Here is a 115,343-nt window from a genome sequence, read left to right on the forward strand (position 1 = left end):
AAATAAACCACAAATTACCAATAGCCGTCTTGAGAATGGCTTATTTGTTATGCGCATTTCCGTTACTACGTGCGTTGGCTAAGGATTTCAGACTTTTCTCTCCCTAGTTGAAAATAAAATCAAGCGGATTTCCACTTTAGCACGACTCTCTTCTCCAGAAGGTCGATGACAGCGATGATTAGGACGGACACGACTGTCACGACGGTAATGATGGCAAAGGCTTTGGCAGTATCATACAGAGAGGTGGCTTGAATCAGCAGATTGCCCAGCCCGTCTTTGGAAGCGACCATTTCCCCGAACAGCGCTCCGACAAGCCCGGTTGCCGCCGACACTCGCAAGGCTACGAAAATCGTAGGCGCCGCGGAAGGGAGAATCACCTTCACGATCGTCTGGAGCTTGGATGCCTCGAACACTCTCGCGACCTTCAGGTGATTGTCCGCCGTCTGTTTGATCCCCGTAATCGTATTAAAGGCGATCGTAAAGAAACAGAACAGGAATACGATAGCGACCTTGTGCGACAAGCCGATGCCCAGCCAGAGCATCAGCAGCGGAATGATCGTCACCTTGGGTACGGCGAGCAGTGCCGACAGAAACGGGCGGAAGAACGTCTCGGCCTTCGGGATAAGCACAAGAAGCATGCCCGTGCCGATGCCCGCCACTGCCGAGAGCACGTAGCCTGCGGCAAATTCCTTAAGCGTAACGAACAGATGATGAAAGATTTCCCCTTGCGTGAACAGCTTTACGATCTCTTCGACGACCAGCGTCGGCTTGGACAGGTATAAGCTTCCGACGATCTCCGCCCGGACGATATATTCGATTAAGCCGAGTACGATCAGGAGCAGCGCAATCTGTCCGGCAACAATGCGCCAACTGCTCTTGGCCGGTTTTCCGATTCCCATTGAATTCCCTCATTTCTCGTCTTGCGGCGCTCCCGGCCAATAGTTACGTTACTCGGCAGCCGTCTGCAGGACGGCCCGCTTCGCGAACCGATTGTCCGGACGGGACAAGCCGAAATGCTCGCGGAACGTACTGCCTTCATACTCGGTGCGGAACAAGCCGCGCCGCTGCAGCTCCGGAACGACCAGATCGATGAACAGATCCAAGCCTCCCGGCATATAAGGCGGGCAAATATTGAACCCGTCCGCTGCCTCCTGAACGAACCATTCCTCGATCTGGTCGGCTATCTGCTCCGGGTTGCCGACGATGAGTAAATGCCCGCGGCAGGTGGCCGAGAAGTAGTGGAACAGCTCGCGCACCGTAATATCCTCGCGGCCGGACGCCCGTTGGGCCAGCGTCACCAAGTCCTTGGCCGCGCCTCCCGGCAGAGTGGACAACTCGAGGTCCGGCAGAGGTCCGTCAAGCGAGTAACCCGACAGATCGATGCCAATGCGTGCTGATAATGGAGCCAGATTAAAGTCCGTCACGAGCAGTTCGTTCAGCTCGCGGTACTTCGCTCTGGCTTCCTCCTCCGTTCTGCCGACTAAAGGCACGAGCCCCGGCAGAATGGACAGCTCGCCCGGGTCGCGCCCGTACTTGGCCATTTTGCTCTTGATGCCGGAATAGAACTGCTTCGCTCCGGCGATATGAATCTGCCCGGTGAAGATGGCGTTGGAGAATTGCGCCCCCAGCTCCTGACTGCGCTCGGAAGTGCCTGCCGAGAGCAACGGGATCTGTCCTTGCGGAGGCCTGGCAACGTTCAACGGACCGGCGACAGAGAAGTGCTCTCCCGCATGGTTGATCTTGTGCACCTTGCTCTCGTCGACGAACACGCCCCCAGCCTTGTCGCGGACAAAGGCGTCATCCTCCCAGGAGTCCCACAGATCCTTGACGACCTGTACAAATTCGTCGGCGTAATCGTAGCGCTTGGCGTTATCCCAGTGCTTCTCGCGGCTGAAATTCAGCGCGGCCCTCGTATCGGCTCCCGTAACGACGTTCCAGGCGACGCGTCCGCTGCTCAAATAGTCCAGCGACGCCGTCAATCGGGCGATATGATAGGGCTCGGCATACGTCGTGTTCGCAGTCACGATCAAGCCGATCTTCTCCGTAACGGCGGCAATATTGGCGATCATTGTGAACGGCTCCAGCCGCACCATTTGCGATGGAAATTGATACTGCATGTCCGCGCTGGATGCCAAGGCATCTCCGAGGAAGAAGAAATCGAATTTGGCTTCCTCCAGTCTGCGCGCGACCCTGTGAAGAAATTTCGGATCGAACGCGCCGTCCGTTACGGCCTCCGGGAGTCTCCATCCCGCGGGATGATAGCCGGTCGAAAATAAAAACAAACCTAGGTGAAGCTGACGTTTCTGTGCGCTCATCTGTACGCCTCCCAAATTTTATATATTCAATCGGTTAACTAGGAATTAGCTTATAAAAAAAGACCGAGCTTCTTGGAAATCTCATCGATCTCTGTCAGCTCCTCCGGAGTAAGACGCTCATCCGCATAGCGCAGCGAGTCGCGAACGTGCTCCGGCTTGGACGCTCCGAGAATGGCCGAGGACACATAGGAATGACTGAGCACCCACGTGAACGCGAATTGCGCCAGCGTCCATCCTCTCGCTTCCGCCAACGGCTTAATCGCATCGACCAAGGCGTACGCCGGGTTTCCTTGCAGCAGCAGCTCCAGACGCTTCTCACCGGCGGCCAGTCGAGATTCGGCCGGCGGCGCTTCGCCTTGGCGGTATTTGCCGGTCAGAATGCCCCGGCCAAGCGGGCTGTAGACAAGAATGCCGACCTGCTCGGATTCGGCGAACGGAACCAGCTCCCTCTCCATATCTCGCGCTATCAAGCTGTATTCCGGCTGAACGCTTTCGAAGCGGTGCAAGCCGTTCAGAGCGCTCACCCCATGGGCCTTCGCGAGCTGCCATGCTGCATAATTCGAACAGCCGATATAGCGGATTTTCCCCTGCCGGATCAGATCGTCCAGCGTGCGAAGCGTCTCCTCGATCGGCGTCTCCGCGTCGAAGCTGTGCACCTGATACAGATCGACGTAATCCGTCTTCAGTCTTTTCAGACTGTTTTCCAACGCACGATAAATGTGATAGCGGCTCTGCCCGGCATCGTTAACGCCCGTCCCTACTCGGGCATGAAACTTCGTAGCCAGAATCACCTCGCTCCGGCGGCCCCGCAGCGTATTCCCTATAATCTCCTCCGACTCCCCAATGAGGGTCGGATCGCCCAGATCCATTCCCCGACCGTAAATATCCGCCGTATCCACCACATTAATGCCAGCCTCCAGCGCTGCGTTCAGCACCGCTTCCGAAGCTTGCTCGTCAATCCATCGTCCGAACGCCATCGTGCCCAAGCCGACTTCGGATACCTTTAGGCCAGTGCGGCCCAATCTACGATATTTCATCTCTTAATCCCCTCTAAATCCAACAAAATAAACAGCCGGAAGACGCCCACTTATCGTGAATAGCGTCTCTCCGGCTGTCCGGTCGAGCTTAATTATTAGTTTTCCAACCTGTTAACTAGTACATTAACATAGACCAATCGCATTTTCAATCGAAATTTGTTCCGCCAAACGCAGCTCTCGGCGAATGATCGTTCGACCGCGCACCGTCTCAGGCTTTGCTTTTGATCGGGATATAAATATCCATCTCCAACTGTTCGTTGCGGTCCTGCCAGCATCGCTCGTCGTAATGCTCGAACTCTGCGCCGCCGGAGTGCTCGTAGCCCGAGTTGGGGAACCATTCGCTGAAGATGGCTAACCACGTATTCTGGATGGAGTCCGTAAACTGATCGGGAGCAACCTTAGGCGTCGTGAATACGGCGTAGGTCTCCTCCGGATAGCTGCGCTTGATCGTCCCTTCGGGGGCTTGGGCGCCTTCTCTAGCCTCGACGCCGATGATATAGCTGAATTCGCCGGATTCCATGTCGAAGTCGCCGCAGATACCGTACTCCACATTCGATGCGGCCACCCCGTACAAGCTTTCTCCTTTTTTCTCCGCCATATATTGCCCCCAGAAAGCCGGTATGTCCCGATTGTTCTGCCCGTCTTCGTTTCTCGTACGAATCGAGTAGCCGATCACCTCGAAGGCCGGCTTGGTCTCAATACGATACTTCATGCGAATTCCTCCTAAGTACGGATTAATCCTTCGTTCCAGCACATTGACCTTAGCGTACTCCGGAGGACGAAGGCCCTTCTTCCGGTAGTCGCCAGGCGTCATGCCGTACAGCTTGCGGAAGGCTCGACTGAACGTCTCCGGCGTCCCGAAGCCGCAATCGAGCGCGATGTCCAGAAGTCGATCCTGCGAATAGGCGATGCGGCATGCTGCGCGCGCCAGCCTGCGGACGCGAACGTACTCCATGACAGGCAGCCCCACAAAAGTATGAAAAACCCTGTGGAAATGAAACTCCGAAAAGTTCGACAGCCGCGCCAAGCCGGAAAACCTCAATTCCTCTCCCAGTCTTTCCTCGATCTCATCTACGACACGCTGAATCTCTTCCTCATACGACGACACCTTGCGACCTCCCTTCACTCCTTATTGTAGCCGTACAAGAACTGATGTTCTTGATGTTTTTTGCTCTTTTTGCGCCACGCCCGTTAGCCTCGGATCATCGTGTACAGCTTGTTCTTAGAATCATAATTCAGCTTGTATTTATATTCAGGACTGACTACGGTCAGAAACTTGACGTCCGTATCCACTTTGGCGCCAGCTACCTTAAAAGTAATCTTCTTCGGCGGCTCTGTACGGCTCTCCGCCATTTTCCTCAGCAAATACACGCGCAGCTCCTCGGTCGTTTTCAGGTTCATGCCGTCCACTTCCGGATAAATGTTGATGTCCGGGTAGCCGTAGCCTATCCACGTCCGCGTCTTCATCATGAACATGGCGTCTTTCAGGTAATAGGTGTAATCGATGGTTTTTTTGCCGTCCGCCAGCGTTGTGTCGACATAGACCCATTTGCCGTTCAAATACACCATATTCCAGGCATGCTCCCCGACAAAAGAGGGTCCGGAAAGCGGGATCGTCGGAATGCCCGCCCTCGTAGCCAAATAGTGAAACAGCGACGTATAGTGGGCGCACACGCCCCTGCCTTCCTCGATCGCTTTCAGCGCGTTGGCCGCCGAGATATAGTCCGCTCCGCTGGAGTATTTGATTTGAGTCACAACGTAATCGAAAATAGCTTTAACCTTCTGCTCTTCCGTCATGTTCGGCTTAAGAATTTTCTTCAAAATCTGATCCGTACGGGCATACAGCTTGCGGTGAACGGAGTCCGGCTGCAGCTCCAGATTGGCCTTCTCTGCCGCCTTTAGCTCTCGCGGCTCGGCCAGATAGCCTTCTCCATGCCAGTTCGTATAGACGAAAGTGCCGTACAGAACGGAGTTTCCGCGAAAACGAAGACGCTCCAGGCCGTTCTTGAACGTGAACTTGACCTCGTGCGTCGGAGTCCATAGCTCCAAAATAGCGAAGCCGACGTCGATCCTCTGCTGCTTACCCGTCAGCTTCACGCCCTTGGTCATATTCTTGACCTGATATCCGATGTATTCTTTGGCGTCCTCGGCCGACTCGAAGCTCAGATAGGCGTAATTGGAGCCCACCGTTATGCTCTCTTGGCCGTTCAAGCCGCTAAAAGGCAAAATTCCGCGGATATTGCCCGACGAGTGCGCATCCATTCCAATGACGGCTTGTTCGCGGGTAAAGGGCTTGTTCGGTTGAAAATTGCCCTGAATAGCCGGGATGACGCTGGCAGACAGAACATTCCCGACAGCATGGAAATCGCTTGGCTTAACGGAAGCGAAATCCCGCGTAAAAACGTCGGTCCCCACCGTGTAGGTCAGACTCTTCGAAATCCGTTTGGCCGCCTCTGCGCGAGTCATCGTCAGCTTCAGATCGTTCAGATCGTCGATCATTCCGTACAAGAAGGCCGCTTTGATGTAATCGGGCGTATTTTCGTCGAAGCCCGGATGGTCGATCTCGATTTGATCCAGTCCCCGCTCCTCTCGGTAATACAGCCGCGCCAGCTCGTCCACCGTAATCGCCTGACGCAAATTGCGCTGAAAAGAATCCGGAAGGATGTTTTGAGCAACCAGCTCCTCCAGCCTTTCCCGCGCCTCCTCCGAAAGAGCTTCAGCGGCAGCAGCCGAAGAACGCTCGACGCCGGTCGAGTAGGCAATCGTAAACATCTGTATCGCAATCATGAAAACAAGAATGGCAGAAGTGCTCTTCTTCAACGCCCAATCTCTCCTTCAACTGGTTTCTCCCCTACCGGACGCGACAAACCGCGAAACTCGGCGTTAGATCAAGGTTACCATACGCCGTATGGTACATAAAGGAAAGTTGGGGACTTGAGGGGTATTTGGAGATCAAAATGAAATTGTGCGGTTTATCGTACAAATCCATTAATCCGACCTTTCTATCGCCGTATTTTGTACGAAAAATCACATGGAATGTACGCATCGACCAACAAAATCGCGGTGTTTGTACGATTTATCATACAGATAAATTCGAGTTCTTTTCAGAAAAAACAGCGCCCCTGCCCCCTCTACAGGAAGCCCGAAGGCGCTGCCTTTTTCAACAAATCATGATTCGAACCGAACCTCCGCCGCTTCTCCATCCCGTAAGGAATGCGTTTTTTCGCGGCCGTCCGCCGTCACGGTCAGGAGAACGGTCCCCTCGCCGGAACGACTCGCCTTCAGATCAAAGCTCCGTCCAAACGCCTGAATTTCCGACAGCGTCATGGAAGGCCAGCCTTCCGGCAAGCGCGGAGCGCAAGAGAAGGAAGCGAGCCCTGTCGGAGAAATGCCGAACAGGCCTTCCGTCACGATCCGGCCGTACAGCGCGCTTTCGGCGGACAGATGACGCTGGTTTCCTTCCGGGTACGCTTCAACCGCGTAGGGCACATGGTCTCCAAGTAAGCGCCGCTTCGAATACGCGGACAGCTTATCCAACGCCTTCTCGGTCTCGCCTGCTACGAACAGCGCGCGCAGTCCATATAGCGTAGAACGATCCCAGAACACGGTGTCTCCGGCCTCCGTCGCCAGCCCGTCCTCCGTCCATAGACGGGGGGACAGCATTGCCGCGATCGTACCGTCTTTTCGTTCCGTAATGCCGAGGGACAGCGGAAGACCGATCCAAGACCGCAAAACCTCGTTGCCTGCATAATAGCGGTACGTTCGGAAGCCTTCCACCTCGGCGCCGAAATAGGCTTCGATCGCCTCGCGCAGATCGTCCGCCGACTTCGCCGCCGCATCGGCTTCCTCCCGCATGCCCAGCTCCCGGGCGAGCGCCGAAGCGTAATGGAATCCGCCGTAAGCCAGCGCCGAAGTAGACAAGTTGGCCCCGCCGGTCGGGAATCTCCCTTCCAGTTCGTCGGAATCGGAAGCGACGACCCCCTCTGTAGTCAAACGGCTTCTGCAATAGTTCAAGCACCACGCAATTGCGGGCCACAGCTCCTCGGCAATCTCTCGGCTGCCCGTCGCGAGCGCGAACTTCGACGCTCCGTAGGCGTACATGGCCGCATCGCCCCTGTCACCCGCCCCTTCCCAAATATCGATGCCCTCGGAGATGACGGAGCTTGGGACCGGCACATTGTCCGGTCCCATGAAGGGCATGTAGAGCCGGAAGGCGTTTAAGCTGGCCTCAATCGCGGGTCGGTCCCCCAGGTAAGCGAAAAAAGGCGCCGCGTATTCGATCTGGTCGTTCGTCCAAACTGCGGCATAGTAATGCCCTCCGCCAGGGCTGTGCAGCAGTCCGTATTTCGTGCGGAACAGACTCTCCGAAGCGCGAAGCTTGGCGAATTCGAACATGCGGCCGAGAACCGGGTCGGGCGATTCGAAACGGAGCTTGCCCCGCAGCGCTTCGACCTGCTCCCTCCTTTTGTGCTCTTCCTGCTGATGATCTGGAGCTTCAAGACGCTCGCTCCATTTGCGCCCGACGTACGACACGTGAAATTCGACGCTCTCGCCTGGCTTCAGCTCGACCGGTCCGGTTGCATCCACGCAGACTTCCATCGCGTAAATTCCGCCGGTGCCTCTGCCACGGCTGGAGTATTCCGACGGCTCCGCTTCCAGGATAACAGGGGTGTCCGTCGCGTTCGTAATCGTCACCGTCTCTAGCAGCGCGGGACTCTCGGAAGCCGGAAACAGACGACGGCGCACCGTCAATCCTTCCCCTGTCTCGCTTTCGATTTCCAGCAGCCCGTCGAAAATGACTTGTTGCGGCCGCTCCGCGGACAGAAACCGACCGTTCGCTTTTACACGGGGAATCGCCTCTTCGGGATACTCATGCGTCAAGCTTGCATGCGTATTGTTCGGTATCGTGCGAAGCATCGGCCATACAACCTGTCTAACGAGCAGAAGTTCTCCCGCTTCATTGACGCCGTACCGGACGATCGCGGAGACGCTGCGGCCGCTCATCTCAAGCTGATCGTTGTGAGGCAGTCTGGCGTCCGATCCGATCTCCCACAGGATGCCGTTCTCGTTTAATTGCCACCGGGCATTTTCTAATCTAGCGCTCATCGTAATGCCGCTCCTTATCGATTGAAATATAAAGAAGTGCTTCCATTGTAGCGGAAGCCAGCGGCGGCAGGGAGCTTAGTCCTGTGTGATAGATCGGTAATTTTGTGTGTTTATTTTCGTAGAAGTCCTTAATATGATAGAGATATGGTGAGAAAAATGTGTCTCTCCGATGATTCGACGGGGAGCTGTAAAGGGGCGAAAAGATGGAGCGCGAATTCGGAGAACATTTTATTACTACCAGTTTACCGGGGCGGCCGATTCAATTGTACTACTGCGGATACCATCGCTGTTCCTCCGGCCATGGCTACGGTCCGGCAATGCGCGATCACGTGCTGCTCCACTATATCCGTTCAGGCAAAGGAAAGTTTCAAGTGAACAATACGTCGTACGAGCTGAAAAATGGGGATTGCTTCGTATTGTTTCCCAACGTGCCGGGAGCTTACCGCGCGGATGAGGACGAGCCGTGGCAGTATGTATGGGTCGGATTCGACCCGGAAGCTTTCGGCGCGTATTTGACCGCAGCAGGGCTGACGGAGGAGCATCCTACGTATTCTTTTCGCGAGCCGGGACGGATTTCCGATCTGTTCGAGCGGATGTTCGAAGGCACTTCGGACGAATCCTTCATCGGAGAGGCCGACGGTATCGGCCATTTATTTCGTTTCTTTGCCTGTCTAATGGAAGGGACAAGTCAGTCCTCCGTCGCGCTCGGCTCCTTGTCCAAACGCGACGCAGACGAGTCCGTGCAGCAAGCGATTCGCTTCATCCGGTCCAACTACTCTCGCCCGCTGACCGTAGCCGACCTGGCGAGCCATGTAGGACTGGAACGCTCCTATTTCTCCAAGCGGTTCCGCGCACGAATCGGCAAGTCGCCTCACGACTTCCTGACCCGCTACCGAATGGAACAAGCCGCTCGCATGCTGATCCACACCCGGGTCCCGGTCGGCACGATCGCGGCTTCCGTAGGGTTCGGGGATCTCTCGTACTTCTCGAAGGCGTTTCGCAAGCATCACGGCGCTAGCCCGGGAGCATTCCGCGAGCAGCATCGGGAGCGGCACTGATCCCGATGTCATGTCTCGGCGATTCCAATCGTAAACATAGATTAAGAAGCCTGTACGCGGCTTAATCGCTCGGGCCTCGGGGAGGGAATCGCGATGAAAATTACGTCCGGAGGATTCGAAGCCGTCTACCATGGCAGAGTGTTCGCCTACGACATGAACCCGATCGAGATCGTTCTTTCGGAAGAGCACGATCCGCTGAAATTCGTATTCTGCGCGGAGTATGAGCCGGAGAGGAACGACTTCACGACCGACATCAGCCTTGTTCGCTACAATGAAGTGCGAATCGCCTGCATCAACTTCCCCAGAGGCAAGCCGACAGGCAACCGCGACATGATCCGCCTCGGCGTCCTGAACAATCGGCCCCTTTCTCTTCGTTACGAGGTTACGATCAACTACGAAGCGACGAATTGGTCGCTTACGTTCACCTTTTTCGCGGGAGAGGGGGGGCCCGGGGCATGAATAAACTCGAAATTCAAGATCCGAAGGTCGCCAGCAAAATTATCGCCGCCAACTCGGAAAGCGAGAAGCGCAAAGCCGAGCTTGGCTTCCTGGGCCGATTTTTCGGCTCGGGGGACAACGTCCGCCTGTACATCGTGGGCACAATCGCGCTTGTCGTCCTGCTCATCGCGCTGGTGTACACTTTGACCCCCGACAAATACCGTTCTCCCGACTTCGGCCTTAAGGAACTGTGGACGCTTGTCGTTCTGCCCGTCGAATCGACGATTATCGGCTATTTAATCGGATCGCGCTCGAAGGAAGGCGGTGGATAGGATAGGGGAGTCGGAACATTGGGATAAGCAGCGGTGGAATTTAGCGCGAAGGCCGGGACGGAGAGGCCAAGAATGTGCCTTGGCGGAGCCGGGGTTGCGGCGCGGAGGCCAAGAATGTGCCTTGGCGGAGCCGGGGTTGCGGCGCGGAGGCCAAGAATGTGCCTTAGCGGAGCCGGGGTCGGGACGCGAAGGCCAAGAATGTGCCTTGGCGGGGCCGGGGTCGGGATGCGAAGGCCAAGAATGTGCCTTGGCGGGGCCGCAGCCGGGATGCGAAGGCCAAGAATGTGCCTTGGCGGAGCCGCAGCCGGGACGTGGAGGCCAAGAATGTGCCTTGGCGGGGCCGGGGTCGGGATGCGAAGGCCAATTCTAAACTGTGAACATAAGAAAAGGGAGCTGTCCCATAAGTAGGAACGTACAAGATTACCGATAAAAGAGAAGGGCATCTATCTCCTGAGATTGCCTCATACGGTCCTGAAATGACCCTGTCACAAGTCTAGCTATTCAAAACTTCAGGATCGTTATAGCATCGGAAGGAGATGGATGCCCATTCCCCTGCATCCATCAATAATCTTTCGGTACGGCTCCGTTAACTTATGAGACAGCCCTCTCCGATCGCGGGAACGTCCCGCAACTAGATTAAATCGGATTCTTTCAGCAGGCGTTGCACGAGCACGGCGACTTCGGCTCTGGAAATAAAGCTTTTCGGTGCCAGTCGGTTATCCTTCCGGCCATTTACGAGCCCCGCCTGCAAGCTTTCGGACACGCTTGCTTTCGCCCAAGCGGAAATTTGGTCCGCGTCGGCGAAGCCATCAATGGACGGTTGCGCGGACGATTGTAGCTTGTCCTTCAAACCGGTCAGTTTCATCGCCTGAGCAAGAATGACGAGCGCTTGCTCTCTGGTGATTCGCTCCGCTGGGCGGAAGGCGCCGTCGGAATAACCGTTGACGAGGCCATAGGCTTTCGCCGCCTCTACCTCTCCTTGATACCAAGCCTTCGAATCAACATCCGGGTAAGAGCTTATCCCCTGCACGGGCTTAAGTCCAAGCGCCCGGACGACGATCGCCGCGAACTCAGCGCGGGTAATGTCCAGATCTGGACTAAACCGTTCCTCGCCTACGCCTCCGATAACGAGACGCGAGCCCATGTCGTTGACCGCGTCCTTCGCCCAATGATCTGCCACGTCCTTGAATTCGATTGGATTCCAGATAACGGCGTAAGAGCTGTTCGTCAAGCTATGAATGCGGGCCGTTTGTCGGCCGTTCTCTTGCACGATCTTCGTCGGAACATGCCGTGCCGTGCCGTCCGGATCGACCGCTACTCCCGTCGTTACCCGATCGGCCGACGCGCCGTCGGGAAGAGCGATCTCTCGTTCCACGAAGGTACTGAAAACCGAAATCTCCGCCGATCGGCTTCCGTTAACCGCAGTTACGTGGAACTCCAGAGGCCGGGCAACAATCGTAAAACCGCCTTTGGAAGCCGCCCCGTTAAACGCGTTCGCGATCGCCTCGGAAGAATCCGCCATCTCGATCCGAAGCTTAATCTGCTGCAAGTCGGCCGACGCGCCCAGTTGGCGGGCAATCTCTTGAATGCCCAACTGGGATACGGGCAGAACGTACGACCCTTTGTCCGTCTTGAATTCGAGTATCGCCTGTTTGCTTTCCAGTGTCCTAACAGATTCGCCATTCAACTCCACGGTTACACTGGCTGCAGCGCCGGCGATCGGAATCGCAAGCTTGAATCCCTCGTCTCCGGACTCCAACAGGGCGGCCAGCTTCGTCCGGTCCAGCGAGACGAGCGAAACCGTACGCCCCTTATCCACCGCTGTTGTCAGCGTGCCCACGATTCCTTCTTTGCCGTTGATCTTAACTTTAAAAGAGTCTCCTTCTTGTGCAGCCGGAACCGTCGGCCCCCCTCCGCCGCCGGAGCTTTCGGAGTTCCGCGACCATTTGGCGTACAAATCTGTGTCGCCGGCGATCTTATCGGAATCGAAGCTCCAGGCCTCGGTCAACTGCTCGTCTTTATACCAGCCCACAAAGGAATATCCCGACCGGCTCGGGCGCGTCGGAGCCGCAAACGCCGTATCGTAGTCGATCTGTACGCTCTCTATCGCGCTGCCGCCGTTCGAATGAAACGAAACCGTATACCTATTAACGACCCATTTAGCATATAAAGTAATTGGTTCCGTCCCGATCGTCAGAGTATCCCCCGGCAAATAAACCGATCCTGAGTTCAAGGAATCAAGCGTCCAACCGGCGAAGCTATGGTGAGGGTTCTCAAGACTGCCCACGTTCCCAAGCACTGCGACGACGTCGCCTTCCTCATAGCCTTGCGGGGTCGTCGGCAGACTGCCGAAAGTCGCGCCATTGCCGTCGTAAGCGACCGGATAGGTCGGTGCTGCAATTTGTCCTGTAAATCCGCTTTTTACGGGAACACCGGGAGATGTGCCGGCGCTTGCCGCAGGCGTCACCTCGAAGCGGATATATTTCCCCTTATCTGCCGGCTGCAGCGTATAATCGCCTTCGCTCTCCCCGGAAATAAGCTGTTCGTTAGCCCCTCCAGCAGTATCTGCGCGATACCATTTGAACATGGATGCGTCTTCGGCGTCTTCTTCGTGATCCGAATACGAATACGTTCCCGTCATTGTCTGGCCAACGACTTCTGTTCCCGTTACGCTAACATTCTCTGCAACCGGAGCGAGATTGGATGTCACCTTGGCCGAACCTGGACGCGTATAGAATGGGGTCATAACGCTGCCTGTTGTATTTTTAAACACGGCTCCCGAAGCAATAGCCAACGCCTTGTCTCCAAGCGGCGAATCCGTTTTGATCTTGAACGCGACGTTGAACAGTTGTCCGTTCACGATTGAAGTGTTATCGGCTTGGCCGTCCCACGTCACTCTTAACGTCCCCGATTCGTCCTGATAGTCGAGATTTCCTCCGTACGTCGCCGTTACGACGCTTACCTCCAACGCATTCGGATCGTACGGAATCGTCAGATCGTAATAGCCGATCGGTTCCGTGGAATTGGTTGTCACGGGGACGTTCACCAGGCTGCCCGCTGTCCCGCTGACGGTGCCGACCGTCGCTTGCTTATGAACGGTGACCGTTCCGGCTACGTCCACGTAATCGTTAACCGGCTGGTTGACCGTATTGGATGTAGGGCCTTTATTTACTTCTGTGTTCTCACGATCCATGAACACGGAATAGCTGCCCGAAGGAGCATTCTCGTCGATGGTTAGAAAAATCGTGATCGAAGTGCCGTTTACCCAGCTTCCGAACCGATAGCCCGACGTCGGAAGCTCCCAATCTACAAAAGGGAGGTAGGTGTAATAAAACCCATCACCCGGAATATCGACCGTCAGATTCACGGCAACCTCCTCTCCCGGCTCTCCCGCCGTATTGGAGAGATTAAACGTAATTTTCGCCGGTGCGGCAGCCGCGACCGAGCATAACGAAAGAAATAGGCAAAACGTTAGAACCGCAATCAAGCTAGTCTTCATTCGATTGTTCATCTGAGATTCCCCCGGTAGATGTCAGTTATTCGGCTCATTATAGCGAAGCGCCTCTCAACCTTTTCTAAACATTTGCCAAGGTTCCGAAAAAAAGATGACAGCAACTGCAAAAATCCATTTAAGTTTCATTTAAGACTGTCCAGTTACAGTAGGGACATATCATAGTGAAGGGAAGTGCCCGATACACATGCTGAAAAGAACTTCATTCCTGCTTCTCGCCTTGGTGCTCGCGCTGTCCTGCGCCACGGTGTCCGCATCGGCCGCAAGCGCGGAGGGGGAGATCGCCATCCGGCTGTCCAACGATGGAGTAACGGTAGACGGTAAAGCGGCGTCGACCGACTTCGGATCCGCCGTATATGTGGGAGCGGATATCATCTTTTACGAGGCCGGACACGGCAGTGCATACGGAGAAGGAAAGACTGCCGACGAACACTCTTCCGAAGAGGCGGCCAGACACACTGTCGTAACGATTACTAAACCCGGAACTTATCGCGTCTCCGGTACTTTATCGGCCGGCCAGCTTGCCGTCGACCTGGGAGACAAAGCTTCCAGCGATCCGACGGCGGTCGTGGTCCTGATTCTGGACGGAGCGGACATTACCTGCACGGTTGCGCCTGCCGTCATTTTCTACAATGTGTACGAGCCTTACGACTCCACGGTAGATACGAAAGGCGCTACCGATCTGTCCAAGGCAGGGGCGCAAGTTATTCTGGCGGACGGTTCAGTCAACAAGGCGAACGGCTCCCACGTAGCCCGCATCTACAAGGAAGGAACGACCAAGAAGCTTCATAAGTACGACGGAGCGTTCTATTCCAAAATGTCGATGAACATTTCCGGCGAATCCGCCGGGACAGGCAAGCTGTATATCGAAGGAGACAACGAAGGGCTCAATTCAGAGCTGCACCTGACAATCAATGGCGGCCACATCGAGATCAAAGCGCAGGATGACGGCATCAATACCAACGAGGACCGCATCTCCGTGACGACGATCAACGGCGGCTACTTGAAAGTGAACGCCGGGCTCGGGGCGGAAGGAGACGGCATCGACTCCAACGGCTATCTGACGATCAACGGCGGGACGGTCGTGACCCAGTCCAACGAAAGAAGCCCGGACGGCGGAATAGACGCGGACATGGATATTTCCCTTAACGGCGGAACGGTCGTCGCGCTCGGCACTCGCAACGATGCAACGAGCTCCGGCTCCAAACAGACATTCATCGAGCTGGCTTTCGCGTCGACGCAAGCGGCTGGCAGCGTTATTAAGCTGACGGATGCGAATGGTAAAGCTTTGCTGACGCACACGGCGGATAAAGCTTTTCAGAGCGTAACCTTCAGCTCTGCGGAGCTAGCCCCGAATACCGAATACCATGTCTATATCAACGAGATCCAGCAGCAGTATACAGGTAATTCCTTCGGCATGATGGGTGGGATGGGCGGCCCCGGCGGAGTTCGTCCCGGCAACGGCCAAGCCCCCGGAGAAGCTCCTCCGACCGACGGCAGCGGCCCGGCGCCCGGGCAAATGCCTCCGGAAGGAAACGGATTCCCGGGAACGAGACCGGAAGGAATGCCCGATTTTCCGGAAGGATTTAATGCGTGGCAGAATGAGCAAACTTCCGATCCTAACGCCGTCGGTTCCGTAGCATTCGTCATTACCAACACAGTTCACAGCTTCTCCGGCATATCGGATTCCACCGACGCTTCGGGCAAGAAGCGCGTGACCTTCAGCGTCAATAACGGGGCCGGCCTGACCGGATTGGCATCCGGCAGCAAACCGCAGCTGACGTCCATTAAGGCTAGCGCGGACGTGCCCGCTCAAGACATCCAGGTTACTGTGACGGACGTGCCTTCGGAGAACTATTCCGAGACCCGCTTGCTGTCCGAGCTCCAAAGCTCCCTCTCGGACATTATGCCGAAAGCGGACGGAACTTATCGCCTCACCGTCGCCGTCGTGTCCGGCAACGCGGAATATGCCGGCGTATCGCAATGGCAATTCACGATCGGCGGCCTGCCCTTCACGGACGTTAACCCGGCGGACAGCGCTTATAGCGCGATCAAGGCGCTGTATGACAAAGGCGTCATGAACGGAACCGGATCGGCCAGCTTCTCCCCGAACGCTCCGGTAAGCCGCGCCGCCGCCATTACGGTACTCGGCAGGCTACTGGGCGCGGAGACGACCGAGAGCAATCGGTTCCCCGACATCAAGCCGGGAACATGGTACAGCGGCTACGTCGGCTGGGCGGTCGACAACGGGATCGTGCAAGGCGACAATACCGGCAAGTTCCGCCCCGACGAAAACCTCACCGCCGCGCATATGCAGCTGATTTTGGATCGTTACGCCGCTCTGAGTGGCAAGGAGCCGGCGACACTGAACAGCGCAGGCAACCAGCTCACCCGCGCTGAACTGGCTGTCGCCCTAGCCTCTTTGCTGTAGCCCGCGCGAATAGGATAAGGCAGCGTCTTCATTCCCCTTTATGGGGCAGAGAACGCTGCCTTTATAATTGAACCAGACCTTTCCGCTGCTCAGCTAACGATTCTAAACAACTCGCCTTGTCCCGGAGCTAGCCAGAATTTGCATTCGAACGTATCCTCACGGTCGGACTTTACGTGGCACTCCTCGCCCAACGCGGAATATCGGCCAAGCTCCGAAAGGCTTCCGAACCCTGCGGTCAATTGGACGGAATCCCTCGGGTTGGCATTCACGATGAAAATATACGATTCCGCCGTAGTCCGATGAACGAATTCGGATATCACAAGATGAGGGTCCAGGCCAAGGCCTAACCGAATGTCTTTGACCGCCCCATCCCCCAAGAAGCGCTCTACCCGATCAATAGGAGCTTCGGGATAATGACCTACCCGTGTCAGATCCAGATCGAGGAACAAGCCCCGCCAGCGATCGTGCACCTCCCGGTTCACATCCCGAATCGCTTGAAAGGTATCCGTCCTCTCTCCCCACCAATTAATGGGCCCTTGGCGATAATTGGTTTCGTATTGTCCTTCATTAATGGGCGTATATAACGTAAACATTAATATGCCTTTAGCGCCGTAAGCCAGCGACGTATTGATCTGCCACCTCATGTCGTCGTAAGACGGCTTCCGATACCGGAAGTGCGGCGTCGTCAAAATCGTATTCCAGAACCCAACCGATCTGCGAGAAGCAGCCTGTCGATAAAAGTTCAGGTTGGTATAATAGCCTGCTCCCTCCACGCCCCGTTCCGTCATCTGCTTATAGTGATCGTAGCATAGCAACGGTGTGCCGGAACGATCGGCATATTCCCCAAGGTAGGCAAGATAGTCGTCACGCCCGATCATAGCTTTGGCATCTTCCCAGAAGGGCAACAAATTTACGAAGCCGAATCGATCTCCCCCATGCTTGCCGATGATACGAACGGCTTCTATCGTGGCATCAAAAATGTCGCCCGTGGGTTCGTCAATCACGGAGAATGCGACGACCTCGGGCCTGTCGGCGAATTCTTCGACCGCCTCCCGCACCCCGGCTTCGTAATCGTCGGGCAGCTTGGCTTTATCGTTCGGCATATCCGATTTTCGAATTCCCCAGATCGAGGTCCGGGGGTCCTGCAAAATCATATCCACCTGTTTGTTCCGGCACCAGTCCAGAATCAAATTCAATTTGGATCGATGCTCCGCATTCCCGGCGTCATACGAAGGAGACATGATAAGGGAAAATGCGGCATCCTCCCAATCCTTCAAATCGGACTCCCGAAAGGCGTCCATGCTCATATAGTTCCAAAACCCGATTGGGAATTTCCGACGTTCCACCGCCATTCCTCCTGATTTTTCCGCTAATAAGCTATAATCCATAAACGGATACATCGTCGAAAGTTGCCGTTGCATTGTACGCATCCAGCGCAATTTTCCCGGAGGAGAACGACGCATCCGTTGCCGTTAACACCTGGTCGCCGTTCAAATAAACGACGATTGTCGCACCCTCCGCCAAAATACGCAGCCGATATTCGGACTGAAGGCTAACATTGTAGGATTTGCTCGCGAGCGATGTCTGTACGCCGCCCACGATCTTTTTCAGTTCCACGACGCCAAGGTCGCTCAACGACACAAAATATTTGTTCTGGTCGTCCGTGTAGCGAAACGCCACATTAGCGAAGCCGCCTGACGAAGCAGCGGACAGCATTGTCACCTTCGCCCGTATTTCGGCATCGGCCCACGAACCCGAGACGTTATGCGCCGAACCGCCGCTACTGACTTGGTACTCCTTCGTTCTGTCCTCTACAACACTCCAAGTGCCGCTTGATACCGTCCACTGAGAGCTCCCGTTCTCAAAGTCGTCGCTGAAGAGCGCGATATGCGACAACGATTCCAGCTTCTGTACGGCGACCTCGTCGATGTAAATAGCGGCATTCGTCGATTGAAACGCGACTTTTCCGTCGGCCATGTCGGAATCGGTCACGGCAAGTTCCTTCCTGCCATCGATATAGAGATCGATCCGGTCCGACGAAGCGAATACTTTTACCTGATAAGACCTCCCTATCGCGATTCCATAAGGCTTACTTGCCAATACGGTTTTCGTACCGGCAACATGCTTGGACATTTCAATGTAGCCCTGACTGCTCAATTCGGCCGTATAGGCGTTGTTCGCATCCGTATATCGGAATTGCATTTGCGCAGAACCGCCCCCGCCGTCCGTACCGGCAATAGTCATATTGGCCTGCGCTACATAGTCCGCCCACTCTGCACTCCCTGTAAAGATGCGTGCATTCGTATTTCCGGAGTTGCGCAACTGACGAGATTGCTCTGTTGTACCGACGGACCAAGTCCCGCTTTCCACATTGAAACGAGAGGTGCTGCCATCTTCAAAATTGTCGTACAAAAGCACGTCCTGCTGATCCACCCAACTGTTCGCTTTCGTGAACAATGCAACATTGTCGAAATCGGCTGCGGTTTCCCACGAATCGATACCTACTTTTCCCGATGGAAGAATAGAGAAGGAATCATAGGCTATCGCCTCTTTGCGGCCATTGACGTATACGCCTATCGCCAAATCGCCCCGCCAAGCATCGCGATAAACTTCCGCCTTTAACTCGTAAACGGAGTTCGCCGCGACGGGGAAATATTTGCTGAACAGCGTCGTCTTGCTTCCATTTTTGGCTTTCTCGATCAACAGTTGGTTTCCGCTATATAAGGACACGATATAACGATCGCCGTTGTCCTGATAGTTGAGGTTGAACCCGACCGAACCGCCGGTTGCAGCGTTAAACGAGGTCGGTTTAATCGCAGCCTCCACGATGTAATCTTCCCACTTTCCGGATCCGATGAGCGCAGAGGTCCAATTGGAACTCGATTGTCGGAAAACTTGGGTATCGCCGCTCGCAATGCTCCAGTTCCCGTTGCCCACAATCGTAAAGGCTTCGCTCCCGCCGTTCTCAAAGTCAATTCGCTGCCGCTGTTCCAGGATAGGGCTAACCAGCTTCATCTTCGCAGCCGGATGAGCCTGCGGTGTCGGAATAACCCAATCTGTGTACGTCACGATGGGATCCCAAGCGGTCGTATCGCCAAAATTATTGCCATTTCGGTTGACGATGAAATGCAGTCGATCTCCTTTGGCCACACTTAAAGATTGGTCCGGGAAATCCGCGGGTGTACTACTCGTCACCGTCTGCCAACCGCTTGTCGGCCATACCTGCGAAGATTCGTGCATCATCTTCACAAGGACGCCGTCCTCGCTGTTAGAAGCCGCTATTCTCCCGTTGGCTGTGACGATTATCGTTCCGGCAAAAGGAGCCGTCCAGGTACGGACCGCATCCCGAGCGTCCGGACTCTGTTCGTATTTCCCAACCGTCAGGAAGGTCGTGCCGTCCCTCCACATATTCCAAGGGTTATAATACGCAGTCAAATTAGAGTAAGTCGTACCCTCCCAGTACTGATAGCTCCACACAGGCCCTTGCCGAATCGCTCCAAAATCCTGACTGGCCTGGTATACACGGAGCGGCTCAAATCCTGGAACGCCGCTTGTCACATCGTCCGACGCGTAGAAAGTACTTACGTTGCCGTTGCGATCCTCTGCCTCTACTTTATAATAGTAGTGCGTAGAAGGCAGCAGTTCCTCCGTATCCGAGAAGGAAGTCGTGGACGATTCTCCTACCATATTGCGATAAGCCGGCGTGAAATTGGGATCCGTTGAACGGTATATATTGTAGTGCGCAATGCCGCTCCCCGAATCCGAAGCCTGAGACCAGGACAAATCTATCGAACGACCGTCAACGCTTGCCGAAGCCGATAGACTTGAAGGTCCCCCCGGCGCCGTAACATCCAGAGGAAGAAGCTGCGACTGCACATCGAATCCCGTCGCGCTTTGCCAAGATGCCAGAGTGCTATAGATCGTTGTCACATCCGGTTCCGGTGCGACGTCAACAACGGTAGCCTTGAACTGTTGGCCGGAAGCGCTAAAAATTTGTTGAGAGTCGATCGATTCCATCATGGCATTGGATTTAAAGAAATAGGCTGCCGTATCGGTTACGCCGTTCTGCAAAACGATGCGATTGCGGTGGATGCGGTTTCCGCTCCAATCCCCGGAGGTTTCCTGCGTAGTACTGATAGCGGAGGTATGGGGCTGATCCACAATGATTAAGTTATCCGACATCTCCAGATTAACCAAACCTTGAAGCGGCGACGTCGTTGACCGGAATGCAGTCAGGCCGATCTGCCCGTTTCCTAGATTTTTAATCGCCTTATTGCCTTCGATTCGATTGTTGATGATCTTGGCATTGATATTGGACATGGTAGAAATGCCGTTGCCCTCGTTATTGTGAACATAGTTGTACTGCGCAGTGACGTATTCGTTTGACCAGTCGATATTGACGCCTGTGGCGTCAGCCCCCGTATTGCTATCCGACATGTTGTAGACTTCGTTAAACTTCATTTCAATGTAGGAGGACTGAATCGGCCATATTCCCCCCGGTGTAGTCCATGCGCCAGTTCCCGAGTACTTGCCGCCGTCATGAATTAGATTCCACTTCATTGAGCTGTGATTGGCGTTGTTCATCATTACCGGAGTAAGTCCGATGTTGTACACATAGTTGTTGTGGATTTTGACATTCCGGTAAATGGCCGAAGAGGACATCGCGCCACCGCCGCCCAATTTCCAGGTATCCGTGCGGATACCGAATTTGCCAACGTCATGAATCGTGTTATTGGCAATCGTAAGATCGTTCGACATCTCTCTATCGATGTTTTCTTTGTTTCCGTATGCGAGTACGACGATCCCGTCCACCAGGCTGTCTACCGTCGAACCGTAAATCAGATTGTCATCGATAGTAATGCCCGAATACGCCGTCTCGCCGCGCGACTCGTCGAATTCGATCGCGATTCCCGCCCCTTGCAGACCGCCGCCCGTCAGGCTGCTGGGAGCGTCGACTTCGATTTCCAATCCTCGTATCGCCCAGTGGCTTTCATTTCTCAACAGTACGGTCGGTACCCCTTCGGTCAGATGCCGAATTTTGGGCCTGCCCGTACCGTAAGAAGTCAACACGATCGGCTGGCCCGACTGGCCCGATCCGCGGAGAGTCAATTCCTCGTCATTCCAGACGTCTCCGCCCAGCAGAAGAATCTCGTCCCCGGGCATAAAGGTGACGGACGATACTTTGGACAACGTCTTCCATGGCGAGCTCGAGCTTAGGCCGGAATTATCGTCGTCCCCCGTGGACGAACTGACATAGTACGTCTGCCCCCCGGATGCAGCAACCGATGGAACGGCGCCCGGAAAATTTGCAGTTACAAGCCATAACGCCAACATGCAGCCCATCATTCGGACAAACGATTCCTTGATAAAGCGAACGCTCATGAGTGGCACCCCGCTATTCTTTTGATGAATGGCTCATACAGGAAAAAAACACACGGACAAGTCTAGACAAATTGCCTTCGCTTGCCCGTGTGTTTGAATCAGATTAGGACCGGTTTTCCGCTTTGGCCTGCTTGTCCGTTTCATCCCAATATTTCTGCCCTAGCTTTAACCAGCCTTCCACGAACTTGTCCCATTCCTTATCGAAATCGCCTTTGAACGAGATCAAATTCGTCGTTTCCTGTACCGTGTAATCCCACAGCTTCCCGCGAACGGACGGGTCGACAACATCGGCGGGCAAGTACAAGAACGCGAGCGGATCGATTTTCGCGTTCGCCATGGAATCGGCGCTGGCCGCAATCGCCTCTTCCCGGTTAGGCGTATCGTCCGGAATGAAATCGAGATCCCACTTGACAAGCGTCTTCAGGTTCACGGCCGGATCAAGTTCGCCGATTGTTTTCGTTTTTCCATTTTCGTTTTTCTCCGTAATCAGGCTTGTATACTTGTCGCCATCTTTGCTGTAATGCACCCCTTCGATACCCCATTGCATTAATTCGCTGCCCTCATCGGAGAGCAAATAATCGAACAGCCGGAAAGCCGTGTCCCGTTTCTCCTCGCTTACAGACGCGCTAACGGATGCCCCTCCCCAAAAATTATTAAAGCCGTCGACGCGTTTGCTGCCATTTATTCCGACCAATACGGGGATAACATCGAACATGGTTTTAGGGTCCTTGTCCGGATAAGCCTGCTGGAAACGATCGTAGTGGCCATTGTAAAAATCAGGCGTCGCGTTGTCGAGTAGGATGCCCGCTTTACCGGAGACGAATTTCTGGTAAGCCTGCTGTCCGTTATTAACCATGAATTCCGGGTCGATGATTTTGTCCTTGTAGAGCTGGTTCAGAAATTGCAAAGCTTGCTTGCCGTCATCCGTAATGATTTCCGGCGTCCATTTACCGTCGATGAGACGGAACCGATCCGCGCTGGCGTTAAAAGCGTTGACTAAAATATAGAATCCGCCTAATCCCGGCCCGGCGGCCGTTATTCCGTAGGTATCCGGTTTGCCGTTCTGATCCGGGTCCCCTTTGGCGAAGGCCTCGACGACTGCTCGGAATTCCTCTATCGTTGTCGGCATGGACAGACCCAGGTTCGTCAGCCAATCTTTGCGAATATAGAAAGCATGCTGGTTAGCCGTCGTAATATCCTTATTGTGATTGATGGCCGGAACCGAATAGTTCTTGCCGAGCTCGCCCTTCTTCAATAGTTCGAAGCGCTGCAAATGTCGTTCCACGTTCGGATAAGAGGAAGCATAGTCGCTAATCGGGAGCAGCAATCCCTGCTGGATCCACTTATGATAGATATCCCGCATATCCACGCCTTCGTGGAAAAAGATATCCGGTATTTGACCCGAAGCGATCAGAACGTTCAGCTTATCTTTATAGGTGTCATAAGGAGCGCTGGTCCATTTCAGGGTGATGTTTAATTTGTCCTGCAGAGCTTTGGTAATTAAAGAATCTGCCGGCGGTTCCTTGCCGAACATAAAGCTGAATACCGTCAGCTCTACAGGCTTGGACGGCGCCGCCGATTGCTCCGGGCTGTTGCTGCTGCTCGGACTGACAGACGGTTGGGCGGCTTGATTGTTTTCTGCGCAGGCCGATAATAGCGCGATCAATAACGAAGCGACCAGCATAATTTTTAACATTCCGAATTGCGTTCTCTTTAACATGAAGTATTGCCCTCCTCTTTTTGTATATCAGGTGAAGACAGACTTACCATTACGCTTTTCTAGCTTTTGACAGCGCCGATCATCACCCCCTTGACGAAATACTTTTGGATGAACGGATACACCAGCATAATCGGCAAGATGGAGATCATGATGACGGACATCTTGATCGTCTCGCTCAGCAAAGCCGTCTTGTTGTGGACGGAAGCCTGATTCCCGATATCCGTATTGCTTTGCACGATGATATCGCGAAGGATCAGCGAAAGCGGCCACTTCTCCCGGGAATTGAGAAAGAGCATGGCGTTGAACCACTCATTCCAGGCTGCGACGGAGATAAACAGACAGATGGTCGCTACGATCGGCAACGATACCGGTAAAATAATTTGCAGATAGATGCGAAAATAACCGGCGCCGTCCATTAAAGCCGACTCTTCGATTTCGGCAGGCAAGCCTTGAAAATACGTTTTGATGACAATCAGGTTAAACGTATTGATGGCGGCCGGCAAAATCAGCACCAGCCAACTGTCGATGAGGCCGAGGCTTTTGATCAACAGGTAGTAGGGAATCAAGCCTCCGTTAAAGAACATTGTAAAAAGGATAAACATCAGGACGGCGTTTCGCCCTGGCAAATCTTTTTTGGTCAAAGCGTAAGCTGCGATGGAGGTGATCGCGAATTGGTAGATCGTTACACCTACAGTCACGCCTAGCGATACAGTCAACCCTTTCAACAACGAATCCGAGCTGAATACGTATTTGTAACCCTCCCAACTGATTTCGGTTGGAAACAGTACGATCGGCGAATGGACGGCGATCTCATAGGGGGTAAGAGAGATGGTAAGCACGTTCCAAAACGGATATAAGGTGACAAAGGAAAAGAGGATCAAGAATGCCAAGTTCAGATAATCGAACAACCGGGATGAATTACTCCGCTTCGTCATGCGCGCCCTACCGCCTTATGCTCAGTTTTTGTTGCTTCACGATCGCTGCACAAAGTCCCTCATCATCATGATTGTCCGCCCGTTCGCGCTTGCGTTCGGCAGCCACGGCACAAAGTAAGGATCGTTATCCGCATAGCGCTCGCACATGTAATACTCGGGCGTCATGGAGTAGGTCAACTGGGCTTGCAGCAATCGTTCGGCCTTGTCCCTCTCTCCTCTCTCCAGCCAGGCATAGAACCAGGGGATATCCGGCCCGGACGTATACCAGGTATGTCCCGCCCAATAATCGGCATTGTGCCCTTGCTCAATGAGACCGTCGCTCATCAGGCCCATCAAGCCTTTAGTGCCGTATCCTCGATTACGGTAATAATTTTCAACCCGCTCAAAGGCTTGGCTATCCGGTTGAATCACCCCCGCCCTGATCAGGCTGATGGCGCTGTCGCCTATAGGACCGATCGGCGGATCGAGCGGTGGTTGCCCTGCCTGATTGCTGATCAGAACCTCATTGCCCTTCACGTTGGTCAGCAATTGCTGCTCAAGAATGGAGCGCATGCAGGCCATATAATCCTCATAGGCATCCCTTACCTCGTCAGCCCGCGGATCGCCATAATGCGCCAAAACCTCCGCAAGCCAGAATATCCCGATCAAGTTGTGAGCGTCGGTAAAGCACCAGCTCTGATATTCTCCTTGCCAGTCGTGCGCCTTCATCGGAGGGAAAATACCATGTCCCGCATACTGACCCTGCTTCGTCGCCGACCGCTGCCGCTCAATCCAGTCAAAACCTAGCAGCAGGTATGTCCTGTATTTTTCGAATACTGCCTTATCCTGCCTGAACAACACATGACGGGATGCTCCCCAGATCGCCCCGGCCGTATTGCATGCCCACTTCTCCCCGTTCATATTAAGCACAAGTCCCACATCGGCTCCCGTTTTCACCTGAAGCACCTCGAAAAAGGTGTCGTAGGCCCTCTCTGTGTATTCATGGAAGTTCCCTATCCGATCAAGCGCGATTAGAAACTCTAGCGCCTCAACCGGCCAGATGGCGCGCTGCAGTCCGCCTTGTCGCGGCAGGACGTAGTCCTTGCCTACCGGATAAGAAAACATCTGCAGCAGTTGCGACACAAAATTGCGTTCGATTTCGGCGAAATACGAAGGATAATCCGGGCAAGGTTGAATTCTGGACAACTTTTCTTCCCAGTAACGTACCGCTTTCTCACGTTCGTCCTCGTATTGAAACCGCTCCGTAGCCCCCCGGCGGAAAGCTAACGAGAAGGTGCGGGATTGACCGGCCGGAAGCTTGAAGCGCAGCTTCAACAGGTGCCGCTGGCTCCACTTCAGGCCTTCACCGTCTTCCACCCAGGAGGCATCGGCATAATCCTGTTGGATTCTTAGCTCATAGGCTCCATCCTCCATCACTCCATCGCGATAACGCCATCCTGAACGGATAAACCCCCAATTGTGCACATTCGGATTAAAATGGCAGTAGCCGTCCCATTCCATTCCCGTCAGCAGCTCTTCTTTGCCGGAGCGCGCCATCACGCACAACGTATCGCTAATATCCACGGCATGCGGGTTGGACACCGTAATTCGGGTATACGCCGTCGGTACGCGGTCGGTGGAGCAGAAGCTTTCCATGCTCAACGCATAGTTCTTCCCGTCATACCGAACTTCATGAATCGGAATGCCGTCCGGCCTGCTGTGGTACACAATCTCTTCGAAGGGAATTTCCTCCGCCGCTTCGCCAAACAGAAGACGGAATGCTGCAGAACGGTGGTTGCGATCCTCGACCACATCGCCGATCATCACCTTGCAATCCGGCCACATCGTGACCAGACATTCCGCCAACGGCGGATGCAGATACCGCTTGGCCGTAAACGGCCGCTGCCAGACGGCTTCTCTTCCCGGAAATAATGCGTTCGCCATTCTTATCTCTCCTTAAGACATCCAAGTTGTTGTCGCTTTCAAAATAAACCGCTGCCGGTCAGACGCTTCATGATCTTGTGAACGCTGAACAACAACACAAAATTGATTAAACTTAGGAACAATCCCAATGCTGCGCCTTCGCTAATTTGCCCGCCGGCCAAGCCGATTCGATACACATAGGTTTGGATGATATCTCCGACGTCGTATACGGTCGGATTGTACAGGTTGAATACTTGGTCGAACCCTCCATCCATCAATCCTCCTACAGCCAAAATGAAGAGAATGGAGATTGTCGGAACCAAAGAGGGCAGCGTGATATAAATCATTTGCTTCCATCGATTGGCGCCGTCCACGATGGCCGCCTCATACATTTCGGGCGATATGGAAGCCAAAGCCGCCAAATAAATGATCGTCCCCCACCCCGCTTCTTTCCAGATCGTCGACAAAACCAGCAAAGGGCGAAAATAGTTGCTGTCCATGAGAACGTAGATTTTCTCGCCGCCCATTCTTTCAATTAACAGGTTGACCAATCCGCCGTCGGAAAGAAGCGAAAAAAGGATGCCCGACAAAATAACCCAAGAAAAGAAGTGCGGCAAATAGATGATGGTTTGGATCGTCCGTTTGATTTTTTCCATACGCACTTCGTTAAGCAGCAGCGCCAGAATAATCGGAGCCGGAAACGCGAACACAAGCCGCTGCAGACTGATGATGACCGTATTGCGAAAAACCTCCCAAAACTTGTCGTCTGTCAAAAACATTTCGAAATGCTTGAATCCGACCCACGGACTCCCGGTAATGCCCTTCGTAATCCAAAAGTCTTTGAAAGCTACGATTACGCCATACATAGGGGCGTATTGAAATACCGCATAAGAAGCCAACGCCGAAAGCAGCATCAAATACAGTATCCTGTACTTCCGAATCAATTTTATGGTCGCCACGATAGCCTCCAGCCTCTTTGTCCTTTTATTCAATTGTATAAGGGGCTCCGGGCCGGGACTATGTGTTTTGATTGTCTATTAAGCGTGGTTATATTGGGTTTTTTCTAGATTTCATGACACAAAAAATCCTGACGCGAGGTCAGGAATGTCTTTGTTGTTTTCGGTAAGCCGCAGGGGTTTGCTGTTTGTATTTTTTAAACATCTTATTAAAGTGGATATGATCCTCGTATCCTACCTTGTCGCTGATTTCCTCTATGGAGAACCTTTCGTCCCTGAGCAGTCGCTCCGCTTGGTTCAGCCGATAATTCACCAGATAATCCGTAAAAGAAACGCCGACCTCCTGCTTAAATAATTGGCTAAGATAACTGGAATTCATGCGGTACTGCGCCGCAAAGTCCGAAATCAGCAGCTTCTGGCCGTAACGCCCTTCAATTTCAAGCACGATGTTTCGAATAACGGCATTTTGCGGCATTTTGACCGGCTGTCCGGAGGATTCGCCCTCCTGAGCTTTCGATTGCTGGGCAGCACTTTCGTTGTTCTTGAGTTGATCCGCCGCTGCGGTCAAGGCATCCAGCAGATTGGTTCGATCGACAGGTTTCTTGATATAGTCCAAAGCGCCCAATCGTATGGCCTCTCGGGCGTATGCAAAATCGGTAAACGCGGATATGAAAATGACGATATGACGGTTAGGATATTTCCGTTTTATCCGCTTCATTAGCTCAAGCCCACTGTCCCCAGGCATGCAAATGTCGCAAATAATAATGTCCGGCTTCAGCAGGTCGATCCGGATTTCCGCTTCTCTGTAATCTCTGGCTTCCCCCACTACCGTAAAGCCGCATTTTTCCCAATCGATCAAATGTCGCAAATCTTTAAGAATCCAAGGTTCGTCGTCTACCAGCATCACTTTAATCATCGAATATCCCCTTTCCCTGCGAACGGGATGATTACGCTAACTGAAGTGCCGCTCCGTTCCCAGCTCTTGATCCGAATGCCGTATTCATTGCCGTAATACATCTTCAAGCGTTTTTGGATATTGAGAAGCCCGATGCTCTGTCTGGTCCCCTGTTCAATGGAATTGGAAGCAACCAGTTGCAGACGTGCGTTGAGGCGCTCGACGGATTCCGCATCCATCCCGCTTCCGATGTTCAGTATTCGAACAACCAGGTTGCCGCGTTCCACCTTTGCCGTGATTTTCAGAACGCCTCGCGCTCTACTGCCGTTCATGCCATGCAACACGGCATTCTCGACAATGGGCTGAAGAAGCAGCTTAAGAACCGGATGCTCAAGCAAGCTTTCCTCTGCGCCCAGCATCCATCTGAACCGGTTGCCGTATCTCATATTCTGAATTTGCATGTAGGAATCAACATGATTCCACTCCTCGCGAAGCGTGGCGTACTCTCCGTCATGCACTCCGTAACGCAGGTATTTGACCAAGTGATCCACCGTATGGTTGATCTCCTCCACCGAATGGGACAGCGCCATTCCCCGAATACCTTGCAGCGTATTGTAAAGAAAGTGAGAGTTGATCTGACCCTGCAATCCGGTCAGTTGGAGCTGCTTTTTCTCCAATTCCGTCTCGTACAGCTGCTTCTGGGTCGACACCATCCCGCGCGTAAGCACATCGATTTCCGATACCATGTGGTTAAAGGCATCTGCGATGCCCGTAAATTCGTTGGGCGATGTGAAGCGAACCTTGGTCTTAAAATCGCCGGCAGCCGCTTTGGCAATCGCTCGGGTCAGTTTTCGAATGGGGTTGGTGATATACAGGTTGAAGTAGGAAGCGAACGCCAGCATGAATACGAGCATGATCACCACAATAATGGAGATCAGATATTTAAAAGCCCGGCCCTCCCAGAACAATTCATTCTCCGGTATAGCGGCCACCAGCTTCCACTCCGCTTTATTGACCGGGCTGCTCCTGACGAAGTGCGAAATGCCGGAAATCGACTTGAAATCGCCGTCGGTTAGAAAAAACTCATCCGCAAGCGAACTGCCCACGACACGGTCTTCCGTAGACGCAACGACCCGGTTCCCGCTGTCCACAATGTAAAATTTCCACTTCTTGTTCAGGTTGCTTTCCGTCAACATCGACTGCAGTCGGTTACGATCCAGAATCACCAGACCAAGACCGATCGGCTCCAGGAAATGGGATTCTGTAATCGACTTGATAAATCGGTAGGCGGCAATATAATAATCGGGCAATCGAAGCTCTCCCCCCGAGGCATAGAAAAACAAACCTTCCGCCGAGTCGGAGGCAGGCGGGCGGAGCAGCTTCCAGGGATCTTCCTCCAGCGCAACGGAGGAACTAGTGTAAACGCTTCCATCAAAGTGGATAAAATAGATTCCTTTTACCGATTTATTCATATCCCGATAGGTGTCCAAATAGGATTTAATCTGATAGTACTGCGTCCAGCCCATCTCTTCCCGCTGAACTAGCGTCTGTACGCTTTTGTCGTAGAAAATCGTTTGCGTATAGACGTCCATATCGTCAAAATAATCCTCGATTCGGCCGTTGATCTGGCTGAATAACACATCGACGGTCTGCGATACACTCTCTTTCATGATTCTGTCGTTAACCGACGCAGCAATCCCCCCGACCAATAGAATCGGGAGGAGAACCATAATCACATTGCTGATGACTAATCGAATGCTCAGGCTATACTGTCTCCGTCCGCTGCTCATAGTTGATCATCCCTTACATCGCAATAGCCTTGTCAAACCTATTGTGAAGTATATCATATCCTAGCCATGCCTAGATGAGTCTCGCCGACTCGTTTATCGTTGCGGGAACGTACAATCGATCGTAATCTTCCGGAGCCAGACTATAGAGCTCGGCAACCGGCTTGTTCTCGTAAATCTCCTTGACGTGTTCAAAAAAGAACACCCGTTGCATCGCTTCCCGAACGACGTTGTCCTTACCGTCGCGCTTTAAGATTTGCATATATTCATAGTCGCGAATTCCGCGCAGCAGCCATTTGTATCGCAAAGACAGCATAGGCTTGCCGGAAGGACCGGGATATACGAGATTCATATCGCCGGCCGGGAACACGGAAGAACGATAAACAATGCTGTCCAGCGGCCGATCCGGCCAGTTCGTATAGCTCCATCGCAGGAAGCCCTCAAAGCCCAAATATTCGGCCAGCCACGGAAGAAGCCGAGCCTCCAAAGAAGGGGATCGTATAAAAGTGTTCGGACGTGCCGGGCCACAGCAAACATACAAGGATAGTTTCCCTTCCACTTCACTCCTGAGCTCCTGTAGATGGTCCCATTCCTTCGCTGCGCAATCGGCAATTACGACGTAGTCGAACACGCCTCGGGCGCGTTGGCGTATGAACTCGCTATGCGAAATCGCGGCTTTCAGCTTCAAAGACGGCACTAATTCCAACAAGGTGTCCACCCTCCGTTGGAACACTTGCAAGTCGGCCGGTTCATCGGCCAATATCCGAACCTTGTCCAGCCAACCCTTGGCCTTCCAATGCGCCGCCAGCGCTCGAACATAAGCCTTCACTTCTTGCGAATCGCGCATGAACTTATACGTGCCATCGCTCTCGTCTTTATAACGAATCCGAATAGCCTCAGGGTATCCTTCCGCCACGACTCCGTATTCCGGTTCATCTTGCCATACGTTCAGTAGCCCGAACACTTCGATTTCATCGCAAATTCCGTTCCGGAAACCGATCTCCACATAGTTGTCCATCGCCGTAAAGTCATAGTCGAACGTCCCGTTTTTTCTGCGCGTTACTTTGACCATACTGTATTCATACAAATCCGAAGGCTGCCGATCCATATACGACATCTGGCCTAACCAGGGAATTTCGGACACGAGCACCGTCAAAGCTTTCTGTCCGAGCGCGGCAAGGCTGGCCAAATAACCGTCTATAATCCGAAAGTGCTCGTCAGACCACAGCTCTACCTTATACTTGCGGGCAATGTTGGAATTATGCTGCCACAAATCCAGATGGAAACGGTATTCATGCGGGTCGGGCAGGCTATCCTCAAGAACGTTCAGCGCAAATGTCAGCTCTTCCGTCAGCCTCTCCGGTTCAAACAACTGATGCGTATACAATCGCACTGTGCCCGTATACTGCCCGGTCGGTATATCCTTCGATGCATGCAGCTCCACCCAAACCTGTTGAAGCCTCTTCTTCTCGACATGTATATAAGAATCGTCCAGCAGCACTTCCGCCTTCAGCTGTCCGTCGTCATCCTCCATAAGACCGATCAGCTTGATCTCCGTCTTGATCGGCGCATCCAACTTAAGCTCCAGCCGCGCGATCTTGATCGCTCCCTCTTTCCAGAACAAAGGGCTTTCACTGATCGTGAGCACGAATTCTTCCTCGGATGCGACATTGATTTGGAAAGCGGCACTGTCTCTTCTCGCGCAGACCAGGTTCATATGCTTGTTGGCCGTATCGGTCGCGTATTGATCGCGCTTTGCTTTCAAACCCCAAATGTATTTGTAGAACATGGACTGCAGGCCGATGTACATCCGATTCAATCCCTTCCTGTTATCCAGGCAACAACTTCGCCCGATTTCTCCCCATTCCGTCTTTTAATTGTAAGTGGCACGTCCGCCTCGAATCCATGTGTTTTCGTTACCTATTCGGGGTAGTTATATTGTTTATTTCAACCTGCTCGAACAGACTTATCCTGAGCCAGCCCTTCTCCAACACGGCGGTTACGCAGCGCCAGCACCCCCAACAGGATCAGGCTGGCGGCAAAAACGCCAAAGCTCGTCCATTGCCCCGCCGTCCAACTGAACAGATAACGCGGCGAGTCTCCTCTCAACATCTCCAGCATAAAACGTCCTGTCGAGTAGAGCATGTTGTAAGCCAGAAACAGCGCGCCCGCCGGCATCCGCCGACTTTTGAGCAGCAACAGCAGCACGAAGACGATCATATCCCATTGCCCTTCCCACACCTCCGCCGGCCACAGCGGCTGTGCGCCGTATTCGGCGTAAGCCATCGTCCCTTCCGGGTACACGATGCCAAAACCCGAGCCTGTCGGCGAACCGTAAGCGTCTCCGTTCAAGAAGCAGGCGATTCTGCCGATCGCCTGACCCAATACGGCAGCCGGCGCCAGCACGTCCGCCATTCCCCAGAACGAGATGCGGTACTTGCGCGTGTATACGAACATCGCGGCCATCCCTCCGATCAGCGCACCCTGAATCGCGATGCCCCCTTGCCAGATATACGCAATCTCATGAAGATGCTTGGAATAATACGCCCATTGGAAGAAAAATACGTGCCAAGCGCGCGCGAATACGAGTGCGCCCACGATCAAGTAGACGGCCAATCGGTCAAGGTGCTCCCGGTAAGGCGTCCCTGCCGACAGATAATGGGCGACTCCCCAAGCGAGCAATACGGCCAGCGCCACAATCGTTCCATAGGAATGGACATGGAAATCTCCGATACTGAATAAAACAACCTTCATTTCTGTTCATCCTCTCTATTCGTTTCATTAAACTACAATATGTAGTATGATTGGCTAAAAAAAATGGGGATCAAGAATCCCCGCCCAGCATCAACAGAAGCAACAGCGAACACGACGCCAGCAGCGGTCTGAGCAGCGCCGTCGGCACCTTCACCGGCCTGTCGGGCTCCAGCACCTGCATCATCCGATAGTTCATTGCCGCATCCGCGAAATGAACGCCAGCCTCGTTGCGGCTCGGATGGCCGAGCTTGGACAGCTTCAGCAGGACGCTGCCCAAATATAGTTCCGTCCCCATCTCCCGTATGGCGTAACGATCCGCGAACAGCTCTTTCCAGGTCCGATAGTAACGAAGAATCGGGTGGATAAGCGGCCAGTAGCCGAAGGCGTCCGCAAGCAGCGCGGAAAGGAACATTTTCGGTCCGTCGTGGTTGCGGCAATGATACCTTTCGTGCAGCAGGACCGCTTCCAGCTCCTTGTCGTCGAACATCTCAAACAGCGCTGTAGACAGCACGATTTTCGGGCGCAGCATACCGAGCGTCAGCGCAACGAAAGCGTCGTCGCGGACAACGAGAATCTCCGTTCCCCAGTCGCGATATTTGGCGTTAAGCCGCTTCGACAGCTTGGCGTGCCTGTTGGCCCGAAAGTGCTTTAGCCATTTGCGAGATAGGTACGCCTGCTTCAGGCAGCGCCACACGATTCTGACCCCCGCGTATCCGATTGCCACATCGGCCAACGCGAATAGCAGGAAGGCATCGGGCAGCGATTTCTCTCCCACTTGCTCGACGATAAATACTCCCATCTGTACGACGACAACGATCAGAAAAGCAAATAGAAGCGCCAGCATACTTCGGAGCTTAACGGCGGGATTGCTCATTTGCGGCGATCATCCTTTAACTGCTGCAGCTTACGCTCCAGCTTGGCGATCACTTCCGGATCCACCTCGTCCAAAGCGTCTATCATGTGATTCACGACGAGACTTCCATATTCCTGAATCAGTCCCTGCGACACTTCCTTCGTCTGCTCCGACAGGAACTGCTCTCTGGATTGCAGCGTGCGGAATTTCGCCGCCTGCGTCCGGCCGGCTCCCGACTTCGACTTGGCCAAGTGCCCTTTGTCCAGCAGCCGGTTCATCACCGTCATCACCGCGTTGACCGAGATCGGGCTTTCCTGGTTGAGCAGAGACTGCACCTCCTTGATTGTCAGCCCCTCGGAGGACCAGAGAATATCCATAATTTTCGCTTCCAGCGGGCCGAAAAAACGGGTCAGCCCCTCGCCGTTCATGTTTAGCCTCTTAATCTGCATCATCCGGCTCACCTCATACTACACAGTGTAGTATTTGTTCGATCGAGTGTCAACTCCTCTCTTGGTAACCCCCTAATAGGCATCCGCATAGAATGCATCATGCACCACATACGGAGGTCGTTACTATGAGTTCGCCCAGTCAGGTTCAGCCTCAGCTAAAACCGATCTATCAATGCGGCTCCCATATTCATCGAACTCTGCGTTCGGTGAGAGAGCAGCTCCATCAGCTATGCGATCAACACGCCAATCGGCTGGTCGTGATCGAGACGATGGACGGCGATGTGTTCGAGGGATACATCCGCCATTGCCACAACGGGGTTCTTTATTTGACTCTGTCGAATGAAGGCTGCGCCCGCGCCTTTTTCCCGGGGCCGCCCCCGCCTAATCCTTATGCCAACTTCGTGCTTCCGCTCGTTCTTTTTAATCTGCTTACGATTTCGCTATTGTAGGACGCCCCGTCCCGAACAAGAAAGGAGTAATCAAGTTGGCCCTTATGCCTCCACTCGGACCGCAAAGCGGCTTGCAGCCTCCGACGGCTCCGCCGCCTCAGACGATTCCTCAGCAGCCTCTCGCCTCAACGCTTGCAATAGATCCGGGCGCCATCTCCGGATGCTTGTTCCGCCAAACCTATATTTGGCCTCGCAACGGGCCCGGCTTCTGGTTCTATCCGGTATTCGTCGGACGCACGTCCGTCTCCGGATTCCGTTGGAACGGATTGTTTTGGATGTTTTCCGGCTTTGATCTTCGGAACATTCAATCGTTTACTTGTTTTTAGCACTATTAACGGTCTGGCAGACTGTTGCGCGTTGATCAGCCGTAGTGTACAGAAAAAAAGCCCCCGCTCATCCCGAGCGAGGGCTCCTCCTCATTTACGCTTGCAACGCCTCTTCATACTGCGCAAGAAGCTTGGCGAACGCCGCCGTGCTAGCGGACAAGCCGCCCTCGCGGTTGCGCGCCAGCCATAGCCGCTTAAATTCGGAGAGCGCCGTCTCCAGCTGCTTCTGAAGCCGCTCCAGCCATTCGCTTTCAGCCGCTGCCCCTTCCAGGTCCTGACGGAAAATGTACCGATGAAGACCGGCGCCCTGCTCGATCAGCCGCAAAGTATTGCGCAACTCGTCCCGCACCAGATCGGCATCCGGCCCCTGAAGATCGAGACGCTCCAGTTCCTCCTCTCGCTCTCTCAACCAAACTTCCATCTCCTCGTAGCGATAATCGACTTGAAACGGCGTGCCGCTGCCGCCGATCAGCTTCAGCACTTCCGTACGGATTGCGGTATCCCGCTCCAAAGTCGCTCGATCGGACAGACCTCGGCCGAGCAGATAGGCGGTGTAGGTTCCATTTTCCACTGTACTGCGTTCCAGATGGCCATACCGGCCCAGCTCCATCAGCAAACGTCCCCCGATGCCGCTGCGGTCCTTCAGCATCTGCGATGAGACATACTTCTCCAGAAGCGCCATCTGATCCGCATTCGCCTCTACCTGCCAACTTACGCCAGCCGCATAGGCAATAGCGGGATAGCTGACAGCCGAAACCTGCCAATGTCCGCCGTCGCCCCAGTCGGCCACGATTAATCCTTCCGCTCCGTAGGCTTGGCCGCTCCTTGCCGCATCGGCGATGTTGGCCAGCATATTGTCGGTCCGCCCGGCAATCGAAGACCAGGAGCTGGTGCCAGGACATACGTAGTAGCGGACCCCGCTCTCCTGAAGCTTGCGGCAATGAGGCTCATAGGGAACGGGAGCGTCGTAGTTCCAATGAAGCACGGTCACGTCGGACGGCACACGCCGAATCACCTGAGGATGGTGCGCCAGCACATCGCCCCACATCATCGCCTTTTTGCCGTGGCTGCGAGCGACCTCGAACATTTGCTCCGCATAGTCGAAGTATAGCTCCCCGACGCCGATCTCGTCGGCCCGCTCCTTGCTCCGGCCCGTCCCCAGCCCGAACGGCTCGTCCATGTTGAGGTTGACGTACTCGGACGAGAAGTTCGGCAGCAATTCGTCGAACAGGTCCTTCGCCAATGCGGCGGAGCGGTCGTCCACCGGATTCATCGTCGTCGGCGGCAGCTTAAACGGGAGCGGAAGCGGCGGCTCCATACCGTCCGGATGCTCGGCCAGGTCGCGGAACTCCGGTTTAACCAGCCAAGGTCCCATATGGCCGAGACAGTTTTGATTAGGCGTCAATTCGATGTACCGGCTGCGAGCATAAGCGTCCAGCTCCCGGAATTCCGCGGCCGTGAGAGGCGTAGCTTCGGGAAAAGAGTCTTTGTACTTGGCATAATCGAAGCAGAAGCCTTCCATATAAAGCTGAAGATGGTTGTACTTCAGCTCGGACAGTCTGTCGATCAGCGCGTACAACGTGTCCATCTGCGGGATTTTGTTGCGGCCGATGTCGAGCATGAAACCCCGAACCGGAAACTCCGGCTCATCCTCAATCCGGAAATGCTCCCACTCCGACTCCGATTGCGCCCGCTTCTGCTTGGCTAGCTGCTCCAAAGCAATCAATGCATAGTGCATGCCGACCTCGGTGCCGGCGCCGATCTTGAGTCCCTCGCCGCTCCATTCCAGAACATATCCTTGCGGGTGCAGATCCGGCAACAATTCAATCTCGACTGTAGTCTCCGCAGAAGATATTTCTTCTAAGTGGCAGCCCTTGATCGCGCTACGGCAACGTTGCTCGACTTTTACATTCGCAATGAGTTGCTGCGCCTCCGCTCCGCTTGCACGCAGCTTCAAATTCGGAGACACCGCCGAAGAGCCTCCCAGCAGCTTAAAGCTGCGCGGTTTCGGATACAAGCCCACACACTCAGCCATTCAACATCCCCCTTTGGCAAAAACGATATGGGTTGAACCACCAGCTTCGAAGAAACGACCCAATGGAATGGAGAAAGGGAATGGTTTTGCCGCGAGTTTTGGCTTTGAGTTGCATACCTATGAAGATCCTATCGATCCAAGCAACTCAAAACAACCTGTCTGAAGCCGGCAAAGCCATCCCTTTCGCAATGTAATGGGCAATCTCTTTGGTGTCCAACCTATATAATCAGCTATTCAGATGCGCCAGCAGCTCCGCCAATTCCTTCTCCCCAAATTTGCCGCCGCTGAACTGAGACAGCGAGCGCAGCGGGAAGCTCTCTTTGAACCCTTCCAGCATAGCCTTGCTTTCTTCGTCGACCACATTGCCGAACGGAAGCAGCTCGCTAAGCTTTTGCGTAAAGGCGATGCCTTTCTCCGATTGCAGCAAATCAGCCAACGTCGAGTCGCGGTCAAATACAACCTTGCGCTCAGACGTCGAGCGAATCGTCACTGTCTCCGACAGCGCAATATCCTGCGAGGAGCGCCCGATCAAAATCTCAAACTGTCCAGTTTCGACGATCCAATCCTTCTCCTCGACCTCGTAATAAGCAAAGCTGCGCTTGTTGAGCGTGAAGGAAACGGTTTTCTCCTCTCCAGGCGCCAGAGAAACCTTGTCGAAGCCTTTCAGCTCCTTCAGCGGGCGAAGTACGCTGCTTTCCACATCGCGGACATATAGCTGCACGATTTCCTTGCCTGCGCGCTCGCCCGCGTTTTTCACCTGAACGGTTACTTTCAACGTATCCAAGTCCGTAAACTCTTTCTTATCCACAGACAAATTGGAATAGGAGAAGGTGGTGTAGCTGATACCGTGACCGAATGGGAATAGAGGCCGCAACTGTTTCTTGTCGTAATAACGATAGCCTACGAACAGACCTTCTTTGTACTCCACCCGGTCGCCTTTGCACGGGTAGTCGAGATAAGTCGGATTGTCGCTCAATTGAACCGGGAACGTTTCCGCCAGCTTGCCGGAAGGGTTGGCGTCGCCGAACAGGAGGTCAGCGATGGCTCCGCCAAGCGCCTGACCGCCGAGATAAGCTTCGAGTACGCCCTGAGCTTTGTCCAGCCACGGCATCTCGATCGGAGAGCCGTTGCAGAGCACTACGATCAGATTCGGCTGCACAGCCGCAACCGCTTCAATCAACGCAACCTGATTGGCAGGCATGCGCATATGCTTCCGATCATAGCCTTCGGATTCGTACCGCTTCGGCAATCCGGCGAACACGACCGCGACAGACGCTTCCTTCGCCGCACGCAGCGCTTCTTCGGTCAACTCCGTGCTGCTATCATCCGTTTTCAGCCCGTAACCTTGCGCATAAACAACCTGTACGCCTTCTCCTGCCGATGCAGTCAGCTCTTCCACGATATCGTCCAGCTTGGTCGGGTTGATCTGCGAGCTTCCGCTTCCTTGATAACGCGGCGTTTTCGCCAGCTCGCCGATGACGGCAATTTTGCCCCCTCGTTGAAGCGGCAATACGTCGTTCTCATTCTTCAGCAGCACCATGCTTTCAGCCGCGATCTCGCGGGCAAGCCGATGATGCGCATCCCGATCGTAAGTCGCGCCAGGCTTGTGATGATCGACGGCTCTGAATACAATCGTGAGCAACCGCTCCAAGGCTGCGTCGAGCTTCTCTTCCGCAAGCTGCCCGCTTCGAACCGCCTCGACGATCTGCTTAATGCCTTCGCCTTCGCGCGGCATTTCAAGCTCCAAGCCGGCAGCAAGGCTTTTTACCCGATCAACGACCGCGCCCCAGTCCGACACGACAAAGCCTTCATGACCCCATTCCTTCTTCAGCACATCGGTCAACAGCCATTCGTTTTGCGCCGCATACCCGCCGTTGACTTTGTTGTACGCGCACATTACCGTCCATGGCTGCGCGTTCTTCACCGCACCCTCGAAGCTGGCCAAATAAATTTCGCGCAGCGTCCGCTCATCCACGACGGAGTCGGCGCTCATCCGGCGAAACTCTTGGTTGTTCGCCGCGAAATGCTTAAGCGACGTCCCTACGCCCTGGCTTTGTACACCCTTGATATGGTGGGTAGCCATTTCAGAAGAGAGAAACGGATCCTCGGAAAAATACTCAAAGTTGCGGCCGCATAACGGCGATCTCTTGATATTAGCTCCCGGACCGAGCAGCACGCCCACATTCTCCGCCTGGCATTCCTTGCCGAGCGCCTCCCCCATCTGTACAATCAACTCCCGATTCCACGAGCTGGCAATGCCTACGGCAGATGGAAAGCAGGTGGACGGTACGCTGTTGAACAATCCCAGATGGTCGGCATTCTCGACTTGCTTACGCAAACCGTGCGGTCCGTCGGTTACCATCATAGAGGGGATGCCCAGCCTCTCGACGGCTTGGGTATGCCATACGTCGCGCCCTGTGCAAAGACTCGCTTTCTCCTCCAACGTCATTTGTGCAATCAAATTTTGAATATCCCGTTGTTTGTTCATTCCGAATTGCTCCTCTCATTTCGCTTATATTCAACCGAACGAAAACTCAGCCGATTGCACATCCCTGCTATTGGGGCCGACAAAAACGACGAACTTACCCGGCTCCGCTGTATATCCGACTCCCGGCATCCAGAAAGTTAAATCCTCGGCAACAATCCGGAACTCTACTTCTTTATTCTCACCCTTGGCCAGACGAAGCTTACTGAACCCTTTTAGCTCCTTCACTGGGCGTACTATGCTGCCATGGCAATCTTGGATATACAGCTGCACAACTTCTTCTCCATCCTCCGAACCCGCATTGCTCACCGTGATCGACACCCGCAGCTCCTCGCCCGCCGCCAGCCGATTGCGATCCAGCTTCAGATCCGAATACTCGAACCGGGTGTAGCTAAGGCCATACCCGAAAGGATACAGCGGTTCATTCGGGCCGTCCAAATATTGCGAGATATATTTCTGCTGTCGGTTAGCTTCCGTAAGCGGTCTTCCCGTGCGAAAATGGTTATAATACACCGGAATTTGCCCGGTATGCGCAGGGAAGCTCATCGTCAGCTTGCCGGAAGGGTTGTAATCCCCCACAAGTACGTCGGCAATCGCATGTCCGGCCTGAGAGCCAAGGAACCACGTTTCCACAATCGCGTTCACGTTCCGCTCAAACCAATCGAGCACCAGCGGGCGGCCGTTCGTCAGCACCAGCACAACCGATTTTCCCAGCGCGACCACCGCTTTCGCGAGCCGCATCTGCGCTTCCGGCAATTCAATGCTCATCCGCGAAGCCGCTTCCCCGGACATGTCGCTGCTCTCCCCAAGCGCCAGCAGGACAACGTCTGCCTGCTTGGCCTGCTCCAACGCCTCGGCAATTCCGCCTTCTATCGTCGTATTGACTCCGCAGCCTTTGGCATACAGCAGCCGCTCTTCCGAAATGCCCTTATCGCGCAAGCCTTCATATAAAGTCGCCGTTTCATGACCGAACCTCGAAAACTGCCACGGGCCGAGCAAATCCCGACTGTCCGCGAACGGGCCAATCAGTGCCACCCTGCCGCCACTGCCATTGCCGTTCTTATTGCTGTTCCCGTTGCCGTCACCATAGTCCGCCATAGGCAATACGCCGTCATTTTTCAACAGCACAATCGACTTCTGCGCAAGCTCGCGACTGGCCTTCAAGTGCTCCTCGTGAAAATGATATTCCGTTTCCTTCTCCGGGCGAACATAGCGGAACGGATCATCCATCAACCCAAGCCGATACTTCAGCGTCAAAATGCGACGAGCCGCATCGTTAATCTGCGCCTCCGAGATTTTCCCTTCTCGCACAAGCTGCGGCAAGTGCTCGAACGAGCGCGTCGCCATCTCGATATCCATCGTCGCGTCGACCGCCAGCTTCGCAGCTTCCTTCACGTCTTCCACCAGACCGTGAACGACAATTTCGTCCACTGCACCGTAATCCGAAATCAAAATGCCGTCGAAGCCAAGCTCGTCGCGCAGCAAATCCTTCATCAACGCTTTGCTCGCCGCCACCGGCACGCCTTGATAAATATTGAACGCATTCATGACCGAACCCGCTCCGGCCTGCAAACCCGCCTGGAACGGCGGCAAGTACACATTGCGCAATGTTGCTTCCGAAATATCGACAGTATTGTAATCGCGCCCGCCTTCCGCTGCGCCATAACCGATAAAGTGCTTCAGACAAGCCACGATCGTTTCCGGTTCCAGTAAGGAATCCCCTTGGAAGCCATCGACTTGGGCTTTGGCAATCAGCCCGCCCAAGTATGGGTCTTCGCCCGCTCCTTCGGACACCCGCCCCCAGCGCGGATCTCTGCTCACGTCGATCATCGGTCCATGGTTGTACACCGTTCCCGAAGCGCTCGCCTCTTTCGCGGCAATCGCGCAAGCTTCCTTGATGGCATCCATATCCCAACTGCAAGACCAGGCCAACGGAATCGGGAAGATCGTCTGCGCTCCGTGAATGATATCCGCATTAAACAACAACGGGATACGATGCGGGGACTCTTCCACCGCAATCTTCTGCAACTCGAATACCCGACTGACATCGAACGCGCCCAGCACCGAACCCGCTCTGCCCTCGGCGATCAGCTTCTCCGGCGGATCCGTCTCTACCGCATTGCCGAACGAGAAATTCGATGCGGGAACCTGGAACATCTGACCGATCTTCTCCTCGAGCGACATCCGATTCAGCAGAGTCTCCACCGCTTCCCGAATTTCCTCGTTGGATCGCTTTGCAACGCCATCCTTCCGGTAAGGCTTCACTTGCTCAGCCAGCGATTCCGATAAAGCGGGCCCTCGGCCCCTAGCCGCCTCGATCGGCAAGCTTCCAAGTCCAGGCATTCGCAGCTCTCCGTAGAGGCGGTCTTCGTCGTACGCAAGGTCGACCACGATATCCTCGCCCGGTCTCCAGAACGCTTTCGCAAGACCGCGGAGCCGGTTGCCTTCCACAGTAAGCGAATCGATCTGAATCGGAATAGCCAGCGGTTCTGTCGCAATATCCAGCGAGTAACTCGCTTTCTTCGTCACTTTGAATTGGATTTTCAGCTTCATTAAAGGTGTTGCTACAACCGTATGCCACAAGCCCAACATGGCTGTCCCTCCACTCCTCACTGCATCAGCCTTTTACGGCGCCAATCATCAAACCTTTAACAAAATATTTCTGGAAAAAGGGATAGGCGAGCAGAATCGGAACGATTCCTACGACCGCGATCGCCATGCGGAACGTTTCTTTAGGCAGCATCGCCAAAGCGTCGGTGCCGCCCATACTGCTATTCATGGATAAGAACTCAATGTTGCTCATAATGCGATTTAACACGTTTTGCAAATTTAGCAGATCCGGGTCGTTGATAAAGATCAGACCGTTGTTCCAGTCGTTCCAGAAAGCAAGCGCCTGGAATAAGCCGATCGTCGCAAGAATCGGCAGCGACAGCTGCAGAATGATCCGATAATAGATTTTGAATTCACTCGCCCCATCTATGCTCGCAGATTCAATAACCGCCGTCGGAATCGTATTGGTGAAGAAAGCGCGCATTAACAGCACGTTAAACCCGTTCATCAGCAGCCAAGGAATCAATTGCGCCCAAAGCGTATTTTGAAGCTCGAATACTTTCGTATAGACCATGTAGGTTGGCACCAAACCGCCGTTGAACAGCAAGGTAAAAAATACGATAAAGGCCAGCACCTTGCCGCCCGGCAAATCTTTGCGAGACAACGGGTAAGCCAGCAAGGACGTGATAACAAGACTTGTTACCGTGCCGACAACCGTAATCAGGATGGTAATGCCGTAAGCATGGACAATAGTATCCGAGTTTTTCCACAAATATTCGTATGCCCCAAAGCTGAACTCTGACGGGAAGAAGGAGTAGCCGTCCCTTACAATCGCCTTGTCATCCGTAATAGAGGACGTAAACAGCAGGACAAACGGAAGGATGCAGGCTAGCGAAAATAATCCGAGCACAAGATGAGACGCAATCTGCCAGCCGCGGTGTTGATTTGCCATGTGATTTTCCCTCCTTTTAGAACCACCTATCAGAACAGTGCGTTGTCTCTGTCGATTTTACGGACGATGTAGTTCGAAGCAATGACCAGGACGAAGCCGACAATGGATTGGTAGAACCCTGCCGCTGCGGACATTCCGATATCGCCGAGCTGCATAAGTCCGCGGAATACATAGGTGTCGATGACGTTGGTCGTATCGTAAATCGCGCCGGAGTTCATCGGAATCTGATAGAACAAACCGAAGTCGGAATAGAAAATACGACCGATCGCAAGCAAGGTGAGCATGGTAATGATCGGCGTGATCATCGGAATCGTAATTTTACGAATTTGCTGCCATTTGGACGCGCCGTCTAGCGCGGCCGCCTCGTAGTACTCCCGATCAATGCCGATAATCGCCGCCAGGAAGACGATACACGAGTACCCGGCACCTTTCCAAATATGCACTATCGTCAAAATATAAGGCCAATACTTGGATTCCAGGTACCAGGAAATTGGTTCGACTCCAAGTGCGGGCAGAATGGTCTTGTTCACGAATCCCGTTGCCGGGCCCAACAATGCATACACCAGATAACTGACAAGAATGATGGAAATCATATGAGGCAATATAATGGCGCTCTGATAGAAACGCTGCGAAAACCGGCTGCGGATTTCATTCAGCAAAATGGCGATCAGAATCGCAAAGCTAAGCCCGAGAAGGATGAACACTGCGTTATACAAAATCGTATTGCGCGTAATGATGTACGCGTCGCTTGTCGCAAACAGGTAATTAAAATTTTTAAATCCGACCCAGTCGCTGCCCCAAATCCCTTTTGCGTAATTGATATCCTTGAACGCAATGGAGAGGCCGAACATCGGCATATAGTTGTTAATCAACAAATAAGCAAGTCCGGGCAGCGTCATGATGTAAAGAGGGATAAATCGACGGAGATTGATTCTTCTTCGTTTCATTGCTGTACTCATCTCGTTCCCCCCGCTGAACAGTTGCGTAATAATAAGCCCGACCAATCCGCGACTGATCGGGCGCTTATCTTCATGAAGATTTACTGTACACCGTTGGCCTTCGCCCACTCGTCCAACTGCTTCTGCTTCTCGGCTACAATCTTATCGATTCCGGCAGCTTTCAGCTTGGCGTTGAATTGCGGAAGAATTTTATCCGGATCGACGCTGCCTGTCTCAAGTGATAACTTATATTCATTGATGACATTGGAGACTGCCGCGTATTCCGTCTTCACATTGGAGCCGTCGAAGATGAAACCAAGCGCTTTGGAAGGCTTCGCCGATTCATTAAATTCTTTCACTTTGCTCCAAATTTCCGGATCGTTATTTTCCAACACATAAGCCTTGAACTGATTGCCGAACATCCATTGCAAGCTGTTAAAGCCTACGGAGGTCGCATCTTTGCCATCCGGATACTTGATGATGTTGTCCTGTACCTTCACATAGTGCGTACCTTCAACACCCCAGGTGAACAGGTTCACGACGTCGGCGTCTTCGTACATCAGGTTCAGGAGCTTCATCGCTTTCTCGGGAAGCTTCGAATGGACCGGAATTCCCCACATCGCCACCGTAATGTTCGAAGTTGTGCTGTACGGAGGATTTAATTCCGCGGAAACGACCTCTACTCCGTTACTTTTCGTTTCTTGGGCATCGAATCCCGGCTTTTGCATTCCTAAATAGGAGGCCACTTTCCCCGAACTCATCAGCTCGGTCAAGCTCAATTTGTTCGTAGCCGCATCGCTCAGAATATATCCCGCTTTGTACCACTCGCGGATTCTCTTGACGAAATCTGCGTATTCCTGAGTCTCGAATAGGTTCACAACCTTCAGGTCGTTGTCATAATGCGGAAGAACGCCCATATTGTCGCCGAGCTCATCGTAAAATTTGTATACGTCACGGAAGGATTGAGTTCCGCCTGTTGCAATCGGAACCCTGTCCGGCTCTTTTTCTTTGATCAATTGCAGGACGTTGGCTACATCATCCAATGTCTTGATGGCACTCAGGTCGATATTGTACTTATCTACCAGATCTTTGCGAATGGTGTAACCGTAGCTTCCCGCCAAGTCACGAACGGACGGAATACTGTAAGTCTTGCCGCCGATTTTCGACGCGTTCAGGTATTTCGGTTCCAGCGCAGCCGTAATTCCGCTGCCATACTCGCCAATAAGATCATCAAGCGGACTGAGCATACCTTTGGCTACCATATTGCTGTACATGGAGCCGTGTACATAGGTCAGATCCAATTTCTCATTCGAGCTGAAAATCAGGTTTGTCCGTTGCAGCCACTCGCCGGCGTTAATCGCCATGAATTTGACGCGAACCTTGATCTTGGATTCGGTGATTTTGTTCATCTCTTGCTCAACAAGCTCTAATCCCGCGAGATCGGGAGATACGATGGGAAACGCAACGGTCAGCTCTTCAACCGGCCCATCGTCTTCTTTGCCGGAAGGCTTGCTGCTCTCCGTGCTATTGCCGCTTGGCGCACCGCCGTTGTCCTTGTTGTTGCCGCCGCATGCCGACAAGATCAGTATAAAGCTAAGCAAGAGCATTAAAGACCCGTACGCGACTTTTTTCATTTCTTAATCCCCCCGCTGTTAATCGTTGTATTGTTACTGTCTTCATTGTACGAGGTTCATTCGCCGGGCTCTGCTCATCTTACGACTTCTCCCTGCCACTTTCCCGACTTCCGTCCGCGGCATGATCGGCTTGGTGCTTGCTCCGATACTCGACCGGATTAAGCTGCATCACCTTCTTGAACATGCGCGAGAAATGCGAAAAGTTGGCGTAGCCGATCTTGCCCGCAATCGAGGAGACGGACATCTCCGTATTGACCAGCAGCCCGGCGGCGATCTCCAGACGTTGATGCAGCAAGTAGTCGGAAATCGACAGCCCCGTCTCCTTCTTGAAAATCCGCGTCAAATAATCCGGATTCAAATACACGGAGTTGGCGATGTCCTCACGGGAGATGTCTTTGTCCAAATTTTCGCGAATGTAGGCTTTAACCTTGTCCACGACGCTCTGAGATTGATCGATGTCGGCGATGATTCCGATCGCTTTGTCACCCATATGTCTAAGCCAATTGAGCGAATCGGCGGCCGAGCGCATCGAGGCGGCGATCAGCTCCGTCGAGCGCCGATCCCCGAATAACTGGTGCGCCTGTATGCCTTTCACCTGAAGCGTGTAATACACCATCTGTTGAAAATCCTGAACGAACTGGCTCAGCGTATCGAAATTCAGCTGACCGGAGGCCGCCCCCTGCTTCAGGTACTCCTCCACGGCTTTGGACAGCTCGGCGCGTTTGGCTTCCTTTAATAAAACCGACCACATGCTCATATCCGGCGGCAGATGTCCGATCCCGGGCGCCTGTGGATCGTGAAGCGAGAAGACGCCCCGGTCGTAGGCCACATTATTCGCGTCCAGCCGACGCAGCCTGGCGTACATAACCGCCATCTGATGCGCTTGCGCGCTGTCTCCGATATAGCAGGACACTCCGGCGTAGAAGAAATCGCGCCCCGCATCTACAAATTTCTCGCAGGCTTCGCGCAGCCGATCCTCGGCCGCAACGTCCGACTCCCCGCTCACGAGCGCCAGCAGACAGCCGCCGCCAAGCGAGACGAGCAGCCCGTTCTCCAGATCGTTCACCAGCAGCTCCTCGGCCGATTTGCGAACGGCGTATTCCAGCACTTTCTCGTCGCGCAGCGAAATTTCTTTATCCCATCTTCTAATATGGATAAATACCGGAACAAACGTCAGCTCGCGCGAGAAAGGAATGTTCCGCTCCTCGGCCGCTTTCTTCACCGCCGCGGCGTCGCCCGGAATCGATTGGTTCAGAATATCGGTCCAGAATTTCTCGACGATCAACGGTTGGTGCTTGACCCAGTACTTGCCGTACTGGCTGAACTCGTTCAGTCGATTGTCCTGATCGAGCTTGCGCATCGCCTTTTGCACGGCTTCCGTAAGCTCCGGGTACGGGATTGGCTTCAGCAAGTAATCGAGACTGCCGAGCTGCATCGCCTGCTTGGCGTACTGAAAGTCGGCATGGCAGGTCAAGAAAATCGTTTCCGTCCGCGGATAATGCTGCCTGACCCATTTCAGCAGCTCCAGGCCTGTCCCCTGCGGCATCTCAATATCGCAGAGCAGAATATCGATCGTCTCATTTCGGAAAATGTCTTTGGCCTGCTCCGGACCATACGCTTCGAACAAGCGAGTAATCCCGATGCCTGACCAGTCCACGCCCGATTTCAGCCCTTCCACAGCAATCCTCTCGTCATCCACGATCAACAATTGACACATTCTCGTTCCCCTCCTCGCTTTCTGCGTCCGGTCGCAGCGGAATCATGAGCTCGACGACGGCTCCTTGCGGATCGTCGTTGTAGCATTCCATCCATGCCCGCTCTCCGAATTGCAGCCGCAGCCGCTCGCGCGTATTCCACAGCCCGATATGCGCGCCGTTCTCGTCCGTTATCTGCTTGCCGTCGCGAATCGCGTCCAACGCTTCGTCGGTGAAACCCTTGCCTGTATCGCGAATCAACAGACAGACCATCGGCTCGTCGGCCAGCGTATCCAATGTAGCCTCGATGCTCATGACGACGGGGCCGTCCACCTGAACGGCATGCTTGATCGTGTTCTCGACGAGCGTCTGCAGGATCAGCGGCGGAATCGGCGTCATCTGAAGATAATCAGGCACTTGGATTTCCCAGCGCAGCCGATCCGGCAGCCGCATCTCCTGAATGCGCAAATAATTGGAGATATGCTTCAGCTCGTCCTTGAGCTGCACGAGCGGGTGATTGCTTTGAAACATATAGCGAAAATAGTGCACAAGGCACATCGTCATTTCCTGAATCAGCTCGTACCGCTTAACCTGCGCCAAATTGTACAAAATGTTCAAGGAGTTCATGAAAAAATGCGGATTGATTTGAAGCTGAAGATGCTTCAATTCGGCCCGCTGCTTGCTAAGCTGCTCCTCGTACACATGGATTTTCAACTCTTCGATCTGGGTGATCATCTGATTAAAAGTCCGGTTGACGAGCTGGAATTCATCCGGCACGGGCGACTCCTCGATCTGGTGATTCAAGTTGCCTTCTCCGATCAGGCGCATCCCCACCATCAGCTTGCGCAGCGGCAGCAGCAGCACCTTGCGCAGAAACCATACGCTGAGCAGCAGCATCGCGATCGCTACCACAATGACGAAGTTCGCCGCATTCGCCAGATAAGGGAGATTCTCAAGGATTTGTTTGTCCGGGCTGACCGAGACGAGGCTGAAATCGCCCTTCCTAGACGTCTCTCCGACGACCAGATAATCGTTATGGCTGCCGGACAAATAATAATCCTGAAAACCCTGCGTAAAATCCAAACCGCCGTCCTCCAGCGGCCGGGTACCGCCCAGCCGCTCCCCCGCGCCGTCAACAAGGAGCACCGCCCCCGTCTCTCCCGTATGCATGCCGCTTAGCGGAGCGAGCATCGTCCGGGACTTCACCCACGCTCCGATGTACAGTTCTCCGCTCCGGAGCAGACGCACGATGTAGTTTTCGCCGTTGAGCCGCATGACCGTCCACTCGCTGTTGGCATGCTGCGGCTGATCCTCAAGCCGTAAAATCTGCTCGGACATAGTCTGTCTAAGCGCATTCAGCTCGCTATAGCCGATATTCAGTTTGTAGGCCTCCATCATATCCCGCTTGGGCAGGGAGTAAACAAAGAAGCCGTCAATGTACGGGTAAACGATAAGATCGGAGGTCAACAGGCGCGAGACGCCGCTTTTGGCCATCATATATTGATCCTCCGATGCCTGCCAGTCGCCCATTGTGAGAAGATTGAAATCCGCAAAAGCCAAGCCCGTCAAATGTCGCTCCACCTCGGAGAGCTGATCGTCAAGCTGCTTCATATGAATGGAAATCAGCGCCTTGTTGGACATGGCCACCTGGTTATGAATGACGCGCACGCTGTAATTGTTGTTGTATAAGAGCAGAGCGATTAACGGAACCGTAATGCTCAACAGGCCAAGCACGAGCTTGACCCGAATCGAGCTCCAAGGGAGCGAAGCAAAGCGTCTGATCATGATGGGTTCCCCCTGTCGTGCGGATGATGAGATTACCTATTATTATAGCCCATCCGTCGCGCTGTCCCGCTTCATCATAACGCTTGCCCCGAGCCGCTTCCGCTCCTCATCCGACCAAAACCCTCGCATTTTACGACCTGATTTCCGAGTAGTATCCCCCCGAAGTTCGTTACCGATGGCAACGCAGGTTCATTCGAGACCCACGGCAGAGAGCTGGCGGAGAAGCTGAAGGCGCTGGGCGTTCCGGTTGCTTCTTTATTCTTCCCGTTATCCGAACCGCCGTTCCCCATGAATACCAGTGGGAGATAACTAAAGATATTCGTTGAACCGCAGGCGCTCTAATCCTCGCAAAAAATAACAGCCGAGAGCCGCAGCAGATTTTCTCTGCAGGGCTCCCGGCTGTGTCGTTGCGCGGGTGCGGACCTACTTATGACGCAATACTTTGTGGACGATCGCCGCCAATGCGCCGCCGACTAACGGGGCTACTAAGAACACCCAGACCTGCTCCAAGGCAGTGCCGCCCAATAGGACGGCCGGAGCCAAACTGCGAGCGGGGTTAACCGAAGTTCCGGTCAACGCGATGCCCAAAATGTGCACGAACGCCAGCGTTAGCCCGATAACCAATCCCGCTACCTTGCCGTTGCTCTCCTCCGAGGTGACGCCGAAGATCGTGAACACGAAGACAAAAGTCAGAATGATTTCCACGATGATCGCCATCGCAAGCGAGATCCCGATGCCGTAGCCTTCTCCGAAGCCGTTCGCGCCTAAATTGACAACGGCTGAGCCCGTCGAATCGATGATCGCGTACAGCACCGCCGCGCCGGCCAATCCTCCGGCAATCTGACAGACCACGTACAGAATGAAATCTGTGCCGGACAGCTTGCGCCTGATCAGCATAGCGAAGGATACGGCCGGGTTAATGTGACAGCCCGAAATCGGACCGATGACATACGCCATCGCCACAATCGACAATCCGAACGCCAGAGCGATCCCTAAATTGCCCAGATTCCCTCCGGCCGTCGCGGCACTGCCGCAGCCAAACAACACGAGCACAAAGGTGCCGATAAACTCCGCCAATCCTTTTTTCGCAGATAAACCCATACTCATCCTCCATTATCCCTTGTAAATTCCTTCAAAATAATACCTATTCAGTATAGCTTCCGAATTTGAATCATTTCTGAACGGGGAAGGATAGAAAAGCAAAAAAACCCCCGCTTGGCCGAGGGTTTTGGTTGTGAGACGCATATTAGTAGTAACTGGGAGCCATTTCTTGACGGATAACCTTCTGCTGAACGTCGCTGATCAGCTTGTCATCCAGATTTTTGAGTAGAAGCTCTTTGAGACCGTAATTGTTTTTCGCCGCCAACACGACGGAATAAGTCAATTGGTTGGCGTCCGGAATAGTCGGATCCTTCAACACAATATCCTTCATGTGAAACTGAAAATATTTCCCGGTGCGCACGACATCCGGCCGGCAGACGATGACATCCGCCCTCCCGTCCTTCAGGCTCTCGTAGGTGTTAATATAGGTGAGCTCGATTTTGTTGACCTTCTTGTCCTTCGTAAGCTCGTTGGTCAGGAAGGTTTGGTCGATGGAGCTCGGATCGTAAGCTATAGTCATGCCGTCCTCAATCTCTTCATGTCCAGGTTCGGCAAATAGCAGGGAGTATATCTCCGCGTATAAGCAGCCTTCGATCTTGGCAATCATCTGAACGTCCTGTCCCTCGTTGATCAGCACTTTGGCGGATAGCTCAGACGTGATCAAGAAATCGTATTTATGATCCAACAGCGCCCTTACCCTCGTTCTGGAGCCCTGCATAAACGCAAAATTGAAAGGAATGCTCTTCTGCTTCATACAGAGACAGACTCCGGTTGCCAATCCGGCAGCCAAAGTATCCAGAGGAAGCTCGGTCGCTCCGGTGAGATGGGCCCAATTCGTGTACTCCCAAGTTTTGGCGATGTCGATCTTTTCGATAAAGGTGCCCTGATGTCCTCGCTTGTGGAGAACGACGCAGCCTTTATCCTGTAGAAGCTTCAATACGGCTTGAACCGTACCTCTGGAAATATCTAAACTTCTTGTATATTCTTCAATCGTCGGCAGCCGGTCGCCCACTCTCTTGATGACCAGATCGCGAGCGATTTTCATGAGGGTCACACCGTGCTTGAAAAGTTGTTTCTCCCGTTCAGTCATGTCGCCGATATCCTTTTTTTAGCTTTAAAGTATCAAATATTGTTCCCCAGTACAATCATAATTGGAATGTTTTTCCGACATAATTAGTGAACGCACAAATGCATTATCGCAGTCTGGTCAAATTCGTCTCTTTCCAAAATACCGCTAATCTCGCCTTCTCTGACGATAGCGATTCGGTCGCATAATCCCATAAGCTCCGATAATTCCGATGTGACGAGCAGGATGGTAATTCCCGCGTTGGCCAATTCGTCGATCATTTTATAAATCTCATACTTAACGCCGACGTCTACCCCTCTTGTCGGCTCGTCCACCAGCAAAATATTCAACTTGTCGTTGATGAGCCATCTCGATAGCACCACCTTTTGCTGGTTGCCTCCGCTCAGCTCCTTTACCGCCGCTTTTTTGCTCAGCATCCGGATCTGCATGGAACGAATCTGCTCGTCCACGATTTGATTTTCCTTGCTGTTGTTCAGAAAAGGACCTTTGCCGAACAGATCTAGGAACGCCAACGACAGATTAAAGCTCACCGGCCGAAACAATATCAAGCTTTGCAGCTTGCGATCCTCCGGCACGTAACCCATTCCGACCTTCATCGTATCTTTGGGCGAGCGGATTCGAACGGTTTTCCCGTCGATTTCGACAATGCCGGAACGATTGATCTTGTTTGCGCCGAAGATCATTCTTAGAATCTCCGATCTCCCCGCTCCGCCGAGACCCGCCAATCCGAACACTTCGCCTTTATAGATTTCCAGATTGATGTTTTTAATTTTATCGTCAGTTAGCCCTTGTACCTTGAGCTTGACTTCCTTTGTCGGCTTTGAGGTTTTCGGGTATAGCTGGGAGATCTCCCTGCCGACCATTCTTTCCACGATGTCCGCTTTCGTCGCCGTCCCCACGTCCAGCGTTTCGATGACGCAGCCGTCCCTTAGAATCGTGACCCGATCGCCGATTCGTTTGTAGTTTTCGATTCTGTGATCGATATAAATAATGCCGACCCCTTGCCGCTTTAACCCGTTGATCAGTTCGAAAAGCTTATCGGTATCTTCTTCCGTAATCGAAGAGACAGGCTCATCCATAATGATGATCTTGGCGTTCATGGACAAAGCTTTGGCAATCTGGACAAGTTGCGTCTCCGCAATCGATAGACTGGATAACAGAACGTTGGGATCGCATTTTAATCCGACCAGCTCCAGAATTTTTCGGCTCTCGGCGTACATCTTCTTCCTGTTGACAAAAAACCTGCCGAATTCTCTGTTCAAGAACAGATTTTCCGCTACCGTTATCGTCGGACTCAGGCTAAGCTCCTGAAAGACGATCGCGATCCCCAGTTCCCTGGCTTCCAGCGGCGAACCGATCGATACCGGACGACCCTCCAGCAGGATTTCTCCCCCGTCTTTCCCCTGAACGCCGGCCAGTATTTTCATCAGTGTGGACTTCCCGGCCCCGTTCTCCCCGCATAGAATGTGCACTTCCCCTTTGCGAAGTTGGAAGCTCGCATCCTTGAGGGCGTATGAGCCGTAGAAACGTTTGGATATATTTTTTAGCTCCAGCAGCAATTCATTGCCTTTATCCATGGCGCTTCTCCCCAAATCTCTTATTTTTTCCTGGATAGCTGCAACGTAACGATAACGGCCATAATAATGACCAACCCTTTAATGACGGCCTGCAGATAGTAGTTCACTCCGACCAGCGTCATTCCGTTTAGCAGCACGCCCAAAACCAGAGAACCAAGCAGTACGCTGAACACGTTGCCGCCCTGACCGGAGAAGCCCGTACCGCCAAGCACTGCCGCCACTATAAATTGTAGCTCGTAACCCTGGCCTTGAGTAGGAACGGCCGAGCCCAATCTTCCGATTGTCGTCAAGACGACAAAGGCGGAGACGAGCCCCATGATTCCGTAGGCCGCGCATTTCATGGCGCTGACGTTGATACCCGAATTATGGGCGGCTTCTTCATTGCCCCCAATCGCCTGAGCCCTTCTTCCGAACTTGGTTTTCGAGATTAGCAAATACATGATGATCGTAAACAAGAGGGTCCACCATGCTAGCATGGGTACGCCTAGAAATTGACCGAAGCCGAAAATTCGGGTAAAAGACTCGTTGGTCACATAGACCGATTTCCCGTCCGCGATCATGTAGCCCAGCCCCTGCAAAATGCCGGCCGTACCTAATGTGGCCAGAAATGGCGGCACCTTAAACCTCACGATAATGAAGCCGTTAAACAAACCGGACAATAAACCGAGCCCGAGAGAGATGACGATAATCAGAGGCAGCGGCAACGAAGTATGCTCCATCAGCTTGGCGACGACCATGCCGGTAAAAGCCATGACCGCTCCCGCGGACAAATCGATCCCTCCGGTTAGCAGCACAAGCGCCATGGCAAACGCGCCGATTGAAAAGCCGGCCGTCGATTCCAGAATGCTCGTCCAGTTTTGCGCGGTTAGAAAGACGTTATCTCCGGCTTTGTTCGTAGGCGAAAATATAATAAATATGATGCAGAGGACGACAAATAGCAGCCCTGTGCCGAGCTGGGGATATTTGACCATCCACTCGCTCATGTTGAAGTTGCTTTTCTTCTGAAGGCTCTCCATGCTTGAACGCTCCTATTATGAAAGTTTTGGTAGCCAACAACAAGTTGGCTACCAAATTTCGATAAGTCCGGCTCAATTTCCGTTAACTAAGGTTTTCGTCAGTTCGAGCCAACCGGGGCTCTTCCCCAAAGCTTCATGCTGAAATCTTCTGCGTTTTCCGGCGTTGCCCACAAAGCTGCATATGCAGGCGGTTCCCAAACCGGGCTTTGCACATTCTCTCCGTTAATGAGGCGAAGCAGGGTAAACAATCCAATGCTTCCGTTCTGCTGTGGAGATTGCGGATTCGTCCCCGTAATCCATCCTTCTTTTAACAAACCGAGAATGACGACGTCTCCATCGACGCCCACAATTTTAACGTCCTTGCGGTTCATCTGCTTCAGAGCCTGCGCCGCCGCTACCATAGACACTCCGTAAGGAGTATAAATCGCATTAATTTCTTCGCGAGAAGCCAAAATATTTTTAGTCGCTGACAAATACTCTTCAGCCGTACCGTAGGATTGCGTCTCTACAATTTTCAAGTTAGGGATCTTCTCGACCGCTCTTGTAAATCCTTCGATTCTATTAATGGCGAAGTCTACCCGGCCTACAAGATCAAAGACCAGAATGTTCCCTTGTTCTCCATTAAACGCGGCTTTCAGCGCCGTGGCGCCGAGCTCGCCCTTCAACTGCTGATTCACGTCGATATAAGCGGCGACCTTCGCTCCATCGATAGGAATTGTAGGGACGACCGGAATTTTCCCTTCAAGCTGACCTAGAACTTGAACCAACGACTTCTCTTCCTGCGGGAACAGGATGATTCCGTCTACATTCTGGTTTTGCAGGCTTTTCAAATCTTCTACCTGCTTCTCCGGCTTCCCTTGCGCATCCGTTACGATGCATTCCAGACCATTCGTTTCGCACATTTTTTTCAGAGACTTGACCCATTCTACCATCCAGTCGTTCTCCTGCGTGCTAACGCTGATCCCGATTTTAAGTCCTTCGGCCTTGGCCCCCATCCTCTTGACCAAGCCCTCCATGTCATGACCGATCGGACCGAAGCCGAAATCCGTGCCGATCCCGTCCTTGATTAGATCGGAATTGTCGGGAGCAGCCGTCCCGGAAGCCCCGGCGGAAGAGGACGGTTTCGCCTCATTCGACTTGTTCGTAGAACCCCCGCAAGCCGCTAGCAGCGAGCTTGCCATAATCATGACGAGCAGTACAGACCATAACTTCTTCATGTTCGTTCCCCCTGATTTAGAATTGTGAAACTATATGAACGCCAGCACCGCAAGGCTTTCTTGCCCGCCTGCGATAGGCCGCCTTCATCACTTTCGTGGAAGCGTATTCATCAAGCGGAAAGATGAACCTTCTCGGCAAATTCGATCACTCCCCCGTCCTCGCTTCCCGTGTTCTCCCGGAAAAAAACGAGCAGCCTGCAAGTTTCGGCCTCGACCGGAAAAGGAACCCAATGCCATGTACCCGGATCAATAAGAAAAGCCTCGCCCTGCTTGACGTGAAACAAATGAATATGTTGAGGCTCGGGCGCCGTCTCGCTAGGCTTGGCCATCGCAATGAGAGAGTCGTTCTCAAGTGCGACCAGAATCTCCGGCGTTCTTAAATGCCTTTCGAACTTCTCCAAGGCCAACGGCCTCTTTTTGGCCGTTAAAATTCCCGCCGTAGTTTTGCCCTGGATCGTGAATTGCGCAACGTCCGCACTAAAGGCAAATTCGGGCTCGTCGATACTCGCAGCTATTGCGCCGGAATTGATCAGACGGCCGAATCCCTTCAGATTCTCCTCGGTCAATCGCATAGGCTTTATTTTCGCCACCCCCTATTTGCCGGCCAGTTCCTTGTACTTCTTGTACATCTCGTTATATTTCAAATGGTTTTGCTCGCGATATCCGATTTGCGAAGCTTCCTGCATCGCCTCGCGGATGACCTCCCCGCTGTCGAAAAGCTTTACAGCATGTCCGGCCATAAGAGCAACTCCGTAGGAGGCGTCGCAATACTTGGGAATCGTAGCGTTTACGCCAAGCACGTCCGCCAGCACGGACGTCCATAGCCCGCTCTTCGTCCCTCCGCCCACGAAGACGTATTCCTTGGCGTTCTTGAACTCGGAGACGGACTCGACGACATCCCGGACGGAGAACGAGACGCCTTCATAGGCCGCCCGGACGAAATGCTTCCTCCGATGCCCCATGTTCATGCCGGTGAATTTCGCTCTCAAGCTGTTATCGAAATAAGGGGCGTTCTCTCCCGACAAATACGGATGGTAGAGCAGACCGCTCGCACCGATCTCTACGTCCTCTGCTTCCCGGTCCATGAAAGAATAGGTCGAGCTTTCCGCAGGCAGTTCGCTGTAAAAAACATCTCTGACCCATTTCAGCGATCCCGCGCACGCTTTCGTATAGGTGCTGATCAGGAGATGATCGGGCAGTACGTCTCTTTGACCCGGCCATACGGTCTGCGAGCGATCCACTTCTTCAAGTCCGATGACCATGCCGATATCGGCGGCCGTTCCCAACCTGATCTTCAGCCTCTCGCTGCCGGCCAGCCCGACGGAATACCCTTCCGCAGCCCCGTCTCCTCCGCCGGCGATAACGGTTACGCCTTCCTTTAAGCCAGTTTCCTCAGCCGCTCGGGCCGTAACGGCGCCCACCTGATCGAAGCAGCCGATCAGCTCCGGGACTTTCTCCCGCTCTACCTCGCAGCAGTCCAACAGCTCGTCGGACCAGCCGTTGTTGCGGGTATCGTTCAGACCGGTATAAATCATGTTGTTCGTATCCGTTGTGACTCGGCCGGTAAGCTTATAGGTAATGAAATTCGAAGCTAGAATAAATTTTTCCGTTTGGCGCCAGTTGTCCGGCTCTTTGTCCTTTAGCCATGCGATTTTGCTCACCGTTAAGGAAGGCGCGCACGCGAATGTGATATTCCTCCTGAAAGCTTCTTCGAAGCTCGCATTTAACGCCGAAGAATGACTTTCGCTTCTCATATCGTTCCATAAAATCGAGGGCCTAACCGGTTCTCCGTTCTTGCCGATCAGCGTAATGCCTTGCATTTGCCCGGTTGCGCTGATCGCCTCGATCCGGTGAAGATCAATGCCGTCCAGCTCGCGAAACTCCTTCAGACAATCGATTGCCGCTTGATACCATTCGTTCGGATCCTGCTCAACCGTGCCGTCTACGGATATTCGAGGCTGCAGCTCCTTGCTTCGCGTGACGACCGGCTTGCCTTTCTCGTTCAGAAGCGTGCATTTGCAGCCGCTGGTTCCAATGTCGATCCCCAAAACGTATACCATTTGTCACCCTCCGGTTCCCTTGGATTGGAGGAGCGTTCTAACCTCCTCCCATTCATGCTGCGCTCCGGTATGGGCCGTTATCCCGCCATCCACCAATAAGTTTGTGCCGGTGATAAACGACGCTTTGTCGGAGGATAAAAATAATACCGCATTGGCGACCTCTTCGGGAAGCCCCGGTCTGCCCAACGGATAAACCTTGCCCGTGCCGTAATCCAGAACGTCAAGCCCCCCGACGCGATCCGCGAATCCCAAGTACATGGACGTCCGGATAGAGCCCGGCGCCACTGCGTTCACGCGAATTCCATGAGGAGCGTAATCAAGCGCCATATTCCGGGTCAGATTGGCCACGGCTCCCTTCGATGCGTTGTAAGCGCTATACGTATGATCCGCCAGAAGACCGGACATGGACGAAGTGTTGACGATCGCTCCTCTTCCTTGTTTGATCATGAGCGGCAGGAGGTATTTCGACACGAAATAGATTCCGTTCAGATTGATATCGATGGTCCGCATCCATTGCTCCGTCGGCGTTTCATGCAGAATATTCGCATACAGAACGCCGGCGTTGTTGAATAAGACATCGCACCTTCCGTATTTCTCCTCCAGATAGCTCGCAAAAGCTTGAACCTCCGATTCTTTGGTCACGTCGAGCTCATAATACTCAGCCTGATCAAATTCCTTGCTCAGATTATCCTCGGAACGAATCTGATCCGGCCGTTCGATGCCGCATGCCACGACGCGCGCGCCGGATTCCAAAAACTGTCTCGCCGTAGCCTTCCCGATTCCCGTGAAGCCGCCGGTAATGACGACGACGTGATTGTCGAATCTGATTTCCAAAAGAAACGCCTCCTTTCTTTCTAGGAATGTAGGGTTAGGAGGACGGCCATTCCCTTGACGCCGGAAGATTTCGAGGGAAGACCGCTCTGCAAACCGCGTACCGAATTAAGAAACAGGGAACAAGGTGCCGGCATTCATGACGCCGTTGGGATCGAAAGTATCCTTAATCGCTCTCATCACTTGATAGGAGGAGCCATATTCCTCTTTCGTCCAGCCCGATCTGTACTTTCCGCAGCCGTGATGATGAGCGATACTTCCGCCGACCTTCAGGGTTTCCTCCATAATGATTCCGAGCAGCTTCATATACTCGGCTCTGGACTTGTCGTAATCCTCATACGCCTTAAATCCGAACATGAAATAGAGATTCGTTCCTTGCGTATAACTGTGGGAGGAGTGAGCCGTAACATACGCAATGTTCTCGATTTCTTGTTCGATCCGTTGCTTAACCGCAACATACAGCTCGCTTACCTCGCTCCAGTTCGCAGATACCTCCGAAGTGTCGGCGACAAGGCCCTGCTGATTGGCCGGCAGCTGGTCAATAATATCGCACAGATGGTTTCTGACCTTCAGCCAAGTATCGAGCAGCTCCGGACCTATTTTTCTTGCCTTGTGCTTCGCCGCGATTCTTTCAATGGCGCGGCCCGTCGCCTCTGTCAGCTCTTGCGGACCATCGGCAATGAACAACAGCAAAGATTCCCCTTCTTGAACGTAGCCCTTATAATGCTCGGCCGCCGCTTCCAACTCGTCATGCAGACGGACGACCGCGGGCTTATACCCTTCTATCATCACTTCTCGAATCAGCTCAAGCCCTTGCTGCATGTCCTTCACGCCGTATGCCATTTTCCAGTAATTGTCCGGATTGTATTTGAACAGCTTCAAGGACGCTTCCGTAATGTAGGCATAAGTGCCTTCGCTGCCGATAAAAAGTTGGCGAATGTCCGGTCCGATCGCTCTTCTCGGAACATTCTTGATTCTGACAATCTCCCCATTAGGCAGCACCGCTTCCAGGCCGACGACCATATCCTCAATTCCGCCGTACAGGGTAGAGAACTGTCCCGTGCTCCTTGTGGCAAGCAACCCTCCGATTCGCGCCATCGGCAGCGATTGCGGATAGTGACCCGTTGTATAGCCCTTCTCATTCAAATATTTCTCCAAATCCGCCAATCCTACTCCGCTTTGAACAGTAACGATCATATTCTTCTCGTCAAGCTTGATGATTTTGTTCATCGCCGAGCCGTCCACAACGACGGAAACGTCTTCGATCGGTTCGATGGAACCCGTACAGCTGGAGTTCCCGGTGACGGGAATCGTGCTGATCTTGTGCTCGTTCAGATACTTCAGCACCTCGGATACCTGCTCCGTGCTTTGAACTTTGACGATACAGTTAGACGTCTTAGTAAGGTGCTGACCGTTGAATCTTTCCCAGAGTCTGTAACCCACGTAGTCGCTCGCCTGTCTCTTCAATACCTGTTCGTCGGTAACCACATTATTCGGGCCCACAATATTTTGCATTTGACTCGCTAGACTGTTCACCATATTTCTCTTAGCTCCCTTATCGAAAGTACATTTTTTTGTATATTAGTGCGAAAAAAAAACGGTTTTTATCTTTGCGATTTGACGTATTTCATATATTGGTTCGCTTGGACAATCCCGTCGTAGATGAGATCCTCGGTTACGAGAAACGGCTCGCATAGCCAATTGGACGGCGTCGAAGCTTTGGCAATCGTTCTTATGTTCTCTTCAGTCGGCTCTATGCTCAGGTCCTCCAGCGTGGTCGGCAAGCCGACTTGAAGACAAAACCCCACGACTTCCTCGATTTCGCTCATCGGCCTGTTCTCGATCATCAACTGGCAGATTGTGCCGAATGCGACCTTCTCGCCGTGAAGCGACTTATGGCTCTCTTGGAGTTCCGTCATTCCGTTGGCAATGGCATGCGCTCCTGCGCATCCGGAGTTTTCAAAGCCTAGCCCCGAAAACAGAATGTTAACCTCTACGACATCCTCAAGCGCTTTCGTGCATACCTGAGATTCTGCTGCGATCTTCGCTTTCAAGCCCTCTTCGAGCAATATCTCGTAGCAGGACTTTGCAATCGCCATCGCCAGCCGGGTCCTTCTGCAACCGCTGCCATCCCGGTTCATAAAAATGTAATTCCCGCTATCCGACCAGTCATTGGCCCTTGCCTCGAAATAAGTGGCCAGAGCGTCTCCCATTCCGGCGACAAGAAATCTGACCGGCGCTTTGCTAATAATCTCGACGTCTACCAATACGAGATCCGGATTCTTGGCGTACCAGCGTTCGTGGCTATGTTGTCCGTTTTCGTGATACACGACGGATAGCGCGCTGCATGGCGCATCCGTAGAAGCCGTCGTCGGCATGATAACAAGAGGAAGCTTCGTATCCGCGGCAACGCCTTTGGCCACGTCCAGAGTTTTTCCGCCGCCGATCCCTACGATGACCTCTGCCTGTTCGGCGCTTGCCAGACCGGTTACCCTCTCCATCTCCTGAAGAGTCACCTCTCCGTTAAACTTCACTACGGCTACGTCATATCCCGCTGCGTCGTACATGCTGCGGAGCTTCACGTTGAAATCTTCGTAGAAAAAACTGTCTACTAGCACCAGCGCCTTCTGGCCGAATCGTCCGGTGTAGCTGGCCAAGTGATTAAACTCGCCTTTCCCTTGTATGTATTTACCGGGTGCGCCGAATCCCCTGACCGGATACGTAACCATCGCCATGCCACCACTCCTCTTCAAGTTGTACAAGCTCCTGAGACATGCCGGTTTCTGATCAGATCCGATTTTCAACGTACAATTTATTGTACATTGGAAATATAACATATCCCGATTTTGATTGTCAATCCGCGTTTCGAATTTGAAATCCTATTGGCCGCGAGCGTTGCGCCCAATAGAGAAAAGGAATGGTTTTGTCCGCTGTCTGAAACCGGCAAAGCCATTCCTTATCCAAAGATCGTTTATTCAGTTGTCTAACCTACTCCATGCTCGCGACGCTTACGGATTTTCCTTCTGTAGAGTGCCATACGATGACTTGCCGGTCAGACGTCCACATGATCGGCTCTCCGGTGCCCAGTCGCGTAACCTTGTCGCTGTCGAGATCGATCAGATAGCTCCCCATCCCCGCCAGCGAGACGGCGTAATACCGAGCGTGCTCATCGTGCGGCTCGGGAAGCGTACGCACGACCTGTGACGCCGCCTCTTCGCCGAGCTCCGACTTCAGTAAAGCCAACGCCTTCTCCGACAGAACCGACGCCTCCTCCTTGGACTGCAGCCCTTGACGATAATGATACAGCGCTTTGCCTCTGACGGAAGGGAAATCCGAGGTTCCGAATAGAGGAACCGCCACCGTATCTTGATCGGTCCATTCTATGGGATAAATCAAGTGCCAGCCATTACTGTGCCCGATATACGCCGCTTTGGGGAATGTCGACTCCACCTTGCCCTGCGCATCCACGATCGTAAGATCGGCAGAGGGGCCGAGGTCGGAATCCGAGTCCGCCAAGACAGCGATATGCTTCCCGTCAGGGGATGCGGCCATGCCGTAAATGGGACTTTTCGACTCGTAAATCGACTGCTTTGTTCCATCGGACGGATTTACGCGAAAGACCGTTTTTAACCCTTTGGCGACATAGAACTCCACTTCCTCTGGCTCCGCAAACGAATAGATCGCGCCGACCCCTTCGTCGCTGTAGCTCCCCTCGTTGAGGTTGCTCCATTCCTGCACGGTAACATCTCCAATTTCCCTGCTTTCCGGGAAAAACCGATACACGATGCCGTTTCGATTATAAATCAGAATTTCCCGGTCGAGGGCTTCGGAATACGGCTGAGTCTGGATCAGCGCAGCCGCATCGAAGCCGTGCTCATGCACGGTTCGTCCGGCGGTATCGACCCAGCGCAGCCCGCTCCATGCCCGGCCTTGCCGAATCGTCACTTGGCCGTCGTCTTGCGAAGAATGAACGGAGAATCGCTCTCCGTCCATGCTTTTAACCTCGTTCAGCAGCAGTTGAATTTCGGCTCCTTCCGGCAAATCCGGGAACAGAACGACGATTCGGCGCAAATCCGGCATCTTGTAATCCGGCTTCGCAAAGCTCGCGGCATCCGAACGCAGCAGCAGCGAGGCTTGTACTGCATCCCGGACAGACTGCAGATCGATATCGCGATTAGCCGTCAGGATAACCCTGTCGCTGTCTTCATCGACGGTAACGTTGAGCTCTGGCTCCGCCTTCTCCGCGGACGGATCGAGCAGCAGTTGCATCCATTCCATGCTCAGTCCCCAAGCTCTCCCGCTCTCTTCGCCAGGGAGCGAAGCATACAGCTTGACGCTGACCCCCCAACCGTTCGTCTTCCCCATATCCTGAATGGCAAATGTCCGATTCTGCTTAACCCCGCGAACCACCAACTCGTAGCCTTCGCCCGACTCCTCCGGATCGCCGATATAAGAAGGACGCGCGTTTTTGATTCCCTGCAGCAAGCGCTGAAGAACAACACCCTCCCGATGCTCGCGTAGAACGCCGCCATCGCGATTCAACACAGCCATCGATACGACGTCTTCCGGCAACGGAATCGGCACTCGGTCGTTGTTCGCCTTCTCCGGCTTGATCGGACTGCACGCCGACAAGATCGCCACAACCATCAAAAGCAGCAAAATCCCTCTCCGCGCCATGCCACCTAACCCCCTGTAAGTAACCGATGCTTCTTTGCTAACTTAGACGAGGAAAGCGCCCGGAACGTTGCGACTCAGCAGCCCGGTCACCAGGTTTAAAGCTCCATTCCCTTGTTTCTGCAACGGTTCTTTAGTCGGCGATCAGATCTCCTCTACCGGTCCATCCGGGTACGGTTGGCGTCTCACGATCTATGCTATAATGGGAATAAGAGTATTCTCCGAATGGAGGAAAGACGATGAAGATGCCGTTAGAACAATCCAAGCTGACTTATCGGCAATATTTGCGGTGGCCGGAAGGCGCGCGGATTGAGTTGATCGATGGGAACGTCTACAACATGACCCCTGCACCTTCTCGGATGCATCAAAAAATACTTATGGCGTTAAGTTCCCGATTTGAAGCCCATCTTCGCGGTAAAACCTGCGAAGTTTACCCCGCTCCCTTTGACGTTCGTCTACCGAAGCCCGGCGTGGCGGATGAAGATACCGATACGGTCGTACAGCCGGATATTACGGTTGTGTGCGATGTATCCAAGCTAGACGATCGAGGCTGCAAGGGTGCGCCGGATCTTGTTGTCGAAATTATTTCGCCAGGCAGCCTCAAGCTGGACATCTCGACGAAAAAGTCGCTTTACGAATCCTCCGGGATAAAAGAATACTGGATTGTGTACCCTTCGGAAAAGATCGTTACGATATATACGCTATCGGCAAGTGGCAAGTATGAGTTGCTCGAATCCTATAGCGTGGACGACGTGATTCCCGTTTCGATCTTCCCGGACTTCGTCATTCATGCGAACGAAATATGGGCCTAACGGAGGCAATTACGTAAGTTGGACCTGAATACCGGGCTTACTTGATCCACCTTCAATCACAAAGAACCCGTCCGGTTTTCCATCTCATACAACTCCGAATCAAGATCTCGCAAATACGGCGTCACCTCTCCAAGCGAATACAATCTAAGTTGGTGCATGGCGCGGGTGCAGGCGGTATAGAACAGCTTGCGCTCGCTCTCTCGGCCGTAAGCCTGAGCGGAAGCATCATAGATGAGCACGGCATCGAACTCGACGCCTTTCGCCAGATACGCGGGAATAACCGCAATCCCTTTCTCGAACGTCAGCGTCTCTTTCGTGACGAGCCGCAGCGCTTCTCCTCCTTGTTCCGTCAAAGCATCGTACGCTTCACGGGCCTCGGCCGCCGTTTTCGTAATCACCGCAATCGAATCGAAACCCTCGGCCTGCAGCACGGCAAGATCCGCAAAGATTCGCTCATCTCGCTCCTTGCCGTCGCCCAACTTCAACAGGCGCGGCTTGCCTCCGTACCTCTCGAACGGGACGATCTCCTCCCCGCCGGGCAGCATCCCCTTCGTAAACGCCACAATTTCCTGCGTGGAGCGATAGCTCCGAACAAGCCGAATCAGATTCGTTTCTTCATGGCCGTACAGACGAACAAGCGGCGAGTCTTCCTCATGCAAACTGGTCGCCTGCACAAAAATCGCCTGGCCGAAATCGCCCAGTACCGTCATGCGAGCGCGCGGAAACAATCGTTTTAGAAAAGCATATTGGAACGGCGAATAATCCTGTCCTTCATCTACAAAAACATGCCGCACATCGGTATTTCTCCTCACGCCTTCCACAAGCTCCCTCATGTACAGGAAAGGAGTCGCATCCTCGTACAGCAGCTCAAGCCGCTCCAGCTTTGCCCGCGTCTGCCTGCCGATTTCCGTCCAATGCTCGGGTACCTCCGTTCCGCCGGTCATCCGGCGATAATCCGCCTCCTCGCCAAACAGTTGGCCGTACAGCCCAATCAAGTCCACGAACTTGAATCGCTTCACCTCCTGCCGCAGCGGACGGAAGCTCTCTTTCACGATCATGCGGCGAAGCAGTTCCTCCTCCTGTCCGGCGAAATCGAATACATTTTCCTCGCCTTGTTCCCGGCCGCGAAGCTCTCCATACTCCTCAACGTACTCTCGTGTAAAATCGAATACCACTTCTTCCCGCTGAACCTTTTTGAGCAGAGTTCTGTAGGCTTCGTCGTATTGATCGTTGTCGAGATAATCAAGCTCGTCTTGAACCCAGGTCGCCGCGCACTCCTCGCTCTCCAGAGCTTTAAGCTCCTTCAGCAGCCAATCCTTCAGCAGCGCAACGCGATTGTCCAGTCGAACCGAACTGTCGTAGCTGTAAAACTGCGTTTCCATCCGCTGCGCCGTAATCAGCACCCGATCTCTGAAGCGAATATCGCAAAACCTCATGCCCTCCCGGCATAGCCACGCCGCGTAGTCTTGGAGCGCCAGCAAAAACGCCTCCGACGCCTTGTAGCGGATCCCTTGCATACGCGCCTCATTTTCCGTTGTCGGCGCCGCTGTGAGCACGTCTTCAAGTTGGTCAAACGGGCTCTCCGGGCGCATGTCGGGCTCAAGCCAGTAAGCAAGGTATTCTTGGAACGTCGTCTGCTGAATATTCTCCTCACCGAGCTCGGGGAGAACCGTAGACACATAACTGTTAAACATCGGATTAGGCGAAAACAACACGATCTGATCCGCCGCAAGTCGATCGCGGTGTCGATACAGCAAGTAGGCTGCACGCTGCATCGCAGCGGATGTTTTGCCACTGCCGGCTGCGCCTTGTACGATGAGCATCCGGCTTTTATCGTCCCTTATTATCGCGTTCTGCTCCTTCTGGATCGTCGCCACAATGCTCTTCATTTGCGTATCCGCGCCTTGGCCGAGCGCCTGCTGAAGCAGCTCGTCTCCAATCGTTATGCTGGTATCGAAAACATTGCGAAGCTGTCCGTCGCGAATCTGGTATTGACGCTTTAACCGCATTTCTCCTGTGAGGAGACCGCCAGGCGTGGCATACGCGACCCTTCCTGGAGAATAGTCGTAGTATAAGCTGGCAATCGGCGTTCTCCAGTCGTAGACCAGGAAGCTCATCCCGTCCTCAGCGGCGAAGGACGACACACCGATATAGATCGATTCGTTGAAACCCGTGCCATCCTCTTCAAAATCAATACGACCGAAGAAGGGAGAAGGCAATAGTCGCTTCATATTGTTCCACTGCCGCAAACGCAGGCGATGGCTGCGCTCGCGCTCGGACAGCAGCGCCTCTTGCTGCCTGATGCTATAGAAGGTTTCTTCGAAGTCCTCATGCGTGCTTGTGTTGACCGTCACTTCTTCCCAGAACCGTCTGCGGATGTCCGTCACCTGATTGCGTAACCCGGTCACCTCAGGTTCCATATCGGCGATTCTCAGCTTCAGTTGCTCCGTGACCCGCTCAAGCCATTCCTGCTCTTGCTTCCAATCGTTCGCATTGATCATCGTTTCGAACACGCTCCTTTTGCGGTCTTGGGCAGTGTAAAAAACACATTTGACAAACAGCTAGCCGGCATGATAAGATAATAGTGTGGATAAAATGCAATAACTATGTGACTTGAACGAAAACAGGCGCATGGGTTTTCTAAGCATACCACACGAGCGAATGCATGTAAATTGTTTTTATATATGAGGGAAGCAACCGACAGTTGTCGGTTGCTTTTTTCTATAGATGATCCATACGCGTACACAAACTCGAAGCAATCCCGCAACACCTCTCGAACTAGATCGTCTTTGGAACTCAACTAGCCTCTTACACGCGCAAATCCGAGTACTCGACCTCCTCTTGAGCTCCAGCGGGCCGTTACGGGAGCATGTAGATGTACGTCTATTGGTCCGCCGCGTTTTTTATTGGAGCTTATACCGGAGAAACCGCGAGCTGCCCTCCGAGCCCCTGCCTTATCCATTCCTTTATTGCCAACCGCTCGCTTTGGACATACTTAAGAGAAGTTTTTTATGTAAATACGTAGGATCGGACAACCCGATCAAGTATTACTTAGCGAGGTCAAATTGCAGGAGGGATTGTGTGAGCAGATTAGTGCATTTCGAGATTCATGTAAATGACATGGAGCGTGCCAAGCAGTTTTATGGCGAGGTATTTGGATGGACGTTCGAGGATTGGAGCGAGTACGCCGGTATGCCCTACTTCGGCGCCACGACAGGGCCTGCGGATGAACTGGGAGTCAACGGAGCCTTGGTTCAGCGTCGAGGCCCAGCCCCCGAACCTGGTCAGCCATTGAGCGGTTACGCATGTACGATGGGCGTAGGAAATTACGATGAGACTGAAGCGAAAATCGTTAGCCTAGGAGGCCAGATCGCCTTGCCGAAGTATGCGCTGCCCGGCATGGCGTGGCAGGGGTATTACCTTGATCCGGAAGGCAACGTTTTCGGCATTCACCAGCCGGACAAGTCGGCTAAGTAACCGGTCTTCGCTCTCAACAAACCGTGTCCTATAAGCAACCTTCAATTTTCTCCGAAAGATAATCGATGATAAAAGCACAAGGGGATGTACTCTATACGCTCCTGAAACTTGAATGGGGAAACCCGTTGCAATGTGATTTCAGGAGCGTATAAGGCAGTCTCAGGGCAATACTTCCGGATAATTACCTATAGTTATCCGCATAATCTATTGAGTCGCTTTAGTGCCACACGATACAACCCTTGGAATTTTGTCTATTTGTACGATTTTCCGGACAAACGTTGGCGGCTTAAGTCTGATTTGAGCTACTTTGTACGATTTTTCGAACAAACGTGCGCCTTTTAACCCTGATTCGAGCTACTTTGTACGGTTTTTCGAACAAATGTGCGCCTTTTAACCCTGATTCGAGCTACTTTGTACGACTTTTCGAACAAACGTGCGCCTTTTAACCCTGATTTGAGTTACTTTGTACGACTTTTCGAACAAACCGAAATGTCCGCCAACTTGAGTCCGATTCGAGCTACTTTGTACGATTTTTCGAACAAGCGTGCGCCTTCAAACCCTGATTCGAGCTACTTTGTACGGTTTTCCGGACAAAAGTCCGCGGCTTAACCCTGATTCGAACTGGGTGTACGACTCTCCGACTAACTTCCCTCGCAGAGGTCTCCTCGCAGGGCGTAAACTCATGTGTGCGAATAGGGCCGCAGATCCCTGAAACAGGATTTTAGCGCTTCATAGCGAGAAAGCGCAGCCCCGCAAGTCGACCTCTGCAACACCGTCACATCGCTTATTTCACTCCCGATATGCAGCGAGCAGCTTATCAGCCGGAATCGGCCTGGAGAAGTAGAACCCCTGTGCCGTATCGCATCCCCACATGCGCAGCATCTCCACCTGTTCGACGGCCTCCATGCCTTCGGCCACCACTTGAATTTGCAGATTGTGAGCCATCGTAATCATCGCTTTGACGAGGTTTTCGCTTTTCTTGTGCTCCATCATCTGCAGGATAAACGAGCGGTCGATTTTCAGCTTGTCGATGCTGACCTGGCTCAGTTGGCTTAGCGAGCTGTAACCGGTACCGAAATCGTCGATGCTGACCTGCACGCCAAGCGGTTTCAGCTTCTGCAAAACCTGCTCCAAACGGGCCGAGTCCGCTGCGCAGCTCTCGGTAATTTCCAGCTCCAGCAATTCGGCCGGCATGCCGGACAGCTCCAAAGCGCGAATCACCTTGTCCGTAAACGCTTCTTCCTGAAACTGGCATATCGCGACATTGACCGATACGGTCATTGACCGCAGCCCTTGCTTCTGCCAGTCCATGTTCTGGCGGCAAGCCTCCTGCAAAATCCACTCGCCAATCGGAATCATCAAGCTGCTGGTTTCTGCGGTCGGGATAAAATAAGCCGGCGACAGCATGCCTTTAGCCGGGTGGTTCATGCGAATGAGCGCTTCCGTTCCGCGAATAGCCCCGGTGCGAAGATCGATCTGCGGTTGATAATGCAGCTCGAACCAGCCGTGCTCCAGCGCCTTATGCAGCTCGTCGATAATCGTAAGCCGATTGACCGACAATTGCTCCATCTGCGGCTTGAACATGACCGCACAATTGCGTTGGAGCTTCGCATGGTGCAAAGCGATATCCGCCGACTTGAGCAGCTTCTGTGCCGTTGTCCCGCGTTCCGTGAAATAGGCCATTCCAATGCTGCAGGTGGAATGGATCGGCGTATCCATCAACAGGAACGGCACCCTGAACTTCGACAAGATGCGCTCGCTCCAGCGGATCAATTCGTCCTGATTTTCCACATCGAGCAGAATAAACATAAACTCGTCGCCGCTCATGCGAATGACGATACGGCGTTCACTCGTATACTCAACCAACCGCTTCGCTATTTCCTGCAGCATCAAGTCTCCGAGCTGATGCCCGAAGGAATCGTTGACATGCTTGAAATCGTCGAAGTCGATAAACATCAAACCGACGGAATACCCGTCCTCTTCGCATTGCTGCATCAGACGGAGCGCATGATGATCGAACCAGCGCCGATTCGGCAAGCCGGTCAGCTCGTCGTGATAGGCCCAATGCTCAATATCGCGCTCATACTTCTTCCGCGCGGTAACGTCGCGAATGAGCGCCAGGATGGCCTGTTCGCCTTCATACGGAATGGCAACGCCGGTTACTTCAACATCGAGAATCTCGTTCTCTGAATTACGAATTCGAATTTCAGTAGGCGAGGTTTGGTTCCCTTCCTTGATCATATACTCGATACGTTGCTTCAGGGCGTCCCAGTATTCCGGCAACACGAACCCGAAAATCGATTTTCCGATCGCCTGATCTCTGGTCCCCTTAAGCATATTAAGCCCTCGGTCATTAACGAAGCGGATTCGGGCATCCTGCGTGTAGATAATTACGGGATCGAACGAAAGATCCGTTAACCGCGCATAGCGAGAAGCCAACTCCTGAAGCCGCTGCAGCTCCTCCATCATACACCTCCGTTGCCAGCTGAATTTTCTCGGCCATTTACAGGCTGCCGTCTTGGAGCTTTGTCCGAAAATATGGAATTCATCTTCGATATAGAATCATTCGACAAGGAATCGACAAATTCCTTTGCCTGTCGACAATCGAAAATCTACTTCCGAGCCGTAATCATAAATCGCTTGGCATTGGTCCGGATTCCTCGACTCGTTCGATACTTGGCGATAAAGCCGTGCAGCGCGGCAAAATCTCCGTCTGCCCGGCCGAAATTCGGGACGATTGGCGTGTGCTTCAGCAGAAACACAAGGTCTTCCGCCGTTTCGTAATATTCCGCAGCATCGTATTCCAAGGTATGAATCTCTCGAAACCCGGCTTCCGTAAGTTCGTTAACATACCGATCCCGCAAAGTACCGTCTTTAGCTGCAGTCTGTCGTCTCCCGAAGGCTTCTCCCAGATTGCTTTTATCCCCTTCGCTCACCTGTTGGGTCAGGAAAACGCCGCCCGGCTTCAGCACTCTGGCCGCTTCCGCAGCGCAGAAAGGCGCATGCCGGCAAGACACGACGTCGAAAAAGCCATCCGGAAACTCGATTCGATCCGCATCCATTCGCAGCATTCGCACATTCGCTTTGCCCGCAGCCGCCGCATTAGCTTGCGCGGTTCGGACCATTCCGTCCGCGTTATCGATCCCCACTAACAGGGAGGCCGCATCGCTTAACGAAAGTAGCTGTTCGCCGCCGCCCGTGCCTATATCCAGTAAAAGATCCGACTTGCCGCACCGCTTCGCCACTTCGTTATAGAAATCCCATTTTACTCCCTCAGATACGCATTTCACGCGGCTGAAGTCCCAACCGTTTTCCGCACCGACACGATTATAAAAAGCTTTATACTGCGTTTCGTCCATATAGTAATCTCATTCCTCTCCAAGGATAAATAAAGAGCCAAAGAAGGCTGAAGCTGCCGAACATAGAGTACAAGAGAATACACCTGTCCCATTCGCGCAACTTATGGCGTCCTTTGACTACATTCGCATGCGATGACAAGTCGGTACCGTCCGAAGCTTTATCCCGGGTCAATGAGCAGAGATCCCCCTTGACGGCCGACACGCGGCTGACCCAGCCCGAGAACTAATGACTTCGAACGATTCGGTTGAGCATTCGCTTCACCTCATTGGAAGATCGCGTCAATTGGAGGAACGTCGCTCAAACGCCGCAGTAAAGCAGAATCGCCTGTTGAACGCAAACCAGGTTCTTCTTGAAGTCGTAGCCGACAAAATAATCCGAGGCCAACGCCTCTGCGCTTACTTCCTCGCCTCTGTAAAAAGGCGGACAAGGGTTCAGCAAGGCGCCCGGTCGCGCCTTCGTCATTCGCTCCAAGGTCACTCGATAGTCGCGAAGATGCTCTTCCGTTTGGAAACCCTCAGGCCATGAATCCGTCAGCACAACGTCGCTGTTCGGCAGCGCCTCCTCCAATTCCGTGTAGAAAGAGTAATTAGGCGATTGCTCCCCCAACTGATGACCTTGCGCGCTGACGTGGTTAAATTTTAAATTCATAACCTTGGCGATCGCCGCCCACGATTTACCGATGTTTCCGGCCGGGCCAACGAACGTATACGTCAGCTCCCGATAATTCTCCTTGCGCTCGCGGATCGAGTACAGATCCGCCAAAATCTCGCAGGGGTGATTTTCGGATGTCATCGCGTTAATGACCGGAATCGCCGAGTGCTTGGCAAGCTCTGTGATTTTGGCGAAGCTCGCATGTCTGATCACGATGCCGTCCGCCCAGTTCTCCATATATTTTGCGATGTCCGACAGGCGCTCTTTTCGATCGAGAGTTTCGGGCGGAAAGAGAATACACTCTCCTCCCAAGCTTCTGATCCCTTTCTCGAACGTGATCCGGGTTCTTAAGCTCGTCTCGGGAAAGAAAAGAACAATCGTTTTGCCCGCAAGTCGCTTGTCCTCTTGATTTCGCTGTAGTGCTTCGGCAAGCCTGAAAATACCCGCTATATCAGTAGACGACAGCTGATCCAAGTCTAATAAGTGCATCCCTGTTGTCCCCCCCTTAAAATCGTAAAGCGACGAACCAGCCCTAACATCTGTCATCGCAGTTCCGACGAGTGGTCGAAGTTTTGCGCAAAAGGCGACCGTCCCTACTCTTCGGGAACGATCGCCTGCCTTGCGCTTGGCCTTAACGATACTGCGCTATTCTACTGGAATGAAGCCGAGAAATAGGCCGCGTAGGTCCAGCTATTAGCTTGGAAGGTTACTTTCAGGAAATTTTCCTCATACTAATAATTGTAAATTAAAACGTTTTATTTGTAAATTATGTATTTTATTTATTCGGGTTGAATCGCCGGAATGACGTAATCGAGAATGAGTTTATCGGAGATAGAATCGTCTTTGGACTCATGATCGGAGGTAACAACGATTACAGTATCCCACTGCGGAATGATCTGAATGTGCTGTCCGCCGTAGCCGCTCGCCTCATAGACCGATACCGGATTGCCCGACTTGTCCTTGAACTCGGACAACCAGAACAGGTAACCGTAGCCGTACGTCTCCTCGGCAGTGACGTACCGAGTGAACGATTCCGCGACCCAGTTCTCGGACACGATCTGATCCCCTTGCCATTTCCCTTTCTGCAAGTACAAATAACCGAGCTTCGCCATGTCGCGGGGCCGTAGAGATAGCAACGTTCCTCCGTTGTAATAGCCCTGCAAGTCCGTGCTCCACTCGAATTCGGTAATATTCAGCGGTTCGAACAAGTATTTCTTGGCGAACTGCTTGGTCGTCATATGGGACGCCTTGGTCAAAGCGATAGACAGCAGATGAACCATTCCGGTGTTGTAGATAAACGTTTCTCCAGGCTCGTTCACCATCGGTTTAGCCAACGTGTCGGCTCCCAGATCCAAGCTAGAGAACATGTTCTCGTCATTCGACTCCAGGCCGGCCGTTAATGTCAGCGCGTGCTTGACGGTAATCTGTTTTTTGCGTTCATCGTCCACGTTGGCGAACAAATCGGGCAGCAGCTCCGACAGCTTCTGGTTCACGCCTTTCATATAGCCTTTGTCGATGGCAATGCCGACAAGCGCCGAAGTGACGCTCTTGACGACCGAGAACACGCCGGTCGGGTCGTCCTTGCCCTTATGTTGATAATAGCGCTCGTACACGAGACGACCGTCCTTGACGATTAGCACGCTGAGCGTCTTCTTATGCTTCGTTGCGACGGCTTCGTCGATCTTCTGCAGCTTGGCCTCGTCGATTCCCGCTTCGGCCGGCTTCGCTTCCGGCCATTCGAAAGGCCCGTCGGCTGCAATGGGATCAGACGAGACTGATGTCGGAGTCGGAGTTGACGAAGCCGCGGGGATAGCGTTCTCCGTCTTGCCGCAACCGGCGACAAAAATAAACAGGCTAAGCAGGCCGATTATAAATTTTCTCCGCACATCCCGACTCATCCGTTCATCCTCCTAATGGCAGCGGACCGCATTAACCATAAACTACCACAAGGAATTTTCGTTAGGAAGTAGACTGGATATATTTTCCCCCTAACCATCCGAATATATCCTACTCGTGCAGCTCTCCCTCAAGAGCCTTGATGAGATAAAGCTCGGGCTGGGCGATAAACTCGGCAAAGCTGCATAGATCCGCATAAGTCTGATGCTCCACATCATAGCAGCCGATCTGCCCCTTCTTCTTCGGATTCCACACCAGCTGCAGATGGGAGCAGTTGTCGATGTCCGCGGACAGACGCAGCAGCTTTTGACGACCCGCCTTCATCTCGATCGTATCGATCAAAGTAAAAAAGTCGATAAATCCGATGGCATACTCGTTGGTCGGCAGTTCTATGCGCAGCTTGTCCCCTGTCAGGAAAGCGATAAGTCCGTCAGGCAGCTTATACTTCCTGAGCTCGTACTTCTTGTTCTCCAAATCGTGAAATTCGGCGGGCTCCAGCGCTTTCAAATAATCGGCCAGCTCCTTGTTTTTGTTGCCGACCGCAATCGTGTAGGGGCGCTCGCCGTCTTTTTCCGCCAGGGTCGCGTCCGCTCCGCGCTCGATTAAGTATTTGACTATAGCGACGTGTCCCATGCGCGTAGCCACAGTCAGCGGCGTGGCCCGGTAAGGATACACCATGTCCGGCTCATTATAGTTAATGTCCGCCCCGTGATCCAGTAGATAGGATATCGTATTCCTATCATAATTGGACACGGCTTGCCGCAAAACGGGACCGCCATGCTGTCTTATTTCAAGCCCAAGCTCCTGAATGAGCGGGATATTCTTTTTATTGCCATAATAAGCTTGCGAATAAGCGCCCGATCCGACGCGATTCAGCTTATCCATCTTGGCGCCTTGCGCCGCGACATAGCGAACGATGTTTTCCTTGCAGTAGCGAACGGCCCGCAAAAAGGCCGGATTATGAGGGACGTTCAGATTCGCGCCGTGCTCGACCAGCAGCTTTACCGCGTCCAGTCTTTCGGAGATCAGCGCCAGATCCAGCGGGCTTAGCGATACGTGCCGGCTAAGCAGGATATCCGCCTCCAAATCCCAACTAGCCGCAATCGCTTCCTGTAGCGCCGGGATATTGCCTGTATGAATGTGCATCGCCATTTCGGGCAGTTCCTCGAATTTTCCGATGTCCTTCAAAACGATCATGATCTTTTCCCCTCTCTCCCTATAGTTCGACTGCTCTTATCGCACAAGCTCAAAGCCGATCTCCTCGTCTTCGTCCGCAGCATCCTGAAAAAGCTCTATGATCGCGGAGTAGCGTTCCTCGCGCTCGGAATCGACGAACCATCTGATCTGCAGCGGCTTCGGCAAATAACCGGTGACGCAATCCCATAGCGCATCCAAGTTGCGGCCATACCATTCAGGCAAGCCGAGCTCTTCCTGCAGCCATTCATGAACGTCCTCGCAACGATCCGCTTCCGATTGTCTCAGCTCCACCGATACTATCATTCCGACACGCTCCCCTCCTTCGTGATATCCGTAAACGACTTATAATGATCCGTAGTCATATAAATCAAACCGTCACTGGAATACAAAATGCGGTCCGCCCCGCGCGTTCCTTGCTCGTAGTTGATATCCGCCTCGTACCAAACGCGGCCCTTGGCCTTCGGCAGAAGCCCCTCCCGATTGCCGAACCGGTCTCCCCCGATGCTTTTGCCTGGGGCGACCTTATGTAAATTCCCTTTGGAGGGAACCCAGCCGAGCGCCTCCGCCTCCTTCTTGGTTAAGAAATTATCCGGAAGTCCGTGATGAAGACGGATATAATCGGATACTTCCTTGAATCCGGTCAGCGGGGCCGGGGCTGAAGAAGGCACCCTCCCAATCTCGGAGGCGATTGGTGAAGGAGACGACTCGGCCGAGGAAGAGGGAGCCTCGATAAGGCTTGCGCATCCCGTCAGCAGCATGGCCAGAATGACAACCATCGCTGCTATCCATAAACGTGTACGGTTGCCGATGTGTCGTAATAGTGTAAGCATTAGATATCCTCATTTCCGTTGACGAACGCATCTGCTCAGTTGAGAGATTCCTCATACGCATTCACAGAATGTTCTATTATCGTAATTAGTGTACCAAAAACTGCATCGTCCCGCGATCAATCGCCTTAAGCCGACTTAGTCGAGGCCATCGGTTCAATTTTACGAATCTTGTCATATTACGTAAGCGTTTTTTTTGATATTGTGGAGTTAGCGTACTCAGACAGGAAGGGCGCGGCGCAGCCGGGTAGAATTAATTATGAGAGATGAGGGGGATTGCGATGTACTTCTACTTGATTATTGCCGCAGCGCTCATTATCGACATTGTGACCAAGCTCGCAATCCGCATGCAGCTGGAGCTTGGAGAAACGGCGGAAATTCCGGGGATCGGCATGCGGCTGATCCATCTCGTCAACACAGGCTCGACCGGCAATCTGTTCCACGGCTGGGGAAGAGCTCTTGCCGTTCTCGTTCTTTTACTCGCGGTGGCAGCAATCTACTTGCGGCGGAGAGGGAAGCTCGGCGGAACATTCGTACAAGTATGCATAGCACTCATCATCGGCGGGGCGCTTGGCAACGCCATCGATCGACTTCTGTACAATCAAGTGACGGACTTCCTCTTCTTCTCCGAGATGGCAACGATGAATTTTGCCGATATTTGGGTGTTCGCGGGGGTTCTGCTGCTGATCGTTCAACAGATCGTTCGCACATTTCGCAGCTAGAGCCGAAGCTTGCTCCGGCGAACCGCAAGACTCAGTTAGTCTTGACAGGCACGCAATGATCTTCTATGATTCACGTGATTAAGATGGGAGAATAGCTATTCGGATAGGAGTGCTAACCGTGGCGAAAATTCATAAACAACTGATGCATGAATTGGTGTCCCAGGAAATTCAAAAATATATCGAAGAGAAGCAACTGCAAGAAGGGGACAAGCTGCCCTCGGTAGAGGAAATGACAAGGATGTTCGGCGTCGGCCGCTCCTCGTTGCGCGAAGCGCTGAGGCACCTGGAAACGATTGAAATCGTGAAAGTCGTGAACGGCAAAGGCATTTTTGTAAGCGACGTCGGCACCTACCGCTTCGCGGGCAAAATCAAAGTGGAGAACGAGAAGCGTTTCCTGCTGTCGATTCTGGACGTGCGGCGAGCGCTTGAAGGCAAGGCGGTGGATCTGGCGGCCAAGCGAATTACCCCTCTTCAAACGGCGGAGCTTGAGGAAATTTTGCGCGAATACGATAAGCTGAAGGAAGCCGATCTCGACACGTCGAAAATCGACTTGGCGTTCCATCGCAGCGTCATGCGGGCCGCATCCAATCCGATTCTATTCAGCGTACTGGAGTCGATCTCCGGCATGTACGAGAAATTTTTTAATGAACCGCTTGGCGATAAGCGGCTGTTCGACGAAACCTATCCCTACCATCGCTCGATGTTTGAAGGTATTGCCGCGCGCGATCCCGAGCAGGCGGTGGCGGAATTCAACAAGATGATGAACCGGATTGAAGAAATTATTAGAACTTATTGACTCGTTTGCCTGCTGCCATTATTAATTTGACAAGTTTAAGAATTTTTTGTTGACAGAGTTAAGCGCTTTCTTTTACACTTATACCTATCAGACAGGATGACTGTCCGATTGCTATGGATTGAGGTCGGTAAGTAAAAGAGGAGGCCAAAAGAGATGGCGGTAAAGAGAAAAACAAAAGTATTGTCTGGTACAGTTGCGGGGGTCATGCTCTTAAGCGTCTTAGCGGGCTGTGGCGGCGATAAAGCCAATAATGCCAGCAATAGCGGCGCAAGTGAAGGCGGCAAGGAAAAGCAAGTCAAGCTGCGGATGATCGAAAGCCTGACCAGTCCGGATCGGACGACTTACCTGAAGGGAATGATCACCCGGTTCGAATCGGAAAACCCGAACATCAAAGTTGAACTGGTCTCGCCTCCGTTCGATCAGGCCGACAACAAGATTAAGACCATGATGGCGGCCAAGCAAGAGCTCGACGTGCTTGAGGTACGGGATCTGACGGTATCCGAGTTCACCAACAACGGTTATATCGAGCCGCTGAACGATTATGTGACCAATTGGAGCGATTTCAGCACGGTCACCGATGTCGCCAAGTCGGTCGGCTCATTGGGAGACAAGCTGTACTTTATCCCTAACGGGATGTACCAACGTCAGCTGTTCTACCGCGCCGATTGGTTCAAGGAAGCCGGTCTTTCCGCGCCGACGAATTACGAAGAGCTTGTTGAAAGCGCGATCAAGCTGACCGATCCGAGCAAAAACCGTTACGGCTTCTCGTTCCGGGGAGGCTCGGGCGCCAACGGCGTTCCGGATACAATCATTCAAAACCACAACTTCGATAATATCGACCATGCCGATTCATACTTCCTGAAGGACGGCAAGACGATGTTCTCCACGCCGGAAGCTAAGCAGGCAGTGGAGCTCTACATCAAGCTGTTCAAGGAAGGCTCGCCGAAGGATTCGATCAACTGGGGCTTCTCCGAGCAGGTTCAAGCCTTCACATCCGGTGTAACCGCGATGATTCTGCAGGACCCTGACGTGATCCCGTCTCTGAAGGAGAAAATGGACATCAGCACGGTCGGCACCGCGCCAATGCCTAAAGGTCCAGGCGGTAAGTCGTTCGTATCCGCCGGCGGAGCAGGCTGGGGCATTACCAGCTACTCTACGAACAAAGAAGCGGCCTTCAAGCTGATCCAGTTCCTGTCCAGTCCGAAGGAAAATACCGATTTCGCGAAAGCGACCGGACTTGTTCCTGTTCACACCAGCGCAAGCGAAGATCCGTTCTTCCAGGATGCCATGTACAAGTCGCTGTTGGAAATGGCAAGCAAGCCGGAGGAATACGTCAACCTGAAAGCCAACACGAAATATCCGGGTACGGGCAAATGGGGACAAGTCGCCATGGAAACCGGTCAATCGATGCTGCTTGGCAGCTCGTCCATTGAAGACACCTTGAAGAAGTGGGACGAATTCTGGGCCAACGAAAGAACGAATTTTAAGGACAAATAGTTCCCCGTAGACGGGCGGTGGGCGGCGACAAGCCGCCCATCGTTTACCTTTTGCGATTGACGATCAAGGGTGGTGAACAATGATGAATGGTCGGCCTTCTTTCCTGTCGAAGCGCTTATCGGCTTCGCGCAACTCCCCTGGCAAATTCATCGCGCTAAGCCTGCTGCCGGCTCTCCTGCTGGTGCTGACTTTTACGTATTATCCGTTCGGACGCGGTATCGTGATGGCTTTCCAAAACTATACGTTGTTCGACCTGACGAATGTGCATTTTATAGGCTTTGACAACTTCAAAGGGATCTTCAGCGATCCCAAGTTCCTCGGGGCGCTTACGAATAGCGCTTACTGGGTGTTCGTATCGCTTTTCCTGCAATTTGCGATTGGACTGGCGGTCGCGCTTATGCTGAACAAGAAATTTCGCGGCCGCGGCCTATTCCAAGGATTTGTTTTCTATCCGTGGGCGCTGTCCGGGTTTCTGATCGGCCTGATCTGGAAATGGCTGTTTAACTCGCAGATCGGCGTCATTAACGATCTATTGCTGCGAGTCGGCCTCATCGACGAACGAATCGGCTTTCTGTCCGATCCGAACTGGGCCATGATTTCCGTCATCATAGCCAACGTGTGGTACGGCATTGCCTTCTTCGCCATTATGCTGCTGGCGGCGCTTCAATCGGTTCCTTCCGAGCTTTACGAAGCGGGCAGTATGGACGGAGCAGGAGGAATACGCAAGCTGTTCAACATTACGCTTCCTTATATTATGCCGACGGTTCTCACGACAACGCTGCTAAGGGCGATCTGGATTTTCAACGACCCGGCCATTATTTACGGTTTGACGAACGGCGGACCGGCAGGCAAGACGCACATCCTGTCCTCGCTCATGCTCGACCGCATTATGTACGGCGGCGATTACGGCGCGGCTTCCGCGATCGGCATTGTTATGATCGGCATGCTGCTGCTGTATACAATCTTCTATTTAACGGTTACGAAGGCCGGGAAACTGGGGGATTTCTAGCATGAAACAATTCGCGTTGAAAGGACTTAAATCGGTCTCGTTAGGTGTTTACTTGATTCTGATGGTGTTCCCTCTGTTGTGGGTTGCGATAACCTCTCTGAAGCCGCAGAAGGAAATTTTCACGTATCCTATCCGTTACTGGCCTGAAGCTCTGACTTTGCAAAACTATGCCGATATTATTCGGGTTTCCAAATTTCAGATTTATATTGCCAACAGCCTGTTCATTGCGCTGACGGCCGCGTTAATTGTCTCTGTGATTTCCGTACTCAGCGCCTATATCATGGCCCGGTTTAAGTTCCGGGGACACAGTCAGATCATGCTCGCCTTTTTCTTGACACAGATGCTGCCCGGCTTTGTCTCGCTGGCACCGCTGTATATGCTAATGACAAAAATGGACTTGATCAACACGCATTTTTCGCTGATTTTAATGTACACCGTCGGGTTGATCCCGTTTTCAACCATATTATTGAAAGGATTTTTCGAGCGTATTCCGCAAAGTCTGGAGGAAGCGGCCATGATCGACGGCTGCTCAAGACTATCAGCGCTCATCCGCGTCATTTTACCGGTCATGATGAACGGGATTACCGCTACGTTTATTTTCGCCTTCGTTCAAAACTGGAACGAATTGTTTATGGCTGTCATGTTTATCGATAATGAAGGACTGAAGACGCTGCCGGTAGCGATGAACTCGTTCGTCATGAAATTCGACATCGATTGGGGCGCCATGTCGGCGGGCACGATGATGTCCGTTATCCCTACTGTCGTGCTGTTCGCGATTGCGCAGCGGTTCATCGTGGACGGGCTGACGCAAGGCGCCGTCAAAGGGTAAATTCACTCGCAGTCGGGCAAGCTCTGACGTTGACGCCAGGAGCCGATCCGTTTAGAAAGAGGATGCGTATTATGCATAAGATCAACCAACGAGAAAATCTTCATACATCGGTCGCACACGATCCGTACGACGGCCGACATCACGGAGCGATTCATATTCCGATTTACCAGACGAGCTTGTTTTCCTTCGATAGTTACGAACGGTTCATGCAGGCGCACGCCGACGAGCATCAGCAGCACGTTTACTCCCGAGGGAACAATCCAACCGTTCGCTTCCTCGAAGATAAGCTGGCGGAGCTGGAAGGCGCTGAGATGTCCAAGTGCTTCGCGTCCGGCATGGCCGCGATCTCGGCTACCATTCTGTCCAACCTGCAGGCAGGCGATCATGTCGTCTGCGTCGATCAGGCTTACGGACCGACACGGCACTTCTTGGAACACTATGTATCCCGGTTCCAGATCGAGACGACCTTCGTAGACGGCAGCTCGCTGGAAGCGATCGAGGCTGCGCTGCAGCCGAATACGAAGCTGCTGTATCTGGAGAGTCCTTCAACGATGCTGTTCCAACTGCAGGATCTAGCCGCATGCGCTAAGCTTGCCCGCAGTCGCGGCATCGTCACCGCAATCGACGGCACTTGGGCAACGCCGGTTTTTCAACGGCCGTTGGAGCTTGGAGTCGATCTGGTCATACACTCGATCACGAAGTATATTTCCGGACAGAGCGACAGCGTCGGAGGCGTTGTCAGCGGCTCTAAGGAGCTTGTCGGTCGAATCGCCTCCGGGGAATATATGCTGCTCGGCGGCATTATGTCGGCGCATACGGCAGCTCAAGTAGAGCGCTGCTTGCGCACGTTGCCGCTGCGGCTTGAACGCCACGAACGCAGCGGATTAAAGGTCGCCGAGCATCTGTGCCGACAGCCGTACGTGCTGCGCGTCAACCATCCCGGGCTGCCGTCGCATCCGCAGTATGAGCTGGCCAAGCGGCAGATGGACGGCACAAGCGGGCTGTTCTCCTTCGAATCCGCCGAGTCCCCCGAAACGATGCGGGCTTGGTCCGATCGTCTGCGCTACTTTAAGATCGGGGTCAGCTGGGGCGGCTTCGAATCGTTGATCACCGCCAACCCGGTTCCGACCGGTTACGGAGCACCCGGCGCGCGCAGCCTGGTGCGGCTCCACGTCGGCCTGGAAAGCGCGGACGATCTGATCCGCGATCTGGATGAAGCGTGGGAGCAGACGGCTGCCGAAGCGGCGGCGGAACGCTCGGAGCAATAAAAAAAGCAAGGGGTCGCTGTTTTTTGCAGCAGCCCCTTGCTTTTTTTATTTGCCTTTCAGCATTTCTTTTTTCATAAAAATTATTATTTTAAAACATTTATTGGAAATTAATTTTATATCATGTTAGCATTCGAAATGCGTCAAATCCTACTAGGAATGGAGAATCAACCATGCAACTTAAAGTAGAAACACTTCCGACCTATCGCATTGCCTATGTACGTCAGGTTGGACCGTACGGTCCCGCCAATACGCAAGCTATGGAAAGGTTAAAGGTATGGGCAGCGGGGAAAAACTTGCTCACGGAGTCTGCCCTGCTCTTCGGAATTCCGCAAGATCATCCTGCAACAACGCCGCCGGAAAACTGCCGATACGACGCATGCATTGTCTTGTCTCAATCAGCCCCCATCGATGAAGCCGTTGGCGAAGATCGCTTCCCGGGCGGAAGCTACGCGATTTGCAAAATCGAGCATACGTCGGAAGCCGTTCAACAAGCATGGGCGGCCATCTTCCCGGCTTTGCAGAGCGGCGGCTATCGTATGGACGACAACAAACCGATTATCGAGCGGTATCGTGGAGAATTGCTGAAGGAGGGCTATTGCGAGTTGTGCGTACCTATTAAGCCGCTGTAGGCATATACGACACGACTTTATCTCCTCAGGTCAGGGTTGGATCGACGAGCCCTTTTACAGGGGCTCGTCGAAGCGACCCTTTTCCGATCCTACATTCAGTAGCTTATACAAACGCATAGTCGTTATTATGCTCATTTCTCTCGAATACGAGGCTTTGGGGCTAAACACGCTATTTCCTACACCTCGCATAATTTCAGCGTTAAGACAGTAGTTAACAGCTTCCAGAGCCCAACTGGATATTTGCTCGCGATCCGCTAAGAGACTCTCATCTAATTGAACAACTCTGTTGTCACTGCCAAGGAAAAGGGCGGTTTTCATAAGAATCGATGCCGCCTGTTCTCTGTTGATTAGGCCTTCAGGATTGAATCTGCCTCCTCCAATCCCCTCGATAATACCAATTGCAGCAATATGAAGAATGTCCGAATCACTCGTATCAGAGAACGAATAGTTCAGTGTCAACCCTCTTTCCAATAGAATAGTATCAAGATCTTTACCCGTCTTATTCTCGATCAAGGGCACGATTAATGAAACGAATTCGCTGCGAGTTATACTGCTTTGATATTGCGACTGAAGCCTTTTGGGCAGTAGTCCTTCTTGACTTGCATAAAGAATATCTTCTTTCGCCCACAAGGAAGGGAACGAAGCTTGCGCTCCTGTCCTAGCGACGTTATCCATGAGTCGAATCGGCATTGTATGGGGATCGTAATCGAACGCGCCGAGCCCCAGTTCGCCTACCGAATTCGTACCGAATCCCCAAAGCGTTCCGTCCGACCTCAACGCAATGGTGAAAGCTCCTTCCGCTGTCACGTCTACGACGTCGTCAAGCACTTTCTGCGGGGTAAACCTGGAGAGTTGGGTGCCGTCCCCCAATTGCCCATCTTCATTTTCTCCCCATAACCATAGACTTTTGTCCTTCTTAATGACCGCCAGATGATTGCGGCCATCGATTTTCAGAACTTTGTCCATAAGCTTCACTGGAGTGAACTGCGAAGCTACGATGCTCTGGCTCCCGTCATCATAGGGATCGAATGCCCAGGTTTCATCCGCTCCGTTGAAGATTAATCCATCATGATTGCCCCAGCCCCACAGCGAGCCGTCTTTCTTGACCGCAAATGCGGCCATCCCGGCTCCGTGAACGGATGCTACATCCTTCATAATGAGTATGGGTGTGAGCACATCTGGACTTGGGGTTTTAATCCCAAGCGTACCCGAGTAGTTATTTCCCCAGCCCCACAGCGTACCATCCTCCTTCACAGCGTAGAAAGCATTAATCCCTGCACTGATTTGTACAACGTCGGACAACTTTTTCTTTGGAGTAATCGATCTGTGAATGTCTCCTTTCCAGACGGTTCCATCCGTTTTCAAGGCAATCCATTCGGTATAGCTATTAGCAACCGCTTTGACGTCATCCATTACCTTAACGACTTCTCCATGATCGCCGACTGTCCACATGCTGCGATCAGCCTTAATGACATACCCGCTGAACCAATCCGCATACACTCCGATGACGTCATCCATTAATTTTGTTATTTTCGCGCGCTCGGGGGATTGATCTCCGGATTGATCGTTAAACGTTCCTTTACCCCAATACCACAAGCTTCCATCTTGTTTGATCGCGTAAACGCGGCCATTTCCGCTTGCTATTGTCTGATCGAACCGCCCCTCTGCTGCTGCGGCAGCCTCGTGTGAAGGAATAAGATTAAATACAATCACAACAACCATGCAATAGATAAGTACTTTTCTAATCATTGGCCACCCCCTAGCAAATCTATTGTCTTATTAAGTTACTTGATTTTTTTCCACGTAAGCCCGTCGCTTGAGATTAGCATCTCCGTTTCATTGTACCCGATGAAGTATTTGCCGGATTGGATCACATACATATTTCTCGGCACATTCTTCAGCGCGGTTTCCTTCCAATTCGTCTTGTCCTTGGAGATCAATACCCTCGTATGCTGCCCTCCCGGGCCGTTCCAGAACTGAGCGAACACGTAATATTGATTGTTCGCTTTGAAGATCGGCGTGCGATAATCGCCCAAGCTGTATTTCTGGAAAATCGGCTGCGCCTTCTTAAGCGTGAACGTGATTCCATCCTTGGAGCTCAACTGGTTCGAGTAGACGTCGTAGAAACGAATATTGCCCTTCTCCAGAGGCTCTTCCTCATAAATATGATAATCCCTTGCCGGCACCCGTTCGCCCGTTGCCAGATTTAACGTATACCAATTGTACCGGAAATTGCCCTCCGCTCCGGATCGAAGCGTCCACTCCTCCAAGTCAAGAGACGTATATACGATCAGATCGGCTCCCTCGCCGCCCTTGGGCTCGGTAAGGAAGTTGTTAGGTACAGTCGTTTTCTTGTAGTTGAAATAACGATGACCGCCCGCGATCGCTGCGTAACCTTTGCCGCTGGGAACGATGTATACTTTGCTCCCGGACCACAGAATATCGGTCAACGCTCCCGCACGAGCCCACTCTTTTCCGTCCTTGGACGTAAAAATGTGCAAGCTGTCGAGTTTCTCGTTCGTGGTCACGGCAATCCACTTTCCGTTCACTTTCTGGATGTTATTGATCCCCAGCTTCTTCCCGTCCGGCGCCTTCAGGTAGAACGGCGTCCAAGTCGCTCCGTCTGAGGAATAGTAGTGCGGTTCTCCGGAATAACGATAATCGTTAGTTATGTAATAAAGCCCATCCAAGTAGTCGATTTCAAAATAGGGTTCCGAGGACGGCAACCGACGCGCCTCCCATGTCTTTCCGTAATCCCTCGTAATATTCAAAAACTTATCCGACAGGGTAATAATCGTCCCTTTGCCGTCCGTCGCGACATTATTCATCGGATCTCCGGTAGCCCGCTTGAACTTGACCGGAAAGGTGATCGGCTGCGAAGTTTCCATCGTCTCCTGATCTCTCTCTTCCGCGGCGGCAAGTCCCGGAAGGGCTGCTGCAACGATGAGAACTGCCATGATCAGGTACCGAACTAATGTTGCTGGCTTTCCCGCTTTCATGAAATATATCCTCCTATATGTAGAATAGATGCGAAGGTGCTGAAACCTATTCTACTATAAGGGCTTACGCATGGAAATATCAGGATGAAGCGGAAGCGATCCATTGAACAAGCTGAAAACAAGCAATTTCCCGCCAAGTAATTTCTCTTTTTCCGTTCCCCTGGCACCTTTATCATGGAGTACAAATAAATGCACCGGTTAAAGGTGCAGGGGGTTCCCTTGATCTTGAAATCAATCGTTCAATTGCTGCATTTCGGCTATCATCAGGCGATGAGCTGCTTGTTCCCGGTCGCGATCTTCGGAACTCTGGCTCTCTCCAACGTAGTTCATCTGCCGTTCATCTATCGGTACGACGCTATTCTGCTGGTTTTGTTAGGCGTACAATACTTCCTGTATCGCAGCGGATTGGAGACTCGCGATGAAATCAAGGTCATCTGCCTGTTTCACCTGATCGGTCTGGCCCTCGAGTTATATAAGGTACATATGGGTTCCTGGTCATACCCCGAGCCGGCGTATACGAAGCTGTTCGGCGTCCCGCTCTACAGCGGGTTTATGTATGCCAGCGTAGCGAGCTTTATGTGTCAGGTATGGCGGAGATTGAGGATGGACATGACCGGCTGGCCCGGACTGGCGTCTGCTGCGCTCCTGGGCGGGGCGATTTACTTGAACTTTTTTACCCATCATTTTATTCCCGACGTTCGCTGGTGGCTGACGGGGCTTGTATTTATCGTATTTCGGAAAACATGGATCATCTATCGGGTACGCGAGGCCACCTATCGAATGCCCTTGACGCTCTCTTTTATCATTGTTGGCTTCTTCATCTGGCTGGCCGAAAATATCTCGACATTCTTTAATGCGTGGAAGTACCCTAACCAGCACCAAGTCTGGCATCTGGTCAGCTTCAGCAAGATCAGCTCGTGGTTCCTTCTAGCCATCATCAGCGTCATTATTGTGGCTCAGCTTAAGTATGTGAAGGCTCGTCGGGTATGGGGAGATTGAATCGTCTCGCAATCGTGCAACTCCCCCTCAGACTGTCGAGAAAGTCCCGGCAGTCTGAACGAAAAAACCGCCTAACCTCGTATTGGGAAGGCGGTTCCGCTATCTCACAGCAACCAGATATAGCTGATATTTATGGGCTTCCGACAACAGCGGCCTTAATGTCATCGATAACGCTACTGTTGGCTATCGGGCCGGAAGACATCCAGGTTCTGGCCGATACTTTAAATACACGGTCGTTCTTGACGGCAGGCATCGCCTTCCAGACCTGCAGCTTCTCGACCTCGATCGCAGCCGCATTTTCCTTCTCGTATTCCTCGGCGGGGCTGATCGAGCCGCCGTAGATGGCGAACACGTAATCCGCCGTAATTTTCGGCAGCTCCTCAAGCGACGCGTTGATCCCCCAATCCCCATCGGCCTTTTTCTTGAATTCGTCGATGCTCGCATCCGGTTTAAGTCCCACCTCATCGTAGATCAGCGGAGCGAAGCTTGGGAAAAATACCTGGATCTCCTTATCAGAGGGACGAAGGAAAGCGACTGTATTCTTCGAACCGGCGGCAGCGGCGATCGCCTCTTGAGCCTGCTTCAGTTTGTCTTCGTAAGCTGCGACAACCTCCTTCGCCTTGCTCTCCAATCCCAGGACTTGTCCGATAACGACGATATTCCCCTTCCAGTCGTCCGGCTTGAAAGCAATCGTCGGCGCAATCTTGTTCAGCTTCTCGTAACCTTGCTCATCCGTAAAATATCCTTGCAGAATAATCAGATCCGGTTTCGCTGCCAAGATCGCCTCGAAGTTCAGGTTAAGATCGGAGCTTTCCGATAGCGGAATATTCAATGCCTTTAATCGATCGTACAAATAATAGCCGTCGAAGCCGTAGGCGTACACTAGAGGAGCGTTCAGCGACAGGGCGATATCTTCGTGCCCGATAACGGCGACGCGCTGCGGATGCAGCGGAACTTCCGTCTCGCCGTAATAATGCTTGATCGTCTGTGTCTGCGCTTCTTCGGATGAAGCCGAAGCCTCGGGGCTGGAGCTCTGGCTTGGACTTGGCGGCGTCTCCAAGCTTGTCTCCTGCTTGCCGCAGGCGCTTGCCGTCAGCATCGCCAGCAATAGAACGATCAGTCCCGCAAATCCCCATAACCTTTTACTAACCATTGAACCGCTCTGGTCAACGCCAGCGGGTCTTTCTAATCGAATCACTCGTATCCCTCCGGTTGTGAATGAGAATCATTATCACCATGCCCATTATAAAGAGGTTTACCTTCTCAAGGAATACGATATAATGCTGAGTTTATCGCTCTAGAGAGCACGAAATAACTGCTTCAAATCTTGAAGCAACAATTCCTGCCGATTGGCCGTGTATTCCAGTATAGGCTCTTGCAGCCAATTGCGGTCGGAACCGCGGTACACATTGCGATTGCGTACAGCCCTCAAACCTTTCCAAGCCTCCGTAAGCTGCAGTCGCTCCCATTCCGCCTGCGACTCACGATCCTTCACGACGGTGACCAGCAGCGTATCCGCATCCAGCTCGGATAGCCGTTCTACCGTTGCAAACTCCGTAAAAGGAATTTGTTCGACCCCGGCAGCACATGGAATCCTCAGATCGTTATAAAGCACCGATCCGGCGCGCTTGCCCCAAATTTGCATTCCCCGGGCACAGATGTTCAGAATTAGCAATCTGCCGCTGCGAAACGCAGACGGGACGATACTTCGCAGCTCTTCGGCCTGCCCTTCATAGCGGTCGAGCCATTGCTCCCCTTCCTTCTCCCGCTCTATAAACCGGGCAACCTGAATAAGATGCTCTTTCCAGCTTTCTTTGTGCCATCTTAGAAACAAGGTCGGCGCGATTTGCCGCAGTCTGATCTTCTCCTCTTCGATGATCATCTCGTCGAGGGCCACGATTCGATCCGGGCAAGCGCGAGTCAAGGCTTGGCGATTAAAACTGTAATCATGGCTGAGCGGCACCTTGACGTCGAAACGATATTTGCGTCGATAATCGTCAGACCAGCTCTGATCGATCGGAGCCGCGTAAGGAATGATTCCGAGCGTCAGCAATTGGCCGACATTAGGCCAGCTATATGCCGCGGTTCGGCATTTCCGACTAGCGATGTAGCTGCTCGGCGAAATCCCGACATGCTTCTTGAACTGACTGCTGAAGTACAGCGGGTCTTTGTAGCCGACGGTCTCCGACACTTTCCTAAGCGACTCTCCCGCTTCCATGAGCCGCTTAGCCTCGTTCGTTCGCAGCTCGGTCATATACTCCATAACGCTCTGTCCGAAGCGCTCCTTAAACGATCTCATAAAATAATAGCGGCTCATCCCTGCCTTGTCCGCCAAATCTTCTACAGTCACGGTTTCTCGATAAGCGGATTCGAGATAGGCACGCACCCGCTCCAGCGCCTCGCCATGCTCGTCCTGCCTCCGGAACAGCAGGTACAGAAGCTCCAGAAAGCCGGCTTGTCCGGCAAGACGAGCGATCGGATCGGCGATGCTCCACCCTTCCGCCGTCTTATTACATAACAAGAGCAGTCGCGAGTCGGCGGCCGTACTGAAGCGTCCACGTTCCGTAAGCCAGCTCGTCGTTCGCTGGATCTCCTCCTCCGGGCCGACCAGATCGAATAAAAAGCGATATTGAGGATAATCGCCTTTCCGTTCGTAGTGCGTCTCCACACGCTGCCCCGCAGCGACAAAATAAGCCGAGTTGGCCTGTAGAGGATACAGCAAGCCGTCGATCACAATTTTCCCGTAGGATTGCCCGGGTACGAAGAGCATGAACGTCGGAGCCGAAGTATACACAATTCGACACGTTTTATTTTCACGTTCGCGAATAGATTCTTTAAGCTGAAACCAGACATTCCCGAGCCCGCCGCCGATTGGCGCTCCGGCTTCCCGACCTGAATCATGCTCCATACGGGCTCCCCTCCCCCCTTCATCTAAAATAGATCACTAATATTCGTGTCGCTTCTCCCAAATCCGGCGCAATTTATCCGAAGGTTGGAGACCCAACTCCTGAAGCAATAATTGCGAATAACGCTCATAGGAGCTATGAAGAGATTGCCGATCCCCCATAGCTACAAGAGTCGTCAGCAGCAGAAGATTGCACTCTTCGTCGAATTCATTGTGAGACACCAGTCTTCGCGCGATTCGAGCCGCCTCCCGATACTGCTCTCGGTTTAACAACCGATTGACGAGAAGCTTGGCGAAGGAATCGTAGACGAGCACTAGTCGTGAACGCTCCGCGGTCACCCACATATACGACTTGTCCTCGAACAGCTCGCCCGCAAAGCGCTTTTCCAATTCAACCGCGGCTTCTTCCTCTCCCGGTTCAATGGAGGACAGCTTCTCGACCCCCTGCTCGAATTGAATAAAGTCGACATCCATCTGGCTCAAGTCAACGCGATACTGCTCCGGCGTGGACAGAATCGCCTCTTTGCATCCGTGCTGCGACAACGCCTTTCTCAGCTGATAGGCCGCTGTATTAAGATAAACCTCGGCATTTTTAAGCGGCATATCCGGGAACATATCCTCTAGAATGCGGGCTCTAGATACGTTGCGACCTCTATGTACCAGCAAATAAGCGAATAGCTCCGCACTTCTCCGGGATATCCATTTTACTTCTCCCGCTTGCCGACTGGAAACCTCGAAGCCTCCCAATCCGCGAACCGTTAGACCTTGAGGAGCGCGGCTTTCCGTTTCTCCGGAAGAAGCGCTTCGTCTGCCAAGCGCTCTGGCAATAGTCTGCTCCAGTCGCGTACCGGAAATCGGCTTGACCATATAATCCAGCGGATATACATCGTAAGCCGGTATCGCATATTCCGTGTGCGATGTCGTAAACACAATGTCCGCGTCGGCACGTAACGCACGCAATCCCCGCGCCAGCTCCAGCCCATTATCTTCGCCGATCTGGATATCCAGGAAGGCAAGATCCACCTGATTGTCTCGAACGAACTGCAGAGCCTCCGCCGCGTCCTGAAAGCTCCCGACCAATTCTATGCCTTCCGACTTGGATAGCAGCCGCTTCATGGCGAGCAGCATTGCCGGTTCATCATCGACGACAAGAACTCTCATCCTTCCTTTCCTCCCCTCACGGTAAAATAAAATACGCTCCCTTGCCCTGCGCGGCTTTCCGCCCACATTTTCCCGCCGCTTCGCTCCACGAACTGCCGACTGACCAGCAGTCCGAGTCCGGTTCCCCGCTCCCCCGCCGTACCGAGCAACGAGTTTAACGCCTTCTCTTCGAACAAGCGCAGAACTTGCTTTTCATCCATTCCCACTCCGTTATCGCTAACGGAGATAGTCGCCAATTCATCGGATACCCGGGCGCTTACGCGAACGGAGCCTCCTGTTCTCGTAAATTTAACGGCATTGGATAACAGGTTGCGCAAAACCAGGCCCAATACTTCCCGGTCGGCATATACGCGAGTACCGGCAGGGATCGCGTTCTTCATCTCAATCTGCTTGGCTTCGCTCTGTGCCCGCAGCATATGGCAGCAATCCTCTGCGACTTCGGACAACTCCAGCCATTGCGGACGTAGCGCCATATCTTCCCGTTGGCTGCGAAACCACTCCAGCAGATTGTTCGTCATTCCCAGCGTTTGGCGAATCTGATCCCCCAGCATCCCAACAATTTCCCGGTGCTCCTCGTCGAACCGGTTTTGATCCTCCTCCAGCATCGCGATCAGTTGGTACTGAGAAGCAAGCGGGCTACGAATATCGTGCGATACGATCGTAAACAACTGGTCCTTCATCCGGTTTAACTGCGCAATCTGCTCCAGATGCTTCTCTTTCTCCGTGACATCCACGACAAGAGAGACGCTGCCTTGCTTGCGCAGACGATGCACGGGATAGACGTTGACGTTGTAAATTTTCCTTTCCCCGTCTAGCCAAGCCTCAATTGTGGCCCGCCCCTCCTGCATGGACTCGCACAAACGCCGCCATTCCGGCCATGGTTCCAGCAGTTCCTTCACGTCCCGGCCGGAAATCTCCGTATGTCCCATACCCGCGAACCATCGCGACGCTTGTTTATTGCTGTCGATGATTTTTCCCGAAGCATTGGTAATAACGATACTTTCCTGAAGCGTATCGAGAACGATCGTTCTGGCGAAAGGGACAACCGCGAAAAACTTAATCCTCAGCATAATAACGAGCATCAACATCCCCGTAAATCCGCAGTAAACCGATAACGAAAGCAGCCAGGGCGACCATTCGGGCTGTATAAGCCTGGCAACCTCCAGTGCGAACGGAAACATGCTGAGAAACAGAACCCACATTCCAGGCTTGCGAAAATCGCTGCGGATATTCCGTATATATTGGAATAGAAAGAAGACGCCCCCTACGATGATGCTGAAACATAGAAGACCGAACGCAATGGAATAGACAGTCCGGGAAGTCACCAAGTGACCATTTATGAGCTCTATGAGACGGTAGATCACATGAAGCTCGGAGTCAAACCAAGACAGCAAAGACCAGAGCGCGAATACGGAAAACAGCGCAACTCTCCAGATCGGCTTGACCAGTTTCTCCCGACCGACCAACTGATAGACAAAGAGAATAAAGCAAGGCACGATAAAATTCAGCGCCGTGCTTTGAAGATGGCGAAAAATCAGCTTATCCATTAATAAATAGCTGCTTTTCTCCATAATGATGCTGGCGGAGTAGATCATTCGACAGGCGATCAGGCCGATAAGATAGCTGACTCCGCGTTCTTTTCTATACCCGTATACGAAAAATAAAATGATGCCCGACATGACCACCGAAGCGGACATCAGAATAAGTTCAATTGTGGGATTCATGCTTCAAGTATACCATTTCAGAAATCGACAAAAAAAGACCGGCCCGCAACGTCATATAGAATGACGCGCTAGACCGATCTGTACAAATTTCATGTGCGCTTGGCACTAATAAAGCAACTTCCACAGCCTTAGAAGGACAACCGCGGCTTCGGCTCTCGTCGTAACCTCTTCCGGCGCGAACCGATTGCCCGACCGTCTGGTCAGCACCCCGCGCTCGCGTGCGGCCTCGACATACCCAATTCGGAATGCCGGACTCATCGGAAAAGTAACCGCCCCCCTTGCTTCCGACCTGCCATTTCATTGCTCTGGAAACCATCGCGGCCATTTCGGAGCGGCTTACCGTCTGTACCGGTTTAAGCGTTCCATCGGGATAGCCCGTCAGAATTCCTTTGCCCACCGCTGTTCGAATCGCTTGAACCGCCCATTTCGGCGTGCTGTCGCTATCGCTGAACGATAGAGCGCCCGCATCGTTGTCGATCTCGATCTGGAGTGTACGGAGCAGCATGACCGCGAACTCCGTTCGCGTGACTGCGGCATTCGGCATGAAGATGCGCGGACTCATTCCCTCTACAATTCCCAGTTCGGCTGCTTCGCAGATCTCCTTCTTCGCCCAGTGCTTCTGAATATCCGTAAAGGAACATTCTGGCGCTTGAGGTTCAGTAACCGACTCGCTCTGACGAGTCAGGGAAATCGTATAACTCTTGCTGGTACCGTCCTCCGCCGTCACAATCACATCCAATACGTTCTTCCCCGCTTTCAACGGCAACGTCCCGCTCGCGCTTCCGCTGGCGACCGTCTCCAGCCCACCGCCATTCACCCTTACCTGAACGGTTGCTTTCTTATCCTCCAATATTGGAGTTAGGCTAATACCGTCTATAGAGTTTGCCACGCTGGACGTATAGCCGAGTATGCTTGGAGTGAATGCAGGGTTTAACGCAGTTCCCCCTGTCAGGCTTAATTCGCTAAGATTTGCATTCGCGCTGCGCGAAGGAATCATGCCACCTCCTGCGCTAGACGGTGGGGACTGGCGTGTTACGTTTACCGTATACGACTGAACAGTCGTACCATCCTGCGCAGTCACAATCACTTCGATCGTATTAAGGCCTGTATTCAGAGGCAACGCGCTACTCTCGGCACCGCCTGCTACGGCTTCCGATGCGCCGCCATTCACCCGAACCGCTATCGTTGCCGTCGCATCCGCGACCGGTGTTATACGAATGCTGTTTTGACTATAAGGCACATTCGACGTGTAGTCAGACGTACCCGCGCTGAAAGAAGGACTAAGCGCCACGCCTCCAGAAAGGCTGAGCCCGCTGAGACTCGCTTCTGTATTTGGATCGCGCGTCACGTCTATCGTATACGTCTGAGCGGTTGTTCCATCCTGCGCAGTCACGGTCACTTCGATCGTATTGAGGCCTAAGTTCAACGGTAAGTCGCTGCTTGTACCACCGCCCGCTACAGCCTCCGGCGCACCGCCGTTCACCCGAACCGCTACTGTAGCCGTCGTATCCGCAACTGGCGTTACACGAATGCTGTTCTGACTATACGGCACACTCGCTGTGTAGCCAGGCGTACCCGCACTGAAAGATGGGCTGAGCGCTACGCCCCCCGACAAACCGAGTCCACTGAGATTCGCATCTGTGTTTGGGCCGCGCGTCACGTCTATTGTATACGTTTGAATAGTCGTACCATCCTGCGCGGTAACCACCACTTCAATCTTATTCGCACCTACATTTAACGGCAAGGCGCTGCTCTCCATCCCGCTGTCTACCGACTCAGGCGCGCCGCCGCCATACACTTGTGCCGTAACCGTAGCTGTCGCATCGGATAAGGTTGGAATTACACTTATCCCATACACACTATAGCCCACACTCGACGTATAACTGAACGTGCTCGTACCGAATGGCGTATCAAGTACCGCCCCCCCTGACAGGCTCAGATTTTGCAGGTCCGCATTTCTATGATTGCCCAAAAGAACGTGGAGATGATTAAAATTCTGGGTAACAAACGCGAGATCCAATACGCTATCGCCGTTAAAGTCCGAGCTAACCATATTAAATATTGAACCAATACCGAGAGGGTAAGTAGTTGCTGTTTCAAACGTTCCATCGCCAATGCCAGAGAAGATCGAAAGGTTCGATGATCCGAAATTTCCAACTATAATGTCGATTTCCCCATCGCCTACGAAATCTCCGATTAAGATAGCTCGCGGATCAGCGCTTCTAGTAGATTGGTTAACCCTATTTTGAAAAGTACCGTCGCCATTTCCCAATAAAATAGAAATAGAGCCAGATGAGTTAACCGCGACCAAATCCAAGTGTCCGTCCTTATTCAAATCGGCGGTAGCTACTCTTTGCGTGTATTGCGAGGTTGAATAATCTACTTTCGGAGCAAAGGTTCCGTCGCCATTCCCTAATAAAACACTAACTTTTTGGTCGACAAAAGCGCTAACCGCGAGATCCGGATTGCCATCCGCATTGAAATCGCCAATCGCAATTTGAGAGGTCCCCGCCGCGGCAGCAACATTCACAATAGGTTCAAAGGTCCCGTCGCCATTTCCTATCATAATGAACACACTGCTCCCTCCAAGAGGGGACACCCCCAAGTCCATTATTCCATCCTTATTGAAATCAGCCGAAACAATATAGTGAACAGATCTGCCCACAGGGATAACCATTGCGCTCGCAAAGGTTCCGTCACCATTTCCTAATAAAATTGAAACTGAATTCGAACTCCAGTTCACGGTTGCCACATCAACGTTGCCATCTCTATTAAAATCCGCGTTCGTAATCGCAATAGCCGTTCCCCCGGCATTGGATGTGGTATGAGATCCGAAAGTCCCATCCCCGTTGCCATTCCAAACGGTAACTGAGGAACCGTCAAAACCTGCAACTGCAAAATCAAGATAGCTATCATTATTAAAATCAGCAATAGTCACATCATTGCCTGAACCGGCCGCCGAATATCTGGTTTCGCCTTGAAAGGGGCCTGCATAGGATTGCAAAGGCGTTAACATCGTAACCAGCAACAGGATAGCTAGAGCGGTTAAAGTTAAATGAAACTTACGATTTACTCGAATTTCCATTCATAGATCCTCTTTTCTACTGTGTTTAAATGGGGGGAAATGTATCAGTCCCAACCAACTTATCAGAGCCCAATGAAAGAGGAATGAAAGAAATCCGAGCCGCCCCTTATTCTCCGATCAACACAAATGCGATTTCTATCAGGCGCTCCTGCGACATTTTTTCGGCAGAGAGGTCGTCCAGACGATAATAGGCGTACTGATCCCCTTCGCCCTCTCCCCAAGCCAAGCGCTGCGAAGCACTGTCCCGCTCTTTTAAGTAGAAGACTTCCCGCGCGCCGATTTGAACCTTTTTCATCTCCAGCTCGTTCATTTCGTCTGTAAAAATAGCCCGATCCGGCACATTAGTCCATACGCTTAACGAGACTTTATCCCCGCGGTCATTCTTGTAGCTCGCATAATACCCCGTGATCTCGCCAAGCGGAATCGTCCGATAGCTTAATTCCTCGAAAGTTTTAGAGTCCGCCCAATCCTTCTCGTCCGCGACTTCCCATCTAAGATCATGCACAAGCGAGCCCGATTGAAAAACAAAACCGTTTCCGAGTTCATTCAACGGCTTACGCCGATCGATTTCTGCGGCAAATTGCGAAAAGTCGGTATACTGCCGTTCGTTTGCTAGACCGATATAGCGATTCTGGTCCTTCAAGTAAAACACGGCCGCCTCTCCTTCAGCCAACAGGCTCCGCAATGCTCCCGTATCGACCTCATCGACAGACTCGTCACCCGGCATGAAGCCTCTATATTCCAGAGCAACCGAACCATCCGGAGCAAAAATCTTCCAGGATTCCATCGCATAGCCGAAGCCGCAGGCAAAGAGGACCGCCGCTACGATTAAGGAAATGCGCCATGCACCCATCCGGCCTGACTTCTTCCCCGATGAAATAACCAACTGCGATTGCTCGGCCCGACTTCTGCTACGAACTTCCGCCATAATCCGTTCCGTTCTATCGATTCGGGGCAGTCGCTCTTTCAGCGATGTCAGATTCGCTTGCCAATCGATAGGTTGACTCTTCCTCATCTTCTCCATCCTCCATTTTTCCCCAGATTCTTCTTAGCTTGGCTAGAGCTCGCTCCACCCTTTTGCGCAAGGCCGACGACGATTGGGGAAAAATCTGTCCGATCTCCTCGTAGGATTTTCCCTCCATCACCCGGAGCACAACCAGCGATCGTTCATCAACCGATAGCCGCCGAAGCGCCCGCTCGCTTTGCACCAGCACTTCCTTCCGTCTCGCAACCGCATACCCTTCATCCGCATGATCCTGACTGAGCGGTTTGAGCAGTCTGGCCAACAACGCCGATCTTTTCCGCTTGCGGAGCAGGTTTAGGCAATGATGATAGGCCATCTTGTACAGCCATGCCGAGAAAGATTGACTGTAGGCATACAGCGCCAACTTCTCGTAAGCTTTGATCAGCACGTCCTGTACCGCATCCTCCGCTTCTTCCCGCTGCATGAGGAGATGATAACAATAGACGTACAAGCGCTGCTGATACCTCTCAATCAGTTCCGCGTACAGCTCCACTTGCCCTTCCCTAACGGCACGAATCAGCATTTCGTCGGAAGCCTCGCACATTCGCTCCTGGTTCATCGCTTTCCCTCCTTCCGTTTTCGTCTATATAACACCCCGGTTGGCTTTTTGTGACTGTTTGTTTTAATTATAGAAGAGGTCGATAAAAAGACCGGCCTGCAACGTCACTGAGAATGACGCAATCGACCGGTCTGTTTTAATAATCCGCCTGCTTGACGTATACCTGCACAGGCTCAATCTTTAATATCCGATTTTCAAGCTCTCTCCGGCTATGTACACCCCTGCGGATCGGGTAATCGGCAGCTTCTGCTCGGCGGTGAACCCGATCGTCTCCCCATCGTGCAAAGCTACATCGTACTCGACGACGTAAGACGCGATATCCATTAGAAAATCGCGCAGCTCGGCAGGCGAAGCCTGGCTGTCGATAATTTCGATCTCGTCCTTGCCCAGCGGCTTCAGACCGCAAGTGTACGCGCTCATTCCTCCCTCGGAGCGGACAAGACCAAAGTAAACGAGATTCAGAACCGGGAAACCCTCGTCGGATTTTAGCAAATCGGCCGCTTCCACAAACATTTCCGGTTGAAACACAGTGCCGGAGGAATAAAGCCCGATGGCGTTGGACAGCTTTAAGCAGCTCGCAGCGAGCTTCGTATACATAATCCCGCTTTCAAGCGCGGAGCGTCCGCGGGGGAATACGGCTACGATCATTTGCGCCACATGAGTCCCGACCACATCCGCCGCTTCGCGCCACGTGTAGTTCCCTTGCGCGTAGTGCTCGGCTTCGCCGTCCGGTACAGGGGCATCGATAAAGCTTACAGCCAGGGTGAATCCATCCGTTTCAAAAACGAGAGTGCCTTCGGACTCCTCATCCTCCGGCGAACAGGAAATATTCCAGTCCTGTACGAGAATTTCCTTCAACCGTTCAAGGTCGCACTCATGGGAGTTGAGAAGAACGAAGCCGGTAAACAGGCCGGATAACTCCTTCGAGTCTGCGTTCAGCTTGTCTATCATCGCGATTGCCTGCCGCTCCGCAGTTGCGGGCTCATAAGGCTGCATATCGCTAATCACATGGCCGCAGTGCTCCGTCTCGAATGCGTTCGAATAGCCGCCGCAAACGCCGAGAAGCCACTTGCCAAGCAGCGATTTTTTAAATCGAAACAAGTAATATTGCATTTCATTCAACGTAAATTGTCCGGCGCATTCTATTCTGCTCGGTCGCTTACCTAACCCGTCGTCATTTTCCAACCAATCGATCATCGCTTGTGTCGCCGCTTGCTGCTGAGCTGTCATTCTTCTTTTCCCCCTTGGGTAATTTCCCCGCTGTTGCGGATTCAATTGTTTATCTAGTCTGACGAGACTTTGTGACGGCCTTGAACAGCTTAATTTTCCAGAGCCCGTTCAGTCTGAAAACCTTTGAAAACATGCCTTTTTACCGGAATCCGCTTCCTCTCTTTAATACAATAACATAATTTACAATTTCTGAAATGCCGCTCTGGTGAGCGGGAAAGAAGACCCAATCCCTTCCTTAAATCGATCTAAAGATCCATTCTTGTTCCACGTCCTTCCAAAAATAAGGTATAATAGCCTTATTTCCTGTCGATTTATAGGGAATTTTAACTATTAGATATGGAGAGGTGTGCAGTTTTGAAGAAAGCGTTGTCTGTATTCTTGCTAGTTGCTATGCTCCTTGCCGCTTGTACGGAAGGCGGCGAGCCGGAAGTCGTCCAACCCTCCAAGTCCCCAACAGAAACGCAACAAGTCCCTAAGGAAAGTATCGTTAACACGGGCGGCAGGACGGTACTGGACCTCAAAAAGAAGTATGGCTCCGACAAGGACAAGGCATATATGCCTATGTACAATGTCCCTCAGGACAAAGTCTTCCAATTTAAGTTCAACAGCGAAGTCCCAACAGACGCGATCACCGTACACACGGATATTAAGGCGGAGGAGAAAAGCCGGATTTTAGCCTTCACCTGGCCTTTGGACTTCGGGGAAAATAAGAATACGATTGAAGTAAAGCCGAATAGCGCCGTGTTATCGACCTCCGAGCATCTGAACGGCTATAACGGCTGGGGCAATGCCCCGATCTACTACATCCGGATCAATTACGATATGGATGCAACGACTCCTACCCCATTGGAAAAGCCGATTATCATTCCGTTCACGATCAAATCGGAAGTAGAAGTTCCCACCCTTAAATATACCATTAGTCATGACGGCCGATTCAAGCTGACCTGGAACAAGATAGAGGGAGCAACCGAATATAAAATCTACCAGCGCAGCAAGATCGTATTAAGAGAAACGACAAATCTGCCGGTAACAGGGGCTGAAGAGGGCTATATCGGTCCTTCGCCTTTATTGGAGACCTCCTTAACGGAAACCGAGTTCGACGACTTTTTGCTCAACGGCAGCGGCGGCCTTGTAAGCGTTGAAGATGATAGAGTTTCGGTGCAAAATCAAGGCGTGAACGGCGAATACTACATTACGGCAGTAAAAGACGGCAAAGAGTCTATTTTGAGCAATGCCGTTAGCACCATAGCCTTGTCCTCCCAATTGCCTTATAAGCTTGAGGGAGAGAATAATATATTGTACGAAACATTCGACGGGATTTCTTCTCTACCTTCGAAAATCGATGTCACCTTTATTGATGGCTCCCTCTCTTCGAGAGACGTTATTTATGACCCTAGCAACGTAAGCATCGCAAACGTTGGAAACACCGCAATTCCTGCAGTCATTAAAGGCACGGCGCTGAAAGGCGCAGTATACGTCAAGAATCTGACCGAGGAAGATTTACAGAAGCTAGCGGATGCCCAGCCTAAAGACAGCGCCACGGGCTTTGTCGCGCCTGAAAATACGACAGACTATATTCCTGCGCCGGATGTCCCGACCGTCATTGAACCCTCCGCCAGCGAAGAGCAGGGAAAAAGCCTGGAAGAAATCCAGAAGACAAATACGGAGCAGAAAGTTGAAGAAGGCAACCAACAAGCGGTGCCTGTTCCCGAGATCATTGAAGAGGTTCCGCTTAACGCGGACACGGCGCTGGAGGAGTTTCTGGCGATCAACATGATTGATGTTCAGGAGAAAATTTCGTTGAAGGCTTTCCCGGAAGCACAAAACTTCGAGACCATCTCCGATGTGCTGCAGGAGGTTATGTACCAAAACCCGCTTGTCATCGGTCTTAAAGGCTGGGGCTACGACTATCGCACCTTAACGCTGACGCTGAAATACGAGGAGTCCGCAGACGACATCAAGCGAAAGCAGACGGAAGTGCTGGCCGAGGCTAATAAAATCGTGGCCGAAATCGTCAAACCCGACATGTCCGCAGAGCAGAAATATAAAGTTATTTACGACTATCTGAACGATAACACGAAGTATGACGACGCTGCGCTTGCCAACGCCGAAGCCAACGAATTCCGGAATATCGATCCCGCATTTAACGATTCTTTTACGACCTACGGCATTATGGTGAAAAAGGTTGGCGTATGCGCCTCCTATGCTTCGGTGTACAAAATGCTGAGCGATTTGGCCGGGCTGGAGACGATTGTCGTCACGGGAAATATGGACGGCGTTCCCCATGCCTGGAACAAGGTCAAGCTCTCCAACGGTTGGGTGCATGTCGATTCGACGAACAACGCTACCAACAGCGGCATTCCCTATCTTCTTTTCTATTCCAGCGATGAGATTGCGGAGTCTTTGAACTTTAAGCTTTCCAAGGAATTCTGGACAGACTCGGAGCTTTCTAACTTCGTTTCCACGGATGGGTCCAAGGACTACTATGTCGCGAATGGCTTGGAGGCCAAGTCGACTTCCGAATTCGGCTCCGCGTTGTCGGGGCAAGTGGAAGCAGGAAGCACTCATATTGTGATCCGTTTGGGCGCAAAAATTGATACAAGCGATCTAATGGAAGCGGCTAGAAAGGCGCTGAACGGTCTGCCCGAGAGCAAACGCGAAAAAGCCACCATGGGTAGCCTAAGCAATTACGTGGTCGTCACATTGTAAAAAAAGCTGACTAAAGAAAAGGACCTCAGCCTCCACTTCAGTGGAATTTGAGGTCCTTTTGCGTATTAGCAGGGATATTTCTATACCATGAGAGCACTCAAAGAGTAGGCTCCCCTAGTCTCACTTTACTTCAATCAACCCGGACTTCTGCAGCAGCCGCTGAATAATCGCCGCGACTTCCGCGCGGGTCATGTTCGCCTTCGGCGCCAGCGTATCCGCGCTTCTACCCGTTACGATGCCCGCTTGCACGCTGCCCGCAACGCCGTTCTGCGCCCACTTGGCCACTTTGGACGCATCTCCGTAAGGGTTCAGCACCACGTCTGCCGATGGGACGGACAGCGTATCCGCCAGTCCGGTCAACACCATCGCTTTGGACAGAATCAGCATCGCTTGTTCGCGTGTAATTTTGTCTTTCGGACGGAAAGTGCCGTCTTCGAAACCGTCGATCAATCCATACGCATAGGCCGTGTTGATGACACCGCTGTACCAGTCCGCTGCTTTCACATCGGAGAAGCTCGTCGCTCCGCTTTCCGGCTTGAGCCCAAGCCCGCGCACGAGAATCGCTGCAAACTCGGCGCGGGTAATGTCCCGATTCGGAGTGAACTTGCCGCTACCCGTTCCATCGATGACCATCCTCGAACCCATGTCATTAACTGCGGACTTCGCCCAATGCTTCGCGACATCGCTGAACTCGATCGGATTCCAGACGACGGCGTACGTGCTATTGGTCAAGCTGTTGATCTTGGCAAAATATCTTGCGCCGTTCTTGGTCACCTGAGTCGGCACATGACGCACCGAACCGTCAGTCTCGATGACGACGCCTGTCGTAATCTTGTTCGGGTCTATTCCGTCCGGAATGGCGACCGTTCTTTCGACGTAGGCATTAAACTTCGTCACGTTAACCGTTTGGTTGCCATATACCGCTGTAATGTTGAACTCGAGCGGCGGCATAACCAGAGAGAAAGTGCCTTTGGCTGCAGCGTTCTCCGCGAGCTTGATCGTCTCTGCCTGAGAGGCGGAGATTTCAATCCGCACCTTGATGTCCGTCAGATTGGACGGTTTGCCAAGCTGCGCAAAGATCGCGTCGATATTGATCTCATGAGCCGGAATCGTATAGGTCGCATGGTCGGTTTGGAGAACGAGAACCGCTTCCTTGTTTTCCATGTTTTTGACCATTTGGCCATTCAGCTCGCCAATGATGACATCCGACTTCGCTTTGACCGGAATCGTCACGACAGCGCCTTGGCCTTCGGCGGCCAGCTTGTCGTCCAGTTTCTTCTGGTCTACAACGATCGTCAGAAGCGTTTGCTCGTTGCGCTTGCCGGTTGTCGCTTTTCCTGCGTTTTCTTCCTTGCCGTTCACCAATACGATGACAGCCTCTTCATTCGCGTTGCCGGAAGGCGAAGTCGTTCCTCCGTTAGCACCGCTATTGCCCGGGTTGCTTCCGGGATTGCTGCCTCCAGACGTGCGAGGAACAACCGCCGAAGATGCGGCTGAAGCCGCGCTGCTGCCCGCTGAATTAATCGCCTGTACGGTGAACGTATAGCTCGTCCCGTTTGTCAATTCAGTAATCGTAATCGGACTCTTCGTTCCCGTTACTGTGATTCCTCCCGGTTGAGACGTAACCTTGTACTCCGTGACCGGGTTGCCTCCGTTGTCGGCCGGCGGTGTGAAGCTGATCGTCGCTTGGCCATTCCCCGCAACCGCGGTCACATTCGTCGGCGCACCCGGGGATCCGGCCGGTGCCGTCGGCGTCACGCTTATTGAGGATGCTGATGCCGGGGAATCCCCGACACTATTCGTAGCTATAACGCTAAATGTATAGGCGGTACCATTCGTCAACTCTGTAATCGTAATCGGACTCTTCGTCCCGGATACCGTAATTCCCCCCGGCTGAGAGATCACCTTGTACCCTGTAATCTCGCTTCCGCCCGTATTGGCAGGAGGTGCAAAGCTAATCGTCGCCTCTCCATTCCCTGCAACGGCGGTCACATTCAGCGGCGCACTCGGCGCTCCGGCTGTTCCAGTTGGCGTAACGCTTGTTGTCGGTGCCGATGCGGGAGAGTCTCCCGCGCTGTTAACGGCAACTACCGTAAACGTATAGGCGGTACCGTTCGTTAATCCCGTAACCGTGATCGAGCCGGTCGTTCCTTCAGCCGTTATTCCGTCAGGCTGAGAGGTCACGACGTATTTCTTAATCGGACTACCGCCGTTGTTTGCCGGCGGCGTAAAGCTGATCGTCGCTTGACCGTTTCCTGCGACGGCTTGTACTCCTAGCGGTGCAGTTGGAGGTTCAGGTGTAAAATACAGCGTCGTGACTGCTCCCGTTGGTGTTCCTGTGGACGTATCCTCCGCAACGCGCACTTGTACTGTTTGCGTTCCGCCAAAGGTCGGCGGATTCGACTCATCGTATGCTTTCCATGTCATACCGCTATTCGTCGAATATTCCATCGTAGCGTCCGCGCCGGTGATTTTGTTCGTCTCATCGTTTACCGTTACATTAGGCGCTCCCGGCGCTGGAGGGTTAGGCTCGCTCGACGTAAATTGGAGTGTCGTGACTGCTCCTGCAGGCGCTCCTGTGGACGTATTCTCCGCTATGCGTACTTGTACAGTCTGCGTCCCGCCAAAGGTCGGCGGATTCACCTCATCGTATGCTTTCCACGTCGTGCCGTTATTCGTCGAATATTCCATCGTAGCATCCGTGCCTATGATTTTGTCCGTCTCATCGTTTGCCGTTACGTTCGGCGCTCCCGGCGCAGGCGGATTAGGCTCGCTCGACGTAAACTGCAGCGTCGTGACTGCTCCTGCAGGCGTTCCAGTGGAAGTATTCTCTGATACGCGCACTTGTACCGTCTGTGTCCCGCCAAAGGTCGGCGAAATCACCTCATCGTACGCTTTCCACGTGGTGCCGTTATTCGTCGAATATTCCATCGTAGCGTCCGCACCTATGATTTTGTCCGTCTCATCGTTTGCCATTACGTTAGGTGCTCCCGGAGCAGGAGGATTTGTTACATTCGGCGTAAAATATAGCTTTGTGACCGCTCCCGCTGGCGTTCCTGTGGACGTATTCTTCGCTACGCGCACTTGTATCGTCTGAGTACCTTCAAAGATCGGCGGATTTGCCTCATCGTACGCTGTCCAGGTCGCACCGTTATTTGTTGAATATTCCATCGTAGCATTCGCGCCTACGATTTTGTTCGTATCATCGTTGGCTGTTACATTCGGCGCCCCAGGTGCAGGTGGATTTGTTACATTCGGCGTAAAATATAACGTTGTGATCGCTCCCGCTGGCGCTCCTGTGGACGTATTCTCCGCTATGCGTACTTGTACAGTCTGCGTCCCGCCAAAGACTGGTGGATTCACCTCATCGTACGCTGTCCAGGTCGTACCGTTATTTGTCGAATATTCCATCGTAGCATTCGCACCTATGATTTTGTCCGTCTCATCGTTTGCCGTTACGTTCGGCGCCCCAGGTGCAGCCGGATTCGTTCCGTTCGGCGTAAAATACAATGTCTTAACCGCTCCATTAGGCATTATGCGTACCTGCACCGTCTGAGATCCTTCAAAGGTCGGCGGGTCCCACGGTTCGTATTGTTTCCACGTAACACCGTCATCCGTTGAATATTCCATTGAGCCGTTCGCGCCTACAATCATGTTCGTATCATCGTTGGCTGTTACATTCGGTGCTGGCGGGGGCTCCGAAAACGATATGCCTTTTGACGCACCTGCGGGCACTCCATTTGCCGCCGCAACACGCACCATTACATAAACAAATCCGTTAAAAATCGGCGGATTAACCGAATAATAACGTTTCCACGTAACACCGTCATTCGTTGAATACTCCATCGTGTCGTCTGCGCCTTCAATCAGGTTCGTATCGTCGTTCGCCATTACGTTCGGCGCTTCCGGATTTTCCGTAAACGTTAGCGTAGTCGTCAATCCTGGCGGTGTTCCCGTTGCCGGATCTGCCACTACTCGCACCAGCACCGTCTGATTTCCGCTAAAGGTCGGCTGCGGATAACTCCACTGATCGTACGGTGTCCATGTCCCCCCGGCATCCGTCGAATATTCATATTTCTTCTGACCGGGTCCAGTACGCTTTATCACGTTCTCTGTGTCATCTGCTTGTACATCGTTCGGCGCGGCCGGTGGCGGCGGATTCGGAGTGAACCAGATTGTTTTGTCCAATCCTGCGGGCGCTCCTGTAACCGGATCTTCCGCTATGCGCACCTTCACTGTCTGAGTTCCTTCAAAGGTCGGCGGATTCGCCTTATTATACGCAGTCCACGTCCCACCGTCATCCGTCGAATATTCCAGTGTCTGATTCAGATAATCCGTATAATATTCTGTGCCTGTAATAAGGTTCAACATATCATTACTCGCTACGTTCGGCGCGCTCGGCGGCGGTGGAGCCGGATAGAACCGCAGCTTCGCCGGAAAGGATGCCAACGTGTCCGTCGCCGTATCTTCCTTTAGGCGTACATACACCATCTTTTCCCCGCTTAAATTAGGTGGGCTTGAGGGATTGTATGTCGTCCATGTCGTACTGGAAGAGACTCCAGCATTTCCAAGATCAACGAAATACTCCATCTTGTCGTTTACGCCCGTAATTGTATCAGCTACGTTATTCGCCGAAACATCCGGCGCATCCGGTCTCAAGCTCACTTTCCGGATTAACATGGTGTCATATTCCGCAAAATAAATGTTTCTCCCCGAACTGTCCACGGCCACTCCGAAAGGGTTGCTCAAATGGGCCCTTTTTGAGGAATAGTTATACGCGGCTTCATTGCCGCTAGTAGGACCGCCTCCCGCTACACTGGTGATTACGCCCTTCGTATCTACTTTCAAGATTCGAAAACTGGCTCTATCCGAAATATAAAGATTTCCTGCATGATCAATATCCACTCCGTAAGGATATAAACCAACTTCCGTCGCTGGCTTATTCTCTCCGCTAAAACCGCGACTCCCATTTCCCGCCGCCACAGTAATATTGCCATCCAGATCTACTTTCCAGACTCGAAGATTCTCCATATCCGCAATATAAAGGTTATTGTCGCTGTCAATGGCCACATCTGTAGGAAAGTTGAGACTGGCATCTGTCGCTTTCTGAGCGTTTTCGTTATAGACGCCGCTCCCATTCCCCGCCACTGTGGTGATCTTGCCATCCAGATCTACCTTCCGGATTCGATTGTTACCTGAATCCGCGATATATAGATTTCCGCCATTGTCTACGACTATTCCATTAGGAGAGTCTAATTGAGCGCTTGTCGCCGGCCCGTCGTCCCCGCCAAAACCGGGATTCCCATCCCCCGCCACTGTGGTAATGGAGTTAGGGGGATTTGCAGCCCGTTTTAGGATGCGATTGTTTTCCCCATCCGTAATATAGAGATTTCCTTCATTGTCCATTGCCACACCGGTAGGCTGGTTTACACTTCCGTTCCCCACCACCGTGGTGATCTTGCCATCCGCATCTATCTTTCGGATCCGACTGTTTTGCCAATCTGCAATATAAATCTCGTAAACGCTCGCGGCCACCGTGACAGGAAAGTTCAATTTGGCATCTATCGCCGGTTGATTATCACCGTTATAACCCGGATCATGGTACTTCCCCGCCACTGTGAAGATGAGGTGTGAATTTGGGTCGGCGTTTGCCGGTTCTGCCGCAAAGCTCTGCTGTACGGATAATATGGACAAGAGCTGCAGCATCATAGAAAAACATAAAGTTAAAACAGATAACTTCTTCAACGGTTTCCGGCTCATCGCTATACCTCCAATTTTTAATTGTAAAATAATAGCTATCTGACTGTCAGGGCTCCTCAGCAGATTCGCAAAGAAAGAATTCAGCTTTGCAGAGGTTGTCTCGACTCTTAGTATGCATGCTCTGGCGCAGGCTCCGCCAAACGGCCCCAGTCATTGGATACACACGCCGCAAGTCCAGCCCTCCTCCGTGTGTTAATTCCTTTTTTCGACAATAATATATCTCACCATACAACATGGCGATAAACGAAGAATAAACAAGAACGTGCCTCTAGAACAAAATTGCTAAGCCATAGCTACAATCTTCCCGGCTATCTGTTTATCTGTTTCTTCCTTAGTAAAGAAAAAAAACCGAGAACCCGCATGCCCAGGTTCTTGGCTTTTTGATAGTCTAATAACCATTCCTGCTCATTGAGCATTAACTGCCGACGTAAAGCGAACTCCATGATTACCGGCTGGCGAACCGCTTCCTAGACGACTAGAACGCGCCGCGTCCGCCGCCCCCGCCTCCTCCTCCGCCGCCAGAGGAGAACGATCCGCCCGAATCTCCCGATTCCGACGATGAACTGGAGGGAGTTGCTTCTCTGATCGACTGTTCAAACGACTCTGTCCAAAGCTCGTAATGGTAGAAGTATGAGTTATCGACCGTAAAATTATTTTTCTGCGCAGCAGGTACGCTTAAACGGGCAATAGCAATCACCTTCTTCGCTACTCCTAGCGGAATTGCGTAAACAAAGTAGTGTTCCCACAGATGAACCGCCATCGGCTCGCACGTCTCAAACTGGCTGTAATCTTGCAAAAAGCGCTTGAAAGCCTGCCATTTGCCATATTCGACCCGCCCCATTTTTGTTTTGCGCATCCTCTTGGGGATCAAGAAAATCAAAGGGATTGCGCAGAACATCAGCCATCTCCAAGCATCCGTCGCCAGGAAAAGCAGACCGAAAAACTGAACAACCGACGCTAATTGGACTGTTCGACGCGCAAGCTTGTGGCTTACGATATAGCCGGTGCGAACTGCTGATTGTGCGACCTCCTCTTGCCATTTCGACCAGTGCTCCCTGAAGTCGCCTGGCTCTTCCTTGGCATACTTGCGAATATCCGAGAGCGATATCTTATCGGACTTCATTATTTTCTGGAAGAACCAGTTGATCAGCATCGTCTCGTGCGGTTGAAGCTCTTCCTCCTTCTTCTCCCTCTCCAGAAGCTGGAAAGTGTAGTTGGTCTGCTTTTGACCCGAACCCTTGACCATCTCCATATGGACGCGTTTCTTCCGTACCAGATCAACTAACGTCGCCATGAGATCCTGAGGTTTAACCTCATACTTCTCCAGATAACCAACAACAGCAGGCGTAATATCACCAGGAAGCTCCCTGTAATATTTCTCTTTCCATCCGAACTTAAACCTATCCCCGAATTTGAGAGAAATCCCGCCAGCCAGATTTACAAGCAGCAGAGCCAAGGCGCCAAAGACGCTGCGATCGTCGCCCTCGTTCCCCCAATTCTCTTCTTCCCTCGTAATCGCCTCAAGCATCCTCTCATCGCTTACCCGTGTGCTTTCAGGAACATAAGAGCCGGGAAAGAGAACCCGCACCTCCAGCATCTCCTCGGACGGCAGCGGGCTGATGCGATATCGAATCACGCCGTTGCCCTCAATCTGAAAATCGCCATGAGGCGGTCCATGCCCGAATGCGGTAATCTCTTCGCGTACCGCCCCGTTCGGTAGTTCAACGTCAATATTCACTGTTTCCAACGTGCTCTGATTTCTGCCATCAAAAAACTTCCAATACAATTCTGCCGTATCCGCATAGACCTGCACGACGTTTTTGACCGTATACGTCAATCGAAATGCTTTGGACTCGTCCTTTGATGGACTGAAAGCTTTATATTCGAGCTGACTCCCATCGCTTGATAATTCAGTGCGAAGGGGTATCTCCCGCCCTTCTGAAACCTCAAAGGCCTGAAAATCCTCGATCCCGTCCGACTTTAAGCTGTCAAGCTCCACGACAATGCCATTAAAGGCTCCGTCAAACTGGTACTTGTATGCCTCTGTTACGCGCATATCGCCCTTGCTATTGACGACCGCATGAATATCTACTTCGCTAATCCTGTAGGAGCGTTCATCGGCATAAGCGGGCTGAATAGACAGGAGCAGGACAAACGCAAAAACGAATCCGACAGCTTTAGTCATCCGAGGCACTGGGCTGATCTTCCTCTCCTATATAGGAATAACTGCACCGTATCCGATAGCCATCTCTGGCATTCGTACAGGGGTATAGTCATATTGTCCTATATCGGCTAATGGACTCGCGCCCTTTAGCTTGCGGGCGTCCATTGCAACAGATCGATCACATCGTCTTCGCCACAATGGCCTAGTCATAAGCAAGAAAATTGGCGCTTTTCATTTGTCACTTGTTTTTGTATGTTAAATACTAACCGCTAGTTAACGGAATTGGATGGCCAAAAGGAGATAGATCCCATGCAGGTTGAACCGGTTATTTTGCAAGGAGTGCGGGTCGCGCTTGTTCCTATGGAAACCTCTCATATCGCTCCGCTGTACGAAGCGCTAAACGATCCGGACGTATGGACGTATTCGCCGCCAGGCATGCGACATATTGAAGACATGAAGGCCTATGTTGAGGCAGCTCTAGAGGAGCGTTCCCAAGAAGTTTCTATGCCTTTTGTCATCCGCGACATGGAGACGGATCGGCTGGTAGGCACGACCAGGTTCGCCGACATTTCCGTTGCCCATCGGCAATTGGAAATCGGCTGGACGGCTCTTGCTCGAGAGGTGTGGAGGACTCGCGTTAATACCGAGTGCAAGTATTTGCTGCTGCGGCATTGTTTCGAGACGTTGGGTACGGTGCGCGTACAGCTTAAGGCCGATTCCCGCAATACCAGATCGTTAAGGGCGATGGAGCGAATCGGCGCTACTCCGGAAGGGGTGCTTCGAAGTCATCGCATCTTAAGAGACGGTTATATCAGAGACACTGCTTACTATAGCTTTATTGCTTCGGAATGGCCGGACATCAGATTAAAGCTGGAACGCATGCTTTCCGTTTAGCCCGGCACCCAGTGTATCGCGAATACTACAAGTAGAGTCAAGAGGCTGTCCCATAAGCAAAGTTGCATGATAAACGATAATTAAAAAAGGTGTATATATCTCCTGGAGACTGCCTCATACGCTTCTGAAATCACCTCGTAACGGGTTTACCCATTCAAATTTCAGGAGCGTATAGCATCGGAGGGAGATATATACACCTTCACCTTGTTCATCGATTATCTTTCAGAGCAACTTAGTTGGCTTATGGGACAGCCTCTTTTGCGCTGTTAATGAAAAGAGGGATCAGGGCGGAGAAGACGCCGTAGATCGCTTGTTGCAACCGTCAACAAGATGCGATATACTCAACTTACTTACCGGTCAGTAAGTTAATTTAAAATAAGAAAGTTGAGGGTTAAATATGGCTTCGACCTATGAAAATATTTTAGAGACATCCTATCGCTTGTTTGCCGAGCATGGATTTGAGAAGACGAGCATGGCGATGATTGCCAAAGCCCTGAACATTTCCAAACCCGCGCTGTATTATCACTTCGAATCCAAAGATGCTATTATCGACACTCTCTTTGAAGAGCTGTGCAGGAGCATCGCTTTTTCGAGATTTTTTAAGCTTCAGGACTATACGCGGACAAACTTTGCAGAAAAGCTGACGTCAGATGGATTACATCTGATTGGCAGCCAGCAGGAGGATGCTCGTTACTCTCAAATCATGAAGCAATATCAGGCGCTGGGTTACCGAAATGCTAAATACGCGGAGAGGCTGCTGGAAATATTGGAGGGGTTTACGGCGGGCTTTGCCGAACTGCTGCAACACGGAGCGGCGCTGGGCGCGATCCCGGACGACGATGTGCTGGTCCGGGCGCAAATGCTGAATATGATCCTCGACAGCATCGACAACTATATCAACTACGGCTTTAAGTATGACTATAACGCGATCTGGATTAAGGCCGTAGCCGATATTGTCAAAGGGGTCGATCATGCATGAATCAGACGGCACAGCGTATTACAGCGCTTGATTTTGCCCGTGCATTGGCGATCTTCGGCATGATCGTAGTGAACTACAAGCTTGCGATGCAGGCAGAGAACGACGGACCGACATGGCTAGCAGCTGTCGCCGGGCTGTTCGAGGGGCGGGCCTCGGCGCTGTTTGTTGTCCTGGCGGGGATCGGAGTGTCTCTAATGACCGCGAAAAGCCGCAGTTCCCTGGACAAGGACCTCATTCGACAGAACCGCATAACCTTGTGCAGAAGAGCGGCTTTTCTCGCAATTGCCGGCGCAGGCCTGCTGCTGATCGGCTGGAACGCGGATATTTTGCACTATTATGCGGCGTTTTTGCTGCTTGCCTCGCTGCTGATCACCGTATCCGACCGGATGTTGGCTGTAATGGCGGCCGCTGTTGTGCTGATTTCATCCATGCTGCTGCTTTTGTTCGACTACAGTCGGGGATGGGACGCCGGTTTCCATGTCTATACGGATTTCTGGACGGCTGCAGGCTTTGCACGGAATTTGTTTTTTAACGGGTTTCATCCGTTGTTCCCTTGGCTGGGCTTTTTCCTGATCGGAATGTGGATGGGCCGGAAACGCTGGTTCGGCCAAGAGACCCGCGGCCGTCTGCTGCGAGTCTCGCTGTCCGCTGTAATCGGTCTGGAACTTCTTTCCTACGCGCTGATCCACTGGCTCCCGACAGGACTGGATACGGAATCGGCGCAGTATCTGTTCGGTACAAAGCCGATGCCGCCCAGCCTCTTCTATATACTGTCTGCATCCTGCTCGGCATTCGCTGTAATCGCGGCTTGCCTGTATCTAGTCGAACGGAGCGAAGGAAATCCACTGACTCGCGTTCTGATCAGCACCGGACAATTGTCGTTATCCCACTATATCGGGCATGTCGTCATTGGGCTAGGTCTTCTGGAAGCGGTCGAATATTTGGAAAATGGCCGACTTTCCTTCGCCGTCCTCTACAGCTGCGGCTATTTTGCGGCAGCCATGATCTTCTCGGCGATTTGGAGAAAACGGCAGCGGCACGGACCGGTAGAACTCCTGCTGAGAAAAGTCGGTTAAAGCAGTCTATGCCGGCATCGTAATGGACATATACTTCACGACTCCCGCGTCAAAGTAAAGGTAGAACCGGATGTAATCTCCCGTTCTATAGCCCCACTCCGTCTCTGTCTCCAGGTTCGGTTTGCCGAGCTTGGAGAGAACTTCTTGCTTGGTCAATCCCACACCGACCCCGTCCTTGGTTTTGTATTGATCGCTTGCAAACAGGAGCCTGGAGTTCAAGGAGATGAGGTTGTCTACTCCTCCATACTCGCCCATCATTTTAACCTTTTCGGTTACACTGTCGTAAAATCGGAAAGGCTGCATCTGGCTGAATAGCAAGAGTTGGGATTGCCATTCGTCAAAGTCCTTACCGCCGACAAGCATACGATCGGCGTCCAAGCTGAAGCTGTCGTCTCTCTTCCCGCTGTTCTCCTCGGACAATTCCACTCTGGCCTGCTCCAGAATCCGATCCGCCTCAGCCAGTCTGGTGTCCGGCTCGGCCAACCCTTTGACGAGCAGCAGCAGCATATCGTCGGCATAATAGGACCCGTTCCCCAAATCGACGGTATTCTGCTCAAGATTGTACGGAATCGTATAAATGCCGTCGACCGCTTCCACCTTTAAAGTTATCGTACGACCGGCATCGGGGCTTTCCGCTTTGGCTGCATCCAGACTGATCCAAGCTAGATTCTGTATGACTACGTATTCGCGCTCTCGGGGAATATCAATCCTCTTATCTTCAAGTTCGTCATATAGAGATACGTTCCGAATTTGCTCGACGTCAAAAGGCAGCGCATCCTTTAGCACGCCGAACGCCGTTGACAGCTTCACCGGAATGAGTTTTTCCTGCTGCTCGTTTGCCGTCTCCGTGGGCGGTTGTTGTTCGTGACTCGGTCCGGCTGGAATCTGCTCTTGAGTATCGCCCGACCAGCGCGTCGCCACCCACTTCTCAAGTCTGCCGTAATTAAGCGCCAACCCGAACAAAATCACGAGAACCGCTGCTCCGGCCGCCATTCGTTTCCTTTGGCTTGCCTGCCGTCGCCGAGTCTTAAGCTCCCTCGATTGCGCCGCCTGCCGTTGAATTCGTTCCATATGGGCCGCCGTAAAAGTTCTGCAGTTGACCGGATCGCCTTTTAATTTCGCATACCATCCCGGTTCAAACTCATTCATACGCCGCATCCTCCTTCCAATACGCGGACATCTTCACGCGTGCGCGAGCCAATCTGGATTTCACCGTTCCCTCCGATACGCCTAGAACATTGGCAATTTCCTTCATGGACAGTTCGTACTTGCCGTGAAGAACCAGCACCTCTCTCAGTTTTAACGGCAATTCCATGACCGCTCGCCAAATCTCCTCGGTCACCGACTGCTCTACGGCTTGCTTCTCGGCGGACGCATTCACGCCCTTATCAGTAATCCAGCCCGTTAAAGTTACCTTTCGCACAAAAGCCGTCCGCAAATAGTTAATGGAAATATTGCGCGTGATCGATAACAACCAGGTTTTAATGCTGGACGCTCCGCGGAATAGATGTATCGATTCGTATACCTTGATAAAAACGTCTTGAGCGATGTCATCCGCCAGATGATGGCGCTTGGTCAGCAGAAAGGCTAAATTCCATACCTCCTGCCCGTACACAGACATCAGTTGCTGTAGGCTTGCCGAGTCCATCCGCTCAAGATGCTTCCAATAGGTTTCGTCCAAGCAGCCTCACCTCCTATGATTAGACAATGCAAACAGGAAGGCGGTTCCCTTTTCTCGAAAAAAAACGTCAAGACCGGACCCCCATTCAGGAGCCCGGCCTTGTGGAATTCGGTTATGTAAGTCCGCTTGCCGCCCATCTAACTCTACAACAGCGCCTTGTCGATTTGCACTTTATGATGCTGATCATGCTCAATAAACTCTTGAATGATATACAGGAGCGAATACGGGGTTCCCGTATGAGGACATAACTCGAACCCATTTGCGGTAACGGGCTCCCTGAGCGCGTTGTCTCCGATCGAAGCCAGCAAATCGCATAGCTCGGCGCGTGTGGCGCAGAACTCCTCCAGCAGTTGATTCCTGCCGATGCCCGATTTGGCATAGTCATAGGCCACGGAGTTAAACGGGTCGAAATCCGGAAACACGATGCCGTCCCCGCCTAGTACGGAAGGAATCACATTCGTGATTAGATACCGATCCCAATTTTGCAGATGGGATATGATTTCGGCCGTCGATGCTTTTCCTTCCGCGATCGGCTTAAACCAGACGGAATCGTCCAATTCGCCAAGTCTGCTCGCCCAAGGGATAATGCACCTAAAGCTCTCGAGTATCTCCTTGCTATCCGGCATGTTCACGTCTCCTCTTCCATACTGGGAACAACATAACACGCGAACATAAGTTTGTATATTATTTTTTGTGTGATGACTTACTCCTTCGTCTGCTTCAAGCTCCGCACCGCATGAATGGCGACCCGAATGAGCAGCAGCGCGCTAATCAACAGACCGGCATACCCGAACATAGCCACAATATTAAACCGCTCCCAAGAGAGGCGTCCGCTTAGACTAAGCAGCCCGATGGAAATGCCTCCGAACGCCGTCCCGACGAAAGCAAGCAAAGCTTGCGAAATCCATTTTGTCACGAATGAAGTGTTGGCCTTGTCGGCAAAAAAGCCGATTTTAACGGATACCTCGCCCTTCTCCAGCATCGTCCCAAGGTGGTCGAGTCGCCGCGGCAGCTTGCGAATAACAGGAAGCAGCTCCAGCAATTCGTTCGTCGCCGTTGTTTTCAGATCGGCGTAATTGCCGACGGGCAGAAATTCCGACACATGGTCTCTGGCGAAGCGGCGGGATTCCTCCATCAGGTTAAAAGAAGGGTTAAGCAGCGCCATCGTGCCTTCCAGTGTAATCAGCGAGCGAAATGCGCCGGCGACATTCGGATAGAACGAAAATCCGAACTCCCCAATCATGCGAAACAGCCCCTGGATGAACGCATCCGAGCTTCCGGCGGCGTCATAGGCCGTCTGGACCAGAAGCTGGCTGAGCGCCTGTTCCAGGCTGGCTTGATCGATCTCCTGCTTCGGCTCGACCAATTGCAGCAGCGAATCCATGATGATATGCGCATTGCGCTGCTCGAATCCGATCAGCAGCCGCTTCAGGGCGTCCTGCTGCAGCGTTCCGAGCCGGCCGACCGAACCGAAGTCCAGCAGTGCAGGAGTGCCGTCGTTCAAAATATAGACATTGCCGGGATGAGGATCGGCATGAAAAATCCCTTTAACAAAAATTTGCTCCAGCAGGCAATCGAAAATTTGCTTCTGTACCTCTCGCCGATCGATGCCGCGTTCGCCCAGAATTGCGGTACCGCTCTTAACGCTTACGCCTTCCATGTATTCGAGCACTAGAACCTTCGAATTACTGAGCTCCCGATAGACGTCAGGAATTTTCACTTTGGTCTGGCTATCGGCCAGAGAAGCGGTCACTTGAGCGAAATTGCGGGCCTCGATGCGAAAATCGGTCTCTTCCTTCATCGACGCGGAGAAGCCCTTGGCCAAATCCAGGAAACCGATATTTCGGGCCCAGGCCGACCTTTTGGACACCCATGCCGCAAACCGCACCAGAATGTCCAGATCGAGCTGCAGCTTGGCCGTGATATCCGGGCGAAGCAGCTTGACGACGACTTTTTTCCCGCCCTCTTTTAACGTAGCGCGATGGACCTGTCCGATCGAAGCCGCGGCGAGCGGTTCCATCTCGAACTCTCGAAAGATTTCGTCTTTGGGCCGTCCCAGCTCCTTGGCCAATATTTCCTCCACTTGCGCCGTAGACAGCCGAGCCACGTTCTCCTGCAGCTTCGAAAGCTCTTCGATGATTGCCGGCGGCAGCAAATCGGAACGCGTCGACAGCACCTGGCCGAATTTGATGAAGAAACCGCCGCAATCCTCCAGCATTCCGCGTAGCGACACGGCCGCCCTTCGATCCGAAGCCGGAGATCGTTTGATGGCCAAGTTTTTGCCTACGCCGTTCTTGAGCGCGATTATCGATACCTGAACGTATCTGCGCTGCCTTCTCCACCACGCGGACAGCCTCTTGAACGGATTTTTCGCCTCAGTCAGACGCTCCCCCCGTTCGCCCAGAGGGATCGGATCGAACATTTCGAACAAGAGGTAGAAGAGCAAGGAAACGATGACCATGCTGAGGAGCCACAGCCATCCGTCAATTCCGAAGTTGTCCGATTGATGATCGCGCAGATAAGCGTACCAATATACGGTCGAAGTGACGATCACACTGAGCAGCGACGCCATAACCTGCTTCATAAAGCTGATGCTCGTGCCGACTAGCCGGCCGATCACAACTGCCATAATAATAGCCAATAGAATTAATTGGGAGTACATCGGTTCACTCCTTCGAGTAACGGATCACATCCTCATTATACACAATTTGGACGGCGGCCGACTTGCCCCCTTCATCCGGGCAACCGCAAAATGTGAGAGCAATATTTCTAATCTTCCCCTGTGATATAACTATCTGTGAAATCCAAACAAGGGGATGAACATATGGGAAAACTGACAGGTAAAACAGCTCTAGTCACCGGCGCGAGCCGGGGTATCGGCCGCAGCATCGCATTGCGTTTGGCGCTGGAAGGAGCCGTCGTTGCCGTCCACTATGGGAACAGACAGAGCGACGCGGAGGAAGTTGTGAGAGAAATTGAGCGGATTGGAGGAACCGCATTCGCCATCGGGGCGGACTTGCGAACTCTTGACGGCATTCAGAATCTGTATGCGGCGCTGGACGAGGCCCTTGACAAGCTTGCCGGCGACAATCGCTTCGATATTCTGGTGAACAATGCCGGAATTGGTCAAATTCTCACGCTGGAGGAGGCGA

82 protein-coding genes and 1 pseudogene (1 of these 83 running past the window's edge) are annotated in these 115,343 nt (G+C 52.7%); 21 read left to right on the forward strand and 62 right to left on the reverse strand.

Going from position 1 to position 115,343, the window contains the following annotated elements:
• Nucleotides 1-119: 119 nt before the first annotated feature.
• From DFP98_RS19640 to DFP98_RS19665, 6 genes are all read right to left on the reverse strand, one after another.
• Nucleotides 120-899 (reverse strand): ABC transporter permease, encoded by a 780-nt coding sequence (locus tag DFP98_RS19640; RefSeq protein WP_116062312.1) that lies wholly within the window; start codon nt 897-899, stop codon nt 120-122.
• A 48-nt stretch (nt 900-947) separates the two neighbouring features.
• Nucleotides 948-2,315 carry an LLM class flavin-dependent oxidoreductase gene (locus DFP98_RS19645; RefSeq protein WP_116062313.1) on the reverse strand — a complete coding sequence of 456 codons (1,368 nt, stop codon included), beginning with the start codon at nt 2,313-2,315 and terminating at the stop codon, nt 948-950.
• A gap of 50 nt (nt 2,316-2,365) precedes the next feature.
• Nucleotides 2,366-3,352 (reverse strand): aldo/keto reductase, encoded by a 987-nt coding sequence (locus tag DFP98_RS19650; RefSeq protein ID WP_116062314.1) that lies wholly within the window; start codon nt 3,350-3,352, stop codon nt 2,366-2,368.
• A 208-nt stretch (nt 3,353-3,560) separates the two neighbouring features.
• Nucleotides 3,561-4,460: an AraC family transcriptional regulator gene (locus DFP98_RS19655; protein ID WP_116062315.1), complete on the reverse strand. Its 900-nt coding sequence runs from the start codon at nt 4,458-4,460 to the stop codon at nt 3,561-3,563.
• Nucleotides 4,461-4,543: 83 nt separating this feature from the next.
• Nucleotides 4,544-6,172, reverse strand: a complete 1,629-nt coding sequence (locus DFP98_RS19660) for a transglutaminase domain-containing protein (RefSeq protein WP_116062316.1) — start codon at nt 6,170-6,172, stop codon at nt 4,544-4,546.
• A gap of 348 nt (nt 6,173-6,520) precedes the next feature.
• Entirely contained in the window at nt 6,521-8,458 is a 1,938-nt protein-coding gene (locus DFP98_RS19665) for a glucosidase family protein (protein ID WP_116062317.1), read from the reverse strand.
• A gap of 203 nt (nt 8,459-8,661) precedes the next feature.
• On the opposite strand from DFP98_RS19665, the gene DFP98_RS19670 reads away from it, so the two are divergent.
• From DFP98_RS19670 to DFP98_RS19680, 3 genes are all read left to right on the forward strand, one after another.
• Nucleotides 8,662-9,516, forward strand: coding sequence for an AraC family transcriptional regulator (locus tag DFP98_RS19670; RefSeq protein ID WP_116062318.1), 855 nt, complete (start codon nt 8,662-8,664; stop codon nt 9,514-9,516).
• Nucleotides 9,517-9,609: 93 nt separating this feature from the next.
• Nucleotides 9,610-9,975, forward strand: coding sequence for a DUF6864 domain-containing function (locus DFP98_RS19675; RefSeq protein WP_116062319.1), 366 nt, complete (start codon nt 9,610-9,612; stop codon nt 9,973-9,975).
• Nucleotides 9,972-10,286, forward strand: a complete 315-nt coding sequence (locus DFP98_RS19680; RefSeq protein WP_116062320.1) for a hypothetical protein — start codon at nt 9,972-9,974, stop codon at nt 10,284-10,286. The genes DFP98_RS19675 and DFP98_RS19680 overlap by 4 nt, the downstream gene beginning before the upstream one ends.
• A gap of 631 nt (nt 10,287-10,917) precedes the next feature.
• On the opposite strand, the gene DFP98_RS19685 is transcribed toward DFP98_RS19680, so the two are convergent.
• Complete coding sequence (locus DFP98_RS19685; RefSeq protein ID WP_116062321.1) at nt 10,918-13,797, reverse strand: S-layer homology domain-containing protein; 2,880 nt, start codon at nt 13,795-13,797, stop codon at nt 10,918-10,920.
• Between the two features lie 187 nt (nt 13,798-13,984).
• Between DFP98_RS19685 and DFP98_RS19690 the strand changes: the two genes are divergently transcribed.
• Nucleotides 13,985-16,228: an S-layer homology domain-containing protein gene (locus DFP98_RS19690; protein WP_116062322.1), complete on the forward strand. Its 2,244-nt coding sequence runs from the start codon at nt 13,985-13,987 to the stop codon at nt 16,226-16,228.
• A gap of 89 nt (nt 16,229-16,317) precedes the next feature.
• Here the strand turns inward: DFP98_RS19690 and DFP98_RS19695 are convergent, their stop codons facing one another.
• The 12 genes from DFP98_RS19695 to DFP98_RS19750 form a co-directional block, all read right to left on the reverse strand.
• Nucleotides 16,318-17,574, reverse strand: a complete 1,257-nt coding sequence (locus tag DFP98_RS19695; protein ID WP_116062323.1) for a hypothetical protein — start codon at nt 17,572-17,574, stop codon at nt 16,318-16,320.
• Between the two features lie 31 nt (nt 17,575-17,605).
• The gene (locus DFP98_RS19700; protein WP_116062324.1) at nt 17,606-21,610 is read right to left on the reverse strand and encodes a right-handed parallel beta-helix repeat-containing protein; all 4,005 of its coding nucleotides are present in this window, start codon (nt 21,608-21,610) and stop codon (nt 17,606-17,608) included.
• Between the two features lie 103 nt (nt 21,611-21,713).
• Entirely contained in the window at nt 21,714-23,330 is a 1,617-nt protein-coding gene (locus DFP98_RS19705; RefSeq protein ID WP_116062325.1) for an extracellular solute-binding protein, read from the reverse strand.
• Nucleotides 23,331-23,389: 59 nt separating this feature from the next.
• Entirely contained in the window at nt 23,390-24,265 is an 876-nt protein-coding gene (locus DFP98_RS19710) for a carbohydrate ABC transporter permease (RefSeq protein WP_116062326.1), read from the reverse strand.
• Between the two features lie 36 nt (nt 24,266-24,301).
• Nucleotides 24,302-26,188 carry a hypothetical protein gene (locus tag DFP98_RS19715; protein ID WP_116062327.1) on the reverse strand — a complete coding sequence of 629 codons (1,887 nt, stop codon included), beginning with the start codon at nt 26,186-26,188 and terminating at the stop codon, nt 24,302-24,304.
• Between the two features lie 38 nt (nt 26,189-26,226).
• The gene (locus DFP98_RS19720; RefSeq protein ID WP_246016604.1) at nt 26,227-27,126 is read right to left on the reverse strand and encodes an ABC transporter permease; all 900 of its coding nucleotides are present in this window, start codon (nt 27,124-27,126) and stop codon (nt 26,227-26,229) included.
• A gap of 139 nt (nt 27,127-27,265) precedes the next feature.
• Nucleotides 27,266-28,039 (reverse strand): response regulator transcription factor, encoded by a 774-nt coding sequence (locus DFP98_RS19725; protein WP_116062328.1) that lies wholly within the window; start codon nt 28,037-28,039, stop codon nt 27,266-27,268.
• Nucleotides 28,036-29,808 (reverse strand): sensor histidine kinase, encoded by a 1,773-nt coding sequence (locus DFP98_RS19730; RefSeq protein WP_116062329.1) that lies wholly within the window; start codon nt 29,806-29,808, stop codon nt 28,036-28,038. Before DFP98_RS19730 ends, DFP98_RS19725 begins: the two co-directional genes overlap by 4 nt.
• Before the next feature lie 70 nt (nt 29,809-29,878).
• The gene (locus tag DFP98_RS19735) at nt 29,879-31,615 is read right to left on the reverse strand and encodes a DUF4091 domain-containing protein (protein WP_116062330.1); all 1,737 of its coding nucleotides are present in this window, start codon (nt 31,613-31,615) and stop codon (nt 29,879-29,881) included.
• 137 nt (nt 31,616-31,752) lie between these two features.
• Nucleotides 31,753-32,559 carry a prolipoprotein diacylglyceryl transferase gene (gene lgt, locus DFP98_RS19740; protein WP_116062331.1) on the reverse strand — a complete coding sequence of 269 codons (807 nt, stop codon included), beginning with the start codon at nt 32,557-32,559 and terminating at the stop codon, nt 31,753-31,755.
• 70 nt (nt 32,560-32,629) lie between these two features.
• Nucleotides 32,630-33,433: a M56 family metallopeptidase gene (locus DFP98_RS19745; RefSeq protein WP_116062332.1), complete on the reverse strand. Its 804-nt coding sequence runs from the start codon at nt 33,431-33,433 to the stop codon at nt 32,630-32,632.
• Nucleotides 33,430-33,861, reverse strand: coding sequence for a BlaI/MecI/CopY family transcriptional regulator (locus tag DFP98_RS19750; protein ID WP_116062447.1), 432 nt, complete (start codon nt 33,859-33,861; stop codon nt 33,430-33,432). The genes DFP98_RS19745 and DFP98_RS19750 overlap by 4 nt, the downstream gene beginning before the upstream one ends.
• 125 nt (nt 33,862-33,986) lie before the next feature.
• Here DFP98_RS19750 and DFP98_RS19755 point away from each other — a divergent pair, with 125 nt between their 5' ends.
• On the forward strand, nt 33,987-34,310 hold the full coding sequence (locus DFP98_RS19755; protein ID WP_116062333.1) for a hypothetical protein: 324 nt from the start codon (nt 33,987-33,989) through the stop codon (nt 34,308-34,310).
• A 71-nt stretch (nt 34,311-34,381) separates the two neighbouring features.
• Nucleotides 34,382-34,636 (forward strand): annotated as a pseudogene (locus tag DFP98_RS19760) (transporter); the annotation flags it as partial.
• Nucleotides 34,637-34,730: 94 nt separating this feature from the next.
• On the opposite strand, the gene DFP98_RS19765 reads toward DFP98_RS19760, so the two are convergent.
• From DFP98_RS19765 to DFP98_RS19855, 19 genes are all read right to left on the reverse strand, one after another.
• Entirely contained in the window at nt 34,731-36,671 is a 1,941-nt protein-coding gene (locus DFP98_RS19765) for a beta-N-acetylhexosaminidase (protein ID WP_116062335.1), read from the reverse strand.
• A gap of 226 nt (nt 36,672-36,897) precedes the next feature.
• Nucleotides 36,898-39,159, reverse strand: a complete 2,262-nt coding sequence (locus tag DFP98_RS19770) for a beta-glucosidase family protein (protein WP_116062336.1) — start codon at nt 39,157-39,159, stop codon at nt 36,898-36,900.
• 30 nt (nt 39,160-39,189) lie between these two features.
• A complete protein-coding gene (locus DFP98_RS19775) occupies nt 39,190-41,748 on the reverse strand; it encodes a glycoside hydrolase family 3 N-terminal domain-containing protein (protein ID WP_116062337.1) in 2,559 nt (852 codons plus the stop codon).
• A gap of 25 nt (nt 41,749-41,773) precedes the next feature.
• Complete coding sequence (locus tag DFP98_RS19780) at nt 41,774-42,658, reverse strand: carbohydrate ABC transporter permease (protein ID WP_116062338.1); 885 nt, start codon at nt 42,656-42,658, stop codon at nt 41,774-41,776.
• 29 nt (nt 42,659-42,687) lie between these two features.
• A complete protein-coding gene (locus DFP98_RS19785) occupies nt 42,688-43,617 on the reverse strand; it encodes an ABC transporter permease (protein WP_116062339.1) in 930 nt (309 codons plus the stop codon).
• 80 nt (nt 43,618-43,697) lie between these two features.
• Complete coding sequence (locus DFP98_RS19790; protein WP_116062340.1) at nt 43,698-45,230, reverse strand: ABC transporter substrate-binding protein; 1,533 nt, start codon at nt 45,228-45,230, stop codon at nt 43,698-43,700.
• Nucleotides 45,231-45,309: 79 nt separating this feature from the next.
• Nucleotides 45,310-46,947, reverse strand: coding sequence for a response regulator (locus DFP98_RS19795; protein ID WP_116062341.1), 1,638 nt, complete (start codon nt 46,945-46,947; stop codon nt 45,310-45,312).
• The gene (locus tag DFP98_RS19800) at nt 46,922-48,709 is read right to left on the reverse strand and encodes a sensor histidine kinase (protein ID WP_116062342.1); all 1,788 of its coding nucleotides are present in this window, start codon (nt 48,707-48,709) and stop codon (nt 46,922-46,924) included. The genes DFP98_RS19795 and DFP98_RS19800 overlap by 26 nt, the downstream gene beginning before the upstream one ends.
• A gap of 423 nt (nt 48,710-49,132) precedes the next feature.
• Nucleotides 49,133-49,810, reverse strand: coding sequence for an MIP/aquaporin family protein (locus DFP98_RS19805; protein WP_116062343.1), 678 nt, complete (start codon nt 49,808-49,810; stop codon nt 49,133-49,135).
• Between the two features lie 145 nt (nt 49,811-49,955).
• Entirely contained in the window at nt 49,956-50,900 is a 945-nt protein-coding gene (gene yhfZ / locus DFP98_RS19810) for a GntR family transcriptional regulator YhfZ (RefSeq protein ID WP_116062344.1), read from the reverse strand.
• 83 nt (nt 50,901-50,983) lie between these two features.
• Entirely contained in the window at nt 50,984-52,474 is a 1,491-nt protein-coding gene (locus DFP98_RS19815) for a sugar ABC transporter ATP-binding protein (RefSeq protein ID WP_116062345.1), read from the reverse strand.
• Nucleotides 52,475-52,494: 20 nt separating this feature from the next.
• On the reverse strand, nt 52,495-53,490 hold the full coding sequence (locus DFP98_RS19820) for an ABC transporter permease (RefSeq protein WP_116062346.1): 996 nt from the start codon (nt 53,488-53,490) through the stop codon (nt 52,495-52,497).
• 98 nt (nt 53,491-53,588) lie between these two features.
• A complete protein-coding gene (locus DFP98_RS19825; protein ID WP_116062347.1) occupies nt 53,589-54,707 on the reverse strand; it encodes a sugar ABC transporter substrate-binding protein in 1,119 nt (372 codons plus the stop codon).
• 110 nt (nt 54,708-54,817) lie between these two features.
• The gene (locus DFP98_RS19830; RefSeq protein WP_116062348.1) at nt 54,818-55,279 is read right to left on the reverse strand and encodes an ureidoglycolate lyase; all 462 of its coding nucleotides are present in this window, start codon (nt 55,277-55,279) and stop codon (nt 54,818-54,820) included.
• 21 nt (nt 55,280-55,300) lie between these two features.
• Nucleotides 55,301-56,767 (reverse strand): xylulokinase, encoded by a 1,467-nt coding sequence (locus tag DFP98_RS19835; protein WP_116062349.1) that lies wholly within the window; start codon nt 56,765-56,767, stop codon nt 55,301-55,303.
• Between the two features lie 3 nt (nt 56,768-56,770).
• Complete coding sequence (locus DFP98_RS19840; RefSeq protein WP_181917805.1) at nt 56,771-57,601, reverse strand: SDR family NAD(P)-dependent oxidoreductase; 831 nt, start codon at nt 57,599-57,601, stop codon at nt 56,771-56,773.
• Between the two features lie 105 nt (nt 57,602-57,706).
• Nucleotides 57,707-59,137, reverse strand: coding sequence for an FAD-binding oxidoreductase (locus DFP98_RS19845; RefSeq protein WP_116062351.1), 1,431 nt, complete (start codon nt 59,135-59,137; stop codon nt 57,707-57,709).
• 65 nt (nt 59,138-59,202) lie between these two features.
• Nucleotides 59,203-60,333: a glycerol dehydrogenase gene (locus tag DFP98_RS19850; protein ID WP_116062352.1), complete on the reverse strand. Its 1,131-nt coding sequence runs from the start codon at nt 60,331-60,333 to the stop codon at nt 59,203-59,205.
• 253 nt (nt 60,334-60,586) lie between these two features.
• The gene (locus DFP98_RS19855) at nt 60,587-62,275 is read right to left on the reverse strand and encodes a hypothetical protein (RefSeq protein WP_116062353.1); all 1,689 of its coding nucleotides are present in this window, start codon (nt 62,273-62,275) and stop codon (nt 60,587-60,589) included.
• Between the two features lie 236 nt (nt 62,276-62,511).
• On the opposite strand from DFP98_RS19855, the gene DFP98_RS19860 reads away from it, so the two are divergent.
• Nucleotides 62,512-63,084 carry a Uma2 family endonuclease gene (locus DFP98_RS19860; RefSeq protein WP_116062354.1) on the forward strand — a complete coding sequence of 191 codons (573 nt, stop codon included), beginning with the start codon at nt 62,512-62,514 and terminating at the stop codon, nt 63,082-63,084.
• Nucleotides 63,085-63,140: 56 nt separating this feature from the next.
• On the opposite strand, the gene helD is transcribed toward DFP98_RS19860, so the two are convergent.
• On the reverse strand, nt 63,141-65,585 hold the full coding sequence (helD, locus tag DFP98_RS19865) for an RNA polymerase recycling motor HelD (RefSeq protein WP_116062355.1): 2,445 nt from the start codon (nt 65,583-65,585) through the stop codon (nt 63,141-63,143).
• 580 nt (nt 65,586-66,165) lie between these two features.
• Between helD and DFP98_RS19870 the strand changes: the two genes are divergently transcribed.
• Nucleotides 66,166-66,561, forward strand: a complete 396-nt coding sequence (locus DFP98_RS19870) for a VOC family protein (RefSeq protein WP_116062356.1) — start codon at nt 66,166-66,168, stop codon at nt 66,559-66,561.
• 789 nt (nt 66,562-67,350) lie between these two features.
• Here DFP98_RS19870 and DFP98_RS19875 read toward each other — a convergent pair.
• From DFP98_RS19875 to DFP98_RS19905, 7 genes are all read right to left on the reverse strand, one after another.
• Nucleotides 67,351-69,027 (reverse strand): putative bifunctional diguanylate cyclase/phosphodiesterase, encoded by a 1,677-nt coding sequence (locus tag DFP98_RS19875; protein ID WP_220377136.1) that lies wholly within the window; start codon nt 69,025-69,027, stop codon nt 67,351-67,353.
• 146 nt (nt 69,028-69,173) lie between these two features.
• Nucleotides 69,174-69,920, reverse strand: a complete 747-nt coding sequence (locus DFP98_RS19880) for a class I SAM-dependent methyltransferase (RefSeq protein ID WP_116062358.1) — start codon at nt 69,918-69,920, stop codon at nt 69,174-69,176.
• Nucleotides 69,921-70,218: 298 nt separating this feature from the next.
• Nucleotides 70,219-71,061 carry an ornithine carbamoyltransferase gene (locus DFP98_RS19885; RefSeq protein ID WP_116062359.1) on the reverse strand — a complete coding sequence of 281 codons (843 nt, stop codon included), beginning with the start codon at nt 71,059-71,061 and terminating at the stop codon, nt 70,219-70,221.
• Nucleotides 71,062-71,351: 290 nt separating this feature from the next.
• Nucleotides 71,352-72,470, reverse strand: coding sequence for a serine hydrolase domain-containing protein (locus DFP98_RS19890; RefSeq protein WP_116062360.1), 1,119 nt, complete (start codon nt 72,468-72,470; stop codon nt 71,352-71,354).
• Nucleotides 72,471-72,579: 109 nt separating this feature from the next.
• Nucleotides 72,580-73,665: an ankyrin repeat domain-containing protein gene (locus DFP98_RS19895; protein ID WP_116062361.1), complete on the reverse strand. Its 1,086-nt coding sequence runs from the start codon at nt 73,663-73,665 to the stop codon at nt 72,580-72,582.
• Between the two features lie 36 nt (nt 73,666-73,701).
• A complete protein-coding gene (locus DFP98_RS19900) occupies nt 73,702-73,968 on the reverse strand; it encodes a barstar family protein (protein ID WP_116062362.1) in 267 nt (88 codons plus the stop codon).
• Complete coding sequence (locus DFP98_RS19905) at nt 73,965-74,495, reverse strand: ribonuclease domain-containing protein (RefSeq protein WP_246016605.1); 531 nt, start codon at nt 74,493-74,495, stop codon at nt 73,965-73,967. The genes DFP98_RS19900 and DFP98_RS19905 overlap by 4 nt, the downstream gene beginning before the upstream one ends.
• 278 nt (nt 74,496-74,773) lie before the next feature.
• Between DFP98_RS19905 and DFP98_RS19910 the strand changes: the two genes are divergently transcribed.
• The 7 genes from DFP98_RS19910 (at nt 74,774) to DFP98_RS19940 (ending at nt 81,242) form a co-directional block, all read left to right on the forward strand.
• The gene (locus DFP98_RS19910) at nt 74,774-75,214 is read left to right on the forward strand and encodes a signal peptidase II (RefSeq protein WP_209073853.1); all 441 of its coding nucleotides are present in this window, start codon (nt 74,774-74,776) and stop codon (nt 75,212-75,214) included.
• Between the two features lie 118 nt (nt 75,215-75,332).
• Complete coding sequence (locus DFP98_RS19915; RefSeq protein ID WP_246016606.1) at nt 75,333-76,010, forward strand: FadR/GntR family transcriptional regulator; 678 nt, start codon at nt 75,333-75,335, stop codon at nt 76,008-76,010.
• 153 nt (nt 76,011-76,163) lie between these two features.
• Nucleotides 76,164-77,507, forward strand: a complete 1,344-nt coding sequence (locus DFP98_RS19920; RefSeq protein WP_246016607.1) for an ABC transporter substrate-binding protein — start codon at nt 76,164-76,166, stop codon at nt 77,505-77,507.
• Between the two features lie 79 nt (nt 77,508-77,586).
• On the forward strand, nt 77,587-78,516 hold the full coding sequence (locus tag DFP98_RS19925) for a carbohydrate ABC transporter permease (protein ID WP_116062364.1): 930 nt from the start codon (nt 77,587-77,589) through the stop codon (nt 78,514-78,516).
• A gap of 1 nt (nt 78,517) precedes the next feature.
• Nucleotides 78,518-79,345: a carbohydrate ABC transporter permease gene (locus tag DFP98_RS19930; protein WP_116062365.1), complete on the forward strand. Its 828-nt coding sequence runs from the start codon at nt 78,518-78,520 to the stop codon at nt 79,343-79,345.
• Between the two features lie 71 nt (nt 79,346-79,416).
• Nucleotides 79,417-80,613, forward strand: coding sequence for a trans-sulfuration enzyme family protein (locus DFP98_RS19935; RefSeq protein WP_116062366.1), 1,197 nt, complete (start codon nt 79,417-79,419; stop codon nt 80,611-80,613).
• 170 nt (nt 80,614-80,783) lie between these two features.
• A complete protein-coding gene (locus DFP98_RS19940; RefSeq protein WP_116062367.1) occupies nt 80,784-81,242 on the forward strand; it encodes an AraC family transcriptional regulator in 459 nt (152 codons plus the stop codon).
• A gap of 54 nt (nt 81,243-81,296) precedes the next feature.
• Here the strand turns inward: DFP98_RS19940 and DFP98_RS19945 are convergent, their stop codons facing one another.
• Nucleotides 81,297-82,991, reverse strand: coding sequence for an RCC1 domain-containing protein (locus DFP98_RS19945; RefSeq protein ID WP_116062368.1), 1,695 nt, complete (start codon nt 82,989-82,991; stop codon nt 81,297-81,299).
• 35 nt (nt 82,992-83,026) lie between these two features.
• Complete coding sequence (locus DFP98_RS19950) at nt 83,027-84,241, reverse strand: hypothetical protein (protein WP_116062369.1); 1,215 nt, start codon at nt 84,239-84,241, stop codon at nt 83,027-83,029.
• A gap of 225 nt (nt 84,242-84,466) precedes the next feature.
• Here DFP98_RS19950 and DFP98_RS19955 point away from each other — a divergent pair, with 225 nt between their 5' ends.
• Nucleotides 84,467-85,240, forward strand: a complete 774-nt coding sequence (locus DFP98_RS19955) for a DUF817 domain-containing protein (RefSeq protein ID WP_116062451.1) — start codon at nt 84,467-84,469, stop codon at nt 85,238-85,240.
• 130 nt (nt 85,241-85,370) lie between these two features.
• Here the strand turns inward: DFP98_RS19955 and DFP98_RS19960 are convergent, their stop codons facing one another.
• From DFP98_RS19960 to DFP98_RS19995, 8 genes are all read right to left on the reverse strand, one after another.
• Nucleotides 85,371-86,438 carry an ABC transporter substrate-binding protein gene (locus DFP98_RS19960; protein ID WP_246016608.1) on the reverse strand — a complete coding sequence of 356 codons (1,068 nt, stop codon included), beginning with the start codon at nt 86,436-86,438 and terminating at the stop codon, nt 85,371-85,373.
• 99 nt (nt 86,439-86,537) lie between these two features.
• Entirely contained in the window at nt 86,538-88,148 is a 1,611-nt protein-coding gene (locus DFP98_RS19965; protein ID WP_116062371.1) for an AraC family transcriptional regulator, read from the reverse strand.
• Nucleotides 88,149-88,184: 36 nt separating this feature from the next.
• Nucleotides 88,185-89,306: a response regulator gene (locus DFP98_RS19970; RefSeq protein WP_116062372.1), complete on the reverse strand. Its 1,122-nt coding sequence runs from the start codon at nt 89,304-89,306 to the stop codon at nt 88,185-88,187.
• On the reverse strand, nt 89,303-91,030 hold the full coding sequence (locus tag DFP98_RS19975; protein ID WP_116062373.1) for a sensor histidine kinase: 1,728 nt from the start codon (nt 91,028-91,030) through the stop codon (nt 89,303-89,305). The genes DFP98_RS19970 and DFP98_RS19975 overlap by 4 nt, the downstream gene beginning before the upstream one ends.
• Nucleotides 91,014-94,115: a cadherin-like beta sandwich domain-containing protein gene (locus DFP98_RS19980; RefSeq protein WP_116062374.1), complete on the reverse strand. Its 3,102-nt coding sequence runs from the start codon at nt 94,113-94,115 to the stop codon at nt 91,014-91,016. Before DFP98_RS19980 ends, DFP98_RS19975 begins: the two co-directional genes overlap by 17 nt.
• Before the next feature lie 106 nt (nt 94,116-94,221).
• Nucleotides 94,222-95,130 carry a hypothetical protein gene (locus DFP98_RS19985; protein WP_181917807.1) on the reverse strand — a complete coding sequence of 303 codons (909 nt, stop codon included), beginning with the start codon at nt 95,128-95,130 and terminating at the stop codon, nt 94,222-94,224.
• Nucleotides 95,057-95,698 carry an RNA polymerase sigma factor gene (locus DFP98_RS19990; protein WP_116062376.1) on the reverse strand — a complete coding sequence of 214 codons (642 nt, stop codon included), beginning with the start codon at nt 95,696-95,698 and terminating at the stop codon, nt 95,057-95,059. Before DFP98_RS19990 ends, DFP98_RS19985 begins: the two co-directional genes overlap by 74 nt.
• A 180-nt stretch (nt 95,699-95,878) precedes the next feature.
• Nucleotides 95,879-96,928: a DUF4261 domain-containing protein gene (locus DFP98_RS19995; protein WP_116062377.1), complete on the reverse strand. Its 1,050-nt coding sequence runs from the start codon at nt 96,926-96,928 to the stop codon at nt 95,879-95,881.
• Nucleotides 96,929-97,282: 354 nt separating this feature from the next.
• On the opposite strand from DFP98_RS19995, the gene DFP98_RS20000 reads away from it, so the two are divergent.
• A complete protein-coding gene (locus DFP98_RS20000; protein ID WP_181917808.1) occupies nt 97,283-99,637 on the forward strand; it encodes a transglutaminase domain-containing protein in 2,355 nt (784 codons plus the stop codon).
• A gap of 120 nt (nt 99,638-99,757) precedes the next feature.
• Here DFP98_RS20000 and DFP98_RS20005 read toward each other — a convergent pair whose 3' ends face one another.
• Nucleotides 99,758-105,397, reverse strand: coding sequence for a DUF4073 domain-containing protein (locus tag DFP98_RS20005; RefSeq protein ID WP_116062379.1), 5,640 nt, complete (start codon nt 105,395-105,397; stop codon nt 99,758-99,760).
• A 475-nt stretch (nt 105,398-105,872) separates the two neighbouring features.
• Nucleotides 105,873-107,582, reverse strand: coding sequence for a DUF2207 domain-containing protein (locus DFP98_RS20010; protein ID WP_116062380.1), 1,710 nt, complete (start codon nt 107,580-107,582; stop codon nt 105,873-105,875).
• A 288-nt stretch (nt 107,583-107,870) separates the two neighbouring features.
• On the opposite strand from DFP98_RS20010, the gene DFP98_RS20015 reads away from it, so the two are divergent.
• From DFP98_RS20015 to DFP98_RS20025, 3 genes are all read left to right on the forward strand, one after another.
• A complete protein-coding gene (locus DFP98_RS20015) occupies nt 107,871-108,455 on the forward strand; it encodes a GNAT family N-acetyltransferase (protein ID WP_116062381.1) in 585 nt (194 codons plus the stop codon).
• A gap of 397 nt (nt 108,456-108,852) precedes the next feature.
• Nucleotides 108,853-109,434, forward strand: coding sequence for a TetR/AcrR family transcriptional regulator (locus DFP98_RS20020; protein WP_116062382.1), 582 nt, complete (start codon nt 108,853-108,855; stop codon nt 109,432-109,434).
• A complete protein-coding gene (locus DFP98_RS20025; protein WP_116062383.1) occupies nt 109,431-110,510 on the forward strand; it encodes a DUF418 domain-containing protein in 1,080 nt (359 codons plus the stop codon). The genes DFP98_RS20020 and DFP98_RS20025 overlap by 4 nt, the downstream gene beginning before the upstream one ends.
• Nucleotides 110,511-110,516: 6 nt before the next feature.
• On the opposite strand, the gene DFP98_RS20030 is transcribed toward DFP98_RS20025, so the two are convergent.
• The 4 genes from DFP98_RS20030 to DFP98_RS20045 all read right to left on the reverse strand — a co-directional run bounded on the left by DFP98_RS20030 (nt 110,517) and on the right by DFP98_RS20045 (nt 114,853).
• Nucleotides 110,517-111,659 (reverse strand): hypothetical protein, encoded by a 1,143-nt coding sequence (locus tag DFP98_RS20030; protein WP_116062384.1) that lies wholly within the window; start codon nt 111,657-111,659, stop codon nt 110,517-110,519.
• Nucleotides 111,652-112,191: an RNA polymerase sigma factor gene (locus tag DFP98_RS20035; protein ID WP_246016611.1), complete on the reverse strand. Its 540-nt coding sequence runs from the start codon at nt 112,189-112,191 to the stop codon at nt 111,652-111,654. The genes DFP98_RS20030 and DFP98_RS20035 overlap by 8 nt, the downstream gene beginning before the upstream one ends.
• A gap of 143 nt (nt 112,192-112,334) precedes the next feature.
• The gene (locus tag DFP98_RS20040) at nt 112,335-112,817 is read right to left on the reverse strand and encodes a DinB family protein (RefSeq protein WP_116062385.1); all 483 of its coding nucleotides are present in this window, start codon (nt 112,815-112,817) and stop codon (nt 112,335-112,337) included.
• A 77-nt stretch (nt 112,818-112,894) separates the two neighbouring features.
• Nucleotides 112,895-114,853, reverse strand: coding sequence for an ABC1 kinase family protein (locus tag DFP98_RS20045; RefSeq protein WP_116062386.1), 1,959 nt, complete (start codon nt 114,851-114,853; stop codon nt 112,895-112,897).
• A gap of 162 nt (nt 114,854-115,015) precedes the next feature.
• On the opposite strand from DFP98_RS20045, the gene DFP98_RS20050 reads away from it, so the two are divergent.
• Nucleotides 115,016-115,343: the start of an SDR family oxidoreductase gene (locus DFP98_RS20050; protein WP_116062387.1), read on the forward strand. 437 nt of this gene lie beyond the right edge of the window; the window shows 328 of its 765 coding nt (coding positions 1-328); it begins with the start codon at nt 115,016-115,018; the stop codon falls past the right edge of the window.

The organism is Cohnella phaseoli, assembly GCF_003386235.1.
GTDB lineage: Bacteria > Bacillota > Bacilli > Paenibacillales > Paenibacillaceae > Cohnella > Cohnella phaseoli.

Coding starts and splice junctions, on each gene's coding strand:
- DFP98_RS19700 (WP_116062324.1), bottom strand. CDS start 21,610: ATGAGCGTTCGCTTTATCAAGGAATCGTTTGTCCGAATGATGGGCTGC.
- DFP98_RS19850 (WP_116062352.1), bottom strand. CDS start 60,333: ATGGCGATGGTTACGTATCCGGTCAGGGGATTCGGCGCACCCGGTAAA.
- DFP98_RS19640 (WP_116062312.1), bottom strand. CDS start 899: ATGGGAATCGGAAAACCGGCCAAGAGCAGTTGGCGCATTGTTGCCGGA.
- DFP98_RS19650 (WP_116062314.1), bottom strand. CDS start 3,352: ATGAAATATCGTAGATTGGGCCGCACTGGCCTAAAGGTATCCGAAGTC.
- DFP98_RS19745 (WP_116062332.1), bottom strand. CDS start 33,433: ATGAGCAATCCCGCCGTTAAGCTCCGAAGTATGCTGGCGCTTCTATTT.
- DFP98_RS19990 (WP_116062376.1), bottom strand. CDS start 95,698: ATGAACCAGGAGCGAATGTGCGAGGCTTCCGACGAAATGCTGATTCGT.
- DFP98_RS19950 (WP_116062369.1), bottom strand. CDS start 84,241: ATGAAAGCGGGAAAGCCAGCAACATTAGTTCGGTACCTGATCATGGCA.
- DFP98_RS19775 (WP_116062337.1), bottom strand. CDS start 41,748: ATGTTGGGCTTGTGGCATACGGTTGTAGCAACACCTTTAATGAAGCTG.
- lgt (WP_116062331.1), bottom strand. CDS start 32,559: ATGAAGGTTGTTTTATTCAGTATCGGAGATTTCCATGTCCATTCCTAT.
- yhfZ (WP_116062344.1), bottom strand. CDS start 50,900: ATGACTGAACGGGAGAAACAACTTTTCAAGCACGGTGTGACCCTCATG.
- DFP98_RS19820 (WP_116062346.1), bottom strand. CDS start 53,490: ATGGAGAGCCTTCAGAAGAAAAGCAACTTCAACATGAGCGAGTGGATG.
- DFP98_RS19815 (WP_116062345.1), bottom strand. CDS start 52,474: ATGGATAAAGGCAATGAATTGCTGCTGGAGCTAAAAAATATATCCAAA.
- DFP98_RS19975 (WP_116062373.1), bottom strand. CDS start 91,030: ATGAATCCCACAATTGAACTTATTCTGATGTCCGCTTCGGTGGTCATG.
- DFP98_RS19860 (WP_116062354.1), top strand. CDS start 62,512: ATGAAGATGCCGTTAGAACAATCCAAGCTGACTTATCGGCAATATTTG.
- DFP98_RS19780 (WP_116062338.1), bottom strand. CDS start 42,658: ATGGCAAATCAACACCGCGGCTGGCAGATTGCGTCTCATCTTGTGCTC.
- DFP98_RS19875 (WP_220377136.1), bottom strand. CDS start 69,027: ATGGAGGAGCTGCAGCGGCTTCAGGAGTTGGCTTCTCGCTATGCGCGG.
- DFP98_RS19715 (WP_116062327.1), bottom strand. CDS start 26,188: ATGGCGAACGCATTATTTCCGGGAAGAGAAGCCGTCTGGCAGCGGCCG.
- DFP98_RS19755 (WP_116062333.1), top strand. CDS start 33,987: ATGAGTTCGCCCAGTCAGGTTCAGCCTCAGCTAAAACCGATCTATCAA.
- DFP98_RS19945 (WP_116062368.1), bottom strand. CDS start 82,991: ATGATTAGAAAAGTACTTATCTATTGCATGGTTGTTGTGATTGTATTT.
- DFP98_RS19925 (WP_116062364.1), top strand. CDS start 77,587: ATGATGAATGGTCGGCCTTCTTTCCTGTCGAAGCGCTTATCGGCTTCG.
- DFP98_RS19785 (WP_116062339.1), bottom strand. CDS start 43,617: ATGAGTACAGCAATGAAACGAAGAAGAATCAATCTCCGTCGATTTATC.
- DFP98_RS19995 (WP_116062377.1), bottom strand. CDS start 96,928: ATGACAGCTCAGCAGCAAGCGGCGACACAAGCGATGATCGATTGGTTG.
- DFP98_RS19675 (WP_116062319.1), top strand. CDS start 9,610: ATGAAAATTACGTCCGGAGGATTCGAAGCCGTCTACCATGGCAGAGTG.
- DFP98_RS19890 (WP_116062360.1), bottom strand. CDS start 72,470: ATGAGTCGGGATGTGCGGAGAAAATTTATAATCGGCCTGCTTAGCCTG.
- DFP98_RS19800 (WP_116062342.1), bottom strand. CDS start 48,709: ATGATCAGACGCTTTGCTTCGCTCCCTTGGAGCTCGATTCGGGTCAAG.
- DFP98_RS19835 (WP_116062349.1), bottom strand. CDS start 56,767: ATGGTATACGTTTTGGGGATCGACATTGGAACCAGCGGCTGCAAATGC.
- DFP98_RS19795 (WP_116062341.1), bottom strand. CDS start 46,947: ATGTGTCAATTGTTGATCGTGGATGACGAGAGGATTGCTGTGGAAGGG.
- DFP98_RS19900 (WP_116062362.1), bottom strand. CDS start 73,968: ATGATAGTATCGGTGGAGCTGAGACAATCGGAAGCGGATCGTTGCGAG.
- DFP98_RS20020 (WP_116062382.1), top strand. CDS start 108,853: ATGGCTTCGACCTATGAAAATATTTTAGAGACATCCTATCGCTTGTTT.
- DFP98_RS19895 (WP_116062361.1), bottom strand. CDS start 73,665: ATGATCGTTTTGAAGGACATCGGAAAATTCGAGGAACTGCCCGAAATG.
- DFP98_RS19765 (WP_116062335.1), bottom strand. CDS start 36,671: ATGGCTGAGTGTGTGGGCTTGTATCCGAAACCGCGCAGCTTTAAGCTG.
- DFP98_RS19770 (WP_116062336.1), bottom strand. CDS start 39,159: ATGAACAAACAACGGGATATTCAAAATTTGATTGCACAAATGACGTTG.
- DFP98_RS20040 (WP_116062385.1), bottom strand. CDS start 112,817: ATGCCGGATAGCAAGGAGATACTCGAGAGCTTTAGGTGCATTATCCCT.
- DFP98_RS19680 (WP_116062320.1), top strand. CDS start 9,972: ATGAATAAACTCGAAATTCAAGATCCGAAGGTCGCCAGCAAAATTATC.
- DFP98_RS20015 (WP_116062381.1), top strand. CDS start 107,871: ATGCAGGTTGAACCGGTTATTTTGCAAGGAGTGCGGGTCGCGCTTGTT.
- DFP98_RS20030 (WP_116062384.1), bottom strand. CDS start 111,659: ATGAATGAGTTTGAACCGGGATGGTATGCGAAATTAAAAGGCGATCCG.
- DFP98_RS19730 (WP_116062329.1), bottom strand. CDS start 29,808: ATGAGCAGCGGACGGAGACAGTATAGCCTGAGCATTCGATTAGTCATC.
- DFP98_RS19940 (WP_116062367.1), top strand. CDS start 80,784: ATGCAACTTAAAGTAGAAACACTTCCGACCTATCGCATTGCCTATGTA.
- DFP98_RS19985 (WP_181917807.1), bottom strand. CDS start 95,130: ATGAGGAAGAGTCAACCTATCGATTGGCAAGCGAATCTGACATCGCTG.
- DFP98_RS19790 (WP_116062340.1), bottom strand. CDS start 45,230: ATGAAAAAAGTCGCGTACGGGTCTTTAATGCTCTTGCTTAGCTTTATA.
- DFP98_RS19830 (WP_116062348.1), bottom strand. CDS start 55,279: ATGCGATTGACCGAGGAGAATCTGAAGGGATTCGGCCGTCTGATCAAT.
- DFP98_RS20025 (WP_116062383.1), top strand. CDS start 109,431: ATGAATCAGACGGCACAGCGTATTACAGCGCTTGATTTTGCCCGTGCA.
- DFP98_RS19735 (WP_116062330.1), bottom strand. CDS start 31,615: ATGTACATCGGCCTGCAGTCCATGTTCTACAAATACATTTGGGGTTTG.
- DFP98_RS19645 (WP_116062313.1), bottom strand. CDS start 2,315: ATGAGCGCACAGAAACGTCAGCTTCACCTAGGTTTGTTTTTATTTTCG.
- DFP98_RS19685 (WP_116062321.1), bottom strand. CDS start 13,797: ATGAACAATCGAATGAAGACTAGCTTGATTGCGGTTCTAACGTTTTGC.
- DFP98_RS19910 (WP_209073853.1), top strand. CDS start 74,774: ATGTACTTCTACTTGATTATTGCCGCAGCGCTCATTATCGACATTGTG.
- DFP98_RS19825 (WP_116062347.1), bottom strand. CDS start 54,707: ATGAAGAAGTTATGGTCTGTACTGCTCGTCATGATTATGGCAAGCTCG.
- DFP98_RS19885 (WP_116062359.1), bottom strand. CDS start 71,061: ATGCACTTATTAGACTTGGATCAGCTGTCGTCTACTGATATAGCGGGT.
- DFP98_RS19855 (WP_116062353.1), bottom strand. CDS start 62,275: ATGGCGCGGAGAGGGATTTTGCTGCTTTTGATGGTTGTGGCGATCTTG.
- DFP98_RS19930 (WP_116062365.1), top strand. CDS start 78,518: ATGAAACAATTCGCGTTGAAAGGACTTAAATCGGTCTCGTTAGGTGTT.
- DFP98_RS19725 (WP_116062328.1), bottom strand. CDS start 28,039: ATGATTAAAGTGATGCTGGTAGACGACGAACCTTGGATTCTTAAAGAT.
- DFP98_RS19805 (WP_116062343.1), bottom strand. CDS start 49,810: ATGGGTTTATCTGCGAAAAAAGGATTGGCGGAGTTTATCGGCACCTTT.
- DFP98_RS19920 (WP_246016607.1), top strand. CDS start 76,164: ATGGCGGTAAAGAGAAAAACAAAAGTATTGTCTGGTACAGTTGCGGGG.
- DFP98_RS19705 (WP_116062325.1), bottom strand. CDS start 23,330: ATGTTAAAGAGAACGCAATTCGGAATGTTAAAAATTATGCTGGTCGCT.
- DFP98_RS19845 (WP_116062351.1), bottom strand. CDS start 59,137: ATGGTGAACAGTCTAGCGAGTCAAATGCAAAATATTGTGGGCCCGAAT.
- DFP98_RS20010 (WP_116062380.1), bottom strand. CDS start 107,582: ATGACTAAAGCTGTCGGATTCGTTTTTGCGTTTGTCCTGCTCCTGTCT.
- DFP98_RS19970 (WP_116062372.1), bottom strand. CDS start 89,306: ATGAGAGTTCTTGTCGTCGATGATGAACCGGCAATGCTGCTCGCCATG.
- DFP98_RS19750 (WP_116062447.1), bottom strand. CDS start 33,861: ATGCAGATTAAGAGGCTAAACATGAACGGCGAGGGGCTGACCCGTTTT.
- DFP98_RS19670 (WP_116062318.1), top strand. CDS start 8,662: ATGGAGCGCGAATTCGGAGAACATTTTATTACTACCAGTTTACCGGGG.
- DFP98_RS20045 (WP_116062386.1), bottom strand. CDS start 114,853: ATGTACTCCCAATTAATTCTATTGGCTATTATTATGGCAGTTGTGATC.
- DFP98_RS19980 (WP_116062374.1), bottom strand. CDS start 94,115: ATGGAAATTCGAGTAAATCGTAAGTTTCATTTAACTTTAACCGCTCTA.
- helD (WP_116062355.1), bottom strand. CDS start 65,585: ATGATCAATGCGAACGATTGGAAGCAAGAGCAGGAATGGCTTGAGCGG.
- DFP98_RS19690 (WP_116062322.1), top strand. CDS start 13,985: ATGCTGAAAAGAACTTCATTCCTGCTTCTCGCCTTGGTGCTCGCGCTG.
- DFP98_RS19905 (WP_246016605.1), bottom strand. CDS start 74,495: ATGCTTACACTATTACGACACATCGGCAACCGTACACGTTTATGGATA.
- DFP98_RS19710 (WP_116062326.1), bottom strand. CDS start 24,265: ATGACGAAGCGGAGTAATTCATCCCGGTTGTTCGATTATCTGAACTTG.
- DFP98_RS19665 (WP_116062317.1), bottom strand. CDS start 8,458: ATGAGCGCTAGATTAGAAAATGCCCGGTGGCAATTAAACGAGAACGGC.
- DFP98_RS19965 (WP_116062371.1), bottom strand. CDS start 88,148: ATGGAGCATGATTCAGGTCGGGAAGCCGGAGCGCCAATCGGCGGCGGG.
- DFP98_RS20005 (WP_116062379.1), bottom strand. CDS start 105,397: ATGAGCCGGAAACCGTTGAAGAAGTTATCTGTTTTAACTTTATGTTTT.
- DFP98_RS19935 (WP_116062366.1), top strand. CDS start 79,417: ATGCATAAGATCAACCAACGAGAAAATCTTCATACATCGGTCGCACAC.
- DFP98_RS19880 (WP_116062358.1), bottom strand. CDS start 69,920: ATGGACGAAACGCAGTATAAAGCTTTTTATAATCGTGTCGGTGCGGAA.